This window comes from Pseudonocardia alni (assembly GCF_002813375.1).
In the GTDB taxonomy this organism is placed as follows: Bacteria; Actinomycetota; Actinomycetes; order Mycobacteriales; family Pseudonocardiaceae; genus Pseudonocardia; species Pseudonocardia alni.
Genome location: NZ_PHUJ01000003.1, coordinates 1892273 through 2005744, shown reverse-complemented (window position 1 = coordinate 2005744; position 113472 = coordinate 1892273). Strand labels below are relative to the sequence as shown.

The following is a 113472-nucleotide window of genomic DNA, read 5'->3' as shown; positions in this document are numbered from 1 at the left end:
CGTTCGGGTGAGTCTCGGACAGACGGGTCAGGAGGTCCAGGTCGTAGAGATCGGCCGCACCGCGGACCCCGTGGTAGAGCAGGATCTCACGGCCCGGTCGACGGGCCAGTGCGGTCCTGACGACGCCCAGCAGGGGGGCCAGCCCCGTGCCGCCCCCGATCAGCACCATCGGCTCGCCGCCGTCGTCGTCCTCCGGGTCGAGGAAGAAGTCGCCCAGGGGCCCCGCGGCCCGGACCCGGTCGCCGACGGCGAGCCCGTCGAAGATCCAGCGTTCGGTGGCCGTCCCCCCGGGGACGAGGCGTACGTGCAGCTCGAGGACCTGGTCGTCGTCGGCGACGTTCGCCAGCGAGTACTGCCGACGAGCACCCGAGCCCGGGACCGTGAGCTCCACGTACTGTCCCGCGTGGAAGGCGAGCGGTTCGGTCAGATCCAGCCGCACCCGGCGGGTGTCCCGCGCCATGTCCTCGATGTCGACGACGACGGCGTCCAGATCACGCAGGGGGTGGGTCCGACGCCCCGCGCTCCCGCCGCCCGGCCCCGACGGTGCGACCTCCGCGTCGGAGCGGAGCCGGGCCTGGCAGGCGAGCGCCAGACCGGCGGCCCGCTCGTCCTCGGTCAACGTGCCGAGCGGCGAGTCCCGGTGGTCGACCTCGCCGCTCAGCACGCGCACCTTGCAGGTGCCGCAGGTGCCCTGGTTGCACGAGTTCGGCATCCACGCCCCGGCGCGGAGGAACGCGTCGAGGACCGACTGGTCCGGCCCGCACGCCACCCTCCGGCCGGAGACGGTCGCGGTGAACGCCATGCCCTCACACCTCCCACACGGTGTGCAGGGTGGTCGGACCACGGAATCCCCATCCCCAGAACTCGACGTCGGAGGACGTGTCGCGTTCCAGGTTCGGGATGGCCTCGAGCAGCTCCTCGAGCGCGATGCGCATGACGTGGTTGGCGTAGTAGATCCCGGCGCAGGCGTGGTTGCCCGCCCCGAAGGCCAGGTGCGGGAGCGGGGGCCGGTCGATGTCGAACCGGGTCGGCGCCGCGTACCGGTCGTCGTCGTGGTTGGCGGAACCGTAGGAGAGGATGACCGGGGTGCCGGCCGGGAGGTCCACGCCCGCGACCGTCACGGGCCGGGTCGAGATGCGTGCGGTGGCCGACCAGATCGGCGACGTCCAGCGCATCCCCTCCGAGACCGCTCGCGGGATCAACGCGGGGTCGTCGACGACCCGCTCCATCTGCTCGGGCTCGCCGAACAGCCCGACGAGGGTGGACGCGATCCCGTGTCCGGGCTCCTGCATCGCGCCGAGCAGGTACACGTAGACGGTCGGATAGATGTACTCGCGGTCGCGGGTGCGCCCGGGGGGCATGCCGTCGTGCAGCCAGTGGGAGATCGCGCTGTCGTCGGGGTGGGTGATCCAGTGGTCGATCAGCGGGTCGACCACGGCCTGAGTCCCTTTGCCCGGTCACCCTCGACGAAGCCCTCGGGGTTGGCGAACTCGCCGCTCTCGGTCATGGCCGCGTTGGTGAACGAGCGGTTGAGCTTCGCGAACCAGTCGCGCAGGACGTCGGACTCCACGTCGTGGAGCCCGAGGAGGTCACCGAGGGACCGCACACTGACCGGTTCGCAGTACTGCGCGACCAGCTCGGCGCGGCCGTCGTTCTCGAAGCTCTCCAGGTAGCGGCGGGCGATGGGACGGACGAGGTCCTCGACGTAGCGGTCGACCTCGACCGGTTGCAACGCGGGCTCGACCATCCCGCGCAGGTCGGCGTGGACGTCCCCGTTGACCCCGATGATCGCCGGGTGGCCGAAGGTGCGCCCGCCCGCCGGGGTGATGACGGCCTCGAAGGCGGCGCTCGTGGCCACCTCGCGGCAGACCTCCTCGGTGGACGCCACGTAGGAGCCCAGTACCGGGACGTAGGCGAGTGGTGCCTCGGCACGCAGACGCTCGTAGGTCGCGTACGGGTTCCGCTCGAGGTCGGACATCGTCACGTCGTCCAGCCACGAGAGGTCCGGGGTGCGGGCGTCGTTCACCGCCGTCATGGGGGTGGCTCCTTCACTGCGTCGGTTCGGGACGGCGAGAAGGTAGGCGGGGTCGTCGGGGGCTGACGACACCGATCGCGCGGTTTCGGTACCGATCGCGCGAGGAGTTCGAGCGTGATCGGTGTCGGATACGATCGAGGGCATGGCCGCACACAGGGGTGCGCCACCTCGGGACTGGGACCAGGTGTCGCAGAGCGTCGCTGACGTGTACTTCCCGCACGAGCTGACGCCCATCGGTCCTGGGAGCAGGCCTCGCCTCACCCTGCAGACACTCGATCTCGGCCCGGTTCTCCTCGGCTACGTCGGCTGGGGCGCCGACATCGCCATCGACTGCGACTATCCCGGGGCGTACGAGGTCAACATCCCGTTGACCGGTCACTTCGTCAGCCAGACCCGTCGCGGATCCTTGACCTCCGTCTCCGGCCAGGCGGCGGTCTTCCGGGCCGACAGCGCGTGCCGGATCACGCACTGGGACGCGACGTGCACCGTGCTGGGGGTCAAGTTCGACCGCACCTGGCTCGACCTCGAGGCGGAACGTGTGCTGGGCAGCGACCCCGTCCGGGTCGCCGGTGTCCTGCCCGACCAGCTCGATCTCGACCGGGGTGGAGGTGAGGACTGGCGGAGGCTGGTGAACAGTCTCGCCAGCCACCTTCGTCGCCCGTCGCTGTTCGCCGGCTCTCCCGTGGTCTCCGAGCAGCTGGCCGGCGCGGTGGCCGCGGGGTTCCTGCTGACGAGCTGCCCCGACCTGGGCACCGGGTCGCCCGCGCGGCCGCGCACCGTGTCCCGGGTCGTGGACGCGGTTCGGGACGACCCGGCCCGGCCCTGGACCGTGGCGGACATGGCGGTCCTCGGGGGCACCACCGTGCGACGACTGCAGGAGGGCTTCCAGGAGTGGATCGGATGCTCCCCGATGGAGCACCTCACGACCGTCCGCCTGCAACGGGCGAAGGCGGACCTGGAGAGCCGGACGTCGCACTCGGTCAGCGATGTCGCGGCGAACTGGGGGTTCTCGAGTCCGAGCCGGTTCGCAGCCGCATTCCGCCGTCGCTACGGCCTGTCGCCCTCGGAGTTCCGTCGGTACCACCGCCACGGCGGCTCCCACTGAGCACGTCGCCGCTGCGGGGGACGGCCGGACCACGGCTCGGTGCGGGCGCCGGCCGGGACCACCGGCCGTTGCCGGACGCTGTCGGATGCCGCTGTCGACCGCTTCCGGACCGCCGCGCACGGTGACGTCTCCGCTGGTCGGGGTGGCGGGATTTGAACCCACGGCCCCTCGCTCCCAAAGCGAGTGCGCTACCAAGCTGCGCCACACCCCGTCGGCCGGAGTCTAGCCGGGGGCGTCACCCCACCGCGCAGCGCTCCACGCGAGGTGGTCGGGCCCGCACGATCGGGTGACACGTGAACGCGGCCACTGCGAGGTCCGTAGAGACGGGCAAGAACGACGAACCTCGTGAACCTCTCGGAAAGGACCCACCCCGATGCGTCGCACCCTGCCCCGTCTCGCCGCCGTCACCGCCGCGACCGCCCTCGGCTTCGCCGCGACCGCGGGCGTCGCCTTCGCCCAGCAGGCGGACGTGCCCGAGCCGGACTCGTTCACCAGCATGTACACCGTGATGGCCACCCCTGACACCATCATCAACAACGACGGCGCGTCGGTCCCCGGCCAGCCGGGTGCCACCGGAGAGTTCAACTTCCGGATCAACTCCGACGACGAGGTCATCTGCTACGACATCACGCTGCGCGGCGTCACCGGCGAGTACCAGAGCCCGGCCGCGACCGCGACGCACATCCACGAGGCGGCCGCCGGCCAGCCCGGCCCGCCGCGGATCTCGTTCCCGAACCCCCAGGGTGACGGCGACGTCCGCACCTCGTCCGGCTGCATGCAGGGCCCCTTCACCACCGGGCTCGAGGGTGACAACGGCCAGGACACCGGCACCGGCTTCTCGCTCAAGCAGATCGAGGCGAACCCGGCCGGGTTCACCGGCGACACGCACACCGCCGAGTTCGCCGCGGGCACCGTCCGTGGGCAGCTGCAAGAGGTCCCGATGGGTGGCGTCGAGACCGGCGCCGGTGGCGCGTCCGACTCCACCGCTCTCTACGCGATCGGCGCCGCCGGCGTCGCCGCGGCCGCCGGTGCGGGCATCGTGATGGTCCGCCGGGGTCGTGCGCAGAGCTGAGACCGCGCGTGACCGGCGCCCGGGAGCCCTGCTGCTCCCGGGCGTCGTCGCGTTGCTCCTCCTCCTCGCAGGCTGCGCCGCGCCGGCCGCACCCGCCGCGCCCGAGCGCCCGGCAGGCCCGGTCACGCAGGAGCCGGTCGTCGCCGAGCCGGGGGAGGCCGCGGTGCCGACCTCGGTGCGGATCCCGGCCATCGGGGTCGACGAGCCGGGTCTGGTGCGTCTCGGCGTCGCCGCGGACAACACCGCCGAGGTCCCGCAGGACTTCGACCGTGTCGGCTGGTTCGACCGCGGCGGCAACCCCGGACCGACTGTCCTGATGGGACACGTCGACTCGCGCAGCGGGCCCGCGGTCTTCTTCGACCTGCGCGACCTCGGACCGGGTGACGTCGTCGAGGTCGGTCGCAGCGACGGCACGACCCTGCGCTACGCGATCGAGCGGACCCAGCAGGTTCCGAAGGACGCGTTCCCGACCTTCGAGGTGTTCGGCGCGGCGTCCCCGGACCTGCTGCGCCTGGTGACCTGCGCGGGCGACTTCGACCGCGGCGAGCGCAGCTACGTCGACAATTTCGTCGTGCACGCCCGCATGCTCTGACCGTTGCCCGACGCGCCGTGCGGTCCGGTTCCGCCCGTTGTGCCCGGTCCGGCGCGACACTGATCGGGTGACGGTGCCGAGACAGCGCGACGCGCGTGCAACGGGCGGGACGCCGCGACGCCGTCCGGCGTCGCGGCTCGCCCGGCTGCGTTCCGTACCGCCGCTGCACCTCGTGCTCGGCGCGACGGGGGCCCTGCTGGCCGTCGGTGTGGTGATGGTGCTGTCGGCGTCGGCGGGCGGGCGGACCGTCGCCGACGGCATGGTGCTCACCGTCTTCGTCCGCCACCTGATCTTCCTGCTGCTCGGGATCGGCGCGTTCGCACTCGGGATGTGGGTGTCACCGGCCCGGCTGCGACGGTGGACGCCGTGGCTGCTGTTCGCCTGTCTCACCGCGCTGGTGCTGGTGCTGGTCCCCGGCATCGGCGAGGTCCGCGGCGGTGCCCGCCGGTGGATCTCGGTCGCCGGGTTCACCGTGCAGCCGGGCGAGGCGGCGAAGGTCGTGCTCCTGCTGTGGGGCGCGCACGTGCTCGCATTGCGCGGGCGCGCCGTGCGCCACGGCCGCTACGCCGTCCTCCCCCTGGTGCCGGTCGCCCTGCTGGCCGGGGCACTGCTCATGCTGCAACCCGCGCTCAGCACGACGGTGGCGCTCGGAGTCATCGTGCTCTCGCTGCTGTTCTTCGCCGGGGCGCCGCTGGTGCTGCTCGGCGGCCTGTCCGGCGGGGCGCTGCTCGGCGTCGCCGTCCTGGGGCTCACCGCGGACTACCGCCGCGACCGGATCAGTACCTTCCTCGGCGCCGGCGACGAGCTCGGCGCCGGCTACCAGTCCCGCCAGGCGCTGCTGTCCCTCGCCGACGGCGGCGTGCTCGGCACCGGCCTCGGGCAGGGCCGGGCGAAGTGGGACTACCTGCCCAACGCCGCGAACGACTTCATCTTCGCCGTCATCGGCGAGGAGCTCGGGCTGGTCGGCGGGCTCGCCGTGTTGGCGCTGTACCTGCTGCTCGCCTGGGTGGGGCTGCGCGTCGCCGCGCGCACCCGGGACCCGTTCCTGCGGCTGGTGACGGCGGCGACGGTGACCTGGGTCGTCGTGCAGGCCGCGATGAACGTCGGCTACGTCGTCGGCCTGCTGCCGGTGACCGGCCAGCAGCTCCCGCTGGTGTCCGCGGGCGGGACGGCGCTGGTCAGCACCCTGTTCCTGCTCGGGCTGGTCGCCAACGCCGCCCGCCGGGTCAGGTAGCCAGGCTGCCGCGCAGCACCGTGGACCCGGCGACGTCGACGACCCGGAACTCCTCCGCGTCGGCCCGCAGCACCGAGGAGTTGAGGTTGCAGACCATCGGCGCCGCGCCGGTCCCGATGAACTCGCCCGCGCTCACCTCACGCCCGTCCTCGGCCTCGACGACGACGCGGTAGGTCGCACCGGAGCGGAACCCGTCGCCGTCGAGCACGATCTCCACGCCCCAGGTGTGCGGGATCGCGACCGCCGTGGCCTGCACCGTGGGATCCATCGCCTGGACCGCGACCGGCTCGCGGGGAATCCCGTCGTGGTCGCCGACCAGATACCCGGCGACGCCGCCGACGAGCAGCGCGGCCGCGGCCGCCGCCGCGACCGGAGCCCACCGGTTCCGTGTCCGGGCCCCGGCCGATGCCGGGCGCTCGGCCCGCGCCGCCGCCACGATCCGGTCGCCCAGATCCGGCGGGGGAGCGGGAGTGTGGTCGAGCCGGCCGGGGTCGACACGGCCCAGCGCGGGCAGCACACTCGCGACCTCGGCCAGCTCCTCGCGGCACGCCGGGCAGCCCTGCAGATGGGCCTCGAGGGTCGCCAGCTCGTGGCCCTCCAACCGGCCCATCGCGTGGTCGCCCAACGACTCCCGCATCGCCCGGTGCTCGTCCGGAGTCACGGTTCCACCCCCATCTCGTCCATCGCCAGTCGCAACGCCTTCAGCCCGTAGAAGACCCGGCTGCGGATCGTCCCGACGGGCACCCCCGCCTCCGCGGCGATCTCGGCGTGTGGACGCCCCCGCAGGTATGCCTCGACGATCGCCTGCCGGTGCTCCGGACGGAGCCGCCGCAACGCCTCCTCGACCAGCCAACCGTCGACGAGGGCGTCGTCGGCAGGGCCGATGTAGTCGTTCCCGGTCTCGGGCTCGTCGGTGAGCCCGCGGCGCCAGGGCCGCGCCGCGACCCTACGGATCTCGTCGATGACCACGTTGCGGGCGATGGCGAACAGCCACACCCGCAGACTGGCAACCGACGGGTCGTACGAGTCGGCACGACGCCAGGCGCGCAGGAAGACCTCCTGCACGGACTCCTGGGCCGCACCCTCGTCGCCCAGCTGACGCAGGGCATAGCGGTAGAGCTCGGCTCCGTGCGCGGTGTACGCGGCGCGGAGCCCCGGCTCGGAGTCGAGCCCGGGTTCGGCGGGGCGCGCGTCGACGGAGCGCAACCTGCGGTGGGGCGCCTTCATCGGTGTCTGCGAACCTCCTGAACGTCCCTGTCCCAAGTGTGTACGCACCCGGGGGCGGGGGTGTTCACAGGGGCGGAGTGGGATACGCTGCGGGGGTCCTGATCGACGAGATCGGGGCATGCGGGCGTAGCTCAATGGTAGAGCCCCAGTCTTCCAAACTGGCTACGCGGGTTCGATTCCCGTCGCCCGCTCCACCACCTGACCAGCGTAAACACTGATCAGCTCTGATCTTGAGACAGATTTCGTGCATCAAACGTGGTGCGAGTCGGTCCTAGCGTTGACTGCATGGCAGGTCGACAGCCCGCGAGCACGGCTCGCGCCCGGGGCAGCATCACCACGGTTCCGCGTGGCACCATCCGCGTCCGGGTCTACGCCGGGATCGACCCGGTGTCCGGGCGCCGGCGCGCATCAAGCGGGCGACCTGGTCACGGCCGACGTCCAAGCCGTCGCGGCGGGCGGCCTTCCACACCTTGCGTGCCCCGTAGACGCGGTAGTTGTTCTCCCACAATGTGACCAGCCGCGGGGTCAGGTCGATGTCACGCAACACGCGAGCCGAGGACGGTCGCGTCTTGGCGGCGTAGTAGCTGCTCGGGGCCACCTGCAGCACACGGCAGATGAGCTCGACCCCGAGCCGGCGCCTCTCCACGACGTCGTCGCGGTGGGCGTCGACGAATGCCACTACCTGCAGTACTGGCGGTCGAGCTCCGCCCCGAAGAAACTCGCAGCCCGCTTGAGCACCTCATGGGCCCGGCGCAGTTCGCGGACCTCTTGCTCGAGCTGGTGTACCCGGGCTGCCTCGTCGGTGGTCACACCGGGCTGGTGGCCGTCGTCGACGTCGGCTCGGCGCAGCCACAACCGCACCGACTCCGCGCCGTAGCCGAGCTGATCGGCCACCCCCTTCACCACGCCGTGATCGTGTCCCAGCTCGGCGCGCAGGGTGCGGACCATCCGCACCGCCGCGGCCTTCTCCTCCTGCGAGTACCGCCGCGTCGTCGGCTTCCCCGCAGTTCGATCTGACGACATGACTCCATCCTCGTTTCCGAGGTCAAGAGTCTCTACAGCACCCAGGGCGGCTCACTCGACCTCGCCGGCCGGCGTCACGGTCGCTATCGAGGTCAGGGTTGGAAGACCGCTCGGACGCAGCCGTCTTTCTTGTTCTTGAACATGTCGTAGCCGCGTGGGCCGTCGTCCAACGACATGACGTGGGTGGCCAGGTGGCTGGTGGTGATCTCTCCGTTGGCTATGCGGTCGAGCAGCATCGGCAGGTAGCGCTGCCCGTGTTGCTGCGCGCCGCGCAGGGTCAGTCCCTTGTTCATCAACGCGCCGAGCGGGAACTTGTCGACCAGCCCGGCGAACACCCCGAGGGAGAACACCGACCCGCCCTTGCGGCACGACATGATCGCCTCGCGGATCGCGATCGGCCGGTCGTTCTCCAGCCGTAGCTGCTGCTTGACCTTGTCGTAGAGGTACTCCGGGCCGTGGGTGTGCGCCTCCTGGCCGACGGCCTCGATGCACACGTCCGGGCCCCGTCCTCCGGTGCGCTCCCGCAGCTCGGCGCCGACGTCGGTACGGCTGTAGTCGAGGGTCTCCGCCCCGACGTGCTGTGCGGTCATGGCCAGCCGCTCGGGGAGGCGGTCGATGACGATGACCTGTTCGGCGCCGAGCAGCGTGGCAGCGCGGGCGGCCATCTGCCCGACTCCGCCGGCGCCCCACACCGCGACGGTGTCCCCGGCCTGGACACCGCCGAGGTGGGCGCCCATCCAGCCGGTGGGGACGCCGTCGGAAGCGAACACCGCGGACAGGTCGTCGATCTGTTCGGGGACGGTGAAGGCGCCGTGGTCGGCGAACGGGACCCGGACGTACTCGGCGTGGCTACCCATGAACCCGCCCATGGCGTGGGAGTAGCCGAAGATGCCGCCGGGCTCGTAGCCCCACAGGCCTTGGCCGATGCCGGGGTTGGTGTTGGTGTTGTCGCACAGCGACCACAGGTCGTTGTCGCAGTACCAGCAGGTGCCGCAGCCGATGAACGACACCACGACCACCCGGTCCCCGACCTGGTGCTTGGTGACGTCGGGGCCGGTCTCGACGACCTCACCCATGAATTCGTGGCCGATCACGTCGCCGGCCTCCATGGCCGGGATGTATCCGCCGAGCAGGTGCAGGTCCGACCCGCACGATGCGGTGTAGCGGACCTTGACGATCATGTCGTGCGCGTTCTGGATCCGCGGGTCGGGGACCCGTTCCACGGCGAGCTTGTCGACGCCCTCCCAGCACAGTGCCTTCACAGTCGACCCTCTCCCCAGGCCCGCGCGGTGACCGCGCGCAGCAGTTGTCCGGCCGGCCCGGGGTGACTCGACCCCGGCCGGGATGGTTCGACGACCTCGCCGCACTCCAGGATCGACTTGGTCTCGCGCAACGCGGCCCGAAGCCGGCGTCGGGCGTCGACCTGGCCGTCGTCGGATGTGGTCGGGCGCGCGGCCAGTTCGGTGCCCTTGTCGCCGGGGGCCGGGCGAACCGTCAGCTCGATCTCGCCGCGCATCCGGCTCAATGGGCCGGAGTCGTCCACCTGGGTCCGGACGTCCTCCGCCTTCCGGTAGACGGTGACCACCAGCCACCGCCCCGGGCCATCAGCCCTGTCGGGACGCTGGTCGGTGGCCCCGGTCAGCCCGCGCAGCGCCTTGACCGCCCATCTCGGCACGGTCGTCGCGGCGTCCACCACTTTGCTCATCGTTTCCTCCTTCTGTCTGACGTCGCTGGGTATGTCGCAGTCCGCGGGGGTCAGATGGTGCTGCGACGGACCGCTCTGGTCTCGGTCAGGACGCGGACGAGGACGCGGAAGCGGCTTCGCCGGTCTCGTCGTCGTGGCCGACTTCGTCGCGGCGTTGGAGTTCGCGGTAGCCGTAGGCCGCTCGAAGGCGTTCGGCTTCCTCGTGACCGCTCAGCCGGCCGTCGCCACGCCGGGCGCGCAGCGACGTCTCCCGCTTCACCAGGTGTTGGATCCGGTCCAACAGGTCCTGCTCCGTTTCACCTCAGGGCCTCCGTCCGGCTCGGCACCCCTCTGCCCTGTCCGACCCGGCGCCGTGGCACTCGGTCGGTGAGTGGGTCGGTGGCTCTTCTACGATCTCGGTCTGAATTTCTGCCCCGGGCTTCCTGGTGGTCGTCGCGCTGACCGGCTGCACCCCCGGGCAGGATCACAGGATTTCCAGTGGTCGCGGACCGCTCGGCGGCGGGAAGGCACGGTCGAGAGCATCCAGGTCCTCGCGGGTCAGCTTCGCGTCCAGTGCCGTGGCGTTGTCGCGCACGTGCTGCGGGCTGCTCGCCTTGGGGATGGTGCACAGTGAGTCGCGGCGCAGCACCCACGCCAGGGCCGCCGCAGCGGGGCTGATGCCGTGGGCGGCCGCGACCTCGCCGAGTGTCGCGTCGCCGAGGATGCGCCCCTGCTCGATCGGCGAGTACGCCATCACCGGCAGTTCGTGGTCGGCGCACCACGGCAGCAGGTCGTATTCCGGCCCCCGCCGCGACAGGTTGTACAGCACCTGGTCCGTGGTCAGTCCTTCGCTGCCCGACACGTCTCGGAGCTCGGTGAGGGCGGCGTGGTCGAAGTTGCTGACGCCCCAGTACCGGATCTTCCCGACCTCGATCAGGTGCTGGAAGGCCTCGAGGGTGTCCTCCAGGGGGTGCCTGCCTTGCCAGTGCAGCAGGTAGAGATCGATCCGGTCGGTGCCCAGGCGTTCCAGGCTGCGCTCGCAGGCCGCGATCGCGCCGGCAAGGGACGCGTTCGACGGCAGTACCTTGCTGACGAGGAAGGCCTCGTCGCGGCGGCCCGCCAGTGCCTCACCGAGCACCTCCTCCGCTCCGCCGTCGGCGTACATCTCGGCGGTGTCGACCAGGGTCATGCCCAGGTCCAGGCCGGTGCGCAGGGCCGCGACCTCGTCGCCGCGGCGACCGGGGTCCTCGCCCCATCCCCAGGTGCCCTGGCCCAGAACGGGGACGGTTTCCCCTCTTGCCAGCGCGATTCGTCGCATCCGCGATCACTTCCTTCCGCGTCCTCGGGTGGGATGAGAGCCGCGACTTCCGGCCCTCATTCCCGGCCATGGAGTCGATCGCCGACGGCGTCACCGACGGGAGGAGTCCGACTCCTGCTGGATTGTCATGTCACAATTCCCCTTTTCCCCTTCTGTCGTTCCAACGTCATCCGGCGCCCGTCGGCTCGGTCAGTACTGCCTTCCCGGTGGCCGTGCGCAGGCACAGCGCCTCGACGGCGTCGGCGATCTCCGCCCAGTCACGGACCGAGCCCAGCTGCGGGTCGAGCCTGCCGCGCCCGATCAGCGCGGCGAGGACGCCGAGGTCGCGGCCGAAGGTGTCCTCGCCGGTGGCGTAGACGAAGAACCCGACGAGCCGTGCCGGCGGTGCGGCGGCGGAGTCGTAGAAAGGTGGCGGTCGGTGGTGGGTCAGTTCGCAGCCGGGACGGCCGCGAACTGTTCGACGATCGCCGCGCAGAACGCGGGCAGGTCGAACGGTGACCGGCTGGTGATGAACTGGCCGTCGACGCAGACCTCGTCGTCGACGACCTCGGCACCGGCGTCGCGCAGGTCGGTGCGGATCGAGGACCACGACGTCAGTCGCCGACCGCGGATCACGTCGGCCTCGGCGAGGGTCCAGGGGCCGTGACAGATCGAGGCGACCGGCTTGCCGGTGCTCACGGACGCGCGCACGAACTCCACCGCGGCGGGGTGGGTGCCGGGTCCGCTCGGTCTGGTCGAGCAGGCTCTCCAGGACCTCGGTCACGACCCGGCACTGCTGCGCCGGACCGCGTTCGCGGACCCCGGCGACGACGACCGTCGCGAGCTCGGCGAGCTTGGTGTCGGAGTGCGGGGAGACCTGGACCAGCAGCGTGAACGCCTCGTCGGGGCCGATGTCGTAGTGGGCGACCAGGATGCCCTTGGCCTGCCCGATCGTGTCGCGGTTACGCAGGGCGCGGGTCAGGCCTTCGACCTGGTCCTGGAGCAGGGTGATCCGGCTCTGGTCGGACCGGACGGCCGCCGTGCGTGTGCTGTCGCCTCCGAGCTGTCCGGTGTGGTCCGTGACTCGATCGGGGCCGGTCAGCAGTGTCGACATCGACGGTGTGCTCCCATCCGGTGCTCGCGGCGATCTCCTGGTGCGCCGGGTCCACCAGGGACGATGGCGCCGCCATGACGCTAGGGAGCCCCGGCGTCGTCGCAGAGACGTTTCCGGCGAGGCGACCGGTGCGGAAACGGCGGCCACCGACGGGCCGCTCCGCCCTCAGCGCAGCGCGCGAGCCAGGGTGGCGGCGGGGGGCTCGCCGTAGTGGCGTCTGTAGGTGGTGGCGAAGCGTCCCGGGTGACTGAAGCCCCACCGGTGGGCGACGTCGATGATCCGGAGCCCGTCGACGGGGTCGGCGACGACGAGGTCGTCGTGGGCACGCTCGAGACGCACGTGCTGGAGGTACTGCTTCGGGGACCGGTCGAACTCACGGCAGAAACCCGCGTGCAGGGCCCGCACCGACAGCCCCACCGAGCGCGCGACCGCTTCGATGGTCAGCGGATCATCGGGGTGGGATCGCATGAGCTCGGCCGCGTCGGCGACGGCCGAGTGGCGCCCGGGTCCGGGGCGGTGACGCAAGGCCCGGGTCCAGCTGTTGGGCTGCCCCAGCAGCAGTGTGTACATGATCTGCTCGCGCAGCTGCGCCGCAGCCAGCGGGTTCACCGCCTCCGATCCGGCCCCGGCGAGTATGTGCTGCATCAGCTGTGCCTGTCCCAGTACCGCAGCGGTGATCTCCGGTATGTCCATAGCCGGGTCGAACTGCAGGTCCGGTTCTTCGGGCAGGTCGGTGACCAGCCGCGCGGCCAGCGAGCGCAGCGCAACGAGATCGACCCGCAGGACCAGCAGCCGCAGCGCCTCACCCCAGTCCATCATCAGCTCCGAGGCCGGGGTCCCCACCAGCGCGGCACCGCCGGCGCACGCGTCGAGCCGACGACCCTGGTGGCGGGCGGTCATCGAACCGGATAGCGGGAGACACACCGCCACGTATCCGGGCAACGGGTCCGCGGTGATCCGCACCGGCATCCGGTAGTCGAACTCCAGCATCGAGAGTCCCGGGGCGCGGGCACCGCAGACCTGCGCGGTGAACGCGCCCGCGCGGGCCGGGAGGACGGTGTGGGGCGACATGATCGCGGTGACCTGCTGCACCAGGTCGTCGACATCGTCGCAGCGCACCAACGGCCGGACCCACAGACCATGCCTGTCGTCCTCGCCCATCAGGGCACCCCCGGGGAGCCGCACACCGCGGGCAGGCGGGGCGCTCGCCGCGTCGGGGACGAACTGGGGACCGGCACCGGACCCTCAGGTGTGTGTCACCGGTCACGATACGAGCAGGGCGTCCGGTAGGGAACCGCGCGGAAGCGATGAGTAGCTGAACGGGCGGGCCGGGCTCAGGCGCGCACGCAGGTGGGGTGACGCGCGACCCAGTCCTCCGTGGCGACCAGCGGTAACACCGTCGACCACATGGCGCGGACCTGGGAGGGGAGCTCGTCGGTGGTGTCGCTGCGCTCGCAGATGAGGTGGTGCCCTGCCATCAGCGACGCGATCTGACAGCCCAGCACCGCTGCGTCCACCCCCTCGCGCAACACACCGACCCCGGACGCGCTCCGAAGCCGGTTCACCACCACGCTCTGTTCGGCGAACCGGTAGTGCTCGGCACCGTGGTGGACCGTCACGGCAGCGACCGAGTAGGTCCACGCGGCCACGGTTGTGGATGGTCGGGCCCGGCTGCTGGTGCAGCCGGGCCCCGCTGCGTCACGCTCACGACCATGGAGCGGTGGCGGGTAGGGGTGCTGCGGTCCGGCGCAGAGAGCGTGGCCTGGACTGACCACGGGGAAGGTCAGGATCGGGAATCCGCCCGCGACGCCGCGGTATACGCGCGGGTCCTGGCCGAGGGGCGCCAGGAGTTCCGGGTCCAGGTCGCGGAGAACGAGGCATATGTGTATCCCGGCGAGACCGGCGACGGTGAGCTCGAGCTGACGGGGATCCGCGACGTGCTGCCCCAGCGCTACAGCCGCTGAGACGGGGGAGCGGACGCCTGCGGCGGCCCACCCGGCCCGGCGATCAGGACGATGGCCCGGTCCCGGAGCTTGCCCACGCCCCAGACGGTGCGGCAAGGGCCAGGGCACGGCGCAGGCGTTGCCGGCCTGTGGCACCGGTCGCGAGCGGGCCCGGCCGTTCGTAGACCTGGCCGGCGGCGCCGAGGGCGTGCTGCTCGCGGCGCCGGTCGAGCGCGGCGCGGTCACGGTCGAGCAGCTCCCGCGGCGCCTGCAGTCGCGAGACGTGCAGGTCGCAGGCGTATTCGACCCATAGCTCGACGGGATGGCCGGCATGGGTGAGCGGGTGGAGTCGGCGTGTGAGCTGGATGCGCAGATGTCGGAGCAGATCATCGCGGTGATGCGCGGTGTGGAGGACCCTGCGGAGCGGCACCGGTTGATCGGTGAGGTGCTGGCGGAGAATTCGGGGTTCGTCTCGGAGCCGGCCGGGTTGATCCGGGAGTCGGTGCAGGCGATGAAGGACGAGCAGGGGATGAGCTACGGCCGGATCGCCGCCGAGCTCGGGCTGTCCCGCTCACGGGCCCAGCAGCTCTACGACGGCACCCGATGACCCACGTCTCCACCGGCCGTAGGAATCGGCGGGTTCAGGTGTGGTCGGCCGCGCGGTAGAGCCGTTCGGCCTCGACACCCAGGGATGGGCCGCTGACGGAGGAGTCCCCGCCGATCGACTCGACCGCGGTGACGAACCCAGGACCGTTGTCGGGTCGAGGTCGGTCATCCATGCCGACCCGGACGAACCGCCGGTCAGGGTGCAGTCGAGCTGCGCAACCGCACTGTGCAGGCTGCTGGTGTTGCGGGCGGTACCGGTGCAGGACAGGGGTTCAGGACCTCGCTCGCGTCGGGGGTGACGATATGGCGGCCCACCGTGGCGGCCGTGGGCAGGTCGCAGCCGGTGGTGTCGGCACCGGGGTAGGGCAGGACCTTGTAGACCCGGGACTGCCGAACCTGCGAGGAAGCGCAAAGTACGGCGTGTGATCGCGACTGGCCCCTGGCGATCCCGTACGACCGTCGGACATCACCGTGGCGATATCGATACGCCGGGGCGAGGTGGATCCTCCATCGGACGCACCGGCCTGACCGGGCTCGGCCCCCGGGGCGCGGCACCACCGCACAGATGTGATCTGACGAGTCGATGTGCCGGCGAGGACGCACCGGCACCGTATCTGAGGACCAGAGCGATCAAGTGCGAGGAGATACGGGTGACCAGGTCGGCAGAGACGGCATCTGCGGTCGGTGTGATCGACCCGGTACCGAGCAGGCAAGGCATCACGACAGCACGTCGGCTCCCGACGATCGACGCGCTCGAGGTTGCCGACGGCGAGCGCACCGCCGACCCGCTACGAGTCGCGGTCGTTGCCCCTCCGTGGCTGGAACTACCGCCCGCTGCATACGGCGGCGTGGAGTCGATGTGCTCGGACCTCGTGAACGCCCTGGTCCAGAGAGGCGTCGAGGTCACCCTGCTGGCCCCAGGACGCCACGGGACGGCCGCTGCGTTCCAATCGACCGGCCCGGTCGCCGATCCCCGGTTGATGGGACAAGCGCTCCCCGAGGTGGTCCAGGCGGCGCAGCTCCCCGAGCTGCTGGCCGACCTCGCCGTCGACGTGGTCCACGACAACACGCTCGCCGGCCCGTTGATCACCGCGTCGAATGAGCTCCCCGCAGTGGTCACCGCCCACGGACCGGTGTGCGGCGGCCTGGGCGGGTATTACCGCACGCTCTCGACTCGCGCCTCGCTCGTCGCGCTCTCGCGCGCCCAGCGTGAGAGCCTCCCGACGGCCCGGTGGGCGGCGACGGTGCCCAACGGCGTCCGCCCCGAGCGCTTCCCGTTCCGCGCTGCGAAGGGCGACTACGCCGTCTTTCTCGGACGAATCAGCCCGGACAAGGGCCCGGTATGGGCCATCGACGCCGCCCGTGCGGCGGGCATTCCCCTGGTGATGGCGGCCAAGTGCCGCGAAGACGTCGAGCTGGCCTACTTCGAGCACGCCGTCGCGCCGCGGCTCGGCGGCGACGTGGAGTGGATCGGCGAGGTCGGCGGGCGGCGCAAGGTCGAGCTCCTGGCCGGCGCACGCTGCCTGCTGTTCCCCATCGACTGGGAGGAACCCTTCGGGTTGGTGATGATCGAGGCCATGGCGTGCGGGACCCCTGTCGTGGCGTTGCGACGGGGCGCGGTGCCCGAAGTAGTCGGAAACGGGCGGACGGGCTGGGTGTGTGATCGGCCCGAGGAGCTGCCCGCGGCGCTGCTGCGAGCACACGAACTCGATCCGCGGGTCTGTCGGGCCACCGTCGAGGATCGGTTCTCCGACACCGCGCTCGCTGCCGGCTACGAACGAGTCTATCGCCGAGCCGCCGCGACCGGCGAGAGGTTGGCCGCCTCCCGCCCGGCGTCATGAGCGAGCGCGCGACCGGGCGGCGTTGGTAGAGACGCCACCGCCCAGGGGTGAGTAACACTCTGGTCCGAGACGGCGGCCCCCCGGCTTCCCGCCGTGGCGACGGCGACCCATGAAACGCGAGAGTCGGCCAGGAGGCGTTGGTCGGGGTGAACGCCAGCTCGACGTCGTGGTCGGCGCACCAGGCGACGATCTGGGCTTATGGTGCGCGAAGAAGCTGTCGCACATCACATGCGGCCGCCCGGCCGGAAACCGGAGCCGCAGCCGGCGCAGGAACCGGCGGCCGGGTGATCTGTGTGGATTCCGTGGCATCACCCACCTCCACCGGACAGCCCTCAGCGTCCAGCCGCGGTCGATCAGACCGACCCGGTTACCACGACGAACCCTTACTGACGAGGCACTGGTCAGGCACGACCGGGCGGCGGCGTCGGCGCCACGTGGGGCGGCAGACCGTGCACGTCCCACCGGTCCGCATCCACCACCTCGAGCGCCAGCCGCGACCCGGCCAGCGCCAGGTTGCCGACCCGCAACGGCACCATCGTCTCCGGCAGCGCCGGGTGGAAACCGAGCCGTCCGTTCCCGAGGTCGGGGTGGAACCGGAGCAGTGTCCGGAGCAGGGAGACCGGGGTCGCCGCTGCCCAGGCCTGCGGTGAGCACGATGTCGGGTAGGGCACGGGCGCCGGGAACTCGCCACGATCGAAGCCGCAGAACAGCTCGGGCAGGCGGCCACCGAAGGCGCGGGCGGCATCGAGGATCCCCAGTGCCACCTGCTGCGCCTCGGACACGAATCCGTAGCGCATGAGCCCGGCGGCCACCAGCGCGTTGTCGTGCGGCCACACCGATCCGGTGTGGTAGCCCATGGGGTTGTAGGCACCCATGTCCGACGCCAGTGTCCGCACACCGAAGCCGGTCCACATCGTCTCCCCCACGAGGTGCCGGGCGACCTCGCCGGCCCGTTCCGGCGGCACGATCCCCGACCACAGACAGTGGCCGATGTTACTGGTCAGCGCGTCCACCGGACTCTTCTCGCCGTCGAGCGCCATCGCGTACCACCCGCGGTCGGGCAACCAGAACTGCTCGTCGAAGCGCTCGCGGAGCGCCTCGGCGCGCTGCTGGTGATCCACCGCGGTTGCGGGGTCGTCGACCGCCGCCGCGAGCTCGGCCCGCGCGCAGTGCGCGGCGTACACGTAGCCCTGCACCTCGGCCAGGGCGATCGGCGGCTCGGCGATCCGACCGCTCGCGGTCGAGACCCCGTCGAAGGAGTCCTTCCAGCCCTGGTTGACCAGCCCGCGGTCGGAGGCCCGCCGGTACTCCACGAAGCCGTCGCCGTCGCGGTCGCCGTAGTGCTGCACCCACGCCATCGCCCGGTCCGCCGCCGGCAGCAGCTCGCGGAGCTCAGTGCCGGCCAGACCCCACCGGTGCAGCTCACCCAGCAGCACCACGAACAAGGGCGTGGCGTCCACTGTGCCGTAGTACGCGGAAGACCCGACCCGGCCGACGCTCCCCTCCCGACCACACCGCACCTCGTGAACGATCCGGCCGGGCTCCTCCTCGGTGAGCGGTTCGACCCTTCTACCCTGCAGGTCGGCGAGCGTTTGCAACGTCCCCAGGGCGAGCTCCTGGTCTATCGGGAGCGCCATGAGGCTGGTCAGCAGCGAGTCGCGACCGAACAGCGCCATGAACCACGGGGCGCCGGCGGCGACGACACGGCGGTCGGGGTGGGCCGGATCGGCGATCTGGAGCGCGCCGAGGTCCTCCGAGCTCGTGTGCAGCGTGGTCTCCAGACCCGGCCGGGGGGACTCGGCCGATGGCGCCGACAGCCTCCACCGGGCCATCCGTCGGGCGGCCTCGTCCTCCGGAGACGTCTCGTCGAGCGCGGGCAGTGTTCCGTGCGGCCCCAACGCGACCGTGACGGTCCAGCGGGTCGTCCACGTCGATCGACCCGGGACGACGACTGTGTGCCGGAATGTCGACCCCGCCGTCACAGGCTCTCCGTCACCGACCACACGCATCCGTGACCGGTGCGGGCAGGACGCGAGCACGAAGCTCACCGCATGCTCATCGTGCTCGAGTGTGATTCGCGGACGAGTGTCGACGCGACTCTCCTTGACCTCGAAGAGATCGGCGAAGTCGGCCTCCACCTGCAGCTCGACTGTCAACCCGGCCGCCTCCGCAGCGAGGTTGCGGATGCGGACCTCCTCAACCATCCCTTCGCCGACGCTGCGGGTGCGCTCGACGAGGAGGGTGGCGTCGGCCCGCCCAGTCCGTGCTGGCGTGCGTCCGACGAACTTGGCGCGGAACCGCTCGCACTCGAGGACATCAAGGGGCTCGACGGGGGACCCGTCGACGAGCAGCCGCCAGGCCGACACCACCCGGGTGTCGTCGACATAGAGACCCTGCACTCCGCCCGGGGCCACGTCTCCCCCTCCCGCGGACAGGCAGAAGGATGTCCCCGCGACAAGGGTGGTCGTGCCGCCGTCGCCGCTGACCCGTGGCGGAGCCTCGTCCGAGACACCGTTTCCTGCAGAGGTCACGGTCCGGCCGGTTCCCGTCACGTCCGGGCTCGCCGGCGGGCCACCAGGCGGTAGACACCGAGCAGGATCAACGAACCTACGAACGGGAGCACCCATGTCCGGAGGTCGAAGAAGTCGCCCAGACCGGCCCCGAACAGCGTGCGGCCGACGAGCCCGCCGAGGAGGGCACCGACGATTCCCAGCAGGCCCGTCACGACGACACCACCGGGGTCGTCGCCGGGCACGACCAGCTTGACCAGCGCACCCACGACGAACCCCAGCACGATCCACCCGAGAATTCCCATGATCGCTCCCTCGTTCAGCTCCCGATCGTCTCCGCGGGTCGCGGGCAGGCCGGTCCCGGCCGGGTATCCCGCGAAGGCCTCTACGTTCCGCCGGGCGCCCGCCGGCCGTCGCGGTCACGCCGGGCCGAGAATCCACGACCCCGCTTGTCCTGCCGTGCGAGGCCGGCGTCCCCTGCTCCGGTCAGGTCCGGCGCAAAGACCACCGCGGCGTGACCGTGATGTGGGCCGGCCAGATGTACCGGGAGCAGCCGGCTGTGGCTCGGCGACGGTTCCGACAGGGGCTCGACGGCCCACGAAGCAGAGTCCTGGCGTCGTCCTGCCAGTGGCGGCGCTGTCGTTATCGGCGGCGTCAGCCGCCCGGCGGTGGGGCGCGCGTCCGTCCGCAACGTATGCATCTGCGCGGGCGAGGTCGGCGCTGGGCACAGGCGTGGTCTTCGGCGCCGTTACCGTTCCCCGCCAGAACCGGTAAGGCCCAGGCAGCACGAGGGACCGGTCCCCGAAGCAGTACCTGCAGAACGTGCGCCTCGACCGTGCCCACGCGGCCTGGCCGTCGCCGACCCCGGCGGCGGGATCCGGGTCATCGACGTCGCCACCTGTGGGGCTTCAGCCACCCGGGCCGCTGCGCCACCACCTACCGACGCCAGTACGGCGAGGCCCCCCGCCACCCTGACCCGTCCGCTGCACTGAACGCGGCCGTTTCGGCGCACCCCGCGCAGCGCGGTCAGGCCGGCCGACCTGGAGCTGCTGGCCGAACTGCACGAGGGCGACAAGCAGCTCGGTGGACTCTCACGGCCGACGCGTCCCGGCGCCGCCGCCTCGCCTTCTTCTCCTCCGGCGGCTGGAGGACTGCGCTCGCAGGCCGAGGATCGGCCGGAGCGTTCGTCCCGGTGGACCCATGTCGACGCCGCAGATGTGTAACAGGCTGAGAGCCGCCACTGAGGGGAGACGATCAGGCCACTACCTATCGCCACTACGGCGAGGCTCCTGCCGCCATCCTGGCCGCGCGCTGAGCGCGGCAGGTCCGGGTGGCACCGATTCCGCACCGCCGCCTCGGCCGGAAACGGCTCTGGTCTGACGCTGTCGGTTCCTTAACGTCCTGGCCCCGCCGTGGCCCCCGGGCCGACTGAGCGCATCACGAGGTTTCTCGCGAGCACCGGAAGGTAGCGCATTTTCGATGTCGTCATTGCTGGCCGGCCCCGTTGGGGCCGTCGACCACGCCCCGACCATCTCGACGGTGAAACCCATCTGGAAGGTGACACGACCCGAACGGCCGTCGAACCCGACCAGTATCGGCTCACCGTGCTCGACCAGACCGACCGGACCCGGCACCGACCCCGCCGCGGTGGAGTTCGTGCGCGCGTTCGTGGGCACCGGCAAGCCGGTCGCCTCGATCTGTCACGGCCCCTGGACCCTCGCCGAGGCCGACGTGATCCGCGGTCGGCGACTGACGTCGTGGGCCTCGATCCGCACCGACCTGCGCGACGCCGGTGCCGAGGTCGTCGACGACGAGGTCTGCGTCGACGGCCAGTTCATCACCAGCCGGTCACCGTTCGACCTGCCCGCGTTCTGCGCGGCGATCGTCGAACAGTTCGCGGCCGTCCCGGCTGCCGCCTGACCCACCACCGACCGCCACGGCACCCGAAACAAGCCAAGGAGTTTGCTCATGAAGGCACTCGTCTATCACGGTCCGCGCCAGGTCAGCGTCGACGAGGTCCCCGACGCCCGGATCGAGAAGCCCACCGACGTGCTGGTGAAGATCACCTCGACCAACATCTGCGGGTCGGACCTGCACATGTACGAGGGGCGCACCGACTTCGATCAGGGCCGCATCTTCGGCCACGAGAACCTCGGTGAGGTCGTCGAGGTCGGCGGTGGCGTCGACAAGATCCGGGTAGGGGACATGGTCTCCGTCCCGTTCAACGTCAGCTGCGGGCACTGCAACAACTGTGAGCGCGGGCTGACCAACTACTGCCTGACCGCCAACGAACCGGGCGTCGCAGGGGGCGCCTACGGCTTCGCAGACATGGGCGGCTGGGCCGGCGGGCAGGCCGAGTACCTGCGCGTCCCGTGGGGCGACTTCCAGTGCCTGCGCCTGCCCGAGGAAGCCAAGAGCAAGCAGAACGACTTCACGATGCTCTCCGACATCCTGCCCACCGGCTGGCACGCGGTGGAGATGGCCGGGCTGACGCCCGGCGAGACGATCGTGATCTACGGCGGTGGCCCGGTCGGGCTGATGGCCGCCCTGTCGGCGACGGTGAAGGGCGCGGCGAAGGTGATGGTCGTCGACCGCCACCCCGACCGGCTCAAGCTGGCCGAACAGATCGGCGCGATCCCGATCGACGACTCGAAGGGCTCCCCGGTCGACCAGGTCATGGAGCAGACAGGCGGCCGCGGCGCCGACCGCGGCGCCGAGTGCGTCGGCTACCAGGCCCACGACCCCCAGGGCAACGAGGACAACGCGCTGACCCTCAACAACCTGGTCGCCTCGGTGAAGTTCGCCGGTGGAATCGGCACCGTCGGCGTGTTCGTCCCGCAGGACCCCGGCGCTCCCGACGAGCTCGCCCAGCAGGGCAAGGCCCGCTTCGACTTCGGCGACTTCTGGTTCAAGGGCCAGCAGATGGGCTGCGGGCAGGCGCCGGTCAAGCGCTACAACCGTCACCTGCGCAACCTCATCGCCGAAGACAAGATCACCCCGTCCTGGATCGTGTCCCACAACCTGACCCTCGACCAGGCGCCGGAGGCCTACCAGCACTTCGACGCCCGCGACGAGGGCTGGACCAAGGTCGTCCTCAACCCCACCCAGCCCAACTGATCAACCGGTCGGACGCCACGACCCGTGGCGGAGTGGATGCTGCGGTGGGCCGAGCGGACCCACACAGGGTGCGAGTCCTGCAGCAAGGGCTCGGCATCGTGGAGCAGGAGCCCGACATCGTGCGGTGGTTCGCTGTCCGCTTCGGACCTCCGTCCTTCGGCATCGACGACGCCTTCCCCGACGACTCCGGCCGTCAGACCCACCTCTCCGGCGAGGTCGCCCACGCCCTCAAGAACAACACCGGGGTCCTGTTCCCCCCACCGACGATCGAGCCGGTCGACGTGAACGCAGAAGCGCTGCCCCTCTGATCACGACCCACGTGACGACGGGCAAGGGCGGGAAGCGGCCGGCCCTGTGCAGGTTCGACGCCTGGCGCGGTGGGCCGCGCCGCCCGTTCACGTCAGCGCACTCGGAAGGTCGCCCCCCCCCCGGGGCGGGCGCTGCGGCCGACAACGACGAGCCGGGGAGGCGAGTCCGGTGCACGATCACAACGGTCTACAGGTCATCGTGGAGGCGCCGATCCCGGCGGTGCGGTTGATCCGGGTCGCCGGGCGGCTGGACCAGGCTGCCGCAGCCAGTGTGCTGCGCCTGGTCGCTGCGCAACTGGACCTGATCGCGGGACGGCATCAGGCGGTGACGGACCTCGTACTCGACATCGAGCAGGTGCGGTGCTTCGAGCCGGGTGGTCTCGAGTCGCTGCGGCATGCCCCGTACACGGCCGGACAGCGCGGCATCGGGGTGTGTCTGAGCGGCTGCCAGGGCAGGGTTGCGCAATTGCCGCTGCGGGCCCGCCGGCTGCTGTCCGGGTTCCGGACCTTCCCTACCGCCGAGGTGGCCCTGCAGATGCTCATTACCGGCACCTCTACCACCAGCACCGTCGAACGAGGCGCACACGTCCCGGATTTCGTGGGGCCGCGTCTCGACCTGCCACGGCCGACCCGACCCCACGCTCGGGCCCGGCCACCGACATGACCACTGATCGTCGGCTACCTGATCGTGCGGCTGATTCCGGCCGGGGCCACCCGGGGGCTGCGGCGGCTGGGCGTGGATCCGGCTCACCGTTGCCAACGAGATCGCCATCGAGATCGCCAGTGGGATCGCCACCGGGAGTCGGCGGCACGCAGTGAGGAGGAATACATGACGGGCCTCGACCAGCAAGCAGCTTCTGGCTCGACCACTGAGGATCGTCGACGGACTCTCGTCGTCGGGCTACTCGCCGACCCTGACACCCCCGCGGAGATCGCCGCCGAGCTGGTCGACGACCTCCCGGACATGCTGGGGGCGCAGATCGGCAGCGACATCGTGTGGGAGCTGCGGACGATGACCCTCCCGGTCACCGCCTCGGCACAGGACCCCGAGGAAGTCCTCGATGCCGTGGCTGACCGGATCGCCGACACCGGGTGGGACGTCGGCGTCTACATCACCGACCTCCCGATGCAGTACGAGGATCGTCCGATCGTTGCCGACCTCGATCACGACCGGCGCGTCGCCAGCCTCTCGCTACCCGGATTCGGACCGTTCCTGCAGCACCAGAAGGTCCGCAATGCCGTCGTGCGCCTGGTCGCCGACCTCACCGGAACCGCTGACGCCGGCCTCGAACGTGGGCAGGACCACCCGAGCCGCGTCGGGCGCGTGAGCGCGAGATATCTGCACCCGGTCCGCGTCGTCGACATCGGGGACGACCGGCACACCCGACGCTACGTGACGACACCATGGCGCGGTCGGGCCCGCCTGCTCGCCGGCATGGTGCGCACCAACCAGCCCTGGCGCCTCGTCCTGGGCATGCGCTCCGCCCTGGCCGCCGTGCTGGGCACCAGCGCTTACCTGACCATCACCTCGACGACGGTCTGGCTGCTCTCCACCCAGCTCGGGACGGGCAAACTCGTCCTGACGACAGTGGTGTCGGTCGCGCTGATGGTCGCCTGGATCATTTGCGCCCACCACCTGTGGGAACGCGCCGACGACGACGGTGAGCGGGAGGAGACCCTGTTGTACAACGCCTCCACCGTGTTGACGTTGAGCATCGGCGTGCTGGTCATGGCTGCGGCCGTGTACGTCCTCACTTTCCTCGGGTCGCTGTTCCTGCTCGAGCCCTCGGTCCTCGGCTCGAGCCTGGGCCGCCCACCCGAGCTCGCCGACCACCTGATGCTCGCCTGGCTGGCCACCGGCCTGGCCACCGTCGCCGGTGCGCTGGGATCCGGACTCGACAGCGAGGAAGCCGTACGGCGGGCGGCCTACGGCTACCGCGAACGCCAGCGCCGTGACGGGATCGGTCAGGACGACCGAGCCAGCGGAGCTCCGTCCTCGTCGTCCTGACCGAGCCGCTGTCAGCGCACCCGTCCATCACGGATCGCTGTGTGGCCCAGGGCAGACCCCGGGTGAGCTCTCGATCCTGCTGTGCGCCACCGGCGCGATCGCCACGGACGAAGCCATCACCGCCCGCACCCTGAGCCGGGTCAGCTGCCTCGGACCCGCGCCGATTCCACACTGCCTCCACCGTCGGTTGCGGCTCGGGAACACCTCACGAGCTGCCTACCGTCAACGCTGTTCGAGAAAGAGCCACACGGGCGACACGCCGCCCCTGCGGGACGTGCGGCGCGACCCAGCCTCCCGTTGCAGATTCACGATCAGGCCGACCTGAGAGGGACACCGATGCCCACCTCCGCCCACCCGAGGGTGACCGCCACCGCCGCCCCTCGGCCCCGTACTGGTACCGCACGTGGTCGGCCCCCGCCCGGGGCCGACCCGCTGCCCGCGGCCGTCGATGCCGGCCGTGCGTGGCTGTGCACCCTCTCGGCCGCCGAGCAGACAGCATCGACCGGCGACCTCGAACATCGCCTGCGGCCCGCACCGAGCACCAGCCGACCGACCAGGCTCGGTGACACCGCCGCTCGCATCGCCTGCGCCCACCTCGCAACCGGCGACCTCACCGGGGCCGACTTCGCCCTGCTGGTCGCCCGCGACCAACTGCTCTCCGAACCCCCCCTCTCAACCGGCTCGACACGCAGCAGGACCGGTCAACCGCTCTGGTCGGGCAGGGGCTGGCGCCCGTCAGCCCAGGTGACGTCCGGATCATTCAGCAGCGCAGCCGACCGAGTGCGCACTCCGGCCCCCGATGACCAGACATCACCATGAGCACCCCCGACGGTGATCACCCGCGCGGACCCGGAACCGGGCTCCACCCGCCCGAACCGAGACCAGCAAACAAGATCGCCGCCGCCCAGCCTGCCGCCATAAACAACTACGTGGATCCGCAACCGGTCCGCGCGGTGGCCCGGCAGGCCGGTGCGGCGCTCCACAGTGCTGCTCTGTACCGCGCCGATCAGGCCGCTGGTTCCGGCGAGCTGCAGGCACGCCACGACCAACTCGCGTTGGTCAACGACAACCTCATCTCCGCGCTGGCCGATCTCGAACGACGTAGCCGCGCTCACGAGCTGTTGATCGACGTGGTGGTGACCGGGGGTGGGGAGGTCGCCATCGCCGCCGTGCTGCACGAGCTGACCGGACTGGCGGTGGAGGTCGAGGACAAGTTCGGCAACCTGCTCGCGTGGGCGGGTGACCAGGCCCCCGCCTCGGGCCGGCAGGGCGCCGCGCACGATCGCGCGGAGCTGCTCAACCGCGTCCGGCGCAACGGTTGCCCGTTGCGCGAGCGGGACCGGGTCCTCGCGGTGGCCCAACCGGGCGACGAGGTCCTCGGCGTTCTCACTCTGATCGACCCGTCGCGGACCGCCGGGCCCTACGAGAAACTCGCGCTGGAGTTCGCGGCTGTCGTGCTGGCCATGGAAATGGCCCACAAACGCAGCCTGGCGGAGATCGAGCTGCGGCTGCGCGGCAACCTCGTCGACGACCTGCTCACCGGCACCGATGACCAGAGCGCGCTCGCACGATCGGCGGCCCTGGACCACGACCTCCACCCACCCCACCAGATCCTGATGATCGGCTGCACGGGCTCGGACAAGCCGGAGCGGGTCGCCCGGGCCGTCGACCAGGCTCTCGTCAGGATCACCCGGTCCCGGGCGCTGACCGGCCGCCGCGGGGGCTCGATCGTTGTCGTTGCACCCACCAGGAGCGACACGGTCGAGTACGAGTGGCGGGAGTTGCACCGCCTGGTGAGCGACGCCCTGCCGCGCATCGAGGTCGCCATCGGTGTCGGACGGCCCTGCGCACACCCCTCCGACCTACCCCGCTCCCACAGAGAAGCGCACCGCGCACTCCGCGTCCAGCGGGGCCAGACGCACGGCGACGGTGTCACCACCTTCGCCGAGCTCGGCTTCTACCGCATGGTCTGCACCGCAGAATCCGAACTCGAAGTCGCCGAGTTCGTCCGCGAATGGCTCGGCCACTTGATCGACTACGACAGGACCCACCACTACGACCTCGTCACCACCCTCTGGCAGTACTACGAATGCGGTGGCAACTACGACGCCACCGCGCACGAGCTGCTCATCCACCGCAGCACCCTGCGCTACCGGCTGCGCCGCATCCGCGAATTCACCGGATACGACCTCCGAGCCGTCGACACCCGCCTCAACCTGCACATCGCCACCCGCGCCTGGCAGATCCGCAACGGCCCCGCGTAGCCGCGCCCGCGGCTGCGCTCGGCCCCGAACCCGGCGGCCGGATTGCATCGCAGAACGTCCGCGCCACCCAAACGAGGTGATGACCTATCGTCAGCACGTCTGCCGACTGGATGGGCAACCACGTGTACCTGCACCCGATCGAAGGAACCGACCTGACGATCATGCAATGGCGCCGCCCGTACCACGGCACCCTGCGCGGGTTCCGCGTTCTGGATCGCCAGCACCTCGATCGTGCCCGTAGCGCTGTGGTGCACGCCGCCGCGGGGCGCCGTGAGCACCTTCGCCTCGATGGCCTTGCCGGGCGTCCTCTCGACCTCGAGCGATTGCTCTTCGAGGTCGAGGTCGGCACCTGAGCCGGCGCGCCTACCGCCCGAGATATCCCGGCTGTCCGATACCCGGGGGATGGGTCCGATGGGCCCGATGGGTCGCGGACCAGGGGGGTGGCTCGCCGCTGGATCGCGGCGACGCAGCGGCACTCCGTTCCCCGCCCGACCTGGTTCTGGGGCATCACCCACGCCGCGATCAGAAACCCCAGAAGGCCGGCGACGGAGTTGAAGACCGAGGTGAGCGTCAGGGCCGGCGAGTCTCCCAGCTCACGGCGCCCCTGGCTGGTCGAGGGGGCGGAGGAGGAAGGAGGCATCGCCGCGACGCTACGGCAGCCCCACGCGAGCCCCTCGGGATGCGCCTGCGCCTGGAGATCGGGTCTCGCGGCGGTGACGATGGCGGCGGGGGCCTGCCGCGGAGATGACGAGGCCCCCGCCGCAGGGCTGCTGCAGCGGGGGCCTCGGTTGCGCGCCGTGTCGTTGTGCGTGACTACCCCGGCTTTCGGCGCGCAGCTCGGGGGGAGGGTGGTCAGTTCGTCCAGGTGATCGGGTCGGAGAAGCTGAACGAGGGTGCGTACTTCACCGCGTTGACGTCGGTGGTCTGCTGGTCGCCGCAGATCATCCCCGAGGTGGTGCCGCCCGGGGCGAGCTGACCGGAGTTCAGGGCCTTCGCCCCGGCGTTGAACGGGATCGACGCGGACGCCTCGACCCCGGCCGGGGTGGTGAACTTCCAGTCGAACGGGTTGAACGACGCCGGGCTGGACCCGTTGTTCTTGTAGGTGACCGTCGAGCACGCCTGCGTCATGCCGAACTCGGTGACCTTCTCGGGTGCGGACGCCGAGATGACCAGGTCCCCGGAGGTGGCCTCCTGCCCGAACTTCACCGGCTGGTCTCCGCTCGAGGGGGCACCGGCGGCGGCAGGGGCGGCGTTCGCGTCACCCGAGGCGGCGGCCGGGGCCTGCTCGTCGCCGCCACCGCCGGTGGCGATCGCGATGACGACGATCGCGACCAGGATCCCGAGGGTCACCTTGAGCCCGGTGCGCTTCTTCTTCGGCGCGGGCGGCGGGATCTGCGGGGCCTGGTTGTACTGCGGGTACTGGCCCTGCGGGGGCGGGTAGCCCTGCGGCGGGTACTGGCCGCCCTGCTGGGGCGGATACTGGCCGTAGTAGGGCTGCTGCTGGGGGTGGCCCTGGTAGGGGCTCTGCGGCGTAGTCACGTACCGCTTATCGGCCGCGTCACCCCCTCATTAGCGCTCGGACCTGCGGATCATCAAGGTTGTTGAACTACTCTTTACCCAGGCAACCCGCCGGGTTCAGCCCACTCGCCGGGAGAGGGCTGTGGAGACGGGCGCCAAGCTACTTGCGGAACCCGTTGAGTCGGCCCTCGCCGGAACGCCCGAGGAAGGCAAAGAACTGGTCCCGAGTCACCTGACCGTCCTTCGTCTCCGCTGCGGCGCGCAGTACCTGTGCCTGGGCCCAGTCACCGAGTTGGGCCGGCAGGCGCTCGAACTGCTCGGGTCGCAGCGAACTCTCGCCGAGGTCGTCACGTCCCTGCAGCTCGACGGTCAGGGCGTCCCGGAGCTTGTGCAGTTCGGGCGTGGCGAGCCGGCGCAGGTCGAGCATCGCGGTGATGGGCAGTGACATGACGACTCCAAGATTCAGTTGATGAACTGGACAAAGAGTCACGAGACGGTTCAAGAGTCAAACTGAATAGTGAAGTCGGTCAGCCCGGCGGGTGGGCTCGCTCGGTCCTATGCCCAGCAGGTGAGATGAGCTGGTTAGCTCGCCGAGGTGGCGGGAGCCTCGCCGCGGGCGGGGTCGACGATCGGCAGGGGCCGGCCGTGGCCACAACCAGCCGCCGTGGTGCCGGCGCGCTGATCGATCGTCGACACGGCGCGACGACCCTGTCGTATCCGGGTGCCGACTCGGCCGTCTGACGGTAGCGTTCCAGGCAGAATCGGGAACGGCACGCGTCCGGTGGCTGGGTAGGCGCGTCTCTTCGCTGTGGCCAGGAGACGCCGATGTCCTACCGTCGATTCTTCCGTTCAACGCGCCCGAGTTTCCTTGCCCTTGCTCTCATCGGGCGCCTCCCGTACGCAGTCGTGCCTCTGGGCACGATCGTGCTGCTGCAGGCCAGTTCCGGCAGTTTCGCCTTTGCTGGGTTCGCAGCGGGAGCGCAGAGCATCGCGATCGCTCTGGGCGGCCTGTGCGTAGGCGCGGTGGCTCGCTGGGTCCCGCCGCGCCGGATCGGGTTCTGGGCTGCGCTGCTCAACGCAGCCAGCATCCTGCTGCTGGTGCTCGTCAGCCGTGGTGCCGGGCCGGTCATCATCGTTGTTGCGGCGGTCCTGGTCGGGCTGACGCAGCCCCAGGTTGGCCCCCTGGTCCGAGTGCACTGGTCCGGGCAGCTTCGCGGCGGCGACACTCACCTGGTCCGGACTGCGATGTCGTACGAGGGGGCCGCTGACGAGGGCAGCTTCGTGCTCGGCCCGGCGCTGGTTGGTCTCCTCCTGCTGATTCCTACCGTCGCGTGGGGATTCCCGCAGGCAGGCCCGCTGCTGGGCGCCGCTGTCCTGCTCGTGGTCGCCGCCGCGCCGCTCGCTCGCCACTACGCAGACCTGTCGAGCGAGGATGCCACCCCCGAGGCCGGCTCCAGCGGGCCAGCGACAGGTACGTCGTCCGCAGCCGCCGGGCCGGTCCCGAGCTCGGCCGCAGGCCGGGCGGGGGCCAGACTGGACTGGCCGTCCCTGGTGACGCTGACCGTCGCGATGATCAGCGTCGGGGTCATCTTCGGGGTGGCGCAGACCGGCGTCACCGCGTACGCCGCTGCACAGGGCACACCACAGCTGGCTGGGCTGTACTTCGCCGAGCTCGGAATCGGGAGCGCGATCGCGGGCGCGGCATGCGCCTGGCTGCCTCCGGGGTTCAGCCTCGCTCTGCGCCGCTGGCTGTTCCCGCTTGCCCTGGTGCTCGGCATGATGCTGCTGTTCTGGGGGGCGGTGGCCGGTCTACTGCCGGTCGCGATCGCGGTCGCCGGGCTGGCTGTCGGCCCTTACATGGTCACCTTGTACGCGCTGACCGAAGCCCAGACACCGTTGCCGTTCATGGCCACCGCCATGGCCGTGTTGTGCGCCGGGGGACCGATCGGCACTGCCGCGGGTCAGTTCGGTGCTGGGCTGCTCACCGACATGCTCGGCGCCACCCCGGCGTTCGTCATCGCCCCGATCGCCGCTGCCCTGGGACTGGCCGCGTCGCTGGCGAACGTGCGCACCTTCAATGCGGCCCGGCTGCGCGGGGAGGGCGTGTCCTCGACCGAGCTCGCCGACGGCGACACCGGCGCTCAAGTCGGTGCCGACGTCCGCTTCCGGGACGGAGAGGTCGGCTGATGTACAAGTCACCTTTCGTAGCCCGTACCCACGAGTCGAGGAGGTGCCGCGCGAGCTCCTCTCAGCCTGCACCCCGTGTCGTCATTGGAAGTGGTCACCCGATGTCGGCGGACTTGCGGCGGCAGATGGCGGCAAAGGTCCAGGTAGCCGCAGGAACGTAGGCATCGTGTGAGCCGGTTGCTGCCGAACCGGACACCGCGGTAGTTTCTGGGAACCGACCTACCTGATCCGCAGGGGAGTCAGCGCGCTGCCGCGCGTCTCCAGCCAGGAGGTCACCCCCATGAACGCCGACCAGCCCGATCTGTGGCGATCGCAGGGCAGCCCCGCGCCGATTGTGCTGTGGGACATGCTTGACGGTCCGATGCCGCGAGGGCTGCTCGGTGTCGGTGACCCGAACGTCCACCTCGTCGACGACCGGTGGACCCTGTTCGTCGGCGGCTTCACCACCACGTTCCGCAACCGCCTGTTCCGCGCGCACCTGGTCGACGAGGCGACCGGCCCTGTCGGTCCATGGCGGATCGACCCGCAACCCCCGGGGCCGGGCCCGACCGCTGGCCGCCGACCCGCCGAAGGGCAGTTGGGACGCTGCCGGCATGCACACCCCGAGCTACGTCCCGCCGGCTGCGGGCAACGGCGCTCGGATCTATTACTCGGGCCGGGCGAACGCCAAGCACTACGGGCCCGGGAGCAAGTAGGCAATCGGCGTGCTGGAGCACACCGACGGTCAGTGGCGGCGGCGCGGAGCTCCGGTGCTGGAGGGCAGCGCCCCGCGGTGGAGCGTGCTCGAACCGCGCGTCGTTCACTCCGGGAGTCGCTACCGGATGTGGTACCAGGCCAACCCGCACGAGATCGGTCCCGGCGAGCACCCCGACTACGAGCTGCACTGCGTCGAGAGCGAGGACGGCCTGACCGGTTGGACGCCGCCGCGCGTGTTCGCCGGGCCGGACGAGGGCTTCTTCGACATCGCGATCGCGCCGCGCGGCGACGGGTGGGTGATGCTGCTTGCACGAGGGTCCGACCTCCACGACACGGGCGGCTTCCCGCCGCAGGGCCTCTGGTGGAGCACAGCGGCGCGCCCCAGCGCCGACCGCGCGGACTGGTCGCAGCCGCGGCGGTTCCTCGACACCGACGCGCCGGGTACTCCCATCTGGACGGCCCGCGGAACCTACGGCCCGGGGCTCGCGTTCGATCCTGCCAACCCCGCTCGCGCCACGGTGCTGCTGACGGGCGTCCGGGACACCCCGCGGTGGCCCCGCCTGATGCTCGGGCGGGTCGGCCGGCTGCGTCGCCCGCCGGTGCCCGCACCGTTCTACCTGTCGGTGGCGTCCCTGACGCTTGATCTGCCGACCTGCTGATCGATGCGGTTACACGGCCGGAGTCAGCTGAACCCTGGGCAGTCCCCTTCGTGCAATGATCAGGCCAAGATCTGAGTGCCGGAGTTGGTTGGCCCCATCTGCGACACGCCCGGGACGACGTGACGGCGCTGTTGGGCCCCACCCCTGTCGCGTCGGCGCCATGCTGGCGGCGACCACGGGTGGGGGGCCGGATGTGGGGTCGCGGGTGCAGGTCTACGAGGCCATCCGCCGCGATCAACTCTCGATCCGGGAGCTCGCCGACCGGCACCCGGTCCCACCGACGTGCCCACGCCCGCGCCCGACGAGGAGCGGCCTCCTGATCCTTCGGACCATGCCGTGTTCGCGGTCTCGGACGGCTCCGACCACCTGCCCCTCAGGGGCTCACTTGCCTGCTTGCACGATGGCGTCGGCGAACGTGTCGGGCGCCTCGACCGGGACGAAGTGGCCGACCCCATCCACGTGCTGCACGGTGACCTGCGCGAAGAACTCTCCGACACGGTCGGACCAGGCGCCCAGGAACAGGGGGTCGTGCTCGGCCCAGAGGAACGTCGTGGGGACCACGATCTTCCCGTCGGGGACCGTCTCGCCCAGGTAGCGCGCCACGACGTCTCCGGCCGCTCGGTAGTACCCGATCGAAGCAACGAACGCGCCGGCGGGGCCATACACCGACGTCAGGTGTTCGAGCCGGGCGGCGTCCACGACGAAATCAGGGCCGGACCAGTGGTTCCAGAAGTACTCCAGATAGTCCCGCACAGCGTCCGGTTTCCCGTCGAGGAGCTTCTCTGCCAGGTCGAGATGATGGAATGACTGATACCAGAACTCGCGAAACGGACCTTCGCTGAGAATCCGTGACCCGACGCCTGGAGCTGGTGGCGTGATGACCATGGCGCTGAGCAGGTCGGGCCTGTCCTTCGCGAGTTGCTGACCGACCCTGCTGCCGATGTCGTAACCGCCCAGCACGACTCGGGAGAGCCCCAGTTCTTCGATCAGTCCCGTGACACTGCGGGCCTGGGCCACCAGACCGTAGTAGTCGCCGGGGTCGCGGAGGTGCTTGTCCGAGGCGCCGAAACCGCGCAGGTCCGGCATGACGACGTCGAACTCGTCCCCGAGCCTCTCGGCGACGGACGCCATGTCCGTCCGGTCCCCGGGCCAACCATGAAGCAGGACCACCGGCGGCCGACCCACCGATCCTCGACGGTCGAAGCTCAGGGTGAACCCATCGACCGGGGCGCCCGTCGACATGGAGAACACGCTCCTTCCAGCAACGCTTGCCCGCGACCCGAGCCGCGAGCCGACGCACGCTCTCGCGCGTCGAGCGACCCAGCATCGTCGATCGCCTTCCGCGAACTCCAGTGGCTGGACGGACAACAACCGTCAAGATCAGGCCACTCCCTCACCACGGCACGGCGGGCTCGTCACCCGGCACTACGAGCACCTCCGCCGCTGGAGCCAACGACGGCCGTCACCCCGGGGTCAACTTCAGTGGACATTGCCACCCGGTTCAGTGCTGTCCGGCCCGGTGCATCCCCGTGCCGGATCCGCGCCGCCGATGGCGGTTACCCAGACGGGCGGTTGTGTGCCATATGCGTGCCAGAACAGACGCACACTCGCGGCGACTCACGGTTGCCGTCGGTCTGCTGGAGCCGGAGGCACCTGTCGGGGGAGGGGCAGCTCAGAGGCGACGGAGATGCCCTCCGCCTCCACACCGGCTACGCGGGTTCGATTCCCGTCGCCCCGGCCATCGCGCCACCTGTCAGGGACGACGATCCCGCTCAGAGCCTGCTCATCGGCAGAGCCCGCATCGCCCGTGGCACCCGCTGTGGTCTCCGGGTCGACGAGGCCCCGCTCCGTAGGCAGGCCCGGGAATGCGCCACGGCATGACCGGAGCGGAGAACCTCGGGAGGACGGTGCCCATCACGAATCTGCCGACCGGCTCGTTCGTCGCCGTCATCGCTGCGCGGAGCTTCCCGGGGTGCGGCCCCGCGCGGGCACCCCGACTACGTTCGTCGCCCGGGCATCGTGTGCCGCCGGTCGGTACGTATGTGCCGGAGGAATAGGATGAGCGCTGCCGCTTCGGCACTGACGAGGCTGACGAGGAGCTCACCGTCGTAGGGCCCCGGCGGACCGATCCACAGCCGGAGCACGGCTGCGACGAGCGCGATCAGCAGGATCGCGGCGAGGAGAACGAGCAGTCCACCGTTGCGTGACCACCACGAGGGCCGGCGCATCAGCACGGGTCATCTCCGTTCCGGGCCGGGCCGGCCAAGGCGGTCGACGCGGTGTCGGGGCGGAACCGGTGCCCGGTCTGAACCGCGGAGCGCGCCAGCAGAACGCCGCCGACGGCGGAGGTCACCAGCTGCAGGCCGACGGCGAGCAGGACCATGAGGCCGTCGGCCACACCGGGGGAGACCAGGAACGAGCCGACGAGCACGAGGGTGATGCCGCCGCCGGTGGCGGTGGCGACGGCGGATGCCCGCATGTAGACGTCGCCGAAGCGCAGCAGCCCGACCGCGGCGAGCAGCAGGACCAGTGCGCCCGCCACGGTGAGGACCTGTCCGAACACGGTCATCGGGCACCTCCGGTGAGGGCACGGGCGAAGGAGACAGTGGCGAGGAACGCGACCATGGTGGCGACCAGGACGATGTCGAACGTCGACGTGCTGGCGGTCCGGACACCACCGAGGGCGATCATCGCGACGACGGCGACGGTGAGCAGTTCAGCGCCGACGACCCGGGATCCGCGGTCGGGCCCGCGCACGATGCGCATCACGGCGAGCAGGGCGACCAGACCGCACAGGACCAAGGCGATGTCGATGCCGATCACAAGTGCACCTCGCTGCGGCCCAGGGCGTGCAGGAGCCGTGACTGCAGGTCGTGCAGTTCGGCGAGTGCCATGTTGTCGTCGGCGTGATGCATGGAATGCACGAGCAGGGCGTCCTGACCGTCGACGACGCCGAGGGTCAGGGTGCCCGGTGTCATGGTGATCAGAGCTCCGAGAGTCGCGGCCGTGGTCCGGCCGCCGGTCAACGGCAGTCGCACCAGGCGCGGGGTGGCCGAGGAGCCTGGAGTGAGGACGTCGCCGAGGACGTCGCGCGCGGAGCGGGCGATCTGCCCGGCGAACCAGGTCAGGAACGCCACGACGCGCAGTGGGCGGGTGAGGACGTCGGTCATGAGGTGAGCACCGCCTCCACATAGGGGTTGGTGTCGAGCAGGCCGGCGGCCGCCGTGGCCGAGAGCCCGTAGAGCAGTTCGGCGCCGAGCCCCAGACCGAGGGTGACCGTGGCCAGTACGAGGGCGGGAAGGGTGAGCCGGATACCGACGCGGGGGACGGGCGGCGCCAGGACTCCGGTGCCGCCACCGCTCCCGTCCTGATCGTCCTCGTCGGATCGCCGGACCAGCGCAGTCCAGATCTTGATCATCGACAGGAGGGTGAGAAGGCTGGCCACGATCGCGACAGCGGCCGCGGCGACCTGATCCGCGTCGAGCGCGGCCAGGATGAGGGTCAGCTTGGCGACGAACCCGGAGAACGGTGGGACCCCGGCCAGGGACAGCGCGGCCAGGCCGAAGACGGCGACGAGCAGCGGGTCGCGGCGCGCGACGCCGCCAATCCGGTCCAGCGCACCGGTGCCGTGCCGCTCCTCGACCGCGCCGGCGGACAGGAACAGCGCCGCTTTCACGATCATGTGGTGCAGCAGGTAGAAGATGCCCGCGGCCAGTCCGAGCGGGGTGAACAGGGCGATGCCGAGCAGGATGTAGCCGATCTGACTGACCATGTGGAACGCCAGGATGGAGCGCATCGTGGTCTCCCCGACCGCGCCGAGCACCCCCACGAGCATCGTCGCGCTGAACACGACGACCCCCAACCACAGCCACCGGGTGTCGCCGTCGAACACGACCGCGTAGATCCGGTAGATCGCGTACACCGCGACCTTGGTGTGCAGCCCGGAGAACAGGGCGGTGACCGCGGGTGTGGTGGCGGGGTACGCACGGGCGAGCCAGCCGTGCACGGGCACGACCGCCGCCTTCATGGCCAGTGCGGCCAGACAGAGGCCTGCGGCGACAGCGACGGTGGTCGACTCCCGTGCCGCGCCGGCGAGCTCGCCGAGGTTGACCGTTCCGGCCGTGCCGTAGACGAGCGCGACGCCGGCGAGGAACAGGGTGGACACGAACAGGTTGAACGCCACGTAGAGCCGCGTGCCGGTGACCTGCCCCAGGGTGCCGCGCCCGGTACGGGCGAGGACGAGGAGCCCGTAGCTGGGCAGCAGCATGACCTCGATGAAGACGAACAGGTTGAACAGGTCCGCAGTGAGCAGTGCGCCGTTGACCCCACCGACCAGCGCGAGGACCAGGGGGATGAACAACCTGGCGCCGCCGACGGCGGTCATGAGTGCGAACACGGTGCACACCAGAGCGAGCAGCGCCGTGACCGTCAGCATCAGCGCCGCCAGGGTGTCGGCGACGAACGGGATCGAGATCCCGCCGGGCCAGCCGCCGACCTGCTCGGACAGCACGGTCCCGTCGGAGGTGGCGACGACCAGCGCGACGCCGGCGGCCACGTTGGCCGTGAGCGTGACGAGCAGGACGGTGTACGTCCAGCGGGCCCCGGTCCGGGCCGGAGCGGTGGCGCCGGCGGCCAGCAGCGGCAGGCCGGCGAGCAGCGGCAGCAGGGACGCGGTCATCGCATGACCTCCGTCTCTGCGGGAGCGGCACCGTTGCGGGATACGCCGGTGTCACCGCAGTCGTCGCTGTCCTCGGCGCGGTCCCGTGTGCCGCCGTCGCCGGCCGGGTGAGCGGGGTCACCGGCGTCGAGGGTGGTGTCGTCGCCCGGCCGGCCGGTCACGGCGAGGACGAGCATGACGACGGTGACGGCGAAGGCGATCACGATCGCGGTGAGCGCGAACGCCTGCGGGAGCGGATCCGCGGCGGACGCGGCGTCGGTGCCCTCCAGCGGCTCGCCGCGACGCCGGACACCGCCGGCGGAGAACAGGACGAGGTTGACGGCGTGGCCGAGCATGAGGAACCCCAGTACGGAGCGGAGGTAGCTGCGGTCGAGAAGCAGGTAGGCGGCGCCGGACACGAGGGCGCCGATCGTCAGGGCGAGCATCATCGGAGGGCCTCCTCCGGCATCGGGTCGTGCTGGTCATCGGGTTCGGTGTGCTGTCCGGGTGTGGACCGGCCGGGATGTGGGTGCACGCCCTGTGGGCCGGCCCCCGGGGTGCCGAGCAGGTTGAGGGCTGCGACGACGACGCCGAGCACGGCGAGGTAGACCCCGACGTCGAAGACCAGGGCCGTCGTGAGGTGCACGCCGAGCACGTCGGCGTGCAGGGGCCGTAGGAAGGACCCGTCGGCCAGGCCGAGCAGACCGACGACGGCGGCCACCACCGCACCGGCCCCGGCGACGAGCAGGAACGGCAGCCGCACCCGGCCGGAGGAGTCCGAGGGGGCGGCGAGGTAGGCCAGTACCAGGGCGGCGGCACCGAGCAGGGCGCCGATGAAACCCCCGCCGGGGGCGTTGTGCCCGCGCAGAAGGACAAGGACGGAGACCAGGAGCAGCAACGGCACCAGCACTTTCGCCGCGGTCGCGAGGAACACCGCGTTCGCCGCCGGGTCGCGCACCGGCCCGGCGGTGGAGACACCCTCCGCCTCGCGGACCGGCTGCGGACGGCGTGCGTCGAGCAGGACCGCGACGACGAGTGCGGCCAGCACCAGCACGACGAGTTCGCCGAAGGTGTCCAGGGCGCGGAAGTCGACCAGGATCGTATTGACCACGTTGGTGCCACCGGTCCGGTCCTCGGCCTCGGCCAGGAACCACTCCGCGGCCGGCGACGGGGCTCGCCACCCGGTCAGGGCGAGGGTGGCGAGCGTCGCGGCGCCCCCCGCCCCTGCCGCCAGCACGATCCGCAGGGCCCGCCGTGCCCGCCCGCGGTGTGCGCTGCGGGCGGCGAAGGGCGCGGGCAGGCGACGCAGGACCAGCACGATCACGGCCACGGTCAGTACCTCGACCAGCAGCTGGGTCAGCGCGACGTCGGCGGCGCCGAGCTCGTAGAACCACAGGGCGACCGCGAAGCCGATCACCCCGGACGCGACGACGGCGGCGAAGCGGGTGCGAGCCGCGAGGACTGCGACGATCCCACCCGCGGTGAGCAGAAGCAGGAACACGTCCCACGGACGCGACGTGTCCGGCGCTGCTGCGAGTCCGCCGGTCTGCGCCGCGACAGCCCCGCCACCGCCGGCCGCAACCAGCAGGAGGGGGATGAGCAGGTGCCGGGCAGGGGCGTCACCACGGTAGGGGCGGCCGGTGGCCCGGCCCAGGCCGACGACACCGCTGCGCAGCCGCTCCACGACCGCGACGCCGGTGACCGGGAACAGTGCCCGGTCCAGTGCCCGGTCCACCCACCGGTGAGCGACGGCCACCACGGTCCCCAGGGCGATGGCGATCGCCGAGACCACCAGCGCCGGGGTGACGCCGTGCCACACGGAGACGGCCGGGACCGCCGCCGGGGCCACCCCGAGAGCCGCGGCCGCCGAGGACCGCAGCGCGCCGTCGAGCAGCCAGACCGCCGGCCCGAGCAGGGCACCGGCGAGCGCGGTGACGGTGACCGTCCCGGCCATCGTCCGTCCACCGCCGGGAGGACCGAGCGCGGTCGGCGACCCGAACAACACGGGGAACACCATCCGTGCGCTGTAGGCGACGGTCAGCACCGCGGCGGCGCCGAGCCCGACGGCGGCGAGCAGTGCCGGGCCCCCGTCTGCGGACAGGGCGGCGTCGAGGACGTACTCCTTGGAGACGAAGCCCAGCGTCACCGGTACGCCGGCCATGCTCAGGGCGATCAGGGCGATCATCGTGGCGGTCCAGGGCATCGACCGGAACAGGCCGCGCAACTCACGCAGGTCGCGGGTCCCGGCGCGGCGCTCCACCAGCCCCACGGTCATGAAGCCGGCGGACTTGAACAGGGCGTGCGCGACGACGTGGGCGCTCGCGGCCAGCAGCGCGGTCGTGGTCCCGACGCCGATGACGGCCACGAGCAGACCGAGCTGGCTGATCGTGGAGTAGGCGAGCATCTCCTTGAGATCGCTGCGCTGCAACGCGAACACGCCGCCCAGCAGCGCCGTCACCACACCGACCGTGACCAGCAGCCATGGCCACAGCGGCGACGCCGACGCCGCGCCGGCGAAGCGCATCAGGAGGTAGATGCCGGCCTTGACCATCGCCGCCGCGTGCAGGTAGGCGCTGACCGGGGCCGGGGCGACCATGGCGTCGGGCAGCCACGAGTGGAACGGGAACTGCGCCGCCTTGGTCATCGCGGCCACGGCGACCAGGACGGCGACGACACCGGCGAACACCGGATCCTGCGTCCAGGCCGGGTCGGCGAGCGCGGCCGACAGCTGTGTGGTCCCGGTCCGCACCACGATCGCGCACACCGCACCCAGCAGCGCCAGGCCGCCGGCGACGGTCACCAGCAACGTCCGTGCCGCCGGTGCTCGCCCCGCAGATCCCACCCGCAGGATCAGCAGATAGGAGCAGAGGGTGGTGACCTCCCACGCCACGAACAGCACGACCAGGTCGTCGGCGAGGACCAGGGTCAGCATCGCCGCGGCGAACGCGGTCATCAGCGCGAAGAAGCCGCCCGCCCGCTCCTCGGTGACATAGGAGGTCGAGTACGCCAGCACCACCGCGCCGACTCCGAGGACGAGCAGGGCGAACAGCCAGCCGAGCCCGTCCACACGCAGCCGCAGTGCGATCTCCAGCGAGGGGATCCACGGCACCGCCTCGGTGCGCGTGCCGGGTCCGCCGGCGGCGACGACGGCGGTCAGAGCCGTCAGCACCACGACGGCGAGCCATCCGCCGCGCGCCCCGACCCGGTTCGCGAGTACTGCGACCGCGGGAACGAGCAGCCACAGGGCCGCCAGAACACAGAACAACGACATCGGGGAAAGAGCTCCTCGCGCGAATTTCGGGCACAAGTATCAGGCGAAACCCGGAATGGGAATCGCCGACGTGTCGAAACATTGCAACCCGCGCACCGCGATGCTGCGCATGCGGTCAGGTCGCGGCGACATGCCGCCTGTCGGTGCGGAGTCGCGAGCTCAGGCGTCGGGAGCGACGCCGGCGAGGATGGCTCCCCACGACGAGGGATGACCATTGGTGCCCGGATGCGGCACGAGCCACTGCAGGGCTCGGTAGGCGCATCGAGTAATCACGCCCAAAGACTACGCGATTCTTGCGGCTGTCGTCGCGCTGGGCGGATGCGATCCACGCCACCGTTGTCGCCGCATGACGAAACAATTGCGACGACGATCCGTGCGCAGCGTCTTTGCGCGATCTTTACGGACCCCTCGTTCGCTCACGCGACTCGACGTGCCTACGGTGGCCTCGGTGTGCCGGGAAGCCTGGTCGGCGAGCAGAACACGCACGCTCGACGAAGGGCAGCCCCGCGATGGACATCTACCGCTCCGAACCCGGCCGTACCCTGCTGCGCGACTGGAGCAGCCTGCAGATCAGCCGCCTTCTGCCCGACGCGCGCTGCCGGTGGATCGACACCCCCTTGGGGTCGACCCACCTCACGACCGTCGGCTCCGGGCCGGCCGTGGTGCTCCTGCCCGGTACGACCCTCGGCGCCGCTGCATCGGCGTACGTCGTACGGGCTCTGGCCGCCGGCCACCGGGTCACGGCAGTGGACGTCCCCGGACAGCCCGGACTCAGCCACGGCGAGAGGCCCGCCGACGATCTCGTCGGCCGGTATCGCGCCTGGATCGACGAGGTGCTGACCGCGGTCGGGACCGAGCCGGCGACGATCGTCGGCGAGTCCCTCGGCGCCGCTGTCGCGCTCTGCGCCGGGCCCGGCCCGGCGGTCGCCGGGCTCGTCCTCGTCGCCCCGGCCGGTCTGGTCCCCGCCCGGGTCACCGCGAGTCTGCGCCCGGCCCTGCCCTGGCTGTGGCATCCCACCGAGGCCCGCACCGAGCGGGTGCTGTCCTTCCTCTCCGGCGGTGCACCGCTGCCCGACCGGCGCCACCTCGTCGAGTGGATGACGCTGGTCCCCGAGCACACCCGCAGCTCGCTCGCGCCGGCACCCCTGCCCAACGCGGTCCTCACCGCCTGGCGCGACACCCCGTGCGTCGTCCTGGCCGGCCGTCGCGACCCGATCTTCCCGGCGGAGGAGCTGACCCGCCCCGCCCGGATGCTGCTCGGGGCCCGCGTCGAGTTCGTCGCCGACGCGGGGCACCTGCTCGCCCACTCCCACCCCGACGCCGTCCGTCGCGGGATCACCGCGCCGGCCGGCCCCGGGGCGGGGTGAGACGGCTCAGAACTGCAGGCCCAGCGCCCATCCGCCGAGCAGGAACGCGAACCCGGTGATCAGCACGACCCCGACCACGTTGAGCAGCAGACCCCCGCGGGCCATCTGACCGATGGTGACCACACCGGACCCGAAGACGATGGCGTTGGGCGGGGTGCCGACCGGCAGCATGAACGCGCACGTCGCGGCCAGCGCCGCCGGGATGAGCAGCGTCATCGAGTCGGCGCCGATGCCGATCGCGACCCCGCCGAGCACCGGGATGAACGTCGCCGCCGTCGCGGTGTTGCTGGTGACCTCGGTCAGGAACAGCACGATCGTCACCACCGCGGCCACCAGCAGCAGGACCGGAAGTACACCGAGGCCGGCGACGCTGGTGCCGATGAACTCGTCGAGCCCACTGGAGGCGACCGCCCCGGCCAGGGCGAGCCCGCCCCCGAACAGCAGCAGCACGCCCCAGGGCAGTCCCGCCTGGGCGTCGGGCCAGGCCAGCAACATCCGGTACCCGCCGCGGCGGCCGGTCGCGGCCTCGTCGGGCGGGGTGGTCGCCGACGGCAGGAAGAACAGCGCGACACCCGCGGCGATCGCGATCGCGGTGTCGTTCAGCCCGCCCAGCCACGGCAGCGCGGCGTCCACGGCGTCGAACTCGGTGAGCAGGCCCGGCACGATCCACAGGAACGCCGCGGAGGCGAACACCGCGAGTACGCGCTTCTCGGCCGTACTGGCCGGGCCCATCTCCCGGAGCTGGTCGTCGATCATCTCGCGGCCGCCGGGGATCTCGGTCAGTGTGGTCCGGAACAGCACCCGGGTGATCAGCAGCCACGCGACGGTCACGAACACCACGACGATCGGGACCCCGAGCTGCATCCAGCCGACGAAGCTGATGTCGCGGTCGAGCTCGTCCTGTACGTAGCCGGCGACGATGGCGTTCGGCGGGCTGCCCAGCAGCGTTCCGAGTCCGCCGATCGACGAGGCCCACGCCACGGAGAGGATCAGCCCGATGCCGAACGAGCGCACAGCCGGGTCGCGGATGGTCTCACTGAGCGGGGCGCCGCGACGGACCTCGTCGCCGCCGCCCCCGGCACGCTCGGCGACCAGCGCCAGGACCGACAGCGCGATCGGCAGCATCATCAGTGTGGTCGCGGTGTTGGACACCCACATCGACAGGAACGCCGTCGCCACCATCATGCCGAGCACGATCCGGGTCGGTGTCGTGCCCACCGCCCGCAGCGTCAGCAGCGCGATCCGCCGGTGCAGGTGCCACTTCTGCATGGCGATCGCGATGAGGAACCCGCCCAGGAACAGGAAGACGATCGGGTCGCCGTAGCGGGCGGTCGTGTCGGCCACCGACACCACCCCGAACGCGGGGAACAGCACCACCGGCAGCAGCGCGGTCGCCGACAGCGGGATGGCCTCGGTGACCCACCACGTCGCCATCAGGACACCGATCGCCGCGACCATCCGCGCCTCGGGGGGCAGTTCCTGCGCCGCCCCGAGCAGCAGCCATGTCAGCAGGGCGAGCGCCACGCCGAGCAGACGCAGCGACCACGTCGCCCGCGGGGTTCTGCCGTCGGCCGCGGTCGCCGCTCCCGGAGCCGGAGGGGCCGCCGTGGCCGTGCCGGGCTCGGGACCGCTGTCGTCGTTCGTCGTCATCGTCGGAACCCCCGTCGTACGGCCGCTGTGCTGCGTCGCGGACCGTACCCGAATTATCCCCATTCGGGTTGTTTGTGCTCAGCGCTCGTTCGAACGCACAGTCGAACGACCGGAGGAACGGAACGGGCTCGACGGCGTGGTACGTCGGGGCGGCCACGACGCGGGTCACCCGGGCGGCGTCCGGCGGGAATCCCGGCGATCGACGATGCCGTCGTGACACCTGCGCCCTCCGACCGTGGAACGACGCCGCACGACGCCCCGGGCGGACCGCCTACGCGACGAGCAGTACCCAGGTCCGTCCCGGACGCAGGGGCACCTCGCGACCGTCGGGTGCGGTCAGACGGGTGGGGTCGCCCACGGTGGGACGGGACCACCGGGCGGGGAACGAACGGCCGTCACGCAGGACCTCGGCGTCGCCCGCGCCCACGGTGAGCGCGATCGGGGAGGCCGAGCCGGCGCTGTCCCGGACCGAGGACTCGACGACCCCGACCCGTTGCACGACCACCGTGTCCGCCCGCACCGGTCGCCGGTCCGGACCGGCGACGGCGATCTCCTCGCCGGTTGCGATCGTCCAGGCGTCGTCGGGTGCGCTCCAGGTGACGGTGACGGCGGTGGAACCCACCCGGACGGTGCGCTCCGGGGCGGGGGCACCCCCGTCCGGCGCGGGCCCGAAGCGCAGGCCGATGTCCTGGACCGGCCCCGCCTCCGGCACCCGGCCGCGGAGGTCCGCCAGGTCCACGTAGACGTTCACCGGCGCCGGCCGCCGGTCGTCACGCCGGAACGCCGCCGGGAACTCGCGGGGCACGGCCGGGACGAGCGGCGCGGCGACGAGCTCGTCCATGACCGGCGGTGCGGCGCCGGAGAAGACGAGGGCCGGGCGGCCGTAGGCGCCGAGCACGCCCACGTCGGTCTCCCGGGCACTGCGCACCGGCCCCACCGAGCCCGGTAGCTGCGAGGCGAACACGGCGAGCAGCCGGGTGAGGCCGCCCTCGACCGGCTCGACGTAGACGACGTCGGCGAACTCGACGCCGTCCCACGGGCGCGCCTCCGCGGTGTTGTCGATCTTCACGGCGAAGACTCTCGCTCCGGGCTCGGAGGGCAGCCCGGTCAGCGGGGACAGGAGCGGCGCCGGCGGCGCCGGAGCGGTCGCCGGTGGCGGTACCGGCACGGACGGAGCGCATCCGACGGCGCCCACCAGCACCAGTCCGACGAGGGCTCTCACCGCCGGGTTCCCACGCACCGGCGCACCGTACTCCGCCACATCGCGCCACGGCCGGTCGCACGCCAGGGCGCGAACCACACGGACCCGCTGGACCGCGACCACGGCGGACCCGGCCATGGCATACGACCTGGTGGCGTCACCGGAGGGCCGGGCGGCGGCCGCCGACCTGGAGAGCTCCGCCGACGGCGGAGCCACTCTGTTCGTCGCGCACGACTGACCCGCGGTCAGTAGAACCCGTCGCGGGTGGCGCCGAACCGGGCGCCCGAGGGCCGTCCGAGGCTCCGGCTCAGGCGTTCGGCCGTGGCCAGTACGTGCGGCAGGACGGTCTCGACCAGCCTCTCCGGTGAGCACCGGCCGACGCTGGTCGCGGACGCCAGCGCCGCGACGACCGTCCCCGTGTGGTCCCGCACCGGGACCGCCACGGCCATGAGGTCCGGATCGAGCTCGCCGACGGCCAACGCCCAGCCCCGGGTCTGCACCTCCCGGAGGATCCCGCGCAACGCCTTCGGATCGGTGACGGTCCGCGGGGTGCAGGCCGGGGGACCCGCGGCGAGCACCCGGGCGATGGTCGGTTCCTCGGCCCAGGCCAGCAGGACCCGCCCCATCGCGGTCGCCGTGGCCGGGACCCGGGTGCCGGGGGAGACGTCGACCTGCAGGATCCGGCGTACCGGCACCCGGGCGACGTAGACGGCGTCCGTGCCGTCCAGCACGGTCAGCGAGGCGGACTCGTCGGTCTGTTCTGCCAGCTGCGTCAGGTGGGGGCGGGCGGCGTCGACGATCGAGTGCGTCGCGGTGTACCGCTGTCCGACCGACAGCACGCGCGGCGTCAGCCGCCAGTGGCCGTGCGCCTGCTCGACGTAGCCGAGGTGCTCCAGGGTCAGCAGGATCCGCCGGACGGCGGGCCGGGACAGGCCGGTCGCCGCCGCCACGTCCGAGCTGGTCGGGCGGGGCCGGTCGGCGTCGAAGGCGAGCAGCACGGCGAAACCCCGCTCGATGCTCTGGATGCGGTCCCGGTCGCCGGCACCGTCGGCCACGTGGGTCATTGGGACGGGATTCCTCTCAATTGATCGTGACCCGGTCCGTGCGGGGGCCGCAGGGGCGTTGACCAGCGCGAACCCACTCGACACAGTGGTCGTGAACGCAAAGCGGGCAGTGTGTACGCAGAGCGTACAGGGAGGAGCGATCGATGGCGATCGACCCGCGAGAGCTGCGCCGGTGCCTCGGGCACTTCGCCACCGGCGTCACCGTCATCACCTGCCAGGGGGCCGACGGCACGCCGCACGGCGCGACGGTGAACGCCTTCACCGCGGTGTCGCTCGACCCGCCGCTGGTGCTGGTGTCGCTGGACCGGCGGTCGCGCCTGTGCGCCCTGGTCGAGCAGGAGCGGCGGCCGTTCACCGTGAACGTCCTCGCGTCGGGGCAGAAGGAGCTGGCGCTGCACTTCGCGGGCCGGCCGAACCAGGACGTCGCGTGGCTGCCCGACAGCGCGTGCGGTGCGCCGCGGCTCGACGGCGCCCTGGCGCACATCTCCTGCACCCCCTGGCAGGCCTACGACGGCGGTGACCACGTGCTCTACCTGGGCGAGGTCCAGGAGTTCCTGATCCACGACGGAGCCCCGCTCCTGTTCCACACCGGCCGGTTCCACCACCTCGGGGACGACCACGAGCCGGTCCTGTGGGGCGACTCGGCCGACGGCCCCGCGGGGCAGAGCTGGATCACCCCGGCCGCGGCCCGCTGACCGCCCCCGTCCATGACGCCGTGCGCACGCACGGCTCGACCCCCGAGCCCGAACGACAAAGGAGTCGATGATGACCCTGCAGCAGGATTCGGTCGCCACCCCCACCGACGCCGACGGCCGCGTCACCCGGCCGATGACCGGCGACGAGTACATCGAAAGTCTCAAGGACGACCGTGAGGTCTACCTCTACGGCGAGAAGGTCGCCGACGTGACCACCCATCCGGCGTTCCGCAACGCGGTACGGATGACCGCGCGGCTCTACGACGCGCTGCACGACCCGACCCGCGCCGAGAAGCTCACCGTCCCCACCGACACCGGCAGCTCCGGCGTCACCCACCCGTTCTTCCGGACCCCGCACTCGGTCGAGGACCTGCGCAAGGACCGCGAGGCGATCGCCGAGTGGGCCCGGATGACCTACGGCTTCATGGGGCGCAGCCCCGACTACAAGGCCGCGTTCCTCGGCACCCTGGGCGCGAACTCCGAGTTCTACGACCCCTACGCCGCCAATGCCCGGCGCTGGTACGAGGAGTCGCAGGAGAAGGTCCTCTACTGGAACCACGCGATCATCAACCCGCCGGTCGACCGGCACCGCCCGCCGGACGAGGTCTCCGACGTGTTCATGCACGTCGAGGAGGAGAACGACAACGGCGTCGTCGTCTCCGGGGCCAAGGTCGTCGCCACCGGTTCGGCGATCACCCACTTCAACTTCCTCGCCCACTACGGCCTGCCGATCAAGAAGCGCGAGTACTCGCTGGTCTGCACCGTGCCGATGGGTGCGCCCGGGATGAAGCTGATCTGCCGGCCGTCCTACGCCCAGCAGGCCTCGATGATGGGCACCCCGTTCGACTATCCGCTCTCCTCGCGGATGGACGAGAACGACACGATCTTCATCCTCGACAAGGTGCTCATCCCCTGGGAGAACGTGTTCATCTACGGCGACGCGGAGAAGGCGTCGACGTTCTTCCCCGGGTCGGGCTTCCTGCACCGCTTCACCTTCCACGGCGTCACCCGGCTCGCGGTCAAGCTCGACTTCATCGCCGGCCTGCTGATGAAGGGCCTGGAGGTCACCGGCTCGAAGGACTTCCGCGGCGTGCAGACCCGGGTCGGCGAGGTCATCGCCTGGCGCAACATGTTCTGGGCGCTGTCGGATGCGATGTGCGCCAACCCCGACGAGTGGGTGGGCGGGGCGAAGCTGCCCAAGCTCGACTACGGCCTGGCCTACCGCTGGTTCATGACCCTGGGCTACCCGCGGGTCAAGGAGATCATCATGCAGGACCTGGGCGCCTCGCTGATCTACCTGCCCAGCCACTCCGCGGACTTCCTCTCCCCGGAGGTCCGGCCCTACCTGGACAAGTACGTCCGCGGCTCGAACGGCTACGAGGCCGTCGACCGGGTCAAGCTCATGAAGCTGATCTGGGACTCGATCGGCTCGGAGTTCGGCGGGCGCCACGAGCTCTACGAGCGCAACTACTCCGGCAACCACGAGGGCGTGCGCGCCGAGCTCCTGTTCGCCGCCGAGGCGTCGGGCACCGCGTCGGCGATGAAGGGCTTCGCCGAGCAGTGCCTCGACGAGTACGACCTCAACGGCTGGACCGTGCCCGACCTGATCAACAACGACGACGTGCGGCTGTTCGGCCGCAGGGTCGCGGAGGGGGACGGGTCATGACCACCACCGACCAGGGCACCGCACCGTCGGGCGCCGAGCTCGCCGGGGCCAACGCCACCGAGTCCGCGCGCCTCGGTCTGTCCAGCACGCGGGGGACGCCCGGGACCGGCGCCGACGCCGACCGCGTCGCCGCCGTCGTGGGCGCCGCGCTGGAGGGCATCCGCGCCGCGATCCGCGACCACAAGGTGACCTACTCCGAGTTCGACGCGTTCAAGCGCTGGCTCATCGAGGTCTCCGACACCGGCGAGTGGCCGCTGTTCCTCGACGTCTACCTCGAGTTCGAGGTCGAGCGGGTGGCCGCCGAGTCCCAGCAGGGCTCGACCGGCACCATCCTCGGCCCGTTCTGGCTCGACGGCCAGGTCCGGCTGCAGTCCCCGGCGACCCTGCCGATGCGCGAGGACGAGCCCGGCACCCCGCTCGTCCTCGCCGGCCGTGTGACCGGCACCGACGGCACGCCGCTGCCCGGGGCGACGGTCGACATCTGGCACACCGACGACGAGGGCTGGTACTCCGGCTTCGCCGACAAGCCCCCGGCCGGGAACCTGCGCGGCGTCGTCGCCTGCGACGAGCAGGGCCGGTTCGAGATCCACACCCGCAAGCCGGCGCCGTACACGATCCCGCTGGACGGCCCGACCGGGAAGCTCACCACGATCGCGGGATGGAGCCCGTGGAGACCGGCCCACCTGCACCTCCTCGTCTCCGCCCCCGGGCATCGCACGGTCACCACCCAGCTGTTCTTCACCGGTGACCCCTACCTGGACTCCGACGTCGCCTCGGCGACCAAGCCGGAGCTGGTACTCGACCCGCAGCCCACCGGCGACGGCGACGGGGTCCGCTCGGACCACGACTTCGTCCTCGAACCCGAGTAGTCCGAACGGGTGGGCGGGCCCCGGCACGGGGCCCGCCCACCCGTCGGCGCAACCGTGACGTGGAGGTCCCGGTCATGACCGCCGTCCAGGCACCCGGCCGCACCCCGGGCCGGCCCGTCGTCCCGCTGTGGTGGGGCGTCGACGCCGTCCCCGACTCCTTCGGTCCCTGCGTGGTGACCGTCGGTGTCTTCGACGGCGTCCACCGTGGCCACCGACGCCTCATCGACCACGCCCGGGCCGTCGGGCGGGAGCGGGGGCTCCCGGTCGTGCTGCTCACCTTCGACCCGCATCCGGCCCGCGTGCTCGGGGTCGACCGCGACACCGCCGTCCTGACCACCGTGGACCGCCGCGCCGAGCTCGCGGCCGCCGCCGGCGTCGACGCGGTCTGCGTACTGCGCTTCACCGCCGGGCTGGCCGCCCGGACCCCGGACGAGTTCGCCCGCGACGTCCTGGCCCGCGGGCTGGGGGCCGCGGCGGTCGTCGTCGGCGCGAACTTCACCTTCGGCGCCCGCGCCGCCGGCGACGTCACCACGTTGGCGACCCTGGGGACGGGGTTCGGCTTCACCACCCACGTGGTGCCGCTGCTGCGCGTGGTCGACGCCCCGTGCTCGTCCACCCACGCCCGGCGGTGCATCCGGTCGGGCCGGCTCGACGCCGCGGCGCGGTCCCTCGGCCGCCCGCACCGGGTCGACGGCGCCCGCCGCGGTGACGTCGTCCGTCCCGAGCCCGGGACGGCGCTCCCACCGCCCGGCCGCTACCACGGCCTCGTCGACGGCAGGGCGGCCGACGTCGAGGTGCTGCCCGACGGGCAGGTGCGGATCGTCGCGGCCGCGGGGGACCGGCCGTCACCGGACGGTCCGGTCTCGGTCGTCTTCGCCGGGGACGGCGGCGCGCTCCGATGACCACCGCGGAGCAGCGCCTCGCCCGGCTGGAGGCCATCGAGGAGATCCGGGCCCTCGACGCGCGCTACTGCCGGGCCCTCGACGACGGCGACTGGGACACTTTGGTCTCGCTGTTCACCGACGACGGCGAGTTCGTCGGCCTCCGCCACGTACGGGGCCCGGTCGGTCTGCGCCGCTTCTTCGCCGGCCTGGCCCGTGAGGGGCTCACCTCGTTCTGGCACCACGTGTCCAACCTGGAGGTCGAACTGGACGACGACGACGCCGTCGACGGCGAGCCCGCGGCGGCGCGTGTCCACTCGCTGCTGTGGCAGCCCTGCGTCCGCGACGGGGTGCCGCACGTGGCCGCCGGTCGCTACGACGACCGCGTCGTGCGACTCGACGGTGCGTGGCGCTACCGGCGCAAACGCGTCTCGTTCGACTACTTCGCCCCGCTCGCCGACGGCTGGGAGAAGGGCGTGTTCAGCGTCGAGGACGCGGCCGCGACCTTCCGGACGGGCGCGTCCGAACCGGAGGTCGAGTTCGTCCACGCCCCGATCGACCTCGCGCACCGGATCGACGGCCGCGAGGGTGCCCCCGTCCTCGTGCTCGGACCGTCGCTGGGCACCGACCTGCACCTGTTCGACGAGCAGGTCGACGCCCTGGCCGACGACTTCCGCATCGTGCGCTACGACCTGCCCGGGCACGGCGCGAGCCCGGCACCCGCCGGGCCGTACACGATGGCCGGCCTCGCGCGCGACGTCGTCGCGCTGCTCGACCGGCTCGACATCGACCGCGCCCACTACGCGGGGGTCTCGATCGGCGGCGCCATCGGCCAGCAGATCGCCCTCGACCACCCGGGCCGTCTCGAGACCCTCACGGTGATCGCCTCGGCCGCACGTTTCGCCGAACCCTCCAGCTGGCCGGCGCGTGCGCAGGAGGTCCGCGCGAAAGGGACGGCCGCGATGATCACGAGCCGGGCCGGGGTCTGGTTCACCCACGACTTCGTGCGCACCCGCAACGAGGAGGCCGTCCGTCTGCTGCGGATGCTCGGGGCGACCGACCCGGAGGGCTACGCCGGATGCTGCGAGGCGATCGGCGCCTTCGACGTCCGGCGACGGCTGGCGGAGATCACCGTCCCGACACTCGTGATCGCCGGTGGCGCCGACCCGGCCACGCCGCCGGAGATGGCGAAGATCGTCGCCCACGGGGTGGCGGACGGGCGCTACGTCGTCATCGACGGGGCCGCGCACCTCACCAACGTGGAGGCGCCCGGGCGGGTCACCGCGCTGGTGCGGAGCTTCGCCTCCGGCCTGCGCGGCGGCACCGCCCCGATACCGGGCGGAGGAGAGATTCGAGGAGGTCGGCGCGCGAGCCACTCCTGATCGTGGCGGGTACCGTCGCCGCGTGCTGCCGCTGGCCGCGGCCTTCCGCACGACCAGGACCCGGTCCGCGATGCTCGGTCCGGAGGGGGCCCGCCGTCGTCACGCACTGGACGTCGTCCCACCGGAACGCCCGGGCCCCTAGGCCGGGGTCCGGCGGTCAGGTCGCGGCGAGCCGGTCGGCCAGCTCCCGGCACACCTCGTCCAGGGTCGCCAGCCCGGCGGCCACCGCGGGCCGGTGCCGCGCACCGGCGCGGACCGCGGCGACCACCCGGCGGATCGGCACCGGCGGCGTGCCGATCCGGATGCGCCGGGTCTCGTGCCGGGCCGGGACGTCGGCCAGGCGGGGGACCAGCGCGACGCCGAACCCGCGGGAGACGAGCGCGGCGCCGGTGTCCCACTCGTCGGCGTGGTGGGCGATGTCGGGCGTGAACCCCGCGCCGGCGCAGGCCATCGTCACGAGCTGGTGGTAGGCGCGTCCCGGGTTGCTGCAGATCCACCGCTCCGCGGCCGTGTCGGCCAGTGCCACGTCCGCGCGTCCGACCAGCGGGTGGTCCGGGCCGACCAGCAGGTCCAGGGGCTCGTCGAACAGGGTCCGCTGGTCGAACGCCGGGTCGGTCACCGGCGGGAGGCTCGACGTCGCGACGACCACCACGATGTCGGTGTCACCCGCGGCGAGCAGGTCGAACGCCCGGGCCGGCTCGCACTCCCGCAGCTGCAGCTCCCACCCGGGGTGGGCGGTGCGCAGCCGTCCCAGCACCTCCGGCACGACGGCGGCCGCCGCGGTGGAGAACCCGCAGAACCGCAGCGCCCCGCCGGTGTCGCCGTCGCGGTGGGCCGCCAGGTCGGCCTGCGCCCGTTCCCACTGCGCCCGCAGCGTCTCGCCGTGCGCCAGCAGGGTCCGCGCCGCGGCGGTCAGGCGCACCCGTCGCCCGTCGGGTTCGAGCAGCGTCACCCCGAGCTCGCGGGCCAGCGCCTGCATCTGGTGCGAGGCGGACGACGGCGTCATCCGGCACACCTCGGCCGCCGCGGTCACCGTCCCGTGCCGGGCGATCGCGGCCAGCACCCCCAGCCTCCGGTCGATCATTCGCGGAACGTACAAGATTCCGGGTCCGATTCTGTGATGGACCTGAATGGTTTCCGGCGCCCACCCTGTCGTCGTCAGCACACCGCGGAACGACAGGAGCACGACGGATGGGTGCGTACCGCGCGATCGTCATCGGCCTCGGGGGGCTCGGCTCGGCCGCGCTGCACCGGCTCGCCACCGAGCTCGGGCCGGGGGTACTGGGCCTGGAGCAGTTCGCGCTCGGCCACCACCGGGGCGCCTCCCAGGACCACTCGCGGATCATCCGGCTCGCCCAGCACCAGGACGCCTACGCCGCCCTGGCCGCACCCGCCTACCGGGCCTGGGCCGCCGTCGAGGAGGAGTCCGGTCAGCGGCTCGTCACCCGCACCGGCGGGCTGGTGATCGAGGACCGGGTCGCCCGCGCGGGCACCGCGACCGGCACCCGCAACATCGAGGGCTACACCGCGCTGTTCGACCGCCACGGCGTCGGCTACGAGCTGCTCGACGCCGACGCCCTCACCGGGCGCTGGCCCCAGTTCCGGACCTCCGGCGGCGAGCAGGCCCTCTACCAGGAGGACTCCGGCATCGTCGACGCCGCGCGGGCGAACGCGGTGCACGTCGCGCTGGCCCGGGCGCACGGCGCCGAGGTCCGCCCGCACACCCCGGTCCGGTCGATCCGGGCCGACGGCGGCGGGGTCGCGGTCGTCACCGACGGGGGCACCCTGCGCGCCGACCGCGTCGTGCTGGCCGCCGACGCCTGGACCAACCAGCTGCTCGCCGGGGTCGGACTGCGGCTGCCGCTGACCGTGCTGCGCGAGCAGGTCACCTACTACGCGACCCCGCACCTGGCCGAGTTCTCGCCCGGCCGCTTCCCGGTCTTCATGTGGCACGGCGAGCACAACTTCTACGGCTTCCCGGTGTACGGCGAGGTCGCGACCAAGCTCGGTCAGCACATGGGCGGCGAGGAGACCACCGCCGACGGCCGCTCGTTCGATCCCGACCCGGTCCGCCGCGAGCGCTACGACGCCTTCCTCGCCCGGCACCTGCCGCGGTTCCGCGGTCCGGAGCTGTATTCGAGGACCTGTCTCTACACCGTCCCGCCGGACCAGGACTTCGTCCTCGACACCCTGCCCGGCACCCCGCAGGTCGTCGTCGCCATCGGGGCGGGGCACGCGTACAAGTTCGCCGCGCTGATCGGTGGGCTGCTCACCGACCTCGCTCTCGGGAAGGAGCCGGCGCATCCGGTCGACGCCTTCTCCGTCACCCGGCCCGCGCTGACCGACCCCGCCTTCGGGCGCAGCTTCCACACCTGAGCCCGTCCGTCCCGCGACGAGAGGAGACCCCCGTGAGCATCGACCTCCCGGTCACCCCGGGCCCGGCGCCCGCCCCCCACGACGCCCTGCCCGCCCGGCCGGTCGACCCCGCCACGTTCGGCGACGAGGCCACCTACCGGCACACCCGCCTCCCGGTGGACCAGGCGTCGACCCTGCTGCCCGACGCCTACACCTCACCGGAGTTCTTCGCCCTCGAACGGGAGCGGGTGTTCGCGACCGGCTGGGTCGCGGTCGGCCTCACCGCCGACGTCGACCGGCACGGCGCCTGCATCGTCGTCGAGGTCGCGGGGCGGTCGGTGATCGTCACCCGCAACCGGCACGGTGAGCTGCGCGCCTTCCACAACGTCTGCCGCCACCGCGCCACCCGGCTGCTCGCCGCCGACGCCCGCGAGGTCGGCAGGCGCGGCCGCATCCGCTGTCCGTACCACAGCTGGACCTACGACACCGACGGCGCGTGCCTGGGCACCCCGCTGTTCGAGGGCTCCGACGTCCCGGCCGGGCAGGAGCCCGTGTTCGACACCTCGGTCGCCACCGGCTTCGACCGCGCCGACCAGGGGCTGCTCCCCGTCGCCGTCGACAGCTGGGGGTTCCTGCTGTTCGTCCACCTCGGCCGCGACCCGGGCCCGCTGCGCGAGCAGCTCGGTGACCTGCCCGCCCGGTTCGCCGACCACCGGCTGGAGACCTGGTCGCCCCGCCGTCGCCGCCGCTACGACGTCGCGGCCAACTACAAGCTCGTCGGCGAGAACTTCATGGAGTACTACCATCTGCCCTGGGTGCACCCCGAGCTCAACCGGGTCTCGCGGTTCTCCGACCACTACCGCTGGCAGGGCCCCGGCATGTACACGGGCATGTGCACCACCCCGGTGTCGCGCAACACCGAGGCAGGCGGCTGGGACGGCCCGGCGCCGCTGAGCACGCTCGGCCCCGACGACGCGGACAGCGGCCGCTTCGTCTGGCTGTTCCCCAGCTGCGCGCTGGTGGTCCTGCCCAACCACGCCTTCGTGCTGCTCAACCGCCCGGTGGCGGCCGGCCGGACGGAGGAGACCGCGGTGCTGCTCACCCACCCCGAGTTCGTCGACGACGAGGACGGCCGCGCGGGGCTCGACCAGCTCGAGGCGTTCTGGGACCTGGTCAACCGCCAGGACCTGGAGATCGTCGAGCGGGTCCAGCAGGGCCTGGTGGACCCGGCCTTCCGCGGCGGCCGGATGTGTTTCCGCTTCGAGGAGCCCGTCCACCGCTTCCAGAACATGGTCGTCGACCGGATGGTCGGCCTCGACCGGGTCCCGGCCGGCGACGACATCACCGCCGTGCGGATGTTCCCGGACCCGAACACTATCGTCTGATACCTGTCTTGTGACAGCTATTCGGGTACCGTGACGGCGTGGACGACGACCAGGAGACCCGGCTGTTCGAGCTGGCCGACCGCATCCTCGCGGTCGGCAGGCTCATCCACGCGTCGAAGGAGCCCGCGTTCGCCGGGGAGAGCTGGACCCCGCTGGAGAGCGCGGTGATGCGCGTGGTCGACCGGGAGCCGGGCATCACCGCCGGTGCCGTCGCCCGGGCGACCCGGCTGATCTCCAGCAACACCAGCCGGGCGCTGCGCAACCTCGAGGCCAAGGGCCTGGTGCGGCGCGTGTCCGACCCCGACGACGCGCGCCGGGTCCGCCTGTACCCGACCGACCGCGCCGAGCAGAACCTGCGCGAGCTGCGTCGCATCTGGAGCGAGCTGCTCGCCGGGGTCGCCGACGACCCCGCGGGGATCGACACGGCCGTCGTCCTGCTGCGCCGGATCGAGAACGGGCTCGCCGGCGACCCCCGCATCGATACCCAGGAGCAGACATGACCGACCGCACCGCACTCGTCGTCGGGGCCTCGCGCTCACTCGGGCTCGCCCTGGCGGGCGAACTCGCCGAGCGGGGGTTCGACATCGTCGCCACCGTGCGTGGTGAGACCCCGGAGGCCCTCGCGGCACTCGCCGACCGGGCCGGGCGGGTGACCGTCGAGCACCTCGACATCACCGACACCGGGCAGATCGACGCGCTGCGCGAGCGGCTCGGCGGCCGCCGGATCGACCTGTTGTTCGTCAACGCCGGCATCACCGACGCCGACGTGCCGGCCGCTCAGGTGCCCACCGAGGTGTTCGTCGAGGTCATGGTGACCAACGCGCTGAGCCCGATGCGGGTCGTCGAGGGGCTCGCCCCGCTGGTCCCGCCCACCGGCACGATCGGTGTCATGTCGTCGCGGCAGGGCAGCATCGGGTTCAACACCCGGGGCGGGCACGAGGTCTACCGGGCGAGCAAGTCCGCGCTCAACCAGCTCATGCGCAGCTACGCCGCCCGGACGGCGCAGGACCCGCGCACCCTGCTGCTCCTGCACCCGGGGTGGGTGCAGACCGAGCTGGGCGGCCCCGGGGCCCGGCTGACCGTCGCAGAGAGCGCGCGCGGGGTGGCCGAGGTCCTGGTGGGCCACGCGCACGACGGCGGCCTGCAGTTCCTCGACCACACCGGAGCGGTCGTCCCCTGGTGAGCCCCGGCACGCCTCACGGTCAGGACAGGTGTGACACCTCCGGCCGGGACTTGTGGCCCTCGTCGTCGCCGACCGCACCCTGGGCGCCCCGCGTGTCGCACTCGGTGCTGCCGGCGACGCCGAGCCTGATCACGACCGACTTCGACGCCGGCTGGTTGCTCTTCAGTGCGGTGGCGTCGAGCGGGACCAGCGGGTTCGTCTCCGGGTAGTACGCCGCCGCGGTGCCCCGCGGGACGTCGTAGGCGACCAGCCGGAAGCCGGGTGCGCACCGGACGTGCTCGTCGCCCTCCCAGCGCGTGATCAGGTCGACGTGGTCGCCCTCGGTGTACCCGAGCGCGGCGATGTCCTCGCGGTGGCAGAACACGACCCGCCGTCCGCCCTCGATGCCGCGGTAGCGGTCCGACAGGCCGTAGATGGTGGTGTTGAACTGGTCGTGGCTGCGCAGGGTCTGGAGCAGCAGGTGCCCGTCGGGCACCTCCAGTACCTCGATCGGGGACACCTCGAACTCGCCGCGGCCGGACGCGGTCTCGAAGGTCCGCGAGTCCCGCGGCGGGTGCGGCAGGACGAACCCGCCGGGGCGGCGGACGTTCACCTCGTAGCTCTCGCACCCGGTCACGACGCGGGAGATGTGGTCGCGGATGCGGCGGTAGTCCCCGCGCATCGCCGCCCAGTCGATGCCGTACCGGTCGCCCAGGGTGGCCTCGGCGATCCCGGTGATGATCGCGACCTCGGAACGCAGGTGCGGGCTCGCCGGCGGCAGCGGGCCGCGGGACGAGTGCACCGAGCACGTGGAGTCCTCGACCGAGACGAACTGCGGTCCGGACTCCTGGACGTCGCGCTCGGTCCGGCCCAGGGTGGGCAGGATCAGCGCGGTCCGGCCGCCGTGCAGGTGCGACCGGTTGATCTTCGTCGAGATCTGCACGGTCAGCCGGGTGCCGCTCAGCGCCGCGGTCGTGACGTCGGTGTCCGGTGCGGCCTGCAGGAAGTTGCCGCCGAGGCCGACGAAGACCTTCACCCGGCGGTCGCGCATGGCCCGGATGCTGTCGACGGTGTCGAAACCGTGTGCGCGGGGCGGGTCGAACGCGAACTCGGTCTGCAGGGAGTCGAGGAAGGAGTCCGGGACGCGTTCCCAGATGCCCATGGTGCGGTCGCCCTGGACGTTGGAGTGGCCGCGGACCGGGAACAGCCCGGCGCCCGGACGACCGATGTTGCCCTGGGCCAGGGCGACGTTGACGACCTCCTTGATCGTCGCGACGCCGTTGCGGTGCTGGGTGAGGCCCATCGCCCAGCAGAAGACGGTCTTGCGCGAGTCCCGCAACAGGGCCGCGGCCCGGGTGATCTCGGCCCAGGACAGCCCGGTGGACCGGGTGACGGCGTCGCGATCGATCGAGGCGACGTGCTCGCGCCAGGCGTCGAAGCCGGTGGTGTGGCGGTCGAGGAACTCGTGGTCGAGGGCGTCCCACTCGACGAGCAGCGAGCCGATGGCCTGGAACAGCGCCAGATCGCCGTTGACCCGGACCGGCAGGTGCAGGTCGGACATGTCGGTACCGCGCCCGAGCACCCCCTGGGGGGTCTGCGGGTTCTTGAACCGCATCAGCCCGGCCTCGCGCAGCGGGTTGATCGTGAGGATCGTGGCGCCGTTCTTCTTGGCGTGCTCGAGCTGGGTCAGCATCCGCGGGTGGTTGGTGCCCGGGTTCTGCCCGGCGATGACGATGACGTCCGCCTCGAGCAGGTCGGGCAGCGTCACGCTGGCCTTGCCGATCCCGATCGACTCCTGCAGGGCGATCGAGGTCGACTCGTGGCACATGTTCGAGCAGTCCGGCAGGTTGTTCGTCCCGAACGCCCTGGCGAAGAGCTGGTAGACGAACGCGGCCTCGTTGGACGCACGCCCGGAGGTGTAGAAGGTGGCCTCGCCGGGGTCGTCCAGGCCGTTCAGCTCGTCGGCGACGAGCCGGAACGCGTCGTCCCAGCCGATCGGCTCGTAGTGCGTGCCGCCGGGGCGTCGCACCATGGGGTGGGTGATCCGGCCCTGCTGACCGAGCCAGTACTCCGACCGGTCGTCGAGCTCGGCGACGCTGTGGCGGGCGAAGAACTCCGGTGTCGCCCGCCGCGTCGTCGCCTCCTCGGCGATCGCCTTCGCCCCGTTCTCGCAGAACTCGGCGACCGAGCGGTGCCCTGGGTCGGGGTCCGGCCAGGCGCAGCTGGTGCAGTCGAAGCCCTCGGCCTGGTTCAGCTTCAGCAGCGTGCGGGCGGTGCGGGACGGACCCATCCGCTCCAGCGACCGCTTCATCGACACCGCGACGGCCGTCGCACCGACGGCGTGGTCCTCGGGCGACCTGACCTCCAGGTCGGCCTCCGAGTAGTCGTCGCTGTGTCCATCCATGGGGCAACCTCCACCGTCGACTGCTGGGTGACGCCGTGCCGGCGCCACACCCGTTGTGGAGGCCCTACCCGGCCGGTGGGATCCCAATCGTCCGAGGACCCGATCGTGACTGCGTCGACGAGGTCTGCCCGGGCCGCCCAGCCGCCACGGCGACCGGGTCGTCGTCCCCGACACCATCGACGCGCGGGCGGTGTCCGGCCTCATGGGCACGCCGTGCGCGGCGCGGACGTGGGGCCCGACCTGCGGCGCGCGACCGGCGAGGTGCCGCTGAGCGGTGCGCTGCACGACGCCGACCGTGAGCGCGTCCCGGGGCTGCGGCGACGATCCCGCATGCCCGGGCGCTGCCGGAGGGCCCGCCCGCCGAGGTGCCCGACCGCCTGCTCGAGCACGCCGAGCACGAGCGGATCGACGCCGAGCCCGTGGATCAGCCGCAGGCGGCGAGCACACCGGCTGCTGCCAGCGGTGCGGTGGCCTCGCCGACCGTCGCGAATCCGTCGCCGCGGGTGTCGCCGCGCAGGTGCCGGGCATGGATGCCCTCGGCGATGACGGCGACCTTGAGGTAGGCCAGGCCGCGGTGGAACGCCCAGTCCCGCGGCTCGCGCCCGGACGCCGCGGCGTAGCGCTCCACCAGCTCGTCGGCACCCGGCATCCGGGGGCTGGTGGAGGCCGCGGCCCCGGCCAGGACCGGGGCGAACACGGGGTCGCCGTAGACGACGTGCAGGGCCAGGTCGGCCAGCGGGTCGCCGAGGGTGGCCATCTCCCAGTCGACCAGGGCGCGCACCACGGTGGGGTCGTCGCGGTCGAGGATGGCGTTGTCGATACGGAAGTCCCCGTGCACGACGGCGTGGTCGCTCTCGGCCGGGCAGGTCGCCTCGAGCAGGCCGTGCAGGGTGTCCACGTCGGGCAGCTCGCGGGTGGCGACGCGCTGCCACTGGCCGTACCAGCGCTCGACCTGGCGGCGCAGGTACCCGGCGGGGCGGCCCAGCTCGGACAACGGACCGGTGGAGACGTCGACGGCGTGCAGCGCGGCGAGGGTGTCGACCAGGGAGAACGCGGTCGCCCGCACGCCTGCGTCGTCGAGGGCGGCGAGGTCGTCCTCGCTGCGCACCACGATCCCGTCGACGAACCCGGTGAGCGCGAACGGCACCCCGAGCACCGCGTCGTCGGCCAGCGCCACCGCCGGTGCCACCGGGACCCCGGACCCGGCGAGGGCGGCGACGACCCGGTACTCGCGGCCCATGTCGTGCGCGGACGGGGTCAGCGTGCCGAGCGGGGGGCGGCGCAGGATCCAGACGTGCTCGCCGTCGGTGACCCGGTAGGTGAGGTTGGACCGCCCGCCCGAGACGAGTTCGGCGGTGACCCCGCCGCGGTAGCCGTCGACGTGCCGGCGCAGGAACGCGTCCAGCGCGGTCAGGTCCAGGCCGTCGGGGCTCATCGGGTGGCCCGCGCGACGGCGCGGCGGGCGATCGACCAGCGGTGGGTCTCCGAGGGGCCGTCGTAGATGCGGAACGGGCGCACCTCGCGCAGGAACCGGCCCAGCAGCACGTCCCCGGAGACGCCGCGGCCGCCGTTGAGCTGCAGGGCCCGGTCGACGACCCGCCACACGGCCTCCGCGGTGAAGGTCTTGGCGATCGAGACCTCCATCCCGGCGGGGCGGCCCTGGTCGAGCTCCCAGCAGGCGTGCAGGATCAGCCCGCGCGCGGCGGCGATGTCGATCTCGTTGTCGGCGATCATCGCCTGCGCCATCCCGAGGTCGGCCAGCCGCGACCCGAACACCTGCCGCTCCGCCGCCCAGGCCACGGCGATGTCCTGGGCGCGGCGCGCGATGCCCAGCCAGCGCATGCAGTGGGTCAACCGGGCCGGGCCGAGACGGACCTGGGCGTAGCGGTAGCCCTCGTCGACCTCACCCAGCACGGCGTCGTCGGTGACGCGGCAGTCGGAGAACTCGACCTCCAGGTGCCCGCCGTAGAGCGACTCGTCCAGCGTCGGGATGTGGCGGCCGATCGTCATCCCGGGGTTGTCGGCGTCGACGAGGAACATCGTCGCACCACCACGGTCGCCGGGCACGCCGCTGGTGCGGGCCATGACGATGGCGAACGCGGCGCCGTCGGCGCCGGTGATGAACCACTTCCGGCCGTCGATCCGCCAGCCGCCGTCGACCCGGGTGGCCGTGGTGGACAGCGCGTCGGGGTCGGACCCGGCGCCGGGGGAGGGCTCGGTCATCGCGAAGCACGAGCGCACGTCCCCGGCGGCGAGCGGGGCGAGGTAGCGGACCTTCTGGTCCTCCGAGGCGATCCGCTCGAGCAGGTGGATGTTGCCCTCGTCGGGGGCGGCGATGTTCAGCGCGATCGGGCCGAGCAGCGAGTAGCCGGCCTCGGTGAACACCGCGGCGCGGCCGCACATGTCCAGGCCGTGCCCGCCGAACTCGGGGGCGGCGTGCGGGGCGAACACGCCCGCGGCGCGGGCGGCGTCCTGCAGCCGGACCCGCTCCCCGTCCGACGGCAGGACGCCGCCGTGGGCCTCCTCGACCGGGACCACCACCTCCCGGACGAAGCGTGCCGTCCGCTCCGCGAGGTCCTGCACGTGCGCGTCCTGGGCGAGGTCGACCGCCATGTCTCCTCCATCGGCTAATGATTGTTAGCCATCTTGTAGCAGCATCGCGGCAGCCGAGGACAGCGTCGGGAGCCACATCTCACATCGCGGCTATAGACTGCTAGCCGTGCGGAGTGATCAGATCCGGTCGGCGGCGCTGGCGGAGTTCGCCCGCCGCGGCTACGAGGCGACGACGATGGCCGACATCGGAGCCGCCGTCGGGATCCGCGGGCCGAGCCTCTACAAGCACGTCCGCTCCAAGCAGGAGCTGCTCGCCTCGGTCATCGACGCCACCATGGACGCGCTGATCCGCGAGCACGACGCCGCGGTGGCCGGGATCGACGACCCGGTCGAACGGCTGCGCCGCGCCGTCGAGGCGCACGTGCGCTTCCACGCCCGGAACCGGGTGGAGGCCTTCGTCGGTAACCGGGAGCTGCGCAGCCTGACCGAACCGCACCGGTCGGAGATCCTCGCCAGGCGCGCCGACTACGAGCAGCGCTTCCGGCGGCTGATCGCCGACGGTGCCGACGCCGGGGTGTTCTCGGTCGCGTCGCCGCAGCTCGCGTCGTACGCGATCCTCGACCAGGGGATGGGCGTCGCGGTGTGGTTCCGCGACGATGCGGGCCCGGGGGAGAACGAGGTCGCCTGGCAGCTCGCGGAGTTCGCGCTGCGCCTCGTCGGGGCCGGGCCCGCCGCGCTCAGGCCCCGGTGAACCGCGGCCGCCGGCGCTCGGCCGGCGCCCGCGCGCTCCAGGATCGGCATCCGGGCGCCCGGCCCTGAACCGCGGGGTGGGGACACGGACCGTCGTCACCCGGGCCGGCGTGGTGTCCGCCGACGACGACCGGGTCACTGCCCTGCTCTACTTCACGCAGGAGGCCGCCCGCACCGGCGAGCCGCCGCGCACCACCGCGGGCCGCGCCGAGGTCACGGTCGAGCGGGTCGACGGCCGGTGGCTCGTGTCGGACCTGCGCAACTTCCAGGCGAGAAGGAGACGTGACCCCATGACGGGTGTCGAGGTGAAGGTCGAGGGGCTGACGAAGTCCTTCGGTCGGGCCAACATCTGGTCGGACGTGAGCCTGACGCTGCCCGCGGGCGAGGTGTCGGTGCTGCTCGGGCCGTCGGGTACCGGTAAGTCGGTGTTCCTGAAGTCCCTGATCGGGCTGCTCAAGCCGGAGCGGGGGTCGATCGTCATCGAGGGCGTCGACCTGTGCAAGTGCTCGGAGTCGGAGCTGTACGAGATCCGGAAGCTGTTCGGGGTGTTGTTCCAGGACGGTGCGTTGTTCGGGTCGATGAACCTGTTCGACAACATCGCGTTCCCGTTGCGGGAGCACACGCGCAAGTCGGAGTCGGCGATCCGCGACATCGTCATGGAGAAGATCGACATGGTCGGTCTGGTCGGTGCCGAGGGCAAGCTGCCGGGTGAGATCTCGGGCGGTATGCGTAAGCGGGCGGGGCTGGCGCGGGCGTTGGTGCTGGATCCGAAGATCATTCTGTTCGACGAGCCGGACTCGGGTCTGGACCCGGTGCGCACGGCGTATCTGAACCAGCTGATCATCGATCTGAACGCGATGACGGACTCGACGTTCCTGATCGTCACCCACGACATCAACTCGGCGCAGACGGTGCCGGACAACATCGGGCTGCTCTATCGCAAGCATCTGTCGATGTTCGGTCCGCGGGAGGTGTTGCTGACCTCCGACGAGCCGGTGGTGGCGCAGTTCCTGAACGGGCGTCGTGAGGGGCCGATCGGGATGTCGGAGGAGAAGGACGCCGCGCAGGCCGCCCGGGAGATGGAGGAGGCGGGTGGTGAGCTGGAGGGGCGTCCGGAGATGAAGCCGCAGCTCGTGGCGTCGACCGGGATGCCGGACCGGCAGGCGGTGCATCGCCGCCGTGAGCGGGTGCAGGCGATGCTGCACGAGTTGCCGGAGTCGGCGCAGGAGGCGATCCGGGAGCAGTACGCCGATGCCGACACGGCGTCCACCGGCCCGTCGCGGGACGGGACGACCCGGCAGGAGGCGCGAGCGGGCGACGACTGGCCCACCGACGTCCACCCGCGGGTCAGCGGCTGACGGAGGGGGTCCTGGTCCATCCCGCCGCGCGCTTCGACGGGACGACGCGCAGGGAGACCTGCCGGTGCAGGCTCAGCTCCCGGCGTCTCCCGAGGGCAGCGCCGGGTCCGCTTTGAGGGCGACCCCGGACAGCTTCAGCCGCCGCGCCTCGCTCATCAGCAGGGCGAGCGTGGTCGCGGCGGCGGCGTAGCCGGTGCCGTGCGGCGGGCGGACGTTGGAGATGCAGTTGCGCTCGGAGTCGCGGCGGCCCCGGTGGGCGTCGTAGGTGAAGTACAGCCCGAGCGAGTCCACCGAGCTCATTCCCGGCCGCTCCCCGACGAGCACGACGACGTGCCGCGCCCCCACCGCGGTCGCGATCTCGTCGCCGAGCGCGACCCGGGCCTGGGTGGCGACGACGACCGGCGCCACCCGCCACCCGTCGAGCCGGTCGAGGATCTCGGCGAGCATCCCCGGGGCGTGCTCGGCGACCGCGCGGGGCGAGAGCCCGTCGGCGACGACGAGCACCACGTCGTGCTCCCCGCGCGGCAGGTCGGCGCCGTCGGCGAGACGACGGCCCAGGTCGGGCCGGGTCAGGTACTCGGTGCGGTCGGCCGGGGCCCCGGCGGCGCGCAGCGTGTCCACCCCGAGCGCGGCGATCCGGTTGGTGAGCGCGTCGACGTCGAGCGGGGTGTGCACGGCGTCGCGCGCCGCGGCGTGCGCGGCGCGCAGCTCCAGCAGCCGCGCGGTCGGCAGCGCGTCCCCGGCCCGCCCGAGCGCCACCCGCGCCCGGGTGGAGGCCCGCAGCAGCTCCAGCGGGTCCGCCGCGCTCACCCCACACCTGCCGTCAGCGCACGGACCGCCGCGGGGGCCAGCTCCTTGAGCCGTCCGTCCGGTGCCAGCATGTCCATGGTGGACAGCCACCCCTCGAACTCGGGGGCGGGACGCAGGCCCAGCACCTGACGGGCGTAGAGCGCGTCGTGGAAGGACAGCGACTGGTAGTGGAGCATCACGTCGTCGCCGCCGGGCACGCAGATCACGAACGAGCAGCCCGCCGCGCCGAGCAGGGTGAGCAGGGCGTCGGTGTCGTCGGCGTCGGCCTCGGCGTGGTTGGTGTAGCAGACGTCGACGCCCATCGGGACACCCAGCAGCTTCCCGCACAGGTGGTCCTCCAGACCGGCGCGGGTGATCTGCTTGCCGTCGTGGAGGTACTCCGGCCCGATGAACCCGACGACGGTGTTGACCAGCAACGGGTCGAACGCGCGGGCGACGGCGTAGGCCCGCGCCTCCAGCGTCTGCTGGTCGACGCCGTGATGGGCGTCGGCGGACAGCGCGGAGCCCTGCCCGGTCTCGAAGTACATGCAGTTCGTGCCGACGGTGCCCCGGCCCAGCGACAGCGCCGCGTCGTGCGCCTCGCGCAGCATCGCCAGGGTCACCCCGAACCCGGTGTTCGCCGCCTCCGTGCCGGCGACGGACTGGAACACCAGGTCCACCGGGGCGCCGCGCTCCATGATCTCGATGGAGGTCGTGACGTGGGCGAGCACGCAGGACTGGGTGGGGATGTCGTAGCGGGTGCGCACCTCGTCGATCAGGTGCAGCAGGTCGGTGGTGCGCTGCGGCGAGTCGGTCGCCGGGTTGATGCCGATGACGGCGTCGCCGCAGCCGAGCAGCAGCCCGTCGACGATGGACGCGGTCACCCCGGCCGGGTCGTCGGTGGGGTGGTTGGGCTGCAGCCGGGTCGCCATCGTGCCGGGCAGCCCGACCGTCGAGCGGAACGCGGTGACGACCGGGGTGCGCCGCGCGACGGCGATCAGGTCCTGCAGCCGCATCAGCTTGGCCGTCGCCGCGACCATCTCCGGGGTCAGGCCGGGCGCGAGCGCGGTGGTGTCGGTGGACGGGTCGAGCAGATGCTCACGGAACCCGCCGACGGTCATCGACGCGACCGGGGCGAACGCCGCGCGGTCGTGCGAGTCCACGATCAACCGGGTCACCTCGTCGTCCTCGTAGGGGACGACCTGCTCGGTCAGGAACGTCGCGAGCGGCAGGTCGGCGAGCACCGTCTGGGCGGCCACGCGCTCGGACTCCGAGCGGGCGGCGACACCGGCCAGCACGTCCCCGGAGCGTTCCGGGGTGGCGGCGGCCAGCAGCGCCCGCAGGTCCGCGAACTCGTGGGTGTGCCCCCGACGGAGGCCCTGCGGGTCGTCACGTGAGCTCGGCCTCCGCCTGTGCCAGCGCCGCGAACTCCTCGTCGGGGGCCGCGGCGACCAGGTGGTGTCGGGAGTAGAGCGCGAAGTACAGCATGAACAGGGCGAAGGCGCCGAGGGTCGCGCCCGCCGCGACCGGGTCGACGAGGAACGTCGCGATGACGGCGAGCACGGCGACGACCAGCGCGAACCCGGTCGTGACGACGCCGCCGGGGGTCCGGTAGGGCCGCGGCATCTCCGGCGCGGTCCGGCGCAGCACGATGTGGCTGACCATCATCAGCACGTACGACAGCGCGGCCCCGAACACCGCCATGTTCAGCAGCACGTCCCCCTGCCCGGTCAGCGAGAGCAGGAACCCGATCGCGCCGGGGACGATCAGGGCGAGGGTGGGCGCCTTGCGGCTGTTGGTCACCGACAGCACCCGCGGCAGGTACCCGGCACGCGACAGCGCGAAGGTCTGGCGGGAGTAGGCGTAGATGATGGAGAAGAAGCTCGCGACGAGCCCGGCCAGACCGACGTAGTTGACGACGACCCCGGCGGTCGACCCGCCGAGCGCCTCGACGAGCGGGTTGCCCGACTCCGACAGCGCCTGCGCGCCGAGCGCGCCGGTCGCGAGGACCAGCACCAGCGCCCCGGTGACGAGCAGGATCAGCATCGCGGCGACGATCCCACGGGGCACGTTGCGCTCGGGGTCGCGTGCCTCCTCCGCGGCCAGCGGGACGCCCTCCAGCGCGAGGAAGAACCAGATTGCGAACGGCACCGCCGACCAGATCCCCAGGTAGCCGAACGGCAGGAACGGTGACGCCCCGGCGGCCGCGGTCGGCGCGATGTCGACGAGGTTCGCGGCGTCGAACAACGGCACGGCGGCGACGGCGAAGATCAGCAGCCCGAGCACGGCGATCGCGGTGATCACGAACATGACCTTGAGGGCCTCGCCGACCCCGGCGATGTGGATACCGATGAACACCAGGTAGGCGGCGAGGTAGACCCACCAGCCGTCGGTGATCCCGAACAGGCCGAGTGACTCGACGTAGGCGCCGATGAAGGTGGCGATCGCCGCGGGGGCGATGGCGTACTCGATGAGGATCGCGGTGCCGGTCGCGAACCCGCCCCACGGGCCCAGTGCGCGGCGGGCGAAGGTGTAGCCGCCGCCCGCGGCGGGCAGCGCCGAGGACAGCTCGGCCATGCCCAGCACCATCGCGAAGTACATGCCCGCGATGACGACACCGGCGATCAGCAGCCCGCCGAACCCGCCCTGGGCGAGGCCGAAGTTCCAGCCGGAGTAGTCGCCGGAGATGACGTAGCTGACGCCGAGCCCGGCGAGCAGGACCCAGCCCGCCGCCCCGGTCCGCAGCTGTCGTCGTTCCAGGTACTCCGACGGATCGTGGGCCATGGCGTCCTCCCGGGGCACGTCCTCGCCGACGGAACCGTCGGTGTGGGGACAAGCTAGGGAGTGCGGGCCGGTCCGGACAGGGCCGCGCGGGGTAACCGGTGTGAGGAGTGTGTGACGCCGGCCGGTCCGGGGGACACACAGCTGTCACACGGGACGGCTGCGGGGCGGCCGGTCGCCGCCCCGCAGCTCCCGTCGCTCAGTCCGCGAGCTTCGCGATCGCCTGGGCCCAGAGGAAGAACTTGTTGGTGCCCAGGTCGCGCACGGTGGTGATGTTGAACGCCTCCTTGAGCAGCTTCGCGTCGCCCTCGGAGACCCCCTTCAGTGCGTCGACGGGGGCGTCGGCCAGCTCCGCGACGCCCTTGTCCTCGTACGCCTTGTCGACCTTGCCGGCGATGTCGCCCACGACTGCTCCTTCCCGCTGCGGCCGGTCGGCCGCGTCCGACGGATGTGCGGGGTCCACCCTGGCAGTGATCGTTGCGCTGTCGAACGGACGACACCCGCCGTCTCGGCGAACGGGGCTCGCGGGCCGCCGAACGTGCCGGGGAGGTCAGTCGTCGGCGGGCCGCGTACGCAGCGCCGCGTCCACCATGTCCAGCAGGTCGGTCGTCAGTCGCTCCCGGACCGCCGGTTCCAGGTCCGCCGCCCACAGCGGACGGCCGCCGATCCCGTCGGCGGCGGCGAGGACCAGCGTGCGCGTCGCCTCCGGCACCCCGTCCGCGGCCAGCGCGGCCTGCCAGTGCTCGTCGTCGGCCCGGGCCAGGTCGAGGACCTCCGGCACCGCCAGCAGCTGCGCGATCAGCGTGAATCGCTCCAGCGCCTCGCCCTCGTCGACCGGGGCCAGGCTCGCCCGCACGTAGGCGCGCACGAGCCGGCCCGGTGTCCCCTCGGGGCGGTCGAGGTGGGCGTGGACGGCGTCGCGGAACGTGTCGAGCTCCACCTGTGCCAGTGCGACGAGCAGCGCGGTCTTGCTGGGGAAGTGGTAGACGAGCCCGCCCTTGGAGACCCCCGCCTCGCGCGCGACGAGGTCGAGGGTCGCACCGACGCCGCCGCGGCGGATGGCGGAGCCCGCGGCGTCGAGCACCAGCCTGCGGGTGTCCTCGGGGGACCGTCCGGACGTGCGACCCATCGGTCCATCCTCCCGTCCCGGGTCGGCGAGGCGGACACCACGTCGAAACTTCACCGACCAGTCGGTACAGTTTTGCGCATGTCCGACGTCGTCGCTCCCCGGGAGCTCACGCCCCGCCGCCGCTGGGCGGCCCTCGCGGTGCTGTCGATCGCCGTCCTGGTCCTGGCGATCGACAACACCGTGCTCTACCTGGCGGTACCCTCGCTGACCGCCGACCTGTCGCCGACGGCGAACGAGGTCCTCTGGATCGGCGACGTCTACTCCCTCGCCCTGGCCGGGCTGCTCGTCGTGATGGGCTCGCTGGCCGACCGCGTCGGGCGCAAGCGGCTGCTGCTCGTCGGTGCCGCGGCGTTCGGTGCGGCGTCGCTGTTCGCGGCGCTGTCCACCAGCCCCGCCATGCTGATCGCGGCCCGGCTGCTGCTCGGCGTCGCCGGGGCGACGCTGATGCCCTCGACGCTGTCGCTGATCCGCACCGTGTTCACCGACCCGGCCGAGCGGGCCCGGGCCATCGCGGCCTGGGCCGCCGCGGCGAGCGGCGGCGCCGCGGTCGGGCCGCTGGTCGGCGGCGCGCTGCTGGAGCACTTCTCCTGGGGCTCGGTGTTCCTGATCAACGTGCCGATCATGGTCCTGCTGGTCGTGGCCGGTGCGTGGCTGCTGCCCGAGTCCCGCGACCCCGCGCCGGGCCCGTTCGACCTGGTCTCGGCGCTGCTGTCGATGGCCGCGATCGTGCCGGTGGTGTGGGCGGTCAAGCACACCGTCGCCGCCGGGGTCGACGTCGCCGGGGTTGCCGCGCTCGCCGCCGGTGCCGGTGCCGGTGTGCTGTTCGTCCGCCGTCAGCGACGCCTGCCGGTCCCGCTGATCGACGTGTCGCTGTTCGCCCGCCCCGCCTTCGCCGGATCGGTGTTCGCCGGGTTCATGGCGGTGTTCGCCCTGATCGGGACGCTGTTCTTCTTCTCCCAGTACCTGCAGCTCGTGCGCGGGTTCTCACCCCTGCAGGCCGGGCTCGGCGAGCTCCCCACCACGCTGTCGGCGATCGCCGTCGTGGCTGTCGTGGGGCGGTTCTCCCGCCGGCTCGGGCTGGGTCGCGCGATCGCGGTCAGCCTGGCGCTGGTCACCGGTGGCCTGGTCGCCGTCGCGGTCACCGAGGGCCTCACCGGCTACATCTGGCTCGCCCTCGCGCTGGTGCCGCTCGGTCTCGGGGTCGGGCTGGCCCAGACGCTCACCACCGACGCGGTGGTCTCGTCGGTGCCGCCGCGCAAGGCCGGTGCCGCCTCGGCCATCTCCGAGACGGCGCTCGAGCTGGGGGTGGCGATGGGCGTCGCGGTGCTGGGGTCGGTGGTGTCGCTGGTGTACCGCGCCGGGCTGGCGCTGCCCGACGGGCTCGACCCGGCGGCGCGGGCCGCGGTGATCGACTCGCTCGCCGCGGGCACCCACGCCCTCGACCCGGCCTCGCCGGTCCTCGACGGCGCCCGCGCGGCGTTCACCACGGCGATGCAGACGACCTCGCTGATCGCCGCGGCCGTCACCCTGGCCGCCGCGGTCGTCGCCTGGCGGACCATCCCGGCGACGGCCGGGGGCGACGCCGGCACCGGCGCCGGGGAGCGCGCGGCCACCGACCGGGCCCGGTGATCAGTCCGCGGTCCCGAGCACGATGTCGAACCGGGCCCGGGTCCACGTCCCGTCCGGGACCCGGCCGTCCGGTGCCGGCGTCCCGGCCGGGCGCTGCTCGAACGTCGTGACCAGCGAGTCCCGCACCCCGAACACGGCGTCGTGGTCCAGCAGCGCGTCGCCGCGCACGAAGATGTGGGTCACCAGCCGGCGCAACCCCGGAGCGGTGACCATGAAGTGCAGGTGGGCCGCTCGCATCGGGGACCGGCCCGCGGCCGCGAGCAGCGCGCCGACCGGGCCGTCGTGCGGGATCGGGTACGGGGTCGGGGTGACGCCCCAGAACCGGTAGCGGCCCGCGGCGTCGCTGAACAGGTGCGCGCGTCCCGCGACCCGTCCGTCGTCGTACTGGACGTCGTAGCGGCCGTCGTCGTCGGCCTCCCACACCTCGATCCGGGCGCCCGGGACGGGACGGCCCGCGTCGTCGGTGACGGTGCCCTCGACCAGGCACGGCTCGCCGCGGGCGCCGCCGCCGACGTCGCCGCCGAGCGGGACCTCGGGGGAGCCCTCGACGAAGAAGGGGCCGGACACCGTGGCCTCGGTGGCACCGCCCTCGGTGCGGTCGTTCACCGTGACCGTCTGCATCGACAGGCCGAGCACGTCGGAGAGCAGCACGAACTCCTGGCGGTGCTCGTCGGTGACCTCCCCGCAGCGGGTGAGGAACGCGACCGCGGCCGCCCACTCGTCCTCGGTGAGCCGCACCTCGCGTACAACGGCGTGCAGGTGGGTCACCAGCGACACCAGCACCTCGCGCAGCCGCGGGTCGGGGCAGGCGTCGAACGACCGGGTCACCCGGTCGACGAGCGCGTCGGCGGGGACCGGGGCCGTCTCATTCGGGAAACGCATCGGAAATCCTCCCGGAACCGTCGGCGTGAATCGCAGGCCGACGCTAGGGCGCGCGATTCCCGGCGGGCCAGTGTCGATTCCCTCGGGCGGCATGGGGGAAATCTTCAGCCGGGTTGGCCCAACTTCCGATGGAGCGCCCGCCGATGCCGGTGTTGTCTCGGTGGACCGTGTGCCGTGCCGCACAGCGACCCCGCTGAGCTGCGCGTCCACCCCGCCGAACCGCCGACCCGAACCGGGGGACCCGCTCGATGACCACCGCACCGGACCCTGCGCCGCCCCGTTCCAGCCTCCTCCGCGTCGCCGTCGCCAGTGGTGTCGGCACCTCGCTCGAATTCTACGATTTCGCGATCTACGGCACCGCGACCGCGCTCGTGTTCACCGATACGTTCTTCCGCACCGGCGATCCGTGGTTCAGCACGTTCATGGGGCTGGCGACCTTCGGCACCGGGTTCCTCATGGCCCCGCTCGGCGCGGTCCTGTTCGGCTGGGTCGGCGACCGCCGGGGCCGGCGCACCGCGCTCATGCTGACCTTCCTCGGCATGGGCGCGGCGACCGTCGTGATGGGACTGCTGCCGAGCTACGCGACGATCGGTGTCGCCGCGCCCGTGCTGCTGGTGTGCCTGCGCCTGGTGCACGGGCTCTGCCGCGGCGGCGAGACCGGGGGCGCCGCGACGCTGGCGATGGAGCACGCCCCACCGGAGCGACGCGCGCTGTGGGGCGTGTTCACCGCGCTCGGCTCCCCGGTCGGGACGATCCTGGCGAACGTCGCGTTCATGTTCGTGCTGTTCCTGCCCGCCCAGGACGTGTCGGACTGGGGCTGGCGGCTGCCGTTCCTGTTCGGCGGGGTCGTGCTGGTGCTGGGCATCTGGGTGCGGCGCGGCGTCCGGGAGAGCCCCGAGTTCCGGGCCCTGCACGACTCCGGGGCGCTGCAGACCCGGCGCGCCCCGGTCGTCGAGGTCCTGCGGACCGGCTGGCGGCGGGTGCTGCTCGCCGCCGGGGTCAACATCGGGCTCAACTCGACGACCTTCGCCCTGTCGATCTTCATGCTGTCCTACGCCACCGCCGCCGCCCCCCAGGGGCTCGGGCTGCCCCGCCAGCCGATCGTCAACGGCGCCATCCTCGCGCTCGTCCTGCACGGGGTGTTCAACGTGGTCGGCGCCGTCGCCTCGGACCGGTTCGGCCGCCGCCCGGTGATGATGTCCGGCGCGGTGCTGTCGATCGTCGCCGCGCTCTCGATCTTCCCGCTGTCGGCGCAGGGCACCGTCGGCGCGGTCACTCTCGCGATGTGCCTCGGCTTCGCCGCCACCGGCGTGCTGTTCGGCCCGATGTACGTGTACTTCGGCGAGCTGTTCAGCCGTGAGCAGCGCCAGACCGGGATGGGCATCGCCTTCCACGTCGGCGCCGTGCTCGGCGGCGGCATCTCGCCGCTGGTCGCCAACCGGATCCTGGCCTGGACCGGCGACGCGGTGAACATCGGCTACTACCTGGCCTGCGCGCTGCTGCTGTCGCTGGTCTGCCTCGCCGTCCTGCCCGAGACCGCGCCGCGCCGGCTCGCCGCGCGCGCCGCCGCGCAGCCCGCGCCCGCCTCCGTCTGACTCCGCCCACCGACGCGAAGGGACCCCCATGTCCGTCGACGCCCCGCCCCAGTCCACCGTCGCCGTCCACCCGCTGTCGATGCTCACCGCCGCCGAGGTCGACCGGGCCCGGGAGATCGTCGACGACGCCGGGCTGCTCACCCCGGACAGCCGCTTCTCCTATGTGATGCTGCGCGAGCCGGACAAGGCCGACGTGCTCGCCTGGGACGGCGCCGCGCCGCTGCCGCGCGAGGCCACCCTGCTGCTCACCCGGCTCGACCCGCTCGCGCTGCGCACGATCGTCGTCGAGCTGCACGAGGGACGGGTCGTGTCCGACGAGCCGCTGGACCCGGCCGCCGTCGGCGTCGGGCCCTGTCTCGACGAGGACTACGCGCTCGTCGACGCGATCGTGAAGGCCGACCCGGAGTGGCTCGCCGCGCTCGCCCGGCGCGGGGTCACCGACGTGTCCACCGTCCGCCCGGTGCCGCTGTCGGCCGGGGTCTTCGGCTACGACGACGAGGTCGGCCGCCGCGTGTACCGGGTGCTGTCGTTCGTGCAGCCCAGCCCGACCTCGGCGCCGTGGGCACACCCGGTCGGCGGCGTGATCGCCCACGTCGACGTCGACTCCCGCACGGTCCTGCGGGTCGTCGAGACCCACGTCGAGCACGTGCCCACCGAGTCCGGCGACTGGGCCGACCCGGCCGTGCGCGGGCCCGAGCGCACCGACCTCAAGCCGATCTCGATCACCCAGCCCGAGGGTGTCTCCTTCACCCTGACCGACGACGGCGTGCTGAGCTGGCAGAACTGGACCGTGCGGCTGGGGTTCAACGGCCGCGAGGGCCTCACGCTGCACCAGCTGGCCTTCGCCGGGCGCCCCGTCGTCTACCGGGCCTCGATCGCGGAGATGGTCGTCAACTACGGCGACCCCGGCCCCACCCACGGCTGGCAGAACTACTTCGACCTCGGCGAGTACCAGTTCGGGCGGCTCGCGAACTCCCTGGAGCTGGGCTGCGACTGCCTGGGCGACGTCACCTACGTCGACACCGTCGTCGTCGACGACGACTGCCGGCCGCGGACCATCCGCAACGCGATCTGCCTGCACGAGGAGGACACCGGCATCCTCTGGAAGCACAACGACATCTTCACCGGGCAGACCCACACCCGGCGCCAGCGCCGCATGGTCGTGTCGTTCTTCGGCACCGTCGGCAACTACGACTACGGCTTCTACTGGTACCTCTACCTCGACGGGACGATCGAGCTGGAGGCCAAGGCCACCGGGATCCCGTTCCCCAGCGGCTGGGACGGCACCGACCCGCACTTCGACCCGGTCGGTCCCGGCCTGGGCGCGCCGGTGCACCAGCACCTGTTCTCCGCCCGCCTGGACATGACCGTCGACGGCGTCGCCAACGCCGTGGAGGAGCAGGAGGCCGTCGGCGTCCCGACGGGGGAGGCGAACCCCTGGGGCAACGCGATCGCGCGCTCGGTGACCCGGCTGCGCAGCGAGGGCGGGGCCCGCCGCGACGCCGCGAACGACCGCAACCGGATCTGGCGGGTGTGCAGCACCGAGCACACCAACCGGTTCGGCCGCCCCACCGCCTACGCGCTGCTCCCCCAGGGGTACCCGACCCTGCTGGCCGACCCGGCCTCCTCGATCGCCGCGCGGGCCGCGTTCGCGCGCCACCACCTGTGGGTCAGCCGCTACGAGCGGGACCAGCTCTGGCCTGCCGGCTACACCGTCAACCAGAACCCCGGCGGCGCCGGGCTGCCCGCCTACACCGCGGGCGACCGGTCGATCGACGGCGAGGACGTCGTCCTGTGGCACACCTTCGGCCTGACCCACTTCGTCCGGCCCGAGGACTGGCCGGTCATGCCGGTCGACCACGCCGGGTTCCGGCTCAAGCCGGACGGCTTCTTCGACCGCAACCCCACCCTCGACGTCCCCGATCTGGGCGCGCACGGCCGCCCGGCCGAGGCCTGCTGCGCCGTCGACGCCGGCACCGCCGACACGACCCCTGGGAGCCCTGCATGACCGGCACGCTCATCCCGCCCGCCGAGCTGCTGCTCGACGGCGCCTTCGCACCCGGGGGCGGCGGCAGCTTCCCGACGCTGAACCCGGCCACCGGCGAGGTCCTCGCCCACGTCGCGGCCGCCGACGCGGCCGACGTCGACACCGCGGTGACCGCCGCGGCGGGCGCGATGCGCGGGGAGTGGGCCGCCGTGCTGCCGTCGACGAAGGGTGTGTTGCTCACCCGGCTGGCCGACCTCGTGGAGCGCGACCTCGACGAGCTCGCCCGGCTCGAGGCCCGCGAGATGGGCGCACCGCTGGGCGTCGCGGCGGGGCTGTTCGTGCCCAACCTGGTCGCGACCCTGCGCCACTACGCCGGCTGGGCCGACAAGATCACCGGTGAGGTGCTGCCCACCGACGGCTACTTCGGCGCCGCGACGCTGTCCTACACCCGGCGCGAGCCGCTCGGCGTGGTCGCTGCGATCGTGCCGTGGAACGCCCCGCTGATGATCCTCGGCTGGAAACTCGCGCCGGCTCTGGCCTGCGGAAACGCAGTGATCGTCAAGCCCGCCGAGGACGCATCGCTGGCCGTGCTGCACCTGGCTCGCCTGGTCGGCGAGGCCGGGTTCCCGCCCGGGACGGTGCAGGTGCTGCCCGGGCCGGGCGCGGTCGTCGGGGAGGCGCTGGTCCGCCACCCGGGGGTGGCGAAGGTCAGCTTCACCGGGTCCACCGAGGTCGGACGCCGCATCCTGCGCCACTCCGCGACCCACCTGACCCGCACCACCCTGGAGCTGGGCGGCAAGTCCCCGCAGATCGTCTTCGGCGACGCCGACGTGGCCGCGGCCGTCGGCGGCGTCGCGGCCGGGCTGTTCACCAACCAGGGCCAGGTCTGCGCGGCGGGTACCCGGGTGCTGGTGCACCGTTCGGTGCTCGACGACGTGCTGGGTGGACTCGCCGAGGCCGCCCGCGCGCAGGTCCTCGGCGACCCGCTGGACCCGGCGACGACGATGGGCCCGCTGGTCAGCGCCGTACAGCGCGACCGGGTGCTCGGCTACGTCGACGCCGGCCGCGCCGAGGGCGCCGGTCTGGTCGTCGGCGGCGACGCCCCGTCCGGCCCCGGGTTCTTCGTCCCGCCGACGGTGTTCACCGGCGGCAACGACCTGCGCATCGCCCGCGAGGAGATCTTCGGGCCGGTCGGCACCGTCATCGCCTTCGACGACGACGCCGAGGCCGTCGCGCTCGCCAACGACTCCGACTACGGGCTGGCCGCCACGGTCTGGACCCGAGACATCGGCCGCGCCCACACCGTCGCCGCGCAGCTGCAGGCGGGTGCGGTCGCCGTCAACGGCTGGTCGCCGCTCGCCCCGCAGCTGCCCTGGGGCGGGGTCAAGGCCAGCGGCCTGGGCCGCGAGCTCGGGCGCGAGGGGATCCTCGCCCACACCGAGTCCAAGACCGTCACCGTCGTCCTGTGAGGAGCAGCCCCGTGACCACCACCGAGAACGCCACCACCGAGGACGCCACCACCGAGGACGCCACCACGTTGGAGGCGCTGGCCCGCCGGGTCGAGGTCCTGGAGGCCGAGGCCGACATCCGCCGCCTGCAGGCCCGCTACATGTGGCTCTGCGACACCCCGATCCCCGAGTACGGCGTCGCCGACGACGAGGAGCGGATCGAGCTCGTCATGGCCCTCTACACCGACGACGCCGTCTGGGAAGGTGTGGGCGAGTACTACGACGGGCAGTTCGGACGGGCGGAGGGAGCCGACGCGGTGCGCGCGCACTTCCGGTCGTTCTGGGGCGAGAGGCGCGACCCCGCGCTGCTGCTCAACGCCCACTACCTCACCTCCGAGCAGATCCACGTGCACGGCGACACCGCCGACGGCCAGTGGATCCACATGCAGCCCTGGCTCTTCTCCGACGGCACCGCGCTGCTGCGGTCCAGCCGGCTCAACAACGCCTTCCGGAAGGTCGACGGCCGATGGTTGATCTCGCGCACCCGGACCGAGAACGTCTTCGTGGCCCCGCTGCCGGCGGACTTCGCGAGCGACCACCCCTCGGCGTCGGTCCTCATGCGGCCGTGACCCCGCAGCCCGGACGGCCCGGCGAGCCCGACGGCGACCCGGTGGTGCACGTCGTCGACGACGACGACGACCTGCGCCAGTCGCTGCGGTTCCTGTTCGGCAGCGTCGGGATCCAGGCCCTGGACTACCCCGACGCGCCGAGCTTCCTCGCCGAGTTCGACCCGGCCGAGCCCGCCGTGGTCGTCGTGGACGTGCGGATGCCGGGGATGAGCGGGTTCCAGCTGCAGGAGGAGCTCCTCGCCCGGGAGTACCCGGCGCCGGTGGTGTTCTGCTCCGCGCACGGCGACATCCCGATGTCGGTGCGCGCGCTGCGCGGGGGAGCGGTGGACTTCCTGGAGAAGCCCTACGACACCCAGCGCATCCTGGAGGTCGTGCAGCACCAGCAGGGCCGCGCGCGCGAGCTGTTCGCCGCGCACGCGGCCCGCGCCGCCGTCCGGGAGCGGCTGGAGGGCCTGACCCCGCGCGAACGCGAGGTGCTGGCCCTGGTCATCCAGGGCATGGCCAGCCAGGCCGTCGCGCACCGGCTCGGGACGAGCGTCAAGACCGTCGACGTGCACCGGGCCCGGATCAAGGCCAAGACCGGTGCGGAGAGCCTCGGCACCCTGGTGCGCGACATCCTCACCCATCAGGTCGAGGTCTGACCCTCACGCCCGCAGGACCTGCTCGACCCCGCACCCGGTGGCGAGCAGGTCCCCGTCGTGTCCGGCGTGCCCGACGAGCTGCAGCCCGAGCGGGAGCCCCGCGTCGTCGCGCAGGCCGGGCACGGTGACCGCAGGCCGGCCGAGCGCCTGCCAGGCGCGGCTGCACACCGGGTCCCCGGTGGCGTCCAGGCCGCGTGGCGCGGGTCCCGGGGCGGCGGCGGCGAGCACCGCGTCGTAGCCGTGGGTGGCCGCGGCCAGCGCCTCGCCGTGCCGCGCGACCCGGCCGAGTGCGGCGCGGTACTCCGTCTCCGGCATCGCCGCGCCGCGATGCAGCAGCTCCGCCAGCGGCACGCTCAGCGACCCGGGGTGGGCCAGTTCCACGGCGCGCTCGCGCGCGGCCTCGTAGGCCATGACGACGGGGTGCGCGGCGGTGAGCGCGTCCACGTCGGCCGCGTCCAGCAGGTCGACGACCGTCCCGGCCGCCCGCAGCCGCTCCGCCGCGCCGGCCAGCGCGGCCCGCATCGGCGGTTCGAGCGGTCCGGCCGTGCACAGCAGCAACCGCGGCGTGCGGGGCGTCCGTCCCGCCGGGTCCGGCTCGCCGGTCAGTGCCGCCCAGGCGGCGGCGAGGTCGTCGACCCGGGCGGCCAGCACGCCGTGGGAGTCCAGGCTGGGGGCGAGCCCGGTGACACCGTCGACCGGGAACCGGCCGCGGCTCATCACCAGCGCGGCCACCCCGCAGTAGGCGGCGGGCCGGGTCACCGACCCGGCCGTCTGCGAGCCGAGCGCCAGCGGCACGTGCCCGGCGGCGACGGCGGCCGCGGACCCGCTGGACGAGCCGCCCGGGGTGTGACCGGGCGCCGCCGGGTTGGCGGTCGGCCCGGGGGAGAAGTAGGCGAACTCGGTGGTCACGGTCTTGCCGACCGGGACCGCGCCGGCGCGCCGCCAGGCGGCGACGATCGCGGCGTCCGCGACGGCCGGGGCGGCTCCGGCGCGCAGCACCGAACCGCAGCGCGTCGGGAGCCCGGCGACGTCGACGATGTCCTTCACCCCGAGCGGGACGCCGCCGAGCGGGCCGGAGCGCGGCCCGGTGGGCTCCGGGGCGAACTCGACCCAGGCGCGGACGTCGGGCTCGGTCGCGGTGATCGCGTCCCGGGCCCGGCCGAGGGCGCCGTGCGTCCCGGCGGCGAGGGTGTCGCGCAGCGACCAGGGGCTCACGGGCGCACCCACCGGGCGTCGGCCTCCCAGAAGTCGGTACCGCTCGGCCCGACCCGGTGCCGCCACGGTCCGGTGCGGCGCAGGTGTGGCTCCATCCGGGCGGTGGCGGCGTCGGCGGCGTCCGGACCGTCCGCGCCGACCTGCCAGTGCACCCAGCCCAGCTCCCGGCCGTCCGCGTCGTGCTCGAACAGGTCGACGTGGCGCCAGCCGTAGCCGTGGGTGTCGACGTAGCAGGTCAGGGTCAGCCGGGTCGGCGGTGCGGACGTGGTCACGGGCGCTCCTCGCGTGGTGGGTCAGGCGGACAGGCGGGAGGTGCCGACGGGGTGGAAGGACCGCTGGAAGTACACGAGCCCGCCACCCCCGTCGCGGGTGGAGACGTGGTCGACCTCGACGAACAGCACGGTGTGGGTGCCCTGGTCCCGGGCGCTGCGCACGGTGCCGACGAGCGCCGCGGCCGCGTCGCGCAGCACCGGGACGCCGTGCGTGTCGTGGTCCCAGGAGCCGGTGGCGAACCGCTCGGCGGTCGGCACCCGGGTCGCGCCGGCGAAATGCATCGCGAGGTCGGCGTGGTCGTCGCCGAGCACGTTCACACAGATCCGTCCGTTGCCGACGAGCACCGCGTGCGAGCGGCTGGAGCGGTTGACGCACACCAGCACCGTCGGCGGGGTGTCGGTGACCGAGCAGGCCGCACTCACGGTCATCCCGGCCCGCCCGAGCGGCCCGTCGGTGGTGATCACGTTGACCGCCGCGGACAGGTTCGCCATCGCGGCACGGAAATCGGATGTGGACGGCTCGGACACGATGTCCTCCGGTGTTCTCGGACGGTTCTCGACCGGTCCGACGCTACGGGCGGAACGCGTCGCCCCGATATCGAGAGTCATCCGGAACCGACTAGGGATTTCCTTCATCCGGCACCGACGGGAGGGCGAATCCGAAACGGGTGCCGCCGCCGTCGCGCGGGACGGCCCAGATCCGGCCGTGCTGGCGGGTGATGATCCGGTAGCTCAGCGCCAGCCCGATTCCGCTGCCGTGCTCCTTGGAGGAGAACGACTCCGCGAACGGGTCCCGGTCGATCCCGCGCCCGCGGTCGGCCACGGTGACCACGGCCTCGTCGCCGTCGACGGCGGTGGTCACGACCAGCTCGCGGCGCTCCGGTGGGAGCTCGGCCATCTCCTCGACCGCGTTGAAGCACAGGTTCAGCAGGACCTGCCCGGTCAGCACCCGCTCGCAGCGCGCCCGCAGCGGCCCCGGACGGCGCTCCACCCGTACCCGAACCCCGGCCGGGTCGGCCCGCAGCCCGACGAACCACAGGCAGTCGTCGAGCACGTCGTGCAGGTCGAGGACCTGTTCGGTGTGCTCCAGGTGCCCGACGAACGCCCGCACCGCCGCGACGATCGCGCTCGCCCGGCCGAGCTGACGCAGCGCGCTGCCCAGGCCGTAGCCGAGCCGGTCGGCGTCGGTGGCCGGGAGTGCGCCGCCCCGGGCCAGCTCCTCGGTGTGCCGGCGGGTGCCGTCGAGGAAGTTCCCGGCGGCGGCCAGCGGCTGTCCCAGCTCGTGCGCGATCGCCATCGCCATGTCGCCCATCGCGGTGTAGCGGGCCAGATAGTTCTCCCGGTGCGCGGCTCGCTCGCGGGCCGCCTCGGCGAGGACCCGCCCCGACACGTCGTGCAGGATCATGAGCAGCCCGGACGCGGGGCCGGTGTCGTCCTCGGGGGTCTCGGCCAGCCGCTCGAGGGTGCCCTCCAGCCACACCGGCCCGCCCGTGCTGCCGGGCACCTCCAGCTGTACGGGCACGGTCGGGTCGGCCGACCCGACCAGCTCCGCGAGCGCCGCCGGGCGGCCGTCGCGGCGCAGCCGCCCGTACCGGTCCAGGTGCCCGAGCGGGGCGCCCGGGTCCATCCCGAACAGCTCCAGCGCGGTGTCGGTGGCGAACCGGATCAGACCCGACGGGTCCAGGGTGAGCGCGATCGTGGAGGTGTGGCGGGCCAGCGCGTCGATCGAGGACGTGGTGCGCCGCAGCTGGCGTTCCACGCCCAGCTCGTGCTCGATGTCGCGGAACTGCACGAGCACCGCGGGCCCCTGCGCCAGCTCCACCCGCACCGCGACGGCGTCGGTCGGCACCACCCGCCCGGTGCGCGTGCGGTAGTGCCACTCGATGCGGTTGCTGCCCCGCTCCACGGCCTCGTGCAGCCAGGCCCGGCCCAGCACCCGGTGGTACTGCGGGGCGGTGCTGGACATGTGGTTGGCCTTGAGCGGGCGCAGCTCGGCGAGGCTCCAGCCCAGCAGCCGGCACGCCGACGGGTTGGCCCACAGGATGTTCTTCGTCGCCGCGTCGTGCAGCAGTACACACATCGTGGTCGCCCGCATCATCGCGACGAAGTCACCGGTCACGAGCTCCGGGGCCTGCGGCTCGACCTTCTGCTCGACCTCGTCCACCACCCCAGCCTAGGCGGGGGCGACCGCGGACCGCGCTGAAGGAATCCCCTAGCGCCACTGCGGAGCATCCCTATCCGGGCGGGGGCCGTTGCCGATTCCTGGCACGTCACCGGAATTCCTACTCTCGATGTCGGAAAGCGAATCGAGAAGGAGGTGCGATGGTGAGCACACAGTTCGTCGGGGCCGTTCAGGACGGGGCCGTCATCGGTTCCGGGGTGCCCGCGGCCACGCCGGCGACCGGGTCGGAGGCGGCCTTCGACGCGATGCTCGCCGAGCTCGCGGTGCGCCGCACGGAGTTCCGCGAGCAGCGTTTCGTCCCGAAGGACTTCGTCACCACGCTGAAAGCGGCAGGCATCTACCGCAGCGCCACCCCGGCCCGTTTCGGGGGAGCCCCGCAGCCGCCTGCGGAGTTCCTGGACCGCATCGAGCGGATCTCGGCCGTCGACGGCTCGACCGGCTGGGTCGCGAGCTTCGGCTCCGCGCTGGTGTACCTGGCCGCGCTGCCGCTGGAGACCCAGGCCCGGCTCTACGCCGACGGCCCGGACGTCGCGTTCGCCGGGGCACTGTTCCCGCCGCAGTCCGGTGAGCCGACCCCCACCGGCTACCGGCTCGACGGCCGCTGGCGCTTCGCCAGCGGCTGCACCGGCGCCGACGTGCTCGGCGTCGGGATGCCCGGCGACGACGACTCCGGCGGCAAGCCCCGCACCGCGGTCCTGCGCCCGGACCAGGTCGAGATCGTCCCCGAGTGGGACGTCGTCGGGATGCGCGGCACCGGGTCGTTCGACCTGGTCGTGCGCGGGGTCGAGGTGCCACGGGAGTGGACGTTCGTGCGCGGCGGCACCCCGACCGTCGACGAGCCGCTCTACCGGTACCCGACCATCGCCTACGCCGCCCAGGTGCTCGCCGTCGTCGGCGCCGGGGTCGCGCGGGCCGCGCTGGACCACGCGGTCCGGGTCGGCGGCGGCTACGCCGGGGTCACCGGTGCGCCCAAGCTGGCGGACCGGGCGTACTACCGCGACGCCGTCGCCCGCGCCGAGGCGTCGCTGCGGTCGGCACGCGCCTGGTTCCACGAGGCCACCGGGCAGGTGTGGGACACCGTGCTCGCCGGTGACCCGGCAACCGACCGGCAGAACGCCGAGCTGCGGCTCGCCTCCGCGCACCTGGCGCGGACCGCCTCCGACGTCGTCGCGGACCTCATCGAGGTCTCCGGCACGGCGCCGATCGCCACCACCCACCCGCTGCAGGACCTGGCCGGTGACGCGCTGGTGCCCAAGCAGCACGCCTTCCTCGGCCCCGCGGTGTTCGACGCCGCCGGCGCCGTCCTGATGGGGCTGCCGGCCACCACGCCCGGCTTCCGCTGACCGACACCCGTCCCGACCCGACACCCCGAGGAGACCGTCATGGCCGCCCCACCGCTGCGGGTGCTGTTCTGCATCGGCATCAACCAGAACTTCTTCGACCTGCCCACCGACGGCATCACCACCGGTGACGTCTGGGCCGCATTCGTGTCCATGATGGACGGCATCAAGGCCCTGCCCGGGGTCGACTTCATCGGCGACATCGACGACGACTCGCACATGGTCGGCCCGTCGGACGGCTGGCCGTGGACCTGCTACCTGCTGGCCGACGTCGACACCGCCGACACCGTCAAGGCCGCCTGCAACCTGTTCCGCACCACCGGGGTCGGCGACGGCGACGCGAAGCTCTGGCGCTTCGCGAAGGTCGAGGCCCGGATCGGCCGCGCCCTGACCGTCCGCGAGGACGTCGCGCTGCCCACCCGGGGGGACGCCCGATGAGCACCGACGTCACCGGTGCCGACGTCACCGGTCCCACCGCCGCCGACCTCGTCCGCGCCGACCGCGTCGCCGGGCGCCTCTACACCGACCCGGAGCTGTTCGAGCTGGAGATGACCCGCATCTTCGAACGGGCCTGGGTGTGGGTCGCCCACACCAGCGAGCTGCCCGGGCCGGGTACTTTCAAGTCCACCCACGTCGGCCGCCAGCCGGTGATCGTCACCCGGGACCGCAAGGGCGAGATCCGTACCCTGCTCAACCGCTGCCGGCACCGCGGCGCCAGCGTCTGTGAGAAGCCGCAGGGCCGCGCCAACGGCTTCACCTGCCCGTACCACGCCTGGTCCTACGGCCTGGACGGCGCATTGCGCGGCGTCCCCTACCCCGACGGCTACGAGGGCGTACTGGAGAAGCGGGACCTGTCGCTGCGCCGGCTCCGCACCGAGTCCTACGGCGGCATGGTCTTCGCGACCCTCGACCCGGACGCCGAGCCGCTGGAGACCTTCCTCGGCGACGCCCGGCTGTGGATCGACCGCTTCATGAAGCAGGGCGGCGGCTACCCGGTCAAGGTGCTGGGCAGGCACCGGTTCACCTTCCGCGGGAACTGGAAGATCCAGCTGGAGAACACCACCGACGGCTACCACTTCCCGATCGTGCACCGGTCGTGGATGGCCTCGGTCGACGCCGAGACCGCCGACATGATGTCGTTCATGACCGACCCGACGGCGGTCACCCACGACCTCGGCCACGGGCACAGCGTCATGCAGATGGTGCCCGCCCACTCCGACCTCGACGCCGACGACGGCAGCGAGCCCCTGCAGGCCCGCTTCGACGGCCTGGTCGAGGAGCTGTCGGCCACCCTGGACCCGGCTGCGGTCCGCAAGGTCGTGCGCGCGATGCACGGCACCGGGTTCAACCTGAACCTGTTCCCGAACGTGTCGCTGTCCGCGGCGTTCTTCCGGGTGCTGCGCCCGGTCGCGGTGGACGAGACCGTCATCGAGCACGTCGCCATCGGCCCGGACGGCCCGCCCGAGCTCGACGCCGTCAACCGCGCCCGGCTGCGCATCCACGAGCACTTCCAGGGCCCGTTCGGGTTCGGCACCCCCGACGACGCCGAGGGCTGGGACCGGGTGCAGCGCGGCGCGGCCGCCGCCCCCGACATGCCGATCCTGATCAACCGCGGCTCGGCCCGGGAGAAGGCCGATGCCGACGGGCACCCCACCGCGCACGTCACGGACGAGACCGGCATGCGCGCCGCCTACGGGCGCTGGAAGGAGATGATGGGTGATGACTGAGGCACCCGAGAGGGTCCCGGCGCCGGTCCCGACGACCGACCCCGCCGTGGTCCGCGCGATCGAGCTCGTCTGGCGTGAGGCCGAGCTGCTCGACCGGGCCGCCTACCTGCGGTGGGAGAGCCTCTACACCGACGACGCCACCTACGTCGTGCCGATCGACCCCGATACCGAGGACTTCGACGGCACCCTCAACATGGTCTACGACGACGCCCGGATGCGGCAGATGCGCGTCGTGCGGATGACCGAGGGCTACGCCATCGCCGCCGTCGACGCTGCCCGCACCGTGCGTACGGTGTCCCGGTTCGTGCCCGAGTCGGTCACCGGCCCGGCGGGCGGCACCGAGGTCGTCCTCCGCTCCGCGCAGGTGCTGGTCGCGTTCAAGCGCGACCGCCACGACCTGTGGGCCGCCGACCTGCGCCACCGGATCCGGCTCGCCCCCGACGGGCCCGCGGGCGACCGGATCGTGCAGAAGGTGGTCCGGCTGGTGAACAGCGAGAGCGCCGTCCCGGCCGCGGGGTTCCTGCTGTGAGCGCTGTGCACGCCGTGAGCGCGCCGGTCGCCGTTGTCACCGGCGGCGCCAACGGGCTCGGCCGGGCGGTCGTGGAACGGCTGCACGTCGACGGCCACCGGGTCGCCGTCGCCGACCTCGACGGCGACGCCGCCCGGGCGGTGGCCGGGCGGCTCGACCCGTCCGGGGCGACGGCCGTCGGCATCACCGCCGACATCGCCGCCCCGGCCGCGGCGGAGGAGCTCCTCGCCGCGGTGCTCGACGCGTTCGGCTCGGTCCAGGTGCTGGTCAACAACGCGGCGCTCACCCGCGCCACCCCGCTGCTGGAGATCACCGCGGACGAGCTCGCCGACGTCGTCGGGGTGAACGTGGGCGGCACGTTCCGGGCCTGTCAGGTGTTCGGTCGTCACCTCGCCGAGGCCGGCTACGGCCGGATCGTCAACATGGCGTCGCTGGCCGGTCAGAACGGCGGCACCGCCACCGGCGGGCACTACGCCGCGTCCAAGGGCGCGGTCCTGTCGCTGACCAAGGTGTTCGCCCGCGACCTCGCGGCCCGCGGCGTCACGGTCAACGCGGTCTCACCCGGTCCGCAGGACGGCCCGGTCGTCCGGGCGATCATCGGGGAGGACCGGCTCGCCGACTACACCGCGTCGGTCCCGGTCGGGCGGCTCGGCGACCCGGCGTTCGTCGCCCGGATGGTCGCGCTGCTCGCCGACCCTGCCGCCGCCTCGGTCACCGGCGCCTGCTGGGACGCCAACGGGGGCCTGTACCTGCGCTGAGCGCGCCCACCGAACGAGAGGACACCTGCCATGACCACGATCCCGGTCCGGGTCGCCGACGTCGTCGACGAGGCGGACGGCATCCGCAGCCTGCGCCTGGTGCGCCCGGACGGGCTGCCGTTCGGGCCGCACCGGGCGGGCGCGCACGTCGACGTCGTCGGCCCGACCGGGGTGCTGCGCCAGTACTCGCTGTGCGGCCCGCCCGACGACGCCGCGTCGCTGCTGATCGCGGTCAAGCGCGAGCGGTCCTCCCGGGGCGGGTCGGCGGCGCTGCACGAGGTCGCCCCCGGCGACGAGCTGCACATCGGCGCGCCCCGCAACCTGCTCGGCGTCGACCCCGACGCCGACCGGCACGTGCTCGTCGCCGGTGGCATCGGGGTCACCCCGCTGCTCGGCATGGCGCACGCGCTGCACCGCGCCGGCGCCGACTTCACCCTGCACTACTTCGCCCGGTCCCGGTCCGAGGCGGCCTTCGCCGACCTGCTGGAGACCGGCTTCGCCGGGCGGGTACGCCTGCACCTGGGCGTCCCGCGGACCGGGCACGCCGCCGTCCTCGGCCCGGTCGCGGCCGGGCTCGGTCCCGGCGCGGCCGTCTACACCTGCGGGCCGGAGGGCTTCATGGACGGCGTGCGCGCCGTGTTCGCCCCGGTCGTCGGCGACGACCGGGTGCATGTCGAGCGGTTCACCGCCACCGAGGTCGACACCACCGGCGACACCGCCTTCACCGTCGCGCTCGACACCGGGGAGGAGTTCGAGGTCCCCGCGGACCGGTCGATCCTCGAGGTGCTCACCGACAACGGGATCGAGGTCTTCCGGTCCTGTGAGGAGGGCGTCTGCGGCTCCTGCGTGTCCGGCGTCGTCGAGGGTGTGCCCGAGCACCGTGACAGCTGCCTGTCGGCCGCGGACCGGGCCGCGGGCGACCAGATCGCGCTGTGCGTGTCGCGCGCCCGCACCCCGCGGCTCGTCGTCGAGCTGTACTGACCCGGCGGCGTCACCCGTGCTCCCGGCGGTACACCTCGCGACCGGCGAACCAGGTCGCCAGGACCCGGGTCCCGGCGATCTCGTCGTGCGGCACGGTCAGCGGGTCGGCGTCGAGCACGGCCAGGTCGGCCGCACGGCCCGGGGTGAGCGCGCCGGTGACGTCGTCGATCCCGGCGGCCCGGGCCGCGCCGAGGGTGGCCGCGTGCAGCGCCTCGGCCGGGGTCAGCGCCTGCTCGGGCCACAGCCGGCCCGGCGCGGTGCCGGTCGGGTCGGCCCGGGTGACGAGCCCCTGCAGGCCCGGCCACGGGTCCGGCGACCCGACGACCGGCCAGTCCGAGCCGACGGCGAGCAGTACCCCCGACCGCAGCAGGTCCCGATTGGGGTGGATGCGCTGCGCCCGCCCCCGCGGTACGCAGGCGCAGATCGCGTCGACCACCGGCGAGGGGAACCACAGCGCCGGGGACAGATCCGCGACGACACCCAGCGCGGCGAGCCTTCCCAGGTCGGCGTCGGCGACGTACTGCCCGTGCGCCAGGTGGAAGCGAGTGCCGGTGTGCCCGGCGGCCCGCACCGCGGCGACGGCGTCGAGGAACACCCGGACCGACCGGTCGCCGGTGCAGTGCACCTTGGCCCCGATCCCCATCGCCGCCAAGCCCAGCAGGTGCCCGGTGAGCTCCTCGGTGGTCATCGCCGTGTGCCCGCGCCAGTCGTCACCGTGGGCGTCGTCGGGCAGGTAGGGGTCGAGGAACGCCGCGGTCCGCGAGGGCGGGATGCCGTCGAGAAAGACCTTCACGAACGTCGGCCGGTGCCGCCGCCCGGCCAGCGGCAGCGCCCGCTCGACCAGCTCGGCGCCGACCGGTGCGGACCCGAACACCGGGTCGAGCACCGGCATCGAGGTGACCGCCCAGGCGTCGAGCCGGTCCTCGGCGTCGAGCCGGTGCAGCGCCTGCAGCAGCGGCAGCGACGACGCCGCGTCCTGGAACCCGGTGACGCCGTGGGAGTGCAGGATCCCCACCGCGTGCCGGACCGCCTCGGCGTCGTCCACCCCGTCGCCGTCGGCGGCGCAGACCCGCTCGACGGCGACCGCGGCGGCCTCGACGAGCACCCCCGCCGGGCTACGGCCGTCGGCGTCGCGCAGGATCCGCCCGCCCGCCGGGTCGGGGGTGTCCGCGGAGATCCCGGCCCGGTCGAGCGCCGCGGAGCTGACCCAGCGGTTGTGGCAGCTGTCGTCGCGCAGCAGCACCGGCCGGTGTCCCGCGGCGGTGTCGAGGCGGGCCAGCACCCCCGGCGCGGCGAGTGCGTCGAGCAGCCCGCAGTCCCAGCCACCGCCGACCAGCCAGGCGCCCTCCGGGAGTCCGGCCGCGCGCCGGGCGACGGCGTCGAGCAGGGCGTCGACCCCGGCGTCACCGGGCAGGCGCAGCTCGGCGAGCTCCGCCCGGCCGGCGACGAGCACGTGGTTGTGCACGTCGACCAGGCCGGGCACGAGCGTCGCGTCGCCGTGCTCGACCCGGTGGGCCCCGGCCGGGACGGCGTCGAGCAGCTCCTCGCCGCCGACGGCGACGATCATTTCCCCGGCCGTCGCCAGCACGGTGGCGGGCGCACCGTCCGGGGTGTGCACGCGGGCGGCGCGGTGGACGGTGTCGACCCGCGCTGCGTCGATCGGGGCCGGGGCGGTTCGCGGTGTGTCGGTCACGGTCGGGTTCCTCCGGGGGAGCGGGTCGGGTCAGTGCAGGGCGGGGTCGTCGCGCGCGGGCTCGGGCGCGGCGGGGGCGGGGCGGGCGCGACCGAGCAGGACACCGCCGCCGAACACCCCCGCGACGAGCACCAGCAGCACCGTGGCCAGCGCAGCGGACCCGCCGATCAGGGTGGTGAAGTTGACCAGCACCAGGGCGAGGATCCCGGCGATGCCGACCAGCCCCAGCGCGGGCGCCAGCCGGGTGTTCCAGGCGCGGGTGTCGGCCCGGGTGCGGGCGAAGAAGACGATCACTGCGACGGCGGTGAGCAGCATCAGGAGCAGCACCGACACCGTGGCGAGCCCGGACATCCAGGGGAACAGGGTGGTCACCGGGTCGCCGCCGGCGAGGGCGAAGACCGCGAGCACCGCGACCGCGGACACGGTCTGGACCAGCGACCCGACGTGCGGCGAGCCGTGGCGCGGGTGGGTGCGCGAGAGCGCGGTGGGCAGCACCCCACGCCGGCCGAGAGAGAACAGGTAGCGGGCGACGGCGTTGTGGAAGGCGAGCAGCGCGGCGAACAGACTGGTCAGCAGGAGGACCGGCAGCACGTCGGCGAACCACGGTCCGACGTAGGTCGCGGCCGCGGTGAAGACCAGCCCGGTCGGGTCGGCCTGCGCGGCGGCCTCGACCCGGCTCGGCCCGAACGCGACGACGACCGCCCAGCTGGCCACGGTGTAGAACGCGCCGATGAACAGCACCGCCACGTAGGTCGCGATCGGCACCGTGCGGCGCGGCTCGCGGGCCTCCTCGGCGTAGATGGCGGTCGCCTCGAACCCGACGAAGGACGCGACCGCGAACATGACCGCGATCCCGGGCGCCCCGGCCAGGAACGTCGAGGGGGCGAACGAGGTGGCCGACCAGCCCTCCGGGCCGCCGGTCACCAGGATCCCGGCGACCAGCGCCGCGACCACCGCGACCTCGACGACCAGCAGCGTGCCCAGCACCTTCGCGCCGACGTCGATGCTCCGGTAGCCGAGCAGCGCCACGACGGCGACGAGCAGCGCGGCGAGCAGCCACCACGGCAGCTCCGGGCCGCCGAACTGCACGACGATCCCGCGCAGCGTCACCGCAGCCAGACCGTAGACGGCCGCCTGGATCGCGGTGTAGGCGAGCAGCGCGAGGCCGCCCGCACCGAGCCCGAGCCGGGCGCCGAGCCCGTGGCTGACGTAGGCGTAGAACGCCCCGGCGTCGACGACGAAGTGGCTCATCGCCGCGTAGCCGACGCTGAACAGCAGCAGCACCACCGCGACGAGCGCGTAGGCCAGCGGTACACCGGGCCCGTTGGACCCGGCGAGCATCACCGGCAGCGCACCACCGACCGTGGTCAGCGGGGCCGCGGCGGCGACCACCAGGAACACGATCCCGGCGACGCCGATCGAGCCGCGCAGCGCGTGCCCCGGTTCCGCCGGGGTGGCGCCCCGGTCAGCCACGGCGCACCCCGCGACGGGACGCGCTGCGGGGACGCGGTCTGGTGGGGGACGGGCGCGGTGTCATCGGGTTCTCCTCGCTCAGGGGTGCGAGAAGGCTGGTCCGCGGCACCGGACCCGACAAGGTCCCCGGCCGCCGCCCCGACGGCCGCGCCACCACCCGTCGGGCGCCGTCCACCGGCCCGGTACCACCGCGCCGACCTGCGGATCCGCCGTTCCGGTTGGCCGGTTCGGGGCCCGCTCACGGGCCCGGCGGCCCGGCGTACCCGTGCGCCGACGGTCAACCCGCACCGCGCCCAGGGGCAAGCGCCCCGTCCCGCCCGCGCCCACCGACCCCGGGAGACCCCGATGCCGCAACACACCGCCGTCCTGCCCGCCCCGCCCGCGTCCCGGGACCTGGGCGCCTGGTCCCGCACGGTGGGCGACCACTTCCCGGCACTGCGCCTGACCACGCACGGCCCCGCGGACCGGTTCACCGGGCACGGCGTCGTTCGCCGCTCCGGTCCGCTGGTGCTCGGCGATCTCGCGGCCGGCACCGCGCACACGGTCCGGCGCATCCCCGGCGGGGAGCGACTCGGGCTGTGCAAGGTGTCCTACCAGCTCGCCGGGCGCTCGATGGTCACCCAGGGCGGGCACCGGACGGTGCTGCGGCCCGGCGACATGGTCGTCTACGACGTCGACCTGCCCTACGCCGTCGACAACGAGGCCGGCTTCCGCAGCCTGGTGCTGATGCTGCCGCGCACCGATCTCGGCCTCGACGACCGCCCCGGTGAGGGCAGCGGCACCCGGCTGTCCGACCGCGACGGTCTCGGCCTGCTGGTCGGCCCGATGCTGTGCCGGCTCGCCGAGACCGAGGAACTGCTCACCGGCGCCCGTGCGCCGCGGGTCCGGCGGGTGCTCACCGACCTGCTGGCCGCCGCGGTCGCCGAACGACGCCGCGACGCCCACCCCGCCGGCCCGCTGGCCCCGGTGCTGGCCTGGCTCGACGAGCACCTCGCCGACGACGACCTCTCGCCCGGCCGGGTCGCCGCGGAGCACTACATGTCGACCCGACGGCTGCAGGAGCTCTTCCGCGCGGAGGGCACCTCGGTGTCGTGCTGGGTGCGGGGCAGGCGGCTGCAGCGCTGCCTGGCCGACCTGCGCGACCCGCTGCTGGCCGGCGAGCCGGTGGCGACGACCGGACGCCGCTGGGGGTTCGCCGACCCCGCGCACTTCTCCCGCAGCTTCCGCGCCCGCTACGGAGTGACACCGGGGCGGGTGCGGTCCTCGGACCCGGCAGTGGCGCCCGATCGGTCATGCACGACCGAATACCCCGTTCCGCGGTCGACGCCGGGTCCGGCGGTCCGGTAGGAGATCAGGAGCCGATCCCGGTCGGCTGACGACACCCATCGGACACCGGACAGGCAGGATCGCGCGGGCCGCGCTCCACCTGGTCTCGGACGCGAGCGCGATGGTCACGTCCGCGATCTTCGCGATCGCCGGCGGCACGAGCGCACCGGCGGGTCAGTTCCCGCCCGCGCCACCGCCAGGACGGCCCGGCGTCGCCTCTACGGTGGCCTGCGGCAGCAGGACCTGCTGGCCGTCGTCGAGGCCGGACCGCACCTCGGTGAACTGGTCGCCCACCAGGCCGGGGACGAACTGCCGGGTCACCGCGGCGCCGTCGTCGCCGGGCACGTCGACGACCGAGCGGCCGCCCTCCTGCCGGACGGCGGTGTTCGGCACCCGCAGCACCCCGTTGCGGGCCTCGGTACGCACGTCGGCCTGCGCGGTCTGGCCGTCGCGCAGCTGCGGGTCGGTGCGGTTCAGCACGACGGTCGCGTAGTAGCTCACGACGCCCGACAGCTGCGTCGCGGTCGGCGCGACGGCGACCACGGTCGCCGGCAGGCTCACCCCGGGCAGCGCGTCGACGGTGACGTCGACGGTCTGGTTCGGCGCTACCCGGGCGGCGTCGCTCTCCTCGAACGGGACGACCAGCTGGTAGGTCTGCAGGTCGTTGAGGGTGAGGAACGGCGCCCCGCCCGCTGCGGACGCGCCGCCACCGGTGGCCCCCGCGCCGCCCGAGGCCGCCGACGCCGACCCGACGGCCTGCGGGATCCGGGCGTCGGTGCCGGGGGCGAGCGCGGTCGCGGCGCTGGCGGCGGGCACGACGTCACCGACCGCGCCGTTGATCGCGGACACGGTGCCGGCGACCGGGGCGCGCAGCAGGGTGTCGTCGAGCGCGCGCTGGGCGTCGGCGAGGGTGTTGCGGGCGTCGGCGACCACGGCGTCCTGCACCGCGACGTCGGCCGGTGCGTCGTTGTTCGCCCCGGTGAGCTGGGAGCGGGCGTCGGACACCGCGCTCTCGGCGTTCGCGATCGAGACCCGGCCGGAGGCGGCGCCGGTGTCCCGGGTGCCCTCGGCCTGCGCCAGCGCCGTCTGCGAGGTGATGACCTGGCCCTTCGCCGTCGTCACGGCCTGCTCGTCGGTGGCGACGGCGGTGCAGGCCGGGTCGGTCGTCGCCGCGCCGAGGCCGGACCCGCCCGAGGTGCCGGACCCGCCGGACAGACCGCCGAGCAGCCCGCCGCCGGACGGGTCGGCGGTGGGCTCCGGGGTCGCGGACGCGGTGCTGCCCCCGGAGCGCTTGCAGGCCCGCCGGTCGGTCTCCAGCTTCTCCTGGGCCGCGGCGAGCTGCTTGCGGTCGAAGGCGAGCTGGACCCTCGCCCGCTCGACGGCGGTGTCGTTCGCCGCGTTCTGCGCCCCGACCTGGTCGCGGGTCGCGGCCAGTACCGACTCGGCCGAGGCCAGCGACGCCTGCGCGGCCTCGACGGTGTTCGCGCCGGTCAGCTTGCCCAGCGACGCCTGCTGCTGGTCCAGCCCCGCCTGCGCGGCGGCGACCTGGGACAGGGCCTCGGCGTCGTCGAGCCGGGCGAGCGGCTGCCCGGCGGCCACGGTCTCGCCGACCTCCACGAGCAGCTCGGTGACCCGGCCGCCGTCGGTGAACCCGAGGTTCTGCTGGGTGATCGACACCAGCGACCCCGACGCCGACACCCCGGTGGAGACCACACCCCGGTCGACGACGGCCGTCGGCGGCGGCTGGTCCCCTCCGGTGCAGGCCGTGAGGCCGACGAGTCCGGCGAGCAGCAGGCTGCCCGCGAGCCGCAGTCGGGTCATGAAGTGCTCCTCGGTGCTGTCGCGGGCGCTGTCACTGGTGCCGCAGGGCGTCGATGGGCCGCATCCGCGCGGCCCGGTTGGCGGGGAAACCGCCCGCGAGCAGACCGATCAGCAGGCTCACCCCGAAGGCGAGCACCACCGATCCGGCCGACACCGTCGGGGCGGGGAAGTCGGGTACGAGGCGGGGAAGGACGATCCCGGCCAGCACGGACACACCGACGCCGACCAGGATCCCGATGACCCCGCCGATGCCGGTGAGGACCATCGCCTCGATGAGGAACTGCTGCAGGATCGCGCGGCGGCGCGCGCCGATGGCCTTGCGGATGCCGATCTCGCGGGTCCGCTCGGTCACCGTGACCAGCATGATGTTGGCGACGCCGATGCTCCCGACCAGCAGCGAGATGCCCGCGACCGCCGCGACGAAGATCGTCACGAAGCTCAGGACCTGCGAGGACTGGTCGAGCAGGCTCTGCAGCGCGGTGACGGTGTAGTCGCGGTCCTGCGGGTCGTCGATGCGGTGCCGGTCGTCGAGGACCGTCGTGACCTGCTCGACCGCCTGCGGCACCGCGTCGGTGGACACCGCGCGCACGGTGATCTGGTCGACGACGTCGCCGCCACCGGTCAGGTAGGCGCGTGCGGCGCCCAGCGGCATGACGGCGACGTCGTCCTGCTGGCCGTTGGCGGCGAGCACGCCGATCACCCGGAACGAGGTGCGCCCGATCCGCATCTCCGAGCCCAGCGCGTCGCCGGCGCGCCCGCCGAACAGCGTGGCCACCGGGTTGGGGCCGAGCACGACGACCTTCGCCCGGGTCGTGGCCTGGCGGTCGTCGAAGAACGACCCGACGACGAGCTCCCGGTTGGTGATGTCGAGGTAGTCGGCGTCGGCGCCGGTCACGCCGCTGCGGACGCTCCCGCCACCGGCCAGCTGCAGCTGCGCCGAGCCGGTCACCGTCGGGCTGACCGAGGCGACCGCGGGCGCGGAGGCCCGGTCCCGCAGGGCGCGGACGTCGGCGTCGGTGAGGTCGCGCGGCGTGCCGCTGCCGCTGATGCCACCGCGGTCCGGGGTGATCTGGATCTGGTTGGCGAGCGGGCCGAACGCGTCGGCGACGAAGCGCTGCAGGCCGTTGCCGAACGCGACCAGCACGATCACCGCGGCGACCCCGATGATGATCCCGAGCATCGTCAGCAGCGACCGCAGCGGCCCGGCCCGCAGGCCCCGTACCGCGATCCGCGCGGACTCCCAGATCGTCATCGGCGCTCGTCACCCACGATCCGGCCGTCGCGCAGGGTCACCACGCGCTTGGCGAACTCCGCGACCTCGGGCTCGTGGGTGATCAGCACGACGGTGCGGCCGCTCTCGTTCAGCTCCACGAACAGGTTCATGACGTCGGTGGTCGAGGCGGTGTCGAGGTTCCCCGTCGGCTCGTCGGCCAGGATCATCGAGGGGTCGGTGACCAGGGCACGGGCCACCGCGACGCGCTGCTGCTGGCCGCCGGAGAGCTCGTTGGGCCGGTGGTCGCCGCGGTCGCCGAGCCCGACCCGTTCCAGCGCGCGCCGCGCCCGGCCCCGGCGGTCGCGCCCGCCGGCGTAGACCAGCGGAAGCTCCACGTTGGCCAGCGCCGAGGTGCGCGGCAGCAGGTTGAACGACTGGAAGACGAAACCGATCTTCTGCAGCCGGACGTCGGCGAGCCGGTTGTCCGACATCCGGCCGACGTCGATGCCGTCGAGCCGGTAGGCGCCGGAGCTCGGCACGTCGAGGCAGCCGAGGATGTTCATCATCGTGGACTTGCCCGAGCCGGAGGGGCCCATGATCGCGACGAGGTCGCCGTCGTCGACGTGCAGGTCCACGGCGTCGAGTGCGCGCAGCTCGAGGGCTCCGGTCCGGTAGACCTTGGAGACCCCCTCCAGCTCGATCACGATTCCGGAGATTACGCACGGGGCGGTTCCGGGAAATCGTCGGGTCGCCGTCGGGAATGGTGCGCAGAAATGTGGCGTCACCCGATCGGGTGGATGGTTGCGCAGGGCCGTCACCTGCGGGTCGTCGATCAGTTGATGCGGAATCATCCCCATTCGGCGGCCGAGAGCGGGGAGGCGTCCCCGAAACGGCGTCGCGAATTCGTGACCAGCTCGTGACCGGTCCCGCCGCGGCTGCGGCCGGGCCCGTCCGGCTACGGTGCCGTGGACCGACGCAGGGAGGCCGCATGGGCGAGCGACGACACCTGCTGGAGGGGCTGGCCGGCCCGACCGTCGCGCTGGAGGCGGTGAACCGGGCGACCCACGAGTTCACCGGCAGGCAGGCCCGGCGGGCGGGGCTGCACCCGACCGACCTGTGGGCGTTGCGGCTGCTCGACGTGCACGGCTCGCTCGGGCCGACCGAGCTGGCCCGGCGGCTGGACCTGCGGCCGGCCTCGACCACCGCGCTGATCGACCGGCTCGAGGCGGCCGGCCACCTCGAGCGGGTCCCCGACCCGCACGACCGCCGCCGGGTCACCGTGCGCTCGCGGGAGGAGTCCTTCAGCGCGCGGCTCGCGCAGTCGGAGCCGGCCGTCCGGGCCCTCGACGACGTCGCCCGCCGCCTCTCCGCCGACGAGGGCGAGGTCGTCGAGCGCTACCTGCGCGCGGTCGTCGCCACGCTCGACGAGCTCGGCGCCGGGTAGTCCGGGAGCCGGAACGCGTCGACCGCGCCGGTCGGGGTGGCCCCGAGCAGCCCGGTCACCCGCTTCCCGACCGGGCTCGCGACGGCCCGGAACGCGGTGCGCAGCGTCCGGATCCCGGCCCGGGTCCGCGGGTTGGCCAGCGTCAGCGGCGGCAGCTTCTGCGCCTGCTCGGTCGCGGGCCTCAGCAGCTCCTCGTAGCGGTGCAGCGCACCCGCGGTGTCGCCGGGGCGGGAGGCCAGCTCCCCGGCCAGTACGTAGGCACCGATCAGGGCCAGGCTCGTGCCCCCGCCGCCCAGCGGCGACGGGCAGTACGCGGCGTCGCCGAGCAGTACCACCCGTCCCGAGCTCCAGCGCGGGGCCGTGACCTGCCCGACGGCGTCGAAGTACATCGGGGCGCCGTCCGGCCCGTCGCCGAGCTCGCGCAGGATCCGCGGGGCGACCCAGCCCGCGTCGGCGAAGGTCCGCCGCAGGACGGTGCGGACGTCGGCGTCGCCGAGGGTCTCCAGGCCGCGCACCCCGGACAGGAAGGTCAGCATGGCGCGGGTGGTGCCCAGGTTGTCCGGGCGCAGGTGTACCCCGCGCGAGCCGGTCTCGTGGAACCAGTTCCACCAGGCGTCGTCGTCGGCGGTGCGGGGGATCGTCAGGTAGGCGCCGTACAGGCCGGTCTCGCGGACGGTGACGTCGTCGAACACCAGGTCGCGGGTGCGCGACCGCAGCCCCTCGGCGACCACGACGAGGTCGGCGGTGACCGTGGTGCCGTCGTCGAGGGCGACCCGGGCCGGGCCGTCGCCGGCGCTCCGGTCCTCGACGCCGGTGATCCGGGTGCCGAACCGGAACGCCGTGGACCCCGGCGCGGCCCCGATCAGCACCCGGGCCAGCTCGCCGCGCAGGATCTCCAGCTCGGCGGTCGGACCGTCGGTCGACCCGGTCGGGTCCATCGGGATCTCGGCGACCGGGCGCCCGTCGTCGCCGATCACGCGGAAGCCGACCTCGCGGGTGCCGGCGGCCCGCACGGCGTCCTCCAGGTCCATCCGGCGCAGGACCTCACGGGCGGTGCCACGGACGTCGATGTTGTGCCCCTCGTCGCGCTGCCGCGGCGCGCGCTCCAGGACGGTCGTCCGCCAGCCGTACGCGGCCAGGCGCAGGGCGAGCGCGGAGCCGGCGATGCCGGCGCCGGAGATGAGGGCGTGCCGGGAGGAGGCCATGGTAGTTAGATGACCGAACTATCCGGTCGGCTAAACCTGCGCGACGATCTCGTCGGCCACCCAGCGGGCGGCACCCTGCGGGAACGGGGCGGGCAGCCCCAGGACCACGTGCCCGAAGCCCGCGCCGACGGCGGCGGACACCCGCTCGCGGGCGTCCGCCGGGTCGTCGTAGGAGACGCCCAGGTGGATCGACCGGGTGATCTCCGCCGGGTCCCGGTCGATGTCGGCGCACAGCTCGTCGAGCAGCGCGCTGCGGGCGACGGCGTCGTCGAGGTCGCCGCCGGGGATGTTCCAGACGTCGGCGTGCCGGGCCGCGATCCGCAGCGTCGCCCTGGCCCGTCCGCCGATCACGATCGGCGGGTGGGCCTGCACCGGCTTCGGGCTGCCGAACGCGCCGGTGAGCCGCACCTGCTCGCCGTCGACGTCGAACGGCTCGGTCTCGGTCCACAGCCGCCGGATCACCGTGCAGGCCTCGTCGAGCGCGGTGACGGCGTCGGCGGTGGCGGCGAAGGGCAGGCCGTGCGCCTCGTACTCGCGGCGGGCGAGCGGGTGGTCCGGGCGGGACCCGACGCCGATGCCCAGGTCGAGCCGTCCGCCGGAGACGACGTCGACCGTCGTCGCGATCTTGGCCAGCACCGCGGGCGGGCGGAACCGGTTGCTGGTGACCAGCAGGCCCAGACGCAGCCGCCGGGTCCGTGCGGCGAGCGCGGACAGGGTGGTCCAGCCGTCGAGGGCCGGCCCCAGCGGGTCGCCACCGATCGGCATGAGGTGGTCGAACAGCCAGGCGTGCTCGATGCCGGGCAGCTCGTCGGCCTCCAGCCAGACGCGCAGCAGGTCGTCGTAGGTGGTCTGCATCTGGGCGGTCATGATGCCGATGGACGCTCGGGACACGGGAACTCCTGTGCGGGGCGAGTACGGACGATGAAACGGAACAATGTTCCGGGTACGATACGGAACAGTGTTCCGGGCAGCAAGGGAGCGTGCGGTGGGAGTGCAGCGGGAACCGGTCCGGTCCGACGCCCGGCGCAGTCGTGCGGCTCTGCTCGAGGCCGCCGCGGCCGAGTTCGTGACCGCGGGCGTCGACGCGCCGGTCCGGGCGATCGCCGCCCGCGCGGGGGTCGGCGTGGGGACGGTCTACCGGCACTTCCCGACCCGGCCGGACCTGGTCGTCGCCGTCTACCGGCACCAGGTCGAGGGGTGTGCGGCGGCCGCACGGACCTGCCTGGACGCCGGTCCGACGCCGTTCGACGCCCTCGTGGCCTGGGTCGGGGAGTTCGTCGACCTGCTCGTCACCAAGCACGGGCTGGTCGCGATGCTCGTCCACGACGACGGCCGTTCCGCCGCGCTGCACGAACTGTTCCTGGAGCGGCTCCTGCCGGCGGGGGAGGAGATCGTCCGGGCGGCGCGGGAGGCCGGGCAGCTGCCGTCCGACGTCACCGCCTACGAGGTGCTGCGGGGGATCGGCAATCTCTGCTTCGGCGCCGAGGCCGACTCCGCCTACGACGCCCGCCGCGCCGTCGGCTTCTTCCTCGCGGGCCTCCGGGTTGCGTAACCGGAACAGCGTTCCTATATTTCCGGAGGAGGCTCCGCTTCGAGCTCTCCACTCCGTCTCCCGAAGGAGCGCACCATCGTGGACTCCACGATCTCCCTCACCGTCGACGGCCGTCGCCACGAGCTGACGGTCGACACCCGGACCACCGTCCTCGACGCGCTGCGTGACCGGCTCGGCGTGACCAGCGCCAAGAAGGGTTGCGACCACGGCCAGTGCGGTGCGTGCACCGTCCTGCTGGCCGCACCCGGCGAACAGGGGCCGGGCCGCCGCGTGCTGTCCTGCCTCTCGCTCGCCGTCGCCCACGACGACGCCGCGGTCACCACCGCCGACGGCCTCGGCACCGGCGCGGACCTGCACCCGCTCGCCGAGGCCTTCGTCGCGCACGACGCCTACCAGTGCGGCTACTGCACCCCCGGCCAGATCTGCTCGGCCGTCGGGATGCTGGACGAGGCCCGCGCCGGGCACCCCAGCGCGGTCACCGCCGACCTGTCCGGCGACGGGCCGGCCGTGCTGGACCGCGCCGAGATCGCCGAGCGCCTGTCCGGGAACCTGTGCCGCTGCGCCGCCTACTCCGGAATCGTCGACGCCGTCGGTGCCGTGGGCACCGGGACGGGGGCGTCGCGGTGAAGCCGTTCGCCTACACCCGTCCCGGCGACGCCGCGGCTGCGGTCGCCGTCGTCTCCGCCGACCCGTCCGCCGCCTACCTGGCCGGCGGGACCAACCTCGTCGACCACCTCAAGCTGGGCCTGGTCGAGCCGGGCACGCTCGTCGACGTCACCGGCCTGCTGCCCACCGGGATCACCCCGACCGCCGACGGCGGCCTGTCCATCGGCGCGGGCGCCCGCAACACCGACGTCGCCGTGGACCCGCGGGTCCGGCGCCACTACCCGGCACTGTCCGCGGCGCTGCTCGCCGGGGCCTCGGGGCAGCTGCGCAACATGGCGACGACCGGCGGGAACCTGCTGCAGCGCACCCGCTGCTCCTACTTCGCCGACCTCACCGCGCCCTGCACCAAGCGTGACCCCGGGCAGGGTTGCTCCGCACAGCACGGCTGGGCCCGCCATCACGCGATCCTCGGCGCACCCGAGGGCGGCTGCATCGCGACCCACCCGTCGGACATGGCGGTCGCGCTGGCCGCGTTCGACGCCCGGGTGCACGTCCTCGGCCCGGACGGGGAGCGCACCGTCGCCGCCACCGAGCTGCACCGGCTGCCCGGCGACGACCCGGGCCGCGACACCGTGCTGGAGCACGGGGAGCTGATCACCTCGGTCGAGCTGCCCGCGCTGCCGGTCGCCGCGCACTCCACCTACCGCAAGGTCCGCGACCGCGCCTCGTACGCGTTCGCGCTGGTGTCGGTCGCCGCGGCCCTCGACGTCGCCGACGACGGCACCGTCCGCGACGTGCGGATCGCCCTCGGCGGGGTCGCGCACCGGCCGTGGCGGGCGCGCCGCGCCGAGCAGGCGCTGCTCGGCGGGCCCGCCACCGACGAGGCGTTCCGCGCCGCCGCGGCGGCCGAGACCGCCGACGCCCGCACTGTCGAGACCGAGGTCGGCGGCAACGCGTTCAAGATCCCGCTGGTGGCCGGCACGGTCACCGCCACCCTGCGCGGCCTCGCCGCGTACCGGACGGAGGCGTCATGACCGGCACCGTCACACCGGGAGCGGCGGGCACCGCGCTCACCCGGATCGAGGGGCCGGCCAAGGTCACCGGCAACGCCGTCTACGCCTACGAGCAGGACGCCGTCGCACCGCTGCACCTGTGCGGTGTCGGCGCCACGGTCGCCCGCGGGCGGGTCCGCGCGGTCGACACCGCCGCCGCCGAGGCGGTGGCCGGGGTCGTCGCGGTGCTCGCCCCGGACACCGCGCCCCGGATCGACGGCAGCGCCACCCCCGAACAGACGGTCCTGCAGTCCGGCGAGGTGCACCACCGCGGCCAGTACGTGGCCGCGGTGCTCGCCGAGACCGCCGAGGCGGCCCGGGAGGCGGCCGACCTCGTCGTCGTCGGCTACGACGCCGAGCCCGCCACCACCGCGTTCGACCCGGGGTCGGCCGAGGCCTACACCCCCGAGGTCGTCGTCGCGTTCCCGCCGGACACGCGCACCGGCGACCCGGAGACGGCGTTCGACGAGGCTCCCGTGCAGGTCGACGCCACCTACACGACGCCGATCGAGTACCACCACCCGATGGAGCCGCACAGCACCGTCGCCCGCTGGGACGGCGACCACCTCACGCTGTTCGAGGCCTCCCAGGCGGTGTGGTCGGCCCGGCGCGAGCTCGCGCAGATGTTCGGGATCGGCGACGACGACGTCACCGTCGTCTCACCGCACGTCGGCGGCGGGTTCGGCACCAAGGGCACGCTGCACGGCGGATCGGTGCTGGCCGTACTGGCGGCCAGGGCGGTCCCCGGCCGGTCGGTGAAGCTGGCGCTGACCCGCCGCGAGATGACCGACCTGACCGGCTACCGCCCGGCGACCGTGCAGCGTCTCCGGCTCGGCGCCGGGACCGACGGGCGGCTGCACTCGCTCGGCCACGACGTCGTCGAGGCCGGGGCGCGGATGGCCGAGTTCGGCGAGCCGACCGCAGTGATCAGCAGGCACCTGTACGCGTCGCCGCACCGGCGGACCTCGCACCGGGTCGTGCCGCTGGACCTGTCCACGCCGACGTACATGCGCGCACCCGGCGAGGCGCCCGGCAGTTTCGGCGCGGAGTCCGCGCTGGACGAGCTCGCCGTCGCGCTCGGGATCGACCCGGTCGAGCTGCGGATCCGCAACGAGCCCGACGTCGACCCGGACACCGGCAGGCCGTTCTCCAGTCGCAACCTCGTGGCCTGCCTGCGGCGCGGCGCCGAGCGGTTCGGCTGGGCCGACCGGGACCCGCGCCCGCGCACCCGGCTCGTCGACGGCTGGTGGTACGGCACCGGCGTCGCCGCCGCGTTCTTCCCGACCTTCGCGATGCCCGGGTCCGCCGCCGCGATCCGGTACGCCGACGGCGGTGCCGGTGCGCCGGGCCGCTACCGGGTGGACATCGCCGCGGCCGACATCGGGCAGGGCGCCCGCACGGTGCTCACCCAGATCGCGGCCGAGGCGCTCGGGGTGCCGCCCGCGCAGGTCGACCTGAACCTCGGCGACACCGGGCTGCCGCATGCGACCATTGCCGGCGGCTCCGCGGGCACCGCGTCCTGGGCGACGGCGATCGTCGAGGCCGCCGACCGGTTCCGCGACAAGTGGGGCACCGACCCCGAGGACGCAGCGGAGGCCGACGGCGTCGCCGGGCACAACCCGGCGATGGCCGAGTACGCGATGGGTGCGCACGGGGCGCACTTCGTCGAGGTCGCGGTGCACGCCGACACCGGCGAGATCCGGGTGCCGCGGATGCTGGGGGTGTTCGCCGCGGGCCGCATCCTCAACCCGCTGACCGCGCGCTCGCAGTTCCTCGGCGGGATGGTGTGGGGGCTGTCGATGGCGCTGCACGAGGAGGGCGTCGTCGACCCGGCCCGCGGGCACGTCGTCAACCACGACCTCGCCGGCTACCACGTGGCGGCGAACGCCGACGTCGGCGACATCGAGGCCGAGTGGGTCGACGAGGACGACCCGCACGTCAACCCGGTGGGCGCCAAGGGGATCGGGGAGATCGGGATCGTCGGGGTGGCCGCGGCCGTCGCGAACGCCGCCCACCACGCCACCGGCGTGCGGGTCCGGTCGCTGCCGATCACCCTGGAGCACTTCCTGGGAGCCTGAGCGCGAGCGCCAGGACCCGCTCGGCCCGCTCGGCGAGCCGCTGCGGGTCCTGGGCCGCCGTCGCCGCCCGGAGGGCTCGCGCGTCGAGGCCGTCGGGCACACCGAGGGTGTACCAGCGCTCCAGCAGGTCCACGGTCATCTCGGGGTGGAACTGCACGCCCACGCTGCGACCGGCCACGAACGCCTCGTGCCCGGCCACGCTGGTGGCGAGCAGCTCCGACCCGGGTGGTGCGACGAGCTGCTCGGCGTTCCAGCAGAACCACGGCCCGGCCGGGAGGCGGCCGCCGGCCGGGTCGACCGGGTGCCATCCGACCCGGGCGGCCGGCAGCGTCGTCCGGGAGCCCCCGAGTGCTTCGGCGAGGAGCTGGGCGCCGAAGCAGATCGCCAGCACCGGCACACCGGCGTCGTGCGTCCGGCGCAGGAACGCGACCTCACGGGCCGCCCACCCCGCGATCCGCTCCCTCGGCCACGGCGCGCCGAGGGTGACCACCAGGCCGGCCCCCGTCGGGACGGGGAGCCCGGCGTCGACGTCCGGGGCGTCGTACCGGTCCGCGGGCACCACCGTCGTCCACTCCGGACGGATCCCGCGTCGTTCCAGGGCCGGTCCCAGCGCCCCGAGGCCGGCGACGTGGTCGTGGCCGATCACGATGGCGCGCACCGGCACATCGTGCCACCGCCCGGGTTTGTGCCGCGCGGTCGTGGGTAGTCCTCCGGCGGCCCGCGCCCGTGTGCGCACGGCGCCACCCCGGACTCCACCGCGTTCCCCGCGGCCGTCGGGTGGCCAGGGCTCCTCCGCGGTCGAACAGCCGGCCCCGCTTCCCGTATCACCTGCACGACCGACGGAGCCGTCGTTGATCCCGCACCACCCGAACTCCCCGGCCTCACCGTTCACCGAGGGGCTGCGCCACCGCATGCGACTGGCGTGGCGGGCCGGGGCCGCAGCCGGCGCGGCCTGGTACCTCGCCACCCTCGTCCCCGGTGTGCTCGGCCAGTACCCCTACTACGCACCGCTCGGTGCCCTGCTCGTCTGCTACCCGACCGTCTTCGACTCGCTGCGCCAGAGCCTGCACGCCGTGCTCGCCACCGGGCTCGGTGTCGGCCTCGGCGCCGCCGCCCTGCACCTGGGCGGCGCGCGGTGGTGGGCGGTGGCCGCGGCCGTGCTGGCCGGGATCGCGGCTGGTGCCGCCCCCGTGCTGGCCACCGCCCGGGACCTGATCCCGACCGCGGCGTTGTTCACCATCCTCATCGGCGCCACCGACCCGTCCGGGTTCATGGCCGGCTACCTGGGGCAGACCCTGCTGGGGGTGCTCGTGGGGGTCGCGGTCACCCTGGTCCTGCCGCCCCCGCCGCAGAACGCCCGCGCGCACCGCGTGGTGGCGCGGCTGCGTGACGGCATCGCCGACCACCTGCAGGAGATGGCCGAGGTCCTGGCCGAGCAGTGGCCGCCGGAGCGCGAGGAGTGGACACGTCACCGCCACCACTTCGAGCCCCTGATCGATGCGACCCGGGAGGCGGTCCGTTCCGCCGACGCCGGTCGGCGGGCCAACCTGCGGGCACGTGCCTACCGGGCCCGCGGCCAGCAGCTCTACGAGGCCGCACAGACCCTGGAACAGCTCGCGGTGCTCGTCCGCGACATCAGCACGGTCCTGGCCCAGACGGCGTGGGCCGAGCGCACCGTGCTCGTCCTCGACCCCGAGCTGCGCACCCCGGTCGCGGAGGCGATGGGCGACCTGGCCACCGCGATCCGGTCGGCGGAGCTCGCGCACCTGACCCGCGGCCCCGCACCCGCCGGGCTCGAGGGGCACCGCCGCCACCTGGCCGCCGCCCGGGACGCGCTGGACCGGGTCACCGACCGGCTCGACTCCCAGCGCGCGGGCTGGGAGGACAGTCTCGCCGCGTCGGGGATCGTGCTGCACCTGCGGCGTTGCCTGGACCACCTGCACGCCGGACCGGCCGACCGCAGCCCGGATCTGCATCCGGCGGAGCGGTGACGTGTGGGCGGCCGCCGACGGGGTACGTCAGGACCATGTCGGCGCTCGTACCCGGGGCGTACGCCGGCCCAGGTCCTGTCGGTTGAGATCCTGCAGCCGGCGGGGCCGCCCCGGACACCACCCCGATCACCGCGTACGCACGACGAGCGCCCGACGCCGGTCCTCCTGGACCGACGACCCGTCGGAGGGGCGTCGTCGGAGTTCCGCGCCGACGACGACGCCGAGCAGCGGTCAGTCCGCCAGCGGGCGGAACCGGCGCAGCCGCAGGCTGTTGAGCACCACGCACACCGAGCTGAACGCCATCGCCGCTCCCGCGATCATCGGGTTGAGCAGTCCGAACGCGGCCAGCGGGATCGCGGCCGTGTTGTAGGCGAACGCCCAGAACAGGTTGCCCCGGATCGTGCCCAGGGTGCGCCGGGAGAGCCGGACGGCGTCGGCCGCGGCCCGCAGGTCACCCCGGACCAGGGTGATGTCCGACGCCTCGATCGCCACGTCGGTGCCGGTGCCCATGGCCAGGCCCAGGTCGGCCCGGGCGAGCGCGGCCGCGTCGTTCACCCCGTCGCCGACCATCGCGACGACCCGGCCCTGCTCCTGGAGCCGCTCCACCACGGCGAGCTTGTCCGCGGGCAGCACGTCGGCGATGACGGTGTCCGGGCCGGGCTCGATGCCGACCTCACGGGCCACGGTCTCGGCGACGGCCCGGTTGTCCCCGGTGAGCAGCACCGGGCGCAGCCCGAGCCTGCGGAACTCCGCGATCGCCTCGGCCGACGTCGGCTTCACGGTGTCGGCGACGACGAACACGGCACGGGCGGCCCCGTCCCACGCGACGGCGACCGTCGTACGGCCCCGCGCGGCCTCGTCCGCGGCGACCGCGGCGAGGTCGTCGGGCAGCGGGACCGACCACTGCTCCAGCAGCCGCGGACGGCCGACGAGCACGGCGTGGCCGTCGACGACGCCCTGCACACCGAGGCCCTCGTGGTTGGTGAAGTCCGTGACGGCGGGCAGGTCACCGACCCGCTCGGTCGCCGCACCGGCGATCGCGGCGGCCACCGGGTGCTCCGAGGCGCTCTCGAGGGCCCCGGCGAGGCGCAGCACGGTCGCCTCGTCGGTGCCGTCGGCGGTGTGCACGCCGGTCAGTGCCATGGTCCCGGTGGTGACGGTGCCGGTCTTGTCGAGCACGACGGTGTCGACCCGCCGGGTGGACTCCAGGATCTCCGGGCCCTTGATCAGGATGCCGGTCTGGGCGCCGCGCCCGGTGCCGACCAGCAGCGCGGTCGGCGTGGCCAGCCCGAGCGCGCAGGGGCAGGCGATGATCAGTACGGCGACGGCGGCGGTGAACGCCGTCGAGGCGAGGGCGCCGGTGAGGATCCAGACCAGCAGTGTCGCGGCGGCGATCACGGCGACGACGGGCACGAACACCGCGGAGATCCGGTCGGCCAGGCGCTGCACCTCGGCCTTGCCGTTCTGCGCCTCCTCGACCAGTCGCGCCATCTGCGCGAGCGCGGTGTCCGAGCCGACCCGGGTGGCCCGCACGACGAGCCGCCCGCCGGAGTTCACACACCCGCCGACGACGGCGTCGCCCGCCCGGACCTCGACCGGCACCGACTCACCGGTCAGCATCGAGACGTCGACCGCCGAGCGGCCGTCGACGACCTCGCCGTCGGTGGCGACCTTCTCCCCGGGACGCACGACGAACTCCTCGCCCACGGCGAGCTCGTCGACGGCGACGCGCACCTCGGCGCCGTCGCGGAGCACCGTCACGTCCTTCGCGCCCATCTGCAGCAGCGCGCGCAGCGCGGCACCGGCCCGGCGCCGGGAGCGGAGCTCGACGTAGCGCCCGGCCAGCACGAACGTGACGACCGCGGCGACGACCTCCAGGTAGATGTTCCCGCTGCCGTCGGTGCGCGAGATCGTCAGCTCGAACGGGTGCACCATGCCGGGCATCCCGGCGGTGCCGAGGAACAACGCGTAGAGCGACCAGGCCAGGGCCGCCGTCGTCCCCATCGAGACGAGGGTGTCCATCGTGGCGGCGCCGTGGCGCAGGTTCGTCCAGGCGGCGCGGTGGAACGGCGCGCCCGCCCAGCCCCAGACCGGCAGCGTCAGCAGCAGCGACACCCACTGCCAGCCGACGAACTGCCATGCGGGCGTCATCGCGAGGACGACGACCGGCACCGACAGCACGGCGGCGCCGATGAGCCGGTTCCGCAGGTCGCGCAGGTCGCGCTCGGGGTCCTCGTCGGTTCCGGCGCTCGGCGGGGTGGCGGTGTAGCCGGCGGCCTCGACGGTCCCGAGCAGGGTCTCGAGCCCGACGCCGCCCGGGGCGCTGATCCGCGCCTTCTCGGTGGCGTAGTTGACGGTCGCGCTGACGCCGTCGAGCTTGTTGAGCTTGCGCTCGATCCGGTTGGCGCAGGACGCGCAGGTCATGCCGCCGACGGCGAGCTCGATCTCGGTGACGGTGCTGTCGGCATCGCTCTCGGCGACGGTCCCGGTCGCGGCTGCGCGGGGCAGCGCGGTGACGGGTCCGTGGGCCGGGGACGTGTCGCTCATGGTCGGTCCTCCGGGGGTGACCCGGCGCGGGTGGCGGTGGCGACCCGCGCCGGGTGGGCGGTCAGGGGGGTGCTCAGGCGAGCTGGTAGCCCGCCTCGTGCACGGCGTCACGGACGGCGTCGGGGGAGACCTCGCCGTCGCTGGTGACGGTGACGGCGCCGGCCGGCAGGTCGACGGCCACGTCCGTGACGCCGGAGATCTCGCCGATCTCCTCGGTGACCGAGGCGACGCAGTGCTGGCAGGTCATGCCGGTGACGGTGTAGCTGGCGGTGCTCATCGTGCTCTCTCCTGGGTGCGGGGTTTCAAGAACGTCGGGTGTCAGGAACGGACCAGCCGGGCGATCGCCGCGCTGGCCTCCCGGATCTTCTCCTCGGCGACGGGGCCACCCTCGGTGGCGGCGTCGGCGACGCAGTGCTTCAGGTGTTCGTCGAGCAGGCCCAGCGCGACGGCCTCGAGGGCCTTGTTGACCGCGGCGACCTGGGTCAGCACGTCGATGCAGTACTTGTCGGACTCGATCATCTTCGTGATGCCGCGGACCTGGCCCTCGATCCGGCGCATCCGCTTGACGTGCGCGTCCTTGGTGTCGGCGTAGCCGGGCATCGCGTCCTCCTCGGGGTCCACCGTCACCATACCCCTAGGGGGTAATGGTATCTACCGTGCCTGTAGCGTGCGGGGTGTGACGGACCGGACCCGGCTGCTCGTGCTCGTGCTGCCGGTGCTGCTCGGGCTGCTGGGGATGCACGCGCTCGCGGCGCCGCCCGTGTCCTCCGGTGTACACCACGCTCCCGCCGCCGCACCCGTCGTCACGCACGGGGGCACGCTCCACGCCGCCCCGGGGCCGGCGCATCCCGGCCCGCACGGGGTCGCGCCCGCCGGGGCTCAGGGGGCCGCGCATCCCGACCCGCGCGGCGTGCCCCACGACGGGGCGTCGCACCTGCTGCACCTGTGCCTGGCCGTGCTCGCGGCCGGGGCCGCTCTGGCTGCGGCGGTGCTGCTGGCCGGGTTCGCGCCGCTGCCGTCGTCGCGGGGGCCGGCCGGCCCGGGGAGTCCGCGGACCGCACCGGTGGCCCGTCCGCCCCCGGTCCCGCGACGGCTCGCGCTGCTCTGCGTGTCGCGGACGTGACCGGCCTCCGGCGCGGGAGAGCGCCGGAGCCGCCGAGCACCCACGACACGGGAGTACCGACACATGACACGCACGAACGTGGCGCTCGCCGCCACGGCACTGGCCGCTGCCCTCGTCCTGACCGGCTGTGCCGGCGGGGGAGCGTCCGCCCCGCCCGCGGCCTCGTCGAGCAGCGCCGACGTCGCCTTCGCCCAGGGCATGATCCCGCACCACGAGCAGGCGGTCGCGATGGCGCGGCTCGCCGACGACCGCGCCGGAGCCCGGGTGCGCGACCTCGCCGCCCGGATCGAGGCGGCCCAGGGCCCGGAGATCGGCCGGCTCCGGGGGTTCCTGGCCGACTGGGGCGCCGCACCCGCCGCGGACCACCACGGCGGTCACGGCGACATGGCCGGGATGGCCGGGATGATGTCCGACGAGCAGATGGCCGCTCTGGGGCGCGCGTCCGGCGCCGCGTTCGACCGGTCGTTCCTCCAGATGATGATCGCCCACCACGAGGGGGCGGTGACCATGGCCCGCGCCGAGCTCGACGCCGGGGTGGACCCGCGGGCGCGGGAGCTGGCGCAGCGGATCGTCGACGCCCAGCAGGCGGAGATCGCGGAGATGCGGACGCTGCTGGGCTGAGCGGAGATCGTCACGGCTGAGGGGTCCGGCGCCGGGAACGGCACCGGACCCCTCGGACGCGGCGATCGTCGTCGAGACGTCAGGTGAACGAGATGTGCACGTGGTCCATGTGGTTCGCCGTCGCCCCGCCCCGGTCCTCCTGGGCCTTCCAGCCGCTGCCGGTGTCGATGCGCTGCTGCCAGATGATGTAGGAGATCCCGAGCTCGTCCCGGTTCTGCCGGGCGTAGGCGGCGAGCCGGTCGCCCGTCGCCTTGTCGACCATGAAGTCCAGAGCCTTGCCGCTGGGGTGGTCGGAGGCGTTGCCGCGGCTGCCGATGCCCAGCACGGAGTCGACGCCGAACAGGCAGCGCAGCTTCTCCCCGGCCGTCGCCACGTTCGCGGCGACGCCCTCCATGCCCGCGGTGCCCAGGGCACACGTGGTGGACCCGGTCGGGCCGTCATCCGAGGGGGCGCCGGAGGCCCCGGCCGAGGACCGCGCGGAGTCGGCGGCGCGGGCGGCCGCATCCCGTGCCTCGCGCGCGGCGGCACGGGCGCGCTCGCGCGCCTCGTCGCGGGCCTTCACCGCGGAGCCGACCGCACCGTCCGCGGCGCCGACGATCGCGTCGACGTCGACCGGGGGCGGCGGCTCGGCCAGCGACCGGGCCGCGCCGGCGTGCGCCGTCGGTGTGGCCGGGACCGCGTCGGCGAGCGAGGCGTCCGCGGCCGGGGCGCTGAACGCCTGCAACGCGAGGTCGTCGACCCGGGGGAGCCCACCGCCCGTCGCGGCGTGCGCGGCGACGAGGCCGCCACCGGCGAGCGCGGAGGTGAGTGCCTGCAGGGTGCGGGCCCGCCCCGCGCGGCGGTGCCTCCCGCCCCGCTCCGGGCCGACGTCACGGGTGACGACGGTCGTCGACGGCAGGGGTCGGCTCGGGTCGGTCCGGCTCGGGGAGCGCCGGGCCGCCACGGAGCCGGGGATGTTCCTCGGCACGCAGGGCGTCCTTCCTCGTCGGAGTCGGCTGCGCCCGGGTGCCTGGGGAGCGGGGCGCGCGGGTCCTGCTGGGGATCAGGACCGTGACCGTTCCGTGATCGACCGTACGGATCGGGTTGTCCGCGTGGGGCCGGTCCGCGACCACCGGCCGTCGCGGTGCTGCGAGTGGCGGGCCGCTCGGCCGGAAGGATCAACCGTGATCCACCTGTTGCCGAGGTCGGGTCAGACGTCCTGGACGTCCCAGGTGCCCGCGGCGTAGTCGAGGGTGACCCGCAGCGCGCCGCCGTCGCCGTGGCTGACGTAGACGAGCCGGTCGTCGGTGGCCTCGGCCACCTCGGTCCGCGCGTCGTACAGCCAGGGGTGGCGCCTGCGCAGGCCGATCAGCTCCTGGTGCACGGCCAGGACGTGCGGGTCGGCGCCGGAGGGGAGGGACCCGTCGGCGGGGAACTCGGGGCGTACCGCGTCGTCGCCGCCGGCCCGCTCCTCCTTGACCCCGGTCAGGCCGAGCTCGTCGCCGGCGTAGACCGAGGGGGTGCCGCCGACGGTGCACAACACGGCGACGGCCAGCTCGATGTGGCGGCGGTCGTGCAGCTGCGACGCGAGCCGGGTGACGTCGTGGTTGCCGACGAAGGTGTTCGGCACCGCGGCGGCGACGAACCGGTCGTGGCGCTGCAGCGCCCACGCCAGCTCGTGCGGGTTGCCGTCGTCGAGGCTCGACCAGATCGCCTTCCACAGCTCGTACTGGGTGAGCGCGTCGATCGTGGTGGCGGCGGTGACCGCGTCGTGCTCGCCGTGGATGACCTCGCCGAGGAACCAGGCATCCGGGTGGCGCTCGCGGACGCGGGGGAGCACGTCGGCCCAGAAGTCGTCGGGGACGGTGTATGCGGCGTCGAGCCGCCACCCGTCGGCGCCGCGGTCGAGCCAGTGGCAGAGCACGTCGGCGACGTGGTCGCGGACGGCGGGGTTGTCGTGGTCGAGGGTGTGCAGGCCGGGGTGGCCCTCGAAGACGGCGATCTCCCCGTCGTCGGTGTGCCGGAACCAGGCGTCGTCCGGCCCGCCGGGGTCGGCGCGGGCGGCGAGCAGCCGCGGGTGCTCGGGGCCGACGTGGTTGAACACGCCGTCGAGGAGGATCCGCAGCCCGCGTCCCTTCGCCTCGGCGACGAGCGCGTCGAAGTCGGCGTCCGAGCCCAGGCGCGGATCGATCCGCAGGTGGTCGGTGGTGTCGTAGCCGTGGGTGGCCGAGGCGAACACCGGGCCGAGCAGCAGCCCGTTCGCCCCCAGCGCGACGGCGTGGTCGAGCCAGCCGACGATCCGTCGCAGCGAGTGGTCCGCGCCGTCGCCGCGGTCGGGGTGGGCCCCGGTGAACCCCAGCGGGTACACGTGCCACCAGATCGCGTGCCGTACCCAGTCCATCCGCGCGACCCTAGTCGTCGAACGGGTCCCCGGCGCGCGCCCCGCCGAGCGCCCGGAGCAGCGAGGCGAACCCGCCCGCCACGTGCGCCTCGGTCGCGGCGGCGGCCCGGTCGGCGTCGCCGTCGGTCACCGCGTCGAGGATCGCCCGGTGCTCGGCGGCCGAGGCGGCGGCGCGGTCGTCGTCGTGCAGGGTCAGGTCCCACGGGAACGCCTGCCACAGCGCGGCGATCCGTTCCGGCAGTGCGGGCACGCCGCACCGGTCGTAGAGCAGGAAGTGGAACTCGCGGTTCCGCTCGCGGGCGGCGGCCGGGTCGTCGGCGGGGCGGTCGAGGACGGCGCGGGCCCGGGCGAGGTCGTGCCGCGAGACCCGCGGCGTCGCGCGGCGGACCGCGTGGGCCTCGGTGAGCCGGCGCACCACGTAGGTCGCGGTCACCCGGTCCACATCGACGCCGGCGACCCGCACCCCGCGGTGGTGCTCGGCGACGACCAGCCCCTCCGCGGACAGCAGGCTCAGCGCCTCGCGGACCGGGGTGATGGACGCGCCGAACCGGCGGGCCAGCTCGTCCTGGCGCAGCGGCGTCCCGCGGGCGAGGCCGCCGCCGAGGATGTCGCGGCGCAGCTCGTCGACGATCCGGTCGCGTTTCGTGCTCACCGCTCGTCGAGCCAGGCGAGGACGGCGTCGGTGTGCTCGCCGACGGCCGGAACCGGGTCCATCCGCGCGGTCCGTCCGGCGACGGTGATCGGCGGCCGCAGCGCGCGCAGCGGCCCGACCGGGCTGCCGACCTCGGTCCACCGGTCGCGCGCGGCGAGCTGCGGGTGCTCCAGCACCTCACCGACCTCGCGCTGCCGGGCGTGCGCGATCCGCGCCTCCACCAGCCGCGCGACGAGCTCGTCGCCGGTCAGGCCCGTGAACACGGTGTCGATCTCGGCGTGCAGGTCGGGTCGGTTCTCCACCCGGGCCCGGCCGCTCGCGAACCGCGGGTCGGTCGCGACCTCCGGGCGTCCCAGCACGACCTGGCAGAACGTCGCCCACTCCCGTTCGTTCTGGATCGACAGGACGACGTCGGTGCCGTCCCCGGCGGAGAAGGTGCCGTACGGGGCGATCGCGGCGTGGCTGGTGCCGGTCCGCTTCGGGGCGGTGCCGCCGTAGCCGGCGTAGTAGAGCGGGTAGCCCATCCACTCCACCAGCGAGTCGAACAGGCTGACCTCCAGGTCGGTGCCCTGCCCGGTGCGTTCCCGCTCGTAGAGCGCGGCCAGGATGCCGGAGAAGGCGTACATGCCGGCGCCGATGTCGGCGGCCGGGATGCCGCTCTTCGCGGGCGCGTCCTCGGTGCCGGTGATCGAGACCAGCCCGGCCTCGGACTGGATGAGCAGGTCGTAGGCCTTGGCGTCGCGGTACGGGCCGGACGAGCCGTAGCCGGAGATCGAGCAGGTCACCAGCCGCGGGTACCGCTCGCGCAGCGCCGCGGCACCGAGCCCGAGCCGCTCGGCGGCGCCCGGGGCGAAGTTCTGCACGAACACGTCGGCCCGGTCCAGCAGCCGCAGCATCGTGGCGCGGCCGTCGTCGGACTTGAGGTCGAGGGTGACCGACTCCTTGGACCGGTTCAGCCACACGAAGTGGCTGGACATGCCGTGGACGGTCTCGTCGTAGTCGCGGGCGAAGTCGCCCGAGCCCTCGCGTTCGATCTTGATGACGCGGGCGCCGAGGTCGGCGAGGTGCCGGGTCGCCAGCGGTGCGGCGACGGCCTGCTCGCAGGACACGACGAGCAGCCCGTCCAGGGGGAGCGCCATCAGATGCTCCGCCTGTCGTCCCGGCCGATGCCGGACGCACCCCCGGTGACGATCGCGACCTTGCCCTGCAGTGCGCCCGCGGCCATGACGGCTCCTCGACGTCGAGACGGTGCCTGATCGCCGGAATAATGCATGATCCAGCGAGATCATGCATCCCCGAGGTCGAGCCACGTCGATCAGCACGTTGCGGCCCCCGGTGGGGCGGAGACGTGCTGCTCGGATCGGCCGCGCGGTCCTCAGCCCACGGCGCGGGCGGCGGCGACGAAGTCGCGGATGCGGGCGTGGTCCTTCACACCGCGGGACGACTCGACGCCGCTGGAGACGTCGACGCCCCAGGGACGGACGCGGCGCACCGCGGTGGCGACGGTGTCCGGGTCCAGCCCGCCCGCGAGCAGCCACCTCCCGGCCGGTCGCGGGTCGAGCGCCTCGGCGTCCCAGCGCTCGCCGGACCCGGCGACGGGGGAGTCGAGCAGCAGCAGGTCCTCGCCGTACAGGCCCACGGTGAGGTCGGGGTCGTGGGCCAGCGAGGTCGCCCGCCACAGGGTGATCGGCGCGCGGGCGGCCGCGGTGAAGTCGTCGCGGGTGTAGCGGCCGTGCAGCTGCAGCACGTCGGCGCCGGCGTCGGTGGTCACCGCCGCGGCCCGGTCGGCGGGCAGGTCGGCGACGACGACGACCGACCGCACGCCGTCCGGCACCCGGGCGACGAGCGCACCGAGGTCGGCCGGGTCGACGTGGCGGGGGCTCGGCGGATACACGACGAACCCGACCGCGTCGGCGCCGGCGGCCACGGCCGCGTCGACGTCACCGGGGGTCCGCAGCCCGCACACCTTGACGAACACGCGCCCGACCCTACGGGGCGCCCGGCCTCAGAGCTCGAGCACCAGCCGCGGCGACCGGGAGCGCGACACGCACAGCATCATCACCTCGTTCGACGCCTGCTCCTCCTCGGTGAGCAGCGAGTCCCGGTGGTCCGGCTCGCCGGCGAGGACCCCGGTCTCGCAGGTCCCGCAGGTCCCCTCCCGGCACGAGGACAGCGTCGCGATCCCCGCGCCCTCCAGGGCGTCGAGGATCGAGCAGCCCGCCGGGACGGCGACGACCGTCCCCGACCCCGACAGTTCCACCTCGAACGCCTCGTCCGGGCCGTCGAGCGCGCCGGGCCGGGCGGAGAACCGCTCGACGTGCACCGGCACGCCGAGACGCTCCCCCTCGGCCTCGACGGCGGCGAGCAGCCCCTCCGGCCCGCAGCAGTACACGGGCCGCCCGGCGGCCGCGGCCAGGATCCCGGCGACGTCGAGCAGCCCCGCCTCGTCCTGCGGCACCAGGGCCACCCGGTCGGGGTGACGCCCGGCGAGCTCGGTGAACGCCATCGACGCCCGGCTGCGCCCGCCGTGGACGAGCTGCCAGTCCGCGCCCGCGGCGTGCGCCGCCGCGATCATCGGGACCAGCGGGGTGATGCCGATCCCGCCGGCGACGAACACATAGCCCGGGGCGTCGACGAGTGCGAACCGGTTGCGCGGCCCGCGGACGAGCACCGTGTCGCCCTCGGCGACGACGTCGTGCACGTGCGCCGAGCCGCCCCGCCCGGCAGGCTCGCGCAGCACCGCGACCCGGTAGACCGAGCGCTCGCCGGGGTCCCCGCACAGCGAGTACTGCCGGACGAGGTCCGCGGTCAGGACGAGGTCGAGGTGCGCACCGGGCGTCCACTCCGGGAGCTCGGCACCGGACGGGTCGCGCAGGGTCAGCAGCACGACGTCGTCGGCGAGGAGCTCCTTCTTCTCCACCTCGAGGCGCAGCTCGGGTTCGGTCACGACGTACTCCAGGTCTCGTGGTCCACGGGGCAGCCCAGCAGCCAGTCCCACAGCGGCACCGGGTCGTCGAAGACGCGTTCGGCGCCGCAGTGGCATACCGCGCGCAGCAGGTCGGTGCCCAGCACCCAGTGGATGCGCTGGACACGGTGCCCGTGCAGGACGGGCGGGGCCTCGGGGATCGCGCTCACCGGGCGGGCGTCGGGGACGGGACCGCCGGTGCCGCGCCGGCCATCCGGGCGAGCATCCGGCGCGCGGCGAGCCCGCCGGTGTCGATGTTGACCGACAGCTCCTGGTAGCCCGCCGGCTCGGTGGCGATCACCTTCTCCAGCACGTCGAGCGCCTCGACGTCCTGGAGCACGACGGTGCGGTTCTGCTCGGCGAGGAACGCCGAGACCTCGACGTCGGCGAGGGCGAAGTCGCGCGCGACCATCCAGAAGTCGTGTGTGGAGTGCTCGGTCTCCGGGGTGATCGCGTACACGACCTCCACGTGGAAGGCGTCCGGGTCGGAGCCGTCGGCGCGCGGG

The 113472-nt window shown here is 73.2% G+C and carries 107 protein-coding genes, 3 tRNA genes, 4 pseudogenes and 1 other annotated feature (2 of these 115 only partly in view); of the genes and pseudogenes, 51 read left to right on the top strand and 63 right to left on the bottom strand.

The genetic code is table 11. The annotated features are described in order from the left end of the window. The 3 genes in view from ATL51_RS10230 to ATL51_RS29375 are tightly spaced (at most 4 nt apart) and all read right to left on the bottom strand, a layout consistent with a single transcriptional unit that may run on beyond the window. On the bottom strand, positions 1-802 hold the 5' portion of the coding sequence (locus ATL51_RS10230) for a 2Fe-2S iron-sulfur cluster-binding protein (RefSeq protein WP_073575585.1). Its footprint begins 230 nt before the window's first position; 802 of the gene's 1032 nt are visible here — the first part of the coding sequence; it begins with the start codon at positions 800-802; the stop codon falls past the left edge of the window. 4 nt (positions 803-806) lie between these two features. After that, positions 807-1436 carry a cytochrome P450 gene (locus tag ATL51_RS29380; protein ID WP_301548981.1) on the bottom strand — a complete coding sequence of 210 codons (630 nt, stop codon included), beginning with the start codon at positions 1434-1436 and terminating at the stop codon, positions 807-809. Next, a complete protein-coding gene (locus ATL51_RS29375) occupies positions 1421-2035 on the bottom strand; it encodes a cytochrome P450 family protein (protein ID WP_301548980.1) in 615 nt (204 codons plus the stop codon). Before ATL51_RS29375 ends, ATL51_RS29380 begins: the two co-directional genes overlap by 16 nt. A 142-nt stretch (positions 2036-2177) precedes the next feature. On the opposite strand from ATL51_RS29375, the gene ATL51_RS10220 reads away from it, so the two are divergent. Further along, positions 2178-3140 carry an AraC family transcriptional regulator gene (locus tag ATL51_RS10220; RefSeq protein ID WP_073575601.1) on the top strand — a complete coding sequence of 321 codons (963 nt, stop codon included), beginning with the start codon at positions 2178-2180 and terminating at the stop codon, positions 3138-3140. A gap of 134 nt (positions 3141-3274) precedes the next feature. Here ATL51_RS10220 and ATL51_RS10215 read toward each other — a convergent pair. Further along, positions 3275-3351, bottom strand: a tRNA-Pro gene (locus ATL51_RS10215). A gap of 162 nt (positions 3352-3513) precedes the next feature. Here ATL51_RS10215 and ATL51_RS10210 point away from each other — a divergent pair. From ATL51_RS10210 to ATL51_RS10200, 3 genes are all read left to right on the top strand, one after another. Further along, complete coding sequence (locus ATL51_RS10210; protein WP_073575587.1) at positions 3514-4212, top strand: CHRD domain-containing protein; 699 nt, start codon at positions 3514-3516, stop codon at positions 4210-4212. Continuing rightward, positions 4199-4804: a class F sortase gene (locus ATL51_RS10205; protein ID WP_100878484.1), complete on the top strand. Its 606-nt coding sequence runs from the start codon at positions 4199-4201 to the stop codon at positions 4802-4804. Before ATL51_RS10210 ends, ATL51_RS10205 begins: the two co-directional genes overlap by 14 nt. A gap of 67 nt (positions 4805-4871) precedes the next feature. Beyond that, positions 4872-6038 (top strand): FtsW/RodA/SpoVE family cell cycle protein, encoded by a 1167-nt coding sequence (locus ATL51_RS10200; protein ID WP_073575589.1) that lies wholly within the window; start codon positions 4872-4874, stop codon positions 6036-6038. Here ATL51_RS10200 and ATL51_RS10195 read toward each other — a convergent pair. Both ATL51_RS10195 and ATL51_RS10190 read right to left on the bottom strand, forming a co-directional pair. Then, on the bottom strand, positions 6031-6699 hold the full coding sequence (locus ATL51_RS10195; protein WP_301548979.1) for an anti-sigma factor: 669 nt from the start codon (positions 6697-6699) through the stop codon (positions 6031-6033). The genes ATL51_RS10200 and ATL51_RS10195 overlap by 8 nt on opposite strands. Next, the gene (locus tag ATL51_RS10190; RefSeq protein ID WP_073575590.1) at positions 6696-7265 is read right to left on the bottom strand and encodes a sigma-70 family RNA polymerase sigma factor; all 570 of its coding nucleotides are present in this window, start codon (positions 7263-7265) and stop codon (positions 6696-6698) included. The genes ATL51_RS10195 and ATL51_RS10190 overlap by 4 nt, the downstream gene beginning before the upstream one ends. A 120-nt stretch (positions 7266-7385) precedes the next feature. Here ATL51_RS10190 and ATL51_RS10185 point away from each other — a divergent pair. Beyond that, positions 7386-7459: transfer RNA gene (locus tag ATL51_RS10185), tRNA-Gly, on the top strand. Positions 7460-7635: 176 nt separating this feature from the next. Here the strand turns inward: ATL51_RS10185 and ATL51_RS10180 are convergent. From ATL51_RS10180 to ATL51_RS10140, 9 genes and pseudogenes are all read right to left on the bottom strand, one after another. After that, positions 7636-8288: pseudogene (locus ATL51_RS10180) on the bottom strand (IS3 family transposase); the annotation flags it as partial. After that, positions 7855-7989: a sequence feature (AL1L pseudoknot), on the bottom strand. Its footprint overlaps the pseudogene before it by 135 nt. A gap of 92 nt (positions 8289-8380) precedes the next feature. Next, entirely contained in the window at positions 8381-9550 is a 1170-nt protein-coding gene (locus ATL51_RS10175) for a zinc-dependent alcohol dehydrogenase (RefSeq protein WP_100878483.1), read from the bottom strand. Further along, positions 9547-9993, bottom strand: a complete 447-nt coding sequence (locus ATL51_RS10170; RefSeq protein WP_157818306.1) for a hypothetical protein — start codon at positions 9991-9993, stop codon at positions 9547-9549. The genes ATL51_RS10175 and ATL51_RS10170 overlap by 4 nt, the downstream gene beginning before the upstream one ends. A gap of 85 nt (positions 9994-10078) precedes the next feature. Next, positions 10079-10252 carry a hypothetical protein gene (locus tag ATL51_RS10165; protein ID WP_157818305.1) on the bottom strand — a complete coding sequence of 58 codons (174 nt, stop codon included), beginning with the start codon at positions 10250-10252 and terminating at the stop codon, positions 10079-10081. A 204-nt stretch (positions 10253-10456) separates the two neighbouring features. Beyond that, positions 10457-11290 carry an aldo/keto reductase gene (locus ATL51_RS10160; protein WP_100878480.1) on the bottom strand — a complete coding sequence of 278 codons (834 nt, stop codon included), beginning with the start codon at positions 11288-11290 and terminating at the stop codon, positions 10457-10459. Between the two features lie 426 nt (positions 11291-11716). Next, positions 11717-12004: pseudogene (locus ATL51_RS28655) on the bottom strand (DJ-1/PfpI family protein); the annotation flags it as partial. 103 nt (positions 12005-12107) lie between these two features. Further along, positions 12108-12383: pseudogene (locus tag ATL51_RS29370) on the bottom strand (ANTAR domain-containing protein); the annotation flags it as partial. Positions 12384-12548: 165 nt separating this feature from the next. Next, on the bottom strand, positions 12549-13544 hold the full coding sequence (locus tag ATL51_RS10145) for a helix-turn-helix transcriptional regulator (protein ID WP_157818303.1): 996 nt from the start codon (positions 13542-13544) through the stop codon (positions 12549-12551). Between the two features lie 173 nt (positions 13545-13717). Next, positions 13718-14032 (bottom strand): hypothetical protein, encoded by a 315-nt coding sequence (locus ATL51_RS10140; protein WP_100878477.1) that lies wholly within the window; start codon positions 14030-14032, stop codon positions 13718-13720. A 108-nt stretch (positions 14033-14140) separates the two neighbouring features. On the opposite strand from ATL51_RS10140, the gene ATL51_RS10135 reads away from it, so the two are divergent. The 3 genes from ATL51_RS10135 to ATL51_RS10125 all read left to right on the top strand — a co-directional run bounded on the left by ATL51_RS10135 (position 14141) and on the right by ATL51_RS10125 (position 16773). Then, positions 14141-14347: a hypothetical protein gene (locus ATL51_RS10135; RefSeq protein ID WP_157818302.1), complete on the top strand. Its 207-nt coding sequence runs from the start codon at positions 14141-14143 to the stop codon at positions 14345-14347. A gap of 310 nt (positions 14348-14657) precedes the next feature. Beyond that, positions 14658-14933 carry a hypothetical protein gene (locus ATL51_RS10130; protein WP_157818301.1) on the top strand — a complete coding sequence of 92 codons (276 nt, stop codon included), beginning with the start codon at positions 14658-14660 and terminating at the stop codon, positions 14931-14933. Positions 14934-15582: 649 nt separating this feature from the next. Next, positions 15583-16773, top strand: a complete 1191-nt coding sequence (locus ATL51_RS10125) for a glycosyltransferase family 4 protein (protein WP_301548978.1) — start codon at positions 15583-15585, stop codon at positions 16771-16773. Between the two features lie 401 nt (positions 16774-17174). Here the strand turns inward: ATL51_RS10125 and ATL51_RS10120 are convergent, their stop codons facing one another. Beyond that, positions 17175-19304 carry an amylo-alpha-1,6-glucosidase gene (locus ATL51_RS10120; protein WP_322789672.1) on the bottom strand — a complete coding sequence of 710 codons (2130 nt, stop codon included), beginning with the start codon at positions 19302-19304 and terminating at the stop codon, positions 17175-17177. Positions 19305-19321: 17 nt separating this feature from the next. Beyond that, entirely contained in the window at positions 19322-19588 is a 267-nt protein-coding gene (locus ATL51_RS10115) for a GlsB/YeaQ/YmgE family stress response membrane protein (RefSeq protein WP_100880617.1), read from the bottom strand. A 1327-nt stretch (positions 19589-20915) separates the two neighbouring features. Here ATL51_RS10115 and ATL51_RS10110 point away from each other — a divergent pair. From ATL51_RS10110 to ATL51_RS10080, 7 genes and pseudogenes are all read left to right on the top strand, one after another. Then, positions 20916-21203 (top strand): annotated as a pseudogene (locus tag ATL51_RS10110) (DJ-1/PfpI family protein); the annotation flags it as partial. 48 nt (positions 21204-21251) lie between these two features. Next, the gene (locus tag ATL51_RS10105; protein ID WP_100878472.1) at positions 21252-22400 is read left to right on the top strand and encodes a glutathione-independent formaldehyde dehydrogenase; all 1149 of its coding nucleotides are present in this window, start codon (positions 21252-21254) and stop codon (positions 22398-22400) included. A 68-nt stretch (positions 22401-22468) separates the two neighbouring features. Continuing rightward, positions 22469-22708: an antibiotic biosynthesis monooxygenase gene (locus ATL51_RS10100; protein ID WP_208622965.1), complete on the top strand. Its 240-nt coding sequence runs from the start codon at positions 22469-22471 to the stop codon at positions 22706-22708. 169 nt (positions 22709-22877) lie between these two features. Then, entirely contained in the window at positions 22878-23372 is a 495-nt protein-coding gene (locus ATL51_RS10095; protein ID WP_100878470.1) for an STAS domain-containing protein, read from the top strand. A gap of 24 nt (positions 23373-23396) precedes the next feature. Continuing rightward, the gene (locus ATL51_RS10090; RefSeq protein ID WP_157818300.1) at positions 23397-24716 is read left to right on the top strand and encodes a hypothetical protein; all 1320 of its coding nucleotides are present in this window, start codon (positions 23397-23399) and stop codon (positions 24714-24716) included. Positions 24717-25531: 815 nt separating this feature from the next. After that, entirely contained in the window at positions 25532-26980 is a 1449-nt protein-coding gene (locus ATL51_RS10085) for a PucR family transcriptional regulator (RefSeq protein ID WP_100878468.1), read from the top strand. 110 nt (positions 26981-27090) lie between these two features. Then, complete coding sequence (locus tag ATL51_RS10080; protein ID WP_100878467.1) at positions 27091-27333, top strand: hypothetical protein; 243 nt, start codon at positions 27091-27093, stop codon at positions 27331-27333. 499 nt (positions 27334-27832) lie between these two features. Here the strand turns inward: ATL51_RS10080 and ATL51_RS10070 are convergent, their stop codons facing one another. After that, positions 27833-28519, bottom strand: coding sequence for a DUF4352 domain-containing protein (locus tag ATL51_RS10070; protein ID WP_100878465.1), 687 nt, complete (start codon positions 28517-28519; stop codon positions 27833-27835). Positions 28520-28658: 139 nt separating this feature from the next. Next, entirely contained in the window at positions 28659-28946 is a 288-nt protein-coding gene (locus tag ATL51_RS10065) for a hypothetical protein (RefSeq protein WP_100878464.1), read from the bottom strand. A gap of 458 nt (positions 28947-29404) precedes the next feature. Between ATL51_RS10065 and ATL51_RS10060 the strand changes: the two genes are divergently transcribed. Continuing rightward, complete coding sequence (locus ATL51_RS10060; RefSeq protein WP_157818298.1) at positions 29405-30685, top strand: MFS transporter; 1281 nt, start codon at positions 29405-29407, stop codon at positions 30683-30685. A 704-nt stretch (positions 30686-31389) separates the two neighbouring features. Further along, positions 31390-32040, top strand: a complete 651-nt coding sequence (locus tag ATL51_RS28975) for a hypothetical protein (protein WP_208622964.1) — start codon at positions 31390-31392, stop codon at positions 32038-32040. A 381-nt stretch (positions 32041-32421) separates the two neighbouring features. Here the strand turns inward: ATL51_RS28975 and ATL51_RS10050 are convergent, their stop codons facing one another. After that, the gene (locus ATL51_RS10050) at positions 32422-33282 is read right to left on the bottom strand and encodes an alpha/beta fold hydrolase (RefSeq protein WP_100880616.1); all 861 of its coding nucleotides are present in this window, start codon (positions 33280-33282) and stop codon (positions 32422-32424) included. A 422-nt stretch (positions 33283-33704) separates the two neighbouring features. Between ATL51_RS10050 and ATL51_RS28115 the strand changes: the two genes are divergently transcribed. Continuing rightward, positions 33705-33777: transfer RNA gene (locus ATL51_RS28115), tRNA-Trp, on the top strand. A 260-nt stretch (positions 33778-34037) separates the two neighbouring features. On the opposite strand, the gene ATL51_RS10045 is transcribed toward ATL51_RS28115, so the two are convergent. The 7 genes from ATL51_RS10045 to mbhE are packed head-to-tail and all read right to left on the bottom strand — an operon-like array spanning position 34038 to position 39968. Beyond that, positions 34038-34274, bottom strand: coding sequence for a hypothetical protein (locus tag ATL51_RS10045; protein WP_100878462.1), 237 nt, complete (start codon positions 34272-34274; stop codon positions 34038-34040). Next, positions 34268-34609, bottom strand: a complete 342-nt coding sequence (locus ATL51_RS10040) for a cation:proton antiporter (RefSeq protein ID WP_100878461.1) — start codon at positions 34607-34609, stop codon at positions 34268-34270. Before ATL51_RS10040 ends, ATL51_RS10045 begins: the two co-directional genes overlap by 7 nt. Beyond that, positions 34606-34863 (bottom strand): monovalent cation/H+ antiporter complex subunit F, encoded by a 258-nt coding sequence (locus ATL51_RS10035; protein ID WP_100878460.1) that lies wholly within the window; start codon positions 34861-34863, stop codon positions 34606-34608. Before ATL51_RS10035 ends, ATL51_RS10040 begins: the two co-directional genes overlap by 4 nt. After that, positions 34860-35210: a Na+/H+ antiporter subunit E gene (locus ATL51_RS10030; RefSeq protein ID WP_100878459.1), complete on the bottom strand. Its 351-nt coding sequence runs from the start codon at positions 35208-35210 to the stop codon at positions 34860-34862. The genes ATL51_RS10035 and ATL51_RS10030 overlap by 4 nt, the downstream gene beginning before the upstream one ends. Continuing rightward, positions 35207-36718: a monovalent cation/H+ antiporter subunit D family protein gene (locus ATL51_RS10025; protein WP_100878458.1), complete on the bottom strand. Its 1512-nt coding sequence runs from the start codon at positions 36716-36718 to the stop codon at positions 35207-35209. Before ATL51_RS10025 ends, ATL51_RS10030 begins: the two co-directional genes overlap by 4 nt. Beyond that, entirely contained in the window at positions 36715-37146 is a 432-nt protein-coding gene (locus ATL51_RS28970; protein ID WP_100878457.1) for a sodium:proton antiporter, read from the bottom strand. Before ATL51_RS28970 ends, ATL51_RS10025 begins: the two co-directional genes overlap by 4 nt. Next, a complete protein-coding gene (mbhE, locus tag ATL51_RS10015) occupies positions 37143-39968 on the bottom strand; it encodes a hydrogen gas-evolving membrane-bound hydrogenase subunit E (RefSeq protein WP_100878456.1) in 2826 nt (941 codons plus the stop codon). Before mbhE ends, ATL51_RS28970 begins: the two co-directional genes overlap by 4 nt. A 509-nt stretch (positions 39969-40477) precedes the next feature. On the opposite strand from mbhE, the gene ATL51_RS10010 reads away from it, so the two are divergent. Continuing rightward, on the top strand, positions 40478-41335 hold the full coding sequence (locus ATL51_RS10010; protein ID WP_100878455.1) for an alpha/beta fold hydrolase: 858 nt from the start codon (positions 40478-40480) through the stop codon (positions 41333-41335). Between the two features lie 6 nt (positions 41336-41341). Here the strand turns inward: ATL51_RS10010 and ATL51_RS10005 are convergent, their stop codons facing one another. From ATL51_RS10005 to ATL51_RS09995, 3 genes are all read right to left on the bottom strand, one after another. After that, entirely contained in the window at positions 41342-42985 is a 1644-nt protein-coding gene (locus tag ATL51_RS10005; protein WP_100878454.1) for an SLC13 family permease, read from the bottom strand. Positions 42986-43256: 271 nt separating this feature from the next. Next, positions 43257-44324 carry a DUF3048 domain-containing protein gene (locus ATL51_RS10000; protein ID WP_100878453.1) on the bottom strand — a complete coding sequence of 356 codons (1068 nt, stop codon included), beginning with the start codon at positions 44322-44324 and terminating at the stop codon, positions 43257-43259. A gap of 107 nt (positions 44325-44431) precedes the next feature. Further along, positions 44432-45250: an IclR family transcriptional regulator domain-containing protein gene (locus ATL51_RS09995; RefSeq protein WP_100878452.1), complete on the bottom strand. Its 819-nt coding sequence runs from the start codon at positions 45248-45250 to the stop codon at positions 44432-44434. A 143-nt stretch (positions 45251-45393) separates the two neighbouring features. Here ATL51_RS09995 and ATL51_RS09990 point away from each other — a divergent pair, with 143 nt between their 5' ends. The 5 genes from ATL51_RS09990 to pcaD all read left to right on the top strand — a co-directional run bounded on the left by ATL51_RS09990 (position 45394) and on the right by pcaD (position 50743). Further along, complete coding sequence (locus ATL51_RS09990; RefSeq protein WP_073577353.1) at positions 45394-45945, top strand: flavin reductase family protein; 552 nt, start codon at positions 45394-45396, stop codon at positions 45943-45945. 70 nt (positions 45946-46015) lie between these two features. Further along, positions 46016-47611, top strand: a complete 1596-nt coding sequence (locus ATL51_RS09985; RefSeq protein ID WP_100880615.1) for a 4-hydroxyphenylacetate 3-hydroxylase family protein — start codon at positions 46016-46018, stop codon at positions 47609-47611. Next, on the top strand, positions 47608-48480 hold the full coding sequence (locus ATL51_RS09980; protein WP_100878451.1) for a dioxygenase family protein: 873 nt from the start codon (positions 47608-47610) through the stop codon (positions 48478-48480). The genes ATL51_RS09985 and ATL51_RS09980 overlap by 4 nt, the downstream gene beginning before the upstream one ends. Positions 48481-48554: 74 nt before the next feature. Continuing rightward, positions 48555-49382 (top strand): adenylyltransferase/cytidyltransferase family protein, encoded by an 828-nt coding sequence (locus ATL51_RS09975; protein WP_100880614.1) that lies wholly within the window; start codon positions 48555-48557, stop codon positions 49380-49382. Continuing rightward, positions 49379-50743, top strand: a complete 1365-nt coding sequence (pcaD, locus tag ATL51_RS29365; protein ID WP_301548976.1) for a 3-oxoadipate enol-lactonase — start codon at positions 49379-49381, stop codon at positions 50741-50743. The genes ATL51_RS09975 and pcaD overlap by 4 nt, the downstream gene beginning before the upstream one ends. Before the next feature lie 157 nt (positions 50744-50900). On the opposite strand, the gene ATL51_RS09960 is transcribed toward pcaD, so the two are convergent. After that, positions 50901-51827, bottom strand: a complete 927-nt coding sequence (locus ATL51_RS09960; RefSeq protein WP_100878450.1) for a LysR substrate-binding domain-containing protein — start codon at positions 51825-51827, stop codon at positions 50901-50903. A gap of 107 nt (positions 51828-51934) precedes the next feature. Between ATL51_RS09960 and solA the strand changes: the two genes are divergently transcribed. From solA to ATL51_RS09940, 4 genes are read left to right on the top strand one after another with little or no spacing between them, the layout of a single operon-like run. Next, a complete protein-coding gene (gene solA / locus ATL51_RS09955) occupies positions 51935-53119 on the top strand; it encodes an N-methyl-L-tryptophan oxidase (protein WP_100878449.1) in 1185 nt (394 codons plus the stop codon). Positions 53120-53151: 32 nt separating this feature from the next. Then, entirely contained in the window at positions 53152-54483 is a 1332-nt protein-coding gene (locus ATL51_RS09950) for an aromatic ring-hydroxylating oxygenase subunit alpha (RefSeq protein WP_100878448.1), read from the top strand. A 38-nt stretch (positions 54484-54521) separates the two neighbouring features. Next, entirely contained in the window at positions 54522-54983 is a 462-nt protein-coding gene (locus tag ATL51_RS09945; protein WP_100878447.1) for a MarR family winged helix-turn-helix transcriptional regulator, read from the top strand. Then, entirely contained in the window at positions 54980-55666 is a 687-nt protein-coding gene (locus tag ATL51_RS09940) for an SDR family oxidoreductase (RefSeq protein WP_100878446.1), read from the top strand. Before ATL51_RS09945 ends, ATL51_RS09940 begins: the two co-directional genes overlap by 4 nt. A gap of 19 nt (positions 55667-55685) precedes the next feature. On the opposite strand, the gene ATL51_RS09935 is transcribed toward ATL51_RS09940, so the two are convergent. From ATL51_RS09935 to ATL51_RS09925, 3 genes are all read right to left on the bottom strand, one after another. Continuing rightward, on the bottom strand, positions 55686-58049 hold the full coding sequence (locus tag ATL51_RS09935) for an FdhF/YdeP family oxidoreductase (protein WP_100878445.1): 2364 nt from the start codon (positions 58047-58049) through the stop codon (positions 55686-55688). Positions 58050-58473: 424 nt separating this feature from the next. After that, positions 58474-59484, bottom strand: coding sequence for a phosphotransferase family protein (locus ATL51_RS09930; RefSeq protein ID WP_100878444.1), 1011 nt, complete (start codon positions 59482-59484; stop codon positions 58474-58476). Further along, positions 59481-60662, bottom strand: a complete 1182-nt coding sequence (locus ATL51_RS09925) for an acyl-CoA dehydrogenase family protein (RefSeq protein ID WP_100878443.1) — start codon at positions 60660-60662, stop codon at positions 59481-59483. Before ATL51_RS09925 ends, ATL51_RS09930 begins: the two co-directional genes overlap by 4 nt. Before the next feature lie 106 nt (positions 60663-60768). On the opposite strand from ATL51_RS09925, the gene ATL51_RS09920 reads away from it, so the two are divergent. Together ATL51_RS09920 and ATL51_RS09915 are read left to right on the top strand one after the other, a co-directional pair. Next, entirely contained in the window at positions 60769-61353 is a 585-nt protein-coding gene (locus ATL51_RS09920) for a TetR/AcrR family transcriptional regulator (protein WP_100878442.1), read from the top strand. A gap of 289 nt (positions 61354-61642) precedes the next feature. After that, positions 61643-62710 (top strand): ABC transporter ATP-binding protein, encoded by a 1068-nt coding sequence (locus ATL51_RS09915; protein ID WP_100880612.1) that lies wholly within the window; start codon positions 61643-61645, stop codon positions 62708-62710. 72 nt (positions 62711-62782) lie between these two features. Here ATL51_RS09915 and eutC read toward each other — a convergent pair whose 3' ends face one another. The 5 genes from eutC to ATL51_RS09890 form a co-directional block, all read right to left on the bottom strand. Next, positions 62783-63520, bottom strand: coding sequence for an ethanolamine ammonia-lyase subunit EutC (gene eutC / locus ATL51_RS09910; protein ID WP_100878441.1), 738 nt, complete (start codon positions 63518-63520; stop codon positions 62783-62785). After that, positions 63517-64830, bottom strand: coding sequence for an ethanolamine ammonia-lyase subunit EutB (locus ATL51_RS09905; protein WP_392567397.1), 1314 nt, complete (start codon positions 64828-64830; stop codon positions 63517-63519). The genes eutC and ATL51_RS09905 overlap by 4 nt, the downstream gene beginning before the upstream one ends. Before the next feature lie 58 nt (positions 64831-64888). Continuing rightward, entirely contained in the window at positions 64889-66283 is a 1395-nt protein-coding gene (gene eat, locus ATL51_RS09900) for an ethanolamine permease (RefSeq protein WP_100878439.1), read from the bottom strand. A 196-nt stretch (positions 66284-66479) separates the two neighbouring features. Further along, positions 66480-66686: a hypothetical protein gene (locus ATL51_RS09895; protein ID WP_100878438.1), complete on the bottom strand. Its 207-nt coding sequence runs from the start codon at positions 66684-66686 to the stop codon at positions 66480-66482. A 144-nt stretch (positions 66687-66830) separates the two neighbouring features. Beyond that, entirely contained in the window at positions 66831-67409 is a 579-nt protein-coding gene (locus ATL51_RS09890) for a TetR/AcrR family transcriptional regulator (RefSeq protein WP_100878437.1), read from the bottom strand. 78 nt (positions 67410-67487) lie between these two features. Between ATL51_RS09890 and ATL51_RS09885 the strand changes: the two genes are divergently transcribed. After that, positions 67488-69038 carry an MFS transporter gene (locus ATL51_RS09885; protein WP_100878436.1) on the top strand — a complete coding sequence of 517 codons (1551 nt, stop codon included), beginning with the start codon at positions 67488-67490 and terminating at the stop codon, positions 69036-69038. Here ATL51_RS09885 and ATL51_RS09880 read toward each other — a convergent pair whose 3' ends face one another. Further along, positions 69039-69920, bottom strand: a complete 882-nt coding sequence (locus tag ATL51_RS09880) for a dioxygenase family protein (protein WP_100878435.1) — start codon at positions 69918-69920, stop codon at positions 69039-69041. Positions 69921-70168: 248 nt separating this feature from the next. On the opposite strand from ATL51_RS09880, the gene ATL51_RS09875 reads away from it, so the two are divergent. The 5 genes from ATL51_RS09875 to ATL51_RS09855 are packed head-to-tail and all read left to right on the top strand — an operon-like array spanning position 70169 to position 76220. After that, on the top strand, positions 70169-71515 hold the full coding sequence (locus tag ATL51_RS09875; protein ID WP_100878434.1) for an MFS transporter: 1347 nt from the start codon (positions 70169-70171) through the stop codon (positions 71513-71515). Positions 71516-71543: 28 nt separating this feature from the next. Then, positions 71544-73523, top strand: coding sequence for a primary-amine oxidase (locus ATL51_RS09870; RefSeq protein ID WP_100878433.1), 1980 nt, complete (start codon positions 71544-71546; stop codon positions 73521-73523). Further along, positions 73520-74971, top strand: a complete 1452-nt coding sequence (locus tag ATL51_RS09865; protein WP_100878432.1) for an aldehyde dehydrogenase family protein — start codon at positions 73520-73522, stop codon at positions 74969-74971. The genes ATL51_RS09870 and ATL51_RS09865 overlap by 4 nt, the downstream gene beginning before the upstream one ends. Positions 74972-74982: 11 nt before the next feature. Further along, positions 74983-75579: a nuclear transport factor 2 family protein gene (locus ATL51_RS09860; protein ID WP_100878431.1), complete on the top strand. Its 597-nt coding sequence runs from the start codon at positions 74983-74985 to the stop codon at positions 75577-75579. Next, positions 75576-76220 carry a response regulator transcription factor gene (locus ATL51_RS09855; RefSeq protein ID WP_301548975.1) on the top strand — a complete coding sequence of 215 codons (645 nt, stop codon included), beginning with the start codon at positions 75576-75578 and terminating at the stop codon, positions 76218-76220. Before ATL51_RS09860 ends, ATL51_RS09855 begins: the two co-directional genes overlap by 4 nt. Before the next feature lie 3 nt (positions 76221-76223). Here the strand turns inward: ATL51_RS09855 and ATL51_RS09850 are convergent, their stop codons facing one another. From ATL51_RS09850 to ATL51_RS09835, 4 genes are all read right to left on the bottom strand, one after another. Continuing rightward, positions 76224-77435, bottom strand: coding sequence for an amidase family protein (locus ATL51_RS09850; RefSeq protein ID WP_208622963.1), 1212 nt, complete (start codon positions 77433-77435; stop codon positions 76224-76226). Next, complete coding sequence (locus ATL51_RS09845; RefSeq protein WP_301548974.1) at positions 77432-77707, bottom strand: hypothetical protein; 276 nt, start codon at positions 77705-77707, stop codon at positions 77432-77434. Before ATL51_RS09845 ends, ATL51_RS09850 begins: the two co-directional genes overlap by 4 nt. Before the next feature lie 21 nt (positions 77708-77728). After that, positions 77729-78199 carry a flavin reductase gene (locus ATL51_RS09840; RefSeq protein WP_301548973.1) on the bottom strand — a complete coding sequence of 157 codons (471 nt, stop codon included), beginning with the start codon at positions 78197-78199 and terminating at the stop codon, positions 77729-77731. Between the two features lie 127 nt (positions 78200-78326). Beyond that, positions 78327-79871: a PAS domain-containing sensor histidine kinase gene (locus ATL51_RS09835; RefSeq protein WP_301548972.1), complete on the bottom strand. Its 1545-nt coding sequence runs from the start codon at positions 79869-79871 to the stop codon at positions 78327-78329. A 158-nt stretch (positions 79872-80029) separates the two neighbouring features. On the opposite strand from ATL51_RS09835, the gene ATL51_RS09830 reads away from it, so the two are divergent. The 6 genes from ATL51_RS09830 to ATL51_RS09805 are packed head-to-tail and all read left to right on the top strand — an operon-like array spanning position 80030 to position 85224. After that, a complete protein-coding gene (locus tag ATL51_RS09830; RefSeq protein WP_100878427.1) occupies positions 80030-81232 on the top strand; it encodes an acyl-CoA dehydrogenase family protein in 1203 nt (400 codons plus the stop codon). A gap of 39 nt (positions 81233-81271) precedes the next feature. Next, on the top strand, positions 81272-81667 hold the full coding sequence (locus ATL51_RS09825) for a hypothetical protein (RefSeq protein ID WP_100878426.1): 396 nt from the start codon (positions 81272-81274) through the stop codon (positions 81665-81667). Beyond that, positions 81664-82956, top strand: a complete 1293-nt coding sequence (locus ATL51_RS09820; RefSeq protein ID WP_100878425.1) for an aromatic ring-hydroxylating oxygenase subunit alpha — start codon at positions 81664-81666, stop codon at positions 82954-82956. Before ATL51_RS09825 ends, ATL51_RS09820 begins: the two co-directional genes overlap by 4 nt. Beyond that, positions 82949-83485 carry an aromatic-ring-hydroxylating dioxygenase subunit beta gene (locus ATL51_RS09815; RefSeq protein ID WP_100878424.1) on the top strand — a complete coding sequence of 179 codons (537 nt, stop codon included), beginning with the start codon at positions 82949-82951 and terminating at the stop codon, positions 83483-83485. Before ATL51_RS09820 ends, ATL51_RS09815 begins: the two co-directional genes overlap by 8 nt. Next, positions 83482-84243, top strand: coding sequence for an SDR family NAD(P)-dependent oxidoreductase (locus tag ATL51_RS09810; protein WP_322789670.1), 762 nt, complete (start codon positions 83482-83484; stop codon positions 84241-84243). The genes ATL51_RS09815 and ATL51_RS09810 overlap by 4 nt, the downstream gene beginning before the upstream one ends. Positions 84244-84273: 30 nt before the next feature. Next, the gene (locus tag ATL51_RS09805) at positions 84274-85224 is read left to right on the top strand and encodes a PDR/VanB family oxidoreductase (RefSeq protein ID WP_100878423.1); all 951 of its coding nucleotides are present in this window, start codon (positions 84274-84276) and stop codon (positions 85222-85224) included. A gap of 10 nt (positions 85225-85234) precedes the next feature. On the opposite strand, the gene ATL51_RS09800 is transcribed toward ATL51_RS09805, so the two are convergent. Further along, positions 85235-86917 (bottom strand): amidohydrolase, encoded by a 1683-nt coding sequence (locus tag ATL51_RS09800; protein ID WP_301548971.1) that lies wholly within the window; start codon positions 86915-86917, stop codon positions 85235-85237. 30 nt (positions 86918-86947) lie between these two features. After that, positions 86948-88390 (bottom strand): APC family permease, encoded by a 1443-nt coding sequence (locus ATL51_RS09795; protein ID WP_208622962.1) that lies wholly within the window; start codon positions 88388-88390, stop codon positions 86948-86950. Positions 88391-88735: 345 nt separating this feature from the next. On the opposite strand from ATL51_RS09795, the gene ATL51_RS09790 reads away from it, so the two are divergent. Then, on the top strand, positions 88736-89737 hold the full coding sequence (locus ATL51_RS09790; protein ID WP_100878422.1) for an AraC-like ligand-binding domain-containing protein: 1002 nt from the start codon (positions 88736-88738) through the stop codon (positions 89735-89737). A 153-nt stretch (positions 89738-89890) separates the two neighbouring features. Here the strand turns inward: ATL51_RS09790 and ATL51_RS09780 are convergent, their stop codons facing one another. Genes ATL51_RS09780 through ATL51_RS09770 form a run of 3 tightly spaced genes read right to left on the bottom strand, consistent with a single transcriptional unit; the run spans position 89891 to position 93454 of the window. Continuing rightward, positions 89891-91537, bottom strand: a complete 1647-nt coding sequence (locus ATL51_RS09780) for an HlyD family efflux transporter periplasmic adaptor subunit (RefSeq protein WP_100878421.1) — start codon at positions 91535-91537, stop codon at positions 89891-89893. A 31-nt stretch (positions 91538-91568) separates the two neighbouring features. Beyond that, positions 91569-92789, bottom strand: coding sequence for an ABC transporter permease (locus ATL51_RS09775; protein WP_100878420.1), 1221 nt, complete (start codon positions 92787-92789; stop codon positions 91569-91571). After that, positions 92786-93454 carry an ABC transporter ATP-binding protein gene (locus ATL51_RS09770; protein WP_073577370.1) on the bottom strand — a complete coding sequence of 223 codons (669 nt, stop codon included), beginning with the start codon at positions 93452-93454 and terminating at the stop codon, positions 92786-92788. The genes ATL51_RS09775 and ATL51_RS09770 overlap by 4 nt, the downstream gene beginning before the upstream one ends. Before the next feature lie 284 nt (positions 93455-93738). On the opposite strand from ATL51_RS09770, the gene ATL51_RS09765 reads away from it, so the two are divergent. Further along, positions 93739-94194, top strand: coding sequence for a MarR family winged helix-turn-helix transcriptional regulator (locus ATL51_RS09765; protein WP_157818296.1), 456 nt, complete (start codon positions 93739-93741; stop codon positions 94192-94194). Here ATL51_RS09765 and ATL51_RS09760 read toward each other — a convergent pair. Both ATL51_RS09760 and ATL51_RS09755 read right to left on the bottom strand, forming a co-directional pair. After that, positions 94146-95399 (bottom strand): FAD-dependent monooxygenase, encoded by a 1254-nt coding sequence (locus ATL51_RS09760; RefSeq protein ID WP_100878419.1) that lies wholly within the window; start codon positions 95397-95399, stop codon positions 94146-94148. The genes ATL51_RS09765 and ATL51_RS09760 overlap by 49 nt on opposite strands. Positions 95400-95429: 30 nt before the next feature. Beyond that, positions 95430-96254 carry an LLM class flavin-dependent oxidoreductase gene (locus ATL51_RS09755; RefSeq protein ID WP_237453547.1) on the bottom strand — a complete coding sequence of 275 codons (825 nt, stop codon included), beginning with the start codon at positions 96252-96254 and terminating at the stop codon, positions 95430-95432. Between the two features lie 130 nt (positions 96255-96384). Here ATL51_RS09755 and ATL51_RS09750 point away from each other — a divergent pair, with 130 nt between their 5' ends. The 4 genes from ATL51_RS09750 to ATL51_RS09735 all read left to right on the top strand — a co-directional run bounded on the left by ATL51_RS09750 (position 96385) and on the right by ATL51_RS09735 (position 100687). Further along, on the top strand, positions 96385-96951 hold the full coding sequence (locus tag ATL51_RS09750) for a TetR/AcrR family transcriptional regulator (RefSeq protein WP_073577373.1): 567 nt from the start codon (positions 96385-96387) through the stop codon (positions 96949-96951). Positions 96952-97029: 78 nt separating this feature from the next. Then, positions 97030-97578, top strand: a complete 549-nt coding sequence (locus ATL51_RS09745) for a 2Fe-2S iron-sulfur cluster-binding protein (RefSeq protein ID WP_062396781.1) — start codon at positions 97030-97032, stop codon at positions 97576-97578. Further along, positions 97575-98591, top strand: coding sequence for an FAD binding domain-containing protein (locus ATL51_RS09740; protein ID WP_100878417.1), 1017 nt, complete (start codon positions 97575-97577; stop codon positions 98589-98591). The genes ATL51_RS09745 and ATL51_RS09740 overlap by 4 nt, the downstream gene beginning before the upstream one ends. Then, positions 98588-100687: a xanthine dehydrogenase family protein molybdopterin-binding subunit gene (locus ATL51_RS09735; protein ID WP_100878416.1), complete on the top strand. Its 2100-nt coding sequence runs from the start codon at positions 98588-98590 to the stop codon at positions 100685-100687. The genes ATL51_RS09740 and ATL51_RS09735 overlap by 4 nt, the downstream gene beginning before the upstream one ends. Here the strand turns inward: ATL51_RS09735 and ATL51_RS09730 are convergent. Beyond that, a complete protein-coding gene (locus tag ATL51_RS09730; protein ID WP_157818295.1) occupies positions 100659-101345 on the bottom strand; it encodes a type 1 glutamine amidotransferase in 687 nt (228 codons plus the stop codon). The genes ATL51_RS09735 and ATL51_RS09730 overlap by 29 nt on opposite strands. A gap of 193 nt (positions 101346-101538) precedes the next feature. On the opposite strand from ATL51_RS09730, the gene ATL51_RS09725 reads away from it, so the two are divergent. Beyond that, on the top strand, positions 101539-102678 hold the full coding sequence (locus ATL51_RS09725; protein ID WP_100878414.1) for an FUSC family protein: 1140 nt from the start codon (positions 101539-101541) through the stop codon (positions 102676-102678). Between the two features lie 231 nt (positions 102679-102909). Here ATL51_RS09725 and ATL51_RS09720 read toward each other — a convergent pair whose 3' ends face one another. From ATL51_RS09720 to ATL51_RS09710, 3 genes are all read right to left on the bottom strand, one after another. Further along, a complete protein-coding gene (locus ATL51_RS09720; RefSeq protein WP_301549241.1) occupies positions 102910-105102 on the bottom strand; it encodes a heavy metal translocating P-type ATPase in 2193 nt (730 codons plus the stop codon). A 196-nt stretch (positions 105103-105298) separates the two neighbouring features. After that, positions 105299-105502, bottom strand: coding sequence for a heavy-metal-associated domain-containing protein (locus tag ATL51_RS09715; protein WP_100878412.1), 204 nt, complete (start codon positions 105500-105502; stop codon positions 105299-105301). A 41-nt stretch (positions 105503-105543) separates the two neighbouring features. After that, on the bottom strand, positions 105544-105825 hold the full coding sequence (locus tag ATL51_RS09710) for a metal-sensitive transcriptional regulator (protein ID WP_073577472.1): 282 nt from the start codon (positions 105823-105825) through the stop codon (positions 105544-105546). Positions 105826-105901: 76 nt separating this feature from the next. Here ATL51_RS09710 and ATL51_RS09705 point away from each other — a divergent pair, with 76 nt between their 5' ends. Further along, on the top strand, positions 105902-106348 hold the full coding sequence (locus ATL51_RS09705) for a hypothetical protein (protein WP_100878411.1): 447 nt from the start codon (positions 105902-105904) through the stop codon (positions 106346-106348). A gap of 63 nt (positions 106349-106411) precedes the next feature. After that, a complete protein-coding gene (locus ATL51_RS09700; RefSeq protein WP_100878410.1) occupies positions 106412-106969 on the top strand; it encodes a DUF305 domain-containing protein in 558 nt (185 codons plus the stop codon). 79 nt (positions 106970-107048) lie between these two features. Here the strand turns inward: ATL51_RS09700 and ATL51_RS29360 are convergent, their stop codons facing one another. From ATL51_RS29360 to ATL51_RS09660, 8 genes are all read right to left on the bottom strand, one after another. Beyond that, positions 107049-107936 (bottom strand): hypothetical protein, encoded by an 888-nt coding sequence (locus tag ATL51_RS29360; protein ID WP_301548970.1) that lies wholly within the window; start codon positions 107934-107936, stop codon positions 107049-107051. Between the two features lie 222 nt (positions 107937-108158). Beyond that, positions 108159-109349, bottom strand: a complete 1191-nt coding sequence (locus ATL51_RS09690) for an alpha-amylase family glycosyl hydrolase (protein ID WP_100878409.1) — start codon at positions 109347-109349, stop codon at positions 108159-108161. A gap of 10 nt (positions 109350-109359) precedes the next feature. Next, entirely contained in the window at positions 109360-110001 is a 642-nt protein-coding gene (locus ATL51_RS09685) for a GntR family transcriptional regulator (RefSeq protein ID WP_167409985.1), read from the bottom strand. Continuing rightward, positions 109998-111140: a CaiB/BaiF CoA transferase family protein gene (locus ATL51_RS09680; protein ID WP_167409984.1), complete on the bottom strand. Its 1143-nt coding sequence runs from the start codon at positions 111138-111140 to the stop codon at positions 109998-110000. Before ATL51_RS09680 ends, ATL51_RS09685 begins: the two co-directional genes overlap by 4 nt. A 236-nt stretch (positions 111141-111376) precedes the next feature. Continuing rightward, complete coding sequence (locus tag ATL51_RS09675) at positions 111377-111979, bottom strand: phosphoribosylanthranilate isomerase (RefSeq protein ID WP_100878407.1); 603 nt, start codon at positions 111977-111979, stop codon at positions 111377-111379. 27 nt (positions 111980-112006) lie between these two features. Next, positions 112007-112948, bottom strand: a complete 942-nt coding sequence (locus tag ATL51_RS09670; protein ID WP_167409936.1) for a PDR/VanB family oxidoreductase — start codon at positions 112946-112948, stop codon at positions 112007-112009. Further along, a complete protein-coding gene (locus ATL51_RS09665; protein ID WP_073577386.1) occupies positions 112945-113136 on the bottom strand; it encodes a hypothetical protein in 192 nt (63 codons plus the stop codon). Before ATL51_RS09665 ends, ATL51_RS09670 begins: the two co-directional genes overlap by 4 nt. Then, a protein-coding gene (locus ATL51_RS09660; RefSeq protein ID WP_100878405.1) for an aromatic ring-hydroxylating dioxygenase subunit alpha crosses the window boundary here: on the bottom strand, positions 113133-113472 show its end. The gene runs 725 nt beyond the window's last position; only the last 340 of its 1065 coding nucleotides appear in the window; its start codon lies beyond the right edge, outside the window; it ends in the stop codon at positions 113133-113135. The genes ATL51_RS09665 and ATL51_RS09660 overlap by 4 nt, the downstream gene beginning before the upstream one ends.

Coding starts and splice junctions, on each gene's coding strand:
- ATL51_RS29375 (WP_301548980.1), bottom strand. CDS start 2,035: ATGACGGCGGTGAACGACGCCCGCACCCCGGACCTCTCGTGGCTGGAC.
- ATL51_RS10220 (WP_073575601.1), top strand. CDS start 2,178: ATGGCCGCACACAGGGGTGCGCCACCTCGGGACTGGGACCAGGTGTCG.
- ATL51_RS10210 (WP_073575587.1), top strand. CDS start 3,514: ATGCGTCGCACCCTGCCCCGTCTCGCCGCCGTCACCGCCGCGACCGCC.
- ATL51_RS10190 (WP_073575590.1), bottom strand. CDS start 7,265: ATGAAGGCGCCCCACCGCAGGTTGCGCTCCGTCGACGCGCGCCCCGCC.
- ATL51_RS10170 (WP_157818306.1), bottom strand. CDS start 9,993: ATGAGCAAAGTGGTGGACGCCGCGACGACCGTGCCGAGATGGGCGGTC.
- ATL51_RS10160 (WP_100878480.1), bottom strand. CDS start 11,290: ATGCGACGAATCGCGCTGGCAAGAGGGGAAACCGTCCCCGTTCTGGGC.
- ATL51_RS10145 (WP_157818303.1), bottom strand. CDS start 13,544: ATGGGCGAGGACGACAGGCATGGTCTGTGGGTCCGGCCGTTGGTGCGC.
- ATL51_RS10130 (WP_157818301.1), top strand. CDS start 14,658: ATGGGTGAGCGGGTGGAGTCGGCGTGTGAGCTGGATGCGCAGATGTCG.
- ATL51_RS10115 (WP_100880617.1), bottom strand. CDS start 19,588: ATGGGAATTCTCGGGTGGATCGTGCTGGGGTTCGTCGTGGGTGCGCTG.
- ATL51_RS10105 (WP_100878472.1), top strand. CDS start 21,252: ATGAAGGCACTCGTCTATCACGGTCCGCGCCAGGTCAGCGTCGACGAG.
- ATL51_RS10085 (WP_100878468.1), top strand. CDS start 25,532: ATGAGCACCCCCGACGGTGATCACCCGCGCGGACCCGGAACCGGGCTC.
- ATL51_RS10080 (WP_100878467.1), top strand. CDS start 27,091: ATGGGCAACCACGTGTACCTGCACCCGATCGAAGGAACCGACCTGACG.
- ATL51_RS10065 (WP_100878464.1), bottom strand. CDS start 28,946: ATGTCACTGCCCATCACCGCGATGCTCGACCTGCGCCGGCTCGCCACG.
- ATL51_RS10050 (WP_100880616.1), bottom strand. CDS start 33,282: ATGTCGACGGGCGCCCCGGTCGATGGGTTCACCCTGAGCTTCGACCGT.
- ATL51_RS10040 (WP_100878461.1), bottom strand. CDS start 34,609: ATGACCGTGTTCGGACAGGTCCTCACCGTGGCGGGCGCACTGGTCCTG.
- ATL51_RS10030 (WP_100878459.1), bottom strand. CDS start 35,210: ATGACCGACGTCCTCACCCGCCCACTGCGCGTCGTGGCGTTCCTGACC.
- ATL51_RS10025 (WP_100878458.1), bottom strand. CDS start 36,718: ATGACCGCGTCCCTGCTGCCGCTGCTCGCCGGCCTGCCGCTGCTGGCC.
- ATL51_RS28970 (WP_100878457.1), bottom strand. CDS start 37,146: ATGATGCTCGCCCTGACGATCGGCGCCCTCGTGTCCGGCGCCGCCTAC.
- mbhE (WP_100878456.1), bottom strand. CDS start 39,968: ATGTCGTTGTTCTGTGTTCTGGCGGCCCTGTGGCTGCTCGTTCCCGCG.
- ATL51_RS10010 (WP_100878455.1), top strand. CDS start 40,478: ATGGACATCTACCGCTCCGAACCCGGCCGTACCCTGCTGCGCGACTGG.
- ATL51_RS10005 (WP_100878454.1), bottom strand. CDS start 42,985: ATGACGACGAACGACGACAGCGGTCCCGAGCCCGGCACGGCCACGGCG.
- ATL51_RS10000 (WP_100878453.1), bottom strand. CDS start 44,324: ATGGCCGGGTCCGCCGTGGTCGCGGTCCAGCGGGTCCGTGTGGTTCGC.
- ATL51_RS09995 (WP_100878452.1), bottom strand. CDS start 45,250: ATGACCCACGTGGCCGACGGTGCCGGCGACCGGGACCGCATCCAGAGC.
- ATL51_RS09990 (WP_073577353.1), top strand. CDS start 45,394: ATGGCGATCGACCCGCGAGAGCTGCGCCGGTGCCTCGGGCACTTCGCC.
- ATL51_RS09985 (WP_100880615.1), top strand. CDS start 46,016: ATGACCCTGCAGCAGGATTCGGTCGCCACCCCCACCGACGCCGACGGC.
- ATL51_RS09980 (WP_100878451.1), top strand. CDS start 47,608: ATGACCACCACCGACCAGGGCACCGCACCGTCGGGCGCCGAGCTCGCC.
- ATL51_RS09975 (WP_100880614.1), top strand. CDS start 48,555: ATGACCGCCGTCCAGGCACCCGGCCGCACCCCGGGCCGGCCCGTCGTC.
- pcaD (WP_301548976.1), top strand. CDS start 49,379: ATGACCACCGCGGAGCAGCGCCTCGCCCGGCTGGAGGCCATCGAGGAG.
- ATL51_RS09960 (WP_100878450.1), bottom strand. CDS start 51,827: ATGATCGACCGGAGGCTGGGGGTGCTGGCCGCGATCGCCCGGCACGGG.
- solA (WP_100878449.1), top strand. CDS start 51,935: ATGGGTGCGTACCGCGCGATCGTCATCGGCCTCGGGGGGCTCGGCTCG.
- ATL51_RS09940 (WP_100878446.1), top strand. CDS start 54,980: ATGACCGACCGCACCGCACTCGTCGTCGGGGCCTCGCGCTCACTCGGG.
- ATL51_RS09935 (WP_100878445.1), bottom strand. CDS start 58,049: ATGGATGGACACAGCGACGACTACTCGGAGGCCGACCTGGAGGTCAGG.
- ATL51_RS09930 (WP_100878444.1), bottom strand. CDS start 59,484: ATGAGCCCCGACGGCCTGGACCTGACCGCGCTGGACGCGTTCCTGCGC.
- ATL51_RS09925 (WP_100878443.1), bottom strand. CDS start 60,662: ATGGCGGTCGACCTCGCCCAGGACGCGCACGTGCAGGACCTCGCGGAG.
- ATL51_RS09915 (WP_100880612.1), top strand. CDS start 61,643: ATGACGGGTGTCGAGGTGAAGGTCGAGGGGCTGACGAAGTCCTTCGGT.
- eat (WP_100878439.1), bottom strand. CDS start 66,283: ATGGCCCACGATCCGTCGGAGTACCTGGAACGACGACAGCTGCGGACC.
- ATL51_RS09890 (WP_100878437.1), bottom strand. CDS start 67,409: ATGGGTCGCACGTCCGGACGGTCCCCCGAGGACACCCGCAGGCTGGTG.
- ATL51_RS09885 (WP_100878436.1), top strand. CDS start 67,488: ATGTCCGACGTCGTCGCTCCCCGGGAGCTCACGCCCCGCCGCCGCTGG.
- ATL51_RS09880 (WP_100878435.1), bottom strand. CDS start 69,920: ATGCGTTTCCCGAATGAGACGGCCCCGGTCCCCGCCGACGCGCTCGTC.
- ATL51_RS09875 (WP_100878434.1), top strand. CDS start 70,169: ATGACCACCGCACCGGACCCTGCGCCGCCCCGTTCCAGCCTCCTCCGC.
- ATL51_RS09870 (WP_100878433.1), top strand. CDS start 71,544: ATGTCCGTCGACGCCCCGCCCCAGTCCACCGTCGCCGTCCACCCGCTG.
- ATL51_RS09865 (WP_100878432.1), top strand. CDS start 73,520: ATGACCGGCACGCTCATCCCGCCCGCCGAGCTGCTGCTCGACGGCGCC.
- ATL51_RS09840 (WP_301548973.1), bottom strand. CDS start 78,199: ATGGCGAACCTGTCCGCGGCGGTCAACGTGATCACCACCGACGGGCCG.
- ATL51_RS09830 (WP_100878427.1), top strand. CDS start 80,030: ATGGTGAGCACACAGTTCGTCGGGGCCGTTCAGGACGGGGCCGTCATC.
- ATL51_RS09825 (WP_100878426.1), top strand. CDS start 81,272: ATGGCCGCCCCACCGCTGCGGGTGCTGTTCTGCATCGGCATCAACCAG.
- ATL51_RS09820 (WP_100878425.1), top strand. CDS start 81,664: ATGAGCACCGACGTCACCGGTGCCGACGTCACCGGTCCCACCGCCGCC.
- ATL51_RS09815 (WP_100878424.1), top strand. CDS start 82,949: ATGACTGAGGCACCCGAGAGGGTCCCGGCGCCGGTCCCGACGACCGAC.
- ATL51_RS09805 (WP_100878423.1), top strand. CDS start 84,274: ATGACCACGATCCCGGTCCGGGTCGCCGACGTCGTCGACGAGGCGGAC.
- ATL51_RS09790 (WP_100878422.1), top strand. CDS start 88,736: ATGCCGCAACACACCGCCGTCCTGCCCGCCCCGCCCGCGTCCCGGGAC.
- ATL51_RS09780 (WP_100878421.1), bottom strand. CDS start 91,537: ATGACCCGACTGCGGCTCGCGGGCAGCCTGCTGCTCGCCGGACTCGTC.
- ATL51_RS09775 (WP_100878420.1), bottom strand. CDS start 92,789: ATGACGATCTGGGAGTCCGCGCGGATCGCGGTACGGGGCCTGCGGGCC.
- ATL51_RS09765 (WP_157818296.1), top strand. CDS start 93,739: ATGGGCGAGCGACGACACCTGCTGGAGGGGCTGGCCGGCCCGACCGTC.
- ATL51_RS09760 (WP_100878419.1), bottom strand. CDS start 95,399: ATGGCCTCCTCCCGGCACGCCCTCATCTCCGGCGCCGGCATCGCCGGC.
- ATL51_RS09755 (WP_237453547.1), bottom strand. CDS start 96,254: ATGCAGACCACCTACGACGACCTGCTGCGCGTCTGGCTGGAGGCCGAC.
- ATL51_RS09735 (WP_100878416.1), top strand. CDS start 98,588: ATGACCGGCACCGTCACACCGGGAGCGGCGGGCACCGCGCTCACCCGG.
- ATL51_RS09720 (WP_301549241.1), bottom strand. CDS start 105,102: ATGACCTGCGCGTCCTGCGCCAACCGGATCGAGCGCAAGCTCAACAAG.
- ATL51_RS09715 (WP_100878412.1), bottom strand. CDS start 105,502: ATGAGCACCGCCAGCTACACCGTCACCGGCATGACCTGCCAGCACTGC.
- ATL51_RS09710 (WP_073577472.1), bottom strand. CDS start 105,825: ATGCCCGGCTACGCCGACACCAAGGACGCGCACGTCAAGCGGATGCGC.
- ATL51_RS09700 (WP_100878410.1), top strand. CDS start 106,412: ATGACACGCACGAACGTGGCGCTCGCCGCCACGGCACTGGCCGCTGCC.
- ATL51_RS09690 (WP_100878409.1), bottom strand. CDS start 109,349: ATGGACTGGGTACGGCACGCGATCTGGTGGCACGTGTACCCGCTGGGG.
- ATL51_RS09680 (WP_167409984.1), bottom strand. CDS start 111,140: ATGGCGCTCCCCCTGGACGGGCTGCTCGTCGTGTCCTGCGAGCAGGCC.